The organism is Photobacterium leiognathi (assembly GCF_030685535.1).
In the GTDB taxonomy this organism is placed as follows: Bacteria; Pseudomonadota; Gammaproteobacteria; order Enterobacterales; family Vibrionaceae; genus Photobacterium; species Photobacterium leiognathi.
In genome coordinates, this window is sequence record NZ_CP131601.1 from 346,029 (window position 1) to 461,371 (window position 115,343).

103 protein-coding genes, 16 tRNA genes, 1 other RNA gene and 4 pseudogenes (2 of these 124 cut by a window edge) are annotated in these 115,343 nt (G+C 43.3%); 59 read left to right on the forward strand and 65 right to left on the reverse strand.

Annotation, left to right across the window (positions count from 1 at the left end; genetic code table 11):
- From rng to tldD, 4 genes and pseudogenes are all read left to right on the forward strand, one after another.
- On the forward strand, positions 1 to 275 hold the 3' portion of the coding sequence (rng, locus tag Q7674_RS08510) for a ribonuclease G (RefSeq protein ID WP_008987860.1). The gene continues 1,195 nt to the left of window position 1, outside the view; the window shows 275 of its 1,470 coding nt (coding positions 1,196-1,470); its start codon lies off the left edge, out of view; it ends in the stop codon at positions 273 to 275.
- 67 nt (positions 276 to 342) lie between these two features.
- Positions 343 to 4,197: pseudogene (locus Q7674_RS21910) on the forward strand (YhdP family protein).
- 107 nt (positions 4,198 to 4,304) lie between these two features.
- Entirely contained in the window at positions 4,305 to 5,123 is an 819-nt protein-coding gene (locus Q7674_RS08520; RefSeq protein WP_045063188.1) for a carbon-nitrogen hydrolase family protein, read from the forward strand.
- A gap of 46 nt (positions 5,124 to 5,169) precedes the next feature.
- Positions 5,170 to 6,588, forward strand: coding sequence for a metalloprotease TldD (gene tldD / locus Q7674_RS08525; protein WP_439788128.1), 1,419 nt, complete (start codon positions 5,170 to 5,172; stop codon positions 6,586 to 6,588).
- An 88-nt stretch (positions 6,589 to 6,676) separates the two neighbouring features.
- Here tldD and yjgA read toward each other — a convergent pair whose 3' ends face one another.
- A complete protein-coding gene (gene yjgA / locus Q7674_RS08530; protein ID WP_045063186.1) occupies positions 6,677 to 7,201 on the reverse strand; it encodes a ribosome biogenesis factor YjgA in 525 nt (174 codons plus the stop codon).
- 113 nt (positions 7,202 to 7,314) lie between these two features.
- On the opposite strand from yjgA, the pseudogene pmbA reads away from it, so the two are divergent.
- Positions 7,315 to 8,658 (forward strand): annotated as a pseudogene (gene pmbA / locus Q7674_RS08535) (metalloprotease PmbA).
- Positions 8,659 to 8,746: 88 nt separating this feature from the next.
- Here pmbA and mgtE read toward each other — a convergent pair.
- From mgtE to Q7674_RS08590, 11 genes are all read right to left on the reverse strand, one after another.
- A complete protein-coding gene (gene mgtE, locus Q7674_RS08540; RefSeq protein ID WP_305423536.1) occupies positions 8,747 to 10,108 on the reverse strand; it encodes a magnesium transporter in 1,362 nt (453 codons plus the stop codon).
- 292 nt (positions 10,109 to 10,400) lie between these two features.
- On the reverse strand, positions 10,401 to 10,673 hold the full coding sequence (locus Q7674_RS08545; RefSeq protein ID WP_045063185.1) for an HPr family phosphocarrier protein: 273 nt from the start codon (positions 10,671 to 10,673) through the stop codon (positions 10,401 to 10,403).
- Positions 10,670 to 11,521 (reverse strand): RNase adapter RapZ, encoded by an 852-nt coding sequence (rapZ, locus tag Q7674_RS08550; protein ID WP_045063184.1) that lies wholly within the window; start codon positions 11,519 to 11,521, stop codon positions 10,670 to 10,672. Before rapZ ends, Q7674_RS08545 begins: the two co-directional genes overlap by 4 nt.
- A 39-nt stretch (positions 11,522 to 11,560) precedes the next feature.
- On the reverse strand, positions 11,561 to 12,010 hold the full coding sequence (gene ptsN, locus Q7674_RS08555) for a PTS IIA-like nitrogen regulatory protein PtsN (RefSeq protein WP_023933671.1): 450 nt from the start codon (positions 12,008 to 12,010) through the stop codon (positions 11,561 to 11,563).
- Between the two features lie 2 nt (positions 12,011 to 12,012).
- Positions 12,013 to 12,300: a ribosome hibernation promoting factor gene (gene hpf, locus Q7674_RS08560; RefSeq protein WP_008987870.1), complete on the reverse strand. Its 288-nt coding sequence runs from the start codon at positions 12,298 to 12,300 to the stop codon at positions 12,013 to 12,015.
- A gap of 35 nt (positions 12,301 to 12,335) precedes the next feature.
- Positions 12,336 to 13,805: an RNA polymerase factor sigma-54 gene (locus tag Q7674_RS08565; protein WP_305423538.1), complete on the reverse strand. Its 1,470-nt coding sequence runs from the start codon at positions 13,803 to 13,805 to the stop codon at positions 12,336 to 12,338.
- A 72-nt stretch (positions 13,806 to 13,877) separates the two neighbouring features.
- Positions 13,878 to 14,603 (reverse strand): LPS export ABC transporter ATP-binding protein, encoded by a 726-nt coding sequence (lptB, locus tag Q7674_RS08570; protein ID WP_008987872.1) that lies wholly within the window; start codon positions 14,601 to 14,603, stop codon positions 13,878 to 13,880.
- A gap of 9 nt (positions 14,604 to 14,612) precedes the next feature.
- Positions 14,613 to 15,119, reverse strand: coding sequence for a lipopolysaccharide transport periplasmic protein LptA (lptA, locus tag Q7674_RS08575; RefSeq protein WP_045063182.1), 507 nt, complete (start codon positions 15,117 to 15,119; stop codon positions 14,613 to 14,615).
- Entirely contained in the window at positions 15,100 to 15,663 is a 564-nt protein-coding gene (lptC, locus tag Q7674_RS08580) for an LPS export ABC transporter periplasmic protein LptC (protein WP_045063181.1), read from the reverse strand. Before lptC ends, lptA begins: the two co-directional genes overlap by 20 nt.
- Positions 15,664 to 15,726: 63 nt before the next feature.
- The gene (locus Q7674_RS08585; protein ID WP_045063180.1) at positions 15,727 to 16,698 is read right to left on the reverse strand and encodes a KpsF/GutQ family sugar-phosphate isomerase; all 972 of its coding nucleotides are present in this window, start codon (positions 16,696 to 16,698) and stop codon (positions 15,727 to 15,729) included.
- A 14-nt stretch (positions 16,699 to 16,712) separates the two neighbouring features.
- Positions 16,713 to 17,672, reverse strand: a complete 960-nt coding sequence (locus Q7674_RS08590) for a calcium/sodium antiporter (protein WP_008987876.1) — start codon at positions 17,670 to 17,672, stop codon at positions 16,713 to 16,715.
- Between the two features lie 517 nt (positions 17,673 to 18,189).
- Here Q7674_RS08590 and mlaF point away from each other — a divergent pair.
- Genes mlaF through murA form a run of 7 tightly spaced genes read left to right on the forward strand, consistent with a single transcriptional unit; the run spans position 18,190 to position 22,868 of the window.
- Positions 18,190 to 18,990 carry a phospholipid ABC transporter ATP-binding protein MlaF gene (gene mlaF / locus Q7674_RS08595; RefSeq protein ID WP_008987877.1) on the forward strand — a complete coding sequence of 267 codons (801 nt, stop codon included), beginning with the start codon at positions 18,190 to 18,192 and terminating at the stop codon, positions 18,988 to 18,990.
- 53 nt (positions 18,991 to 19,043) lie between these two features.
- Positions 19,044 to 19,826: a lipid asymmetry maintenance ABC transporter permease subunit MlaE gene (gene mlaE / locus Q7674_RS08600; protein WP_008987878.1), complete on the forward strand. Its 783-nt coding sequence runs from the start codon at positions 19,044 to 19,046 to the stop codon at positions 19,824 to 19,826.
- 59 nt (positions 19,827 to 19,885) lie between these two features.
- Positions 19,886 to 20,365: an outer membrane lipid asymmetry maintenance protein MlaD gene (mlaD, locus tag Q7674_RS08605; RefSeq protein ID WP_305423541.1), complete on the forward strand. Its 480-nt coding sequence runs from the start codon at positions 19,886 to 19,888 to the stop codon at positions 20,363 to 20,365.
- 8 nt (positions 20,366 to 20,373) lie between these two features.
- Complete coding sequence (gene mlaC, locus Q7674_RS08610; protein WP_008987880.1) at positions 20,374 to 21,012, forward strand: phospholipid-binding protein MlaC; 639 nt, start codon at positions 20,374 to 20,376, stop codon at positions 21,010 to 21,012.
- A complete protein-coding gene (locus Q7674_RS08615) occupies positions 21,009 to 21,326 on the forward strand; it encodes an STAS domain-containing protein (RefSeq protein WP_023933661.1) in 318 nt (105 codons plus the stop codon). Before mlaC ends, Q7674_RS08615 begins: the two co-directional genes overlap by 4 nt.
- A 19-nt stretch (positions 21,327 to 21,345) precedes the next feature.
- The gene (ibaG, locus tag Q7674_RS08620; RefSeq protein WP_008987882.1) at positions 21,346 to 21,600 is read left to right on the forward strand and encodes a BolA family iron metabolism protein IbaG; all 255 of its coding nucleotides are present in this window, start codon (positions 21,346 to 21,348) and stop codon (positions 21,598 to 21,600) included.
- Between the two features lie 11 nt (positions 21,601 to 21,611).
- Complete coding sequence (gene murA, locus Q7674_RS08625) at positions 21,612 to 22,868, forward strand: UDP-N-acetylglucosamine 1-carboxyvinyltransferase (RefSeq protein WP_023933659.1); 1,257 nt, start codon at positions 21,612 to 21,614, stop codon at positions 22,866 to 22,868.
- A gap of 72 nt (positions 22,869 to 22,940) precedes the next feature.
- Here murA and degS read toward each other — a convergent pair whose 3' ends face one another.
- The 3 genes from degS to zapG all read right to left on the reverse strand — a co-directional run bounded on the left by degS (position 22,941) and on the right by zapG (position 26,099).
- Complete coding sequence (gene degS, locus Q7674_RS08630) at positions 22,941 to 24,029, reverse strand: outer membrane-stress sensor serine endopeptidase DegS (RefSeq protein ID WP_045063179.1); 1,089 nt, start codon at positions 24,027 to 24,029, stop codon at positions 22,941 to 22,943.
- Positions 24,030 to 24,157: 128 nt separating this feature from the next.
- On the reverse strand, positions 24,158 to 25,528 hold the full coding sequence (locus Q7674_RS08635) for a Do family serine endopeptidase (protein WP_045063178.1): 1,371 nt from the start codon (positions 25,526 to 25,528) through the stop codon (positions 24,158 to 24,160).
- Positions 25,529 to 25,640: 112 nt separating this feature from the next.
- A complete protein-coding gene (gene zapG, locus Q7674_RS08640; protein ID WP_045063241.1) occupies positions 25,641 to 26,099 on the reverse strand; it encodes a Z-ring associated protein ZapG in 459 nt (152 codons plus the stop codon).
- 195 nt (positions 26,100 to 26,294) lie between these two features.
- Between zapG and zapE the strand changes: the two genes are divergently transcribed.
- The 8 genes from zapE (at position 26,295) to sspB (ending at position 32,714) form a co-directional block, all read left to right on the forward strand.
- Complete coding sequence (zapE, locus tag Q7674_RS08645) at positions 26,295 to 27,398, forward strand: cell division protein ZapE (RefSeq protein ID WP_045063177.1); 1,104 nt, start codon at positions 26,295 to 26,297, stop codon at positions 27,396 to 27,398.
- 283 nt (positions 27,399 to 27,681) lie between these two features.
- Positions 27,682 to 28,110, forward strand: coding sequence for a 50S ribosomal protein L13 (rplM, locus tag Q7674_RS08650; RefSeq protein WP_005371187.1), 429 nt, complete (start codon positions 27,682 to 27,684; stop codon positions 28,108 to 28,110).
- 15 nt (positions 28,111 to 28,125) lie between these two features.
- A complete protein-coding gene (gene rpsI, locus Q7674_RS08655; protein ID WP_005371189.1) occupies positions 28,126 to 28,518 on the forward strand; it encodes a 30S ribosomal protein S9 in 393 nt (130 codons plus the stop codon).
- 374 nt (positions 28,519 to 28,892) lie between these two features.
- A complete protein-coding gene (gene petA, locus Q7674_RS08660) occupies positions 28,893 to 29,486 on the forward strand; it encodes a ubiquinol-cytochrome c reductase iron-sulfur subunit (RefSeq protein ID WP_305423546.1) in 594 nt (197 codons plus the stop codon).
- Positions 29,483 to 30,748 (forward strand): cytochrome b, encoded by a 1,266-nt coding sequence (locus Q7674_RS08665; RefSeq protein ID WP_045063175.1) that lies wholly within the window; start codon positions 29,483 to 29,485, stop codon positions 30,746 to 30,748. The genes petA and Q7674_RS08665 overlap by 4 nt, the downstream gene beginning before the upstream one ends.
- A complete protein-coding gene (locus Q7674_RS08670) occupies positions 30,745 to 31,482 on the forward strand; it encodes a cytochrome c1 (RefSeq protein ID WP_045063174.1) in 738 nt (245 codons plus the stop codon). Before Q7674_RS08665 ends, Q7674_RS08670 begins: the two co-directional genes overlap by 4 nt.
- Before the next feature lie 85 nt (positions 31,483 to 31,567).
- Entirely contained in the window at positions 31,568 to 32,206 is a 639-nt protein-coding gene (gene sspA, locus Q7674_RS08675; protein ID WP_305423552.1) for a stringent starvation protein SspA, read from the forward strand.
- Between the two features lies 1 nt (position 32,207).
- Positions 32,208 to 32,714 carry a ClpXP protease specificity-enhancing factor gene (gene sspB / locus Q7674_RS08680; protein ID WP_008987892.1) on the forward strand — a complete coding sequence of 169 codons (507 nt, stop codon included), beginning with the start codon at positions 32,208 to 32,210 and terminating at the stop codon, positions 32,712 to 32,714.
- Positions 32,715 to 32,778: 64 nt separating this feature from the next.
- On the opposite strand, the gene Q7674_RS08685 is transcribed toward sspB, so the two are convergent.
- The 4 genes and pseudogenes from Q7674_RS08685 to Q7674_RS08700 form a co-directional block, all read right to left on the reverse strand.
- Positions 32,779 to 33,321, reverse strand: coding sequence for a BON domain-containing protein (locus Q7674_RS08685; protein WP_045063173.1), 543 nt, complete (start codon positions 33,319 to 33,321; stop codon positions 32,779 to 32,781).
- A 3-nt stretch (positions 33,322 to 33,324) separates the two neighbouring features.
- Positions 33,325 to 33,915 carry a phosphoheptose isomerase gene (locus Q7674_RS08690; RefSeq protein WP_305423553.1) on the reverse strand — a complete coding sequence of 197 codons (591 nt, stop codon included), beginning with the start codon at positions 33,913 to 33,915 and terminating at the stop codon, positions 33,325 to 33,327.
- 2 nt (positions 33,916 to 33,917) lie between these two features.
- Complete coding sequence (locus Q7674_RS08695) at positions 33,918 to 34,241, reverse strand: YraN family protein (protein ID WP_042117323.1); 324 nt, start codon at positions 34,239 to 34,241, stop codon at positions 33,918 to 33,920.
- Between the two features lie 28 nt (positions 34,242 to 34,269).
- A pseudogene (locus tag Q7674_RS08700) lies at positions 34,270 to 36,045 on the reverse strand (penicillin-binding protein activator).
- 52 nt (positions 36,046 to 36,097) lie between these two features.
- Here Q7674_RS08700 and rsmI point away from each other — a divergent pair.
- The 17 genes and pseudogenes from rsmI (at position 36,098) to lpxC (ending at position 55,127) form a co-directional block, all read left to right on the forward strand.
- On the forward strand, positions 36,098 to 36,958 hold the full coding sequence (gene rsmI, locus Q7674_RS08705) for a 16S rRNA (cytidine(1402)-2'-O)-methyltransferase (RefSeq protein ID WP_305423555.1): 861 nt from the start codon (positions 36,098 to 36,100) through the stop codon (positions 36,956 to 36,958).
- A gap of 146 nt (positions 36,959 to 37,104) precedes the next feature.
- Positions 37,105 to 37,493: RNase P RNA component class A (gene rnpB, locus Q7674_RS08710), an RNA gene on the forward strand.
- A 267-nt stretch (positions 37,494 to 37,760) separates the two neighbouring features.
- The gene (gene mraZ / locus Q7674_RS08715) at positions 37,761 to 38,219 is read left to right on the forward strand and encodes a division/cell wall cluster transcriptional repressor MraZ (RefSeq protein ID WP_008987898.1); all 459 of its coding nucleotides are present in this window, start codon (positions 37,761 to 37,763) and stop codon (positions 38,217 to 38,219) included.
- 14 nt (positions 38,220 to 38,233) lie between these two features.
- Positions 38,234 to 39,182: pseudogene (gene rsmH, locus Q7674_RS08720) on the forward strand (16S rRNA (cytosine(1402)-N(4))-methyltransferase RsmH).
- On the forward strand, positions 39,179 to 39,499 hold the full coding sequence (gene ftsL, locus Q7674_RS08725; protein WP_023933637.1) for a cell division protein FtsL: 321 nt from the start codon (positions 39,179 to 39,181) through the stop codon (positions 39,497 to 39,499). The pseudogene rsmH and the gene ftsL overlap by 4 nt, the downstream one beginning before the upstream one ends.
- 2 nt (positions 39,500 to 39,501) lie before the next feature.
- On the forward strand, positions 39,502 to 41,253 hold the full coding sequence (locus Q7674_RS08730) for a penicillin-binding transpeptidase domain-containing protein (RefSeq protein WP_305423557.1): 1,752 nt from the start codon (positions 39,502 to 39,504) through the stop codon (positions 41,251 to 41,253).
- A gap of 3 nt (positions 41,254 to 41,256) precedes the next feature.
- Positions 41,257 to 42,774 carry a UDP-N-acetylmuramoyl-L-alanyl-D-glutamate--2,6-diaminopimelate ligase gene (gene murE, locus Q7674_RS08735; protein ID WP_080892191.1) on the forward strand — a complete coding sequence of 506 codons (1,518 nt, stop codon included), beginning with the start codon at positions 41,257 to 41,259 and terminating at the stop codon, positions 42,772 to 42,774.
- Positions 42,771 to 44,153: a UDP-N-acetylmuramoyl-tripeptide--D-alanyl-D-alanine ligase gene (murF, locus tag Q7674_RS08740; protein WP_045063170.1), complete on the forward strand. Its 1,383-nt coding sequence runs from the start codon at positions 42,771 to 42,773 to the stop codon at positions 44,151 to 44,153. Before murE ends, murF begins: the two co-directional genes overlap by 4 nt.
- Positions 44,153 to 45,235, forward strand: coding sequence for a phospho-N-acetylmuramoyl-pentapeptide-transferase (gene mraY, locus Q7674_RS08745; protein WP_305423560.1), 1,083 nt, complete (start codon positions 44,153 to 44,155; stop codon positions 45,233 to 45,235). Before murF ends, mraY begins: the two co-directional genes overlap by 1 nt.
- 2 nt (positions 45,236 to 45,237) lie before the next feature.
- Positions 45,238 to 46,578 (forward strand): UDP-N-acetylmuramoyl-L-alanine--D-glutamate ligase, encoded by a 1,341-nt coding sequence (murD, locus tag Q7674_RS08750; protein ID WP_305423563.1) that lies wholly within the window; start codon positions 45,238 to 45,240, stop codon positions 46,576 to 46,578.
- Positions 46,578 to 47,888 (forward strand): cell division protein FtsW, encoded by a 1,311-nt coding sequence (gene ftsW / locus Q7674_RS08755; protein WP_439788120.1) that lies wholly within the window; start codon positions 46,578 to 46,580, stop codon positions 47,886 to 47,888. Before murD ends, ftsW begins: the two co-directional genes overlap by 1 nt.
- Positions 47,875 to 48,939, forward strand: a complete 1,065-nt coding sequence (murG, locus tag Q7674_RS08760) for an undecaprenyldiphospho-muramoylpentapeptide beta-N-acetylglucosaminyltransferase (RefSeq protein WP_045063169.1) — start codon at positions 47,875 to 47,877, stop codon at positions 48,937 to 48,939. The genes ftsW and murG overlap by 14 nt, the downstream gene beginning before the upstream one ends.
- A gap of 15 nt (positions 48,940 to 48,954) precedes the next feature.
- Positions 48,955 to 50,418, forward strand: coding sequence for a UDP-N-acetylmuramate--L-alanine ligase (murC, locus tag Q7674_RS08765; protein ID WP_045063168.1), 1,464 nt, complete (start codon positions 48,955 to 48,957; stop codon positions 50,416 to 50,418).
- 276 nt (positions 50,419 to 50,694) lie between these two features.
- Entirely contained in the window at positions 50,695 to 51,480 is a 786-nt protein-coding gene (locus Q7674_RS08770) for a cell division protein FtsQ/DivIB (protein ID WP_023933622.1), read from the forward strand.
- Positions 51,481 to 51,492: 12 nt separating this feature from the next.
- Positions 51,493 to 52,749: a cell division protein FtsA gene (gene ftsA / locus Q7674_RS08775; RefSeq protein ID WP_023933620.1), complete on the forward strand. Its 1,257-nt coding sequence runs from the start codon at positions 51,493 to 51,495 to the stop codon at positions 52,747 to 52,749.
- A 32-nt stretch (positions 52,750 to 52,781) separates the two neighbouring features.
- The gene (gene ftsZ, locus Q7674_RS08780) at positions 52,782 to 53,924 is read left to right on the forward strand and encodes a cell division protein FtsZ (RefSeq protein ID WP_008987911.1); all 1,143 of its coding nucleotides are present in this window, start codon (positions 52,782 to 52,784) and stop codon (positions 53,922 to 53,924) included.
- Between the two features lie 285 nt (positions 53,925 to 54,209).
- Entirely contained in the window at positions 54,210 to 55,127 is a 918-nt protein-coding gene (gene lpxC, locus Q7674_RS08785) for a UDP-3-O-acyl-N-acetylglucosamine deacetylase (protein WP_305423568.1), read from the forward strand.
- Between the two features lie 65 nt (positions 55,128 to 55,192).
- Here lpxC and Q7674_RS08790 read toward each other — a convergent pair whose 3' ends face one another.
- On the reverse strand, positions 55,193 to 55,651 hold the full coding sequence (locus tag Q7674_RS08790) for a DUF721 domain-containing protein (RefSeq protein ID WP_045063167.1): 459 nt from the start codon (positions 55,649 to 55,651) through the stop codon (positions 55,193 to 55,195).
- 428 nt (positions 55,652 to 56,079) lie between these two features.
- On the opposite strand from Q7674_RS08790, the gene secA reads away from it, so the two are divergent.
- Positions 56,080 to 58,812 (forward strand): preprotein translocase subunit SecA, encoded by a 2,733-nt coding sequence (secA, locus tag Q7674_RS08795; protein WP_045063166.1) that lies wholly within the window; start codon positions 56,080 to 56,082, stop codon positions 58,810 to 58,812.
- 89 nt (positions 58,813 to 58,901) lie between these two features.
- Here secA and mutT read toward each other — a convergent pair whose 3' ends face one another.
- From mutT to nadC, 9 genes are all read right to left on the reverse strand, one after another.
- Positions 58,902 to 59,306 (reverse strand): 8-oxo-dGTP diphosphatase MutT, encoded by a 405-nt coding sequence (mutT, locus tag Q7674_RS08800; protein WP_045063165.1) that lies wholly within the window; start codon positions 59,304 to 59,306, stop codon positions 58,902 to 58,904.
- Positions 59,307 to 59,310: 4 nt separating this feature from the next.
- Positions 59,311 to 59,532, reverse strand: coding sequence for a DNA gyrase inhibitor YacG (yacG, locus tag Q7674_RS08805; RefSeq protein WP_045063164.1), 222 nt, complete (start codon positions 59,530 to 59,532; stop codon positions 59,311 to 59,313).
- 7 nt (positions 59,533 to 59,539) lie between these two features.
- Positions 59,540 to 60,286, reverse strand: a complete 747-nt coding sequence (zapD, locus tag Q7674_RS08810; RefSeq protein ID WP_045063163.1) for a cell division protein ZapD — start codon at positions 60,284 to 60,286, stop codon at positions 59,540 to 59,542.
- Positions 60,287 to 60,350: 64 nt separating this feature from the next.
- Positions 60,351 to 60,956 (reverse strand): dephospho-CoA kinase, encoded by a 606-nt coding sequence (coaE, locus tag Q7674_RS08815; RefSeq protein WP_045063162.1) that lies wholly within the window; start codon positions 60,954 to 60,956, stop codon positions 60,351 to 60,353.
- A 3-nt stretch (positions 60,957 to 60,959) separates the two neighbouring features.
- Complete coding sequence (locus tag Q7674_RS08820; RefSeq protein ID WP_045063161.1) at positions 60,960 to 61,829, reverse strand: prepilin peptidase; 870 nt, start codon at positions 61,827 to 61,829, stop codon at positions 60,960 to 60,962.
- Between the two features lie 88 nt (positions 61,830 to 61,917).
- Positions 61,918 to 63,141, reverse strand: coding sequence for a type II secretion system F family protein (locus tag Q7674_RS08825; RefSeq protein ID WP_305423573.1), 1,224 nt, complete (start codon positions 63,139 to 63,141; stop codon positions 61,918 to 61,920).
- 44 nt (positions 63,142 to 63,185) lie between these two features.
- Positions 63,186 to 64,871, reverse strand: a complete 1,686-nt coding sequence (pilB, locus tag Q7674_RS08830) for a type IV-A pilus assembly ATPase PilB (protein WP_045063159.1) — start codon at positions 64,869 to 64,871, stop codon at positions 63,186 to 63,188.
- A 7-nt stretch (positions 64,872 to 64,878) separates the two neighbouring features.
- Entirely contained in the window at positions 64,879 to 65,289 is a 411-nt protein-coding gene (locus tag Q7674_RS08835) for a pilin (protein WP_045063158.1), read from the reverse strand.
- A 346-nt stretch (positions 65,290 to 65,635) separates the two neighbouring features.
- Complete coding sequence (gene nadC, locus Q7674_RS08840) at positions 65,636 to 66,523, reverse strand: carboxylating nicotinate-nucleotide diphosphorylase (RefSeq protein WP_305424120.1); 888 nt, start codon at positions 66,521 to 66,523, stop codon at positions 65,636 to 65,638.
- 238 nt (positions 66,524 to 66,761) lie between these two features.
- Here nadC and ampD point away from each other — a divergent pair, with 238 nt between their 5' ends.
- The 5 genes from ampD (at position 66,762) to lpdA (ending at position 74,666) form a co-directional block, all read left to right on the forward strand.
- Positions 66,762 to 67,307 carry a 1,6-anhydro-N-acetylmuramyl-L-alanine amidase AmpD gene (ampD, locus tag Q7674_RS08845; protein WP_305423574.1) on the forward strand — a complete coding sequence of 182 codons (546 nt, stop codon included), beginning with the start codon at positions 66,762 to 66,764 and terminating at the stop codon, positions 67,305 to 67,307.
- 321 nt (positions 67,308 to 67,628) lie between these two features.
- Positions 67,629 to 68,402: a pyruvate dehydrogenase complex transcriptional repressor PdhR gene (gene pdhR, locus Q7674_RS08850; protein WP_008987925.1), complete on the forward strand. Its 774-nt coding sequence runs from the start codon at positions 67,629 to 67,631 to the stop codon at positions 68,400 to 68,402.
- A gap of 70 nt (positions 68,403 to 68,472) precedes the next feature.
- Positions 68,473 to 71,139, forward strand: coding sequence for a pyruvate dehydrogenase (acetyl-transferring), homodimeric type (gene aceE / locus Q7674_RS08855; RefSeq protein ID WP_305423575.1), 2,667 nt, complete (start codon positions 68,473 to 68,475; stop codon positions 71,137 to 71,139).
- A 14-nt stretch (positions 71,140 to 71,153) separates the two neighbouring features.
- Positions 71,154 to 73,040: a pyruvate dehydrogenase complex dihydrolipoyllysine-residue acetyltransferase gene (aceF, locus tag Q7674_RS08860; protein WP_045063156.1), complete on the forward strand. Its 1,887-nt coding sequence runs from the start codon at positions 71,154 to 71,156 to the stop codon at positions 73,038 to 73,040.
- A 195-nt stretch (positions 73,041 to 73,235) separates the two neighbouring features.
- Positions 73,236 to 74,666 carry a dihydrolipoyl dehydrogenase gene (gene lpdA / locus Q7674_RS08865; RefSeq protein ID WP_008987928.1) on the forward strand — a complete coding sequence of 477 codons (1,431 nt, stop codon included), beginning with the start codon at positions 73,236 to 73,238 and terminating at the stop codon, positions 74,664 to 74,666.
- A gap of 71 nt (positions 74,667 to 74,737) precedes the next feature.
- Here lpdA and Q7674_RS08870 read toward each other — a convergent pair whose 3' ends face one another.
- Positions 74,738 to 76,657: a methyl-accepting chemotaxis protein gene (locus Q7674_RS08870; protein ID WP_045063155.1), complete on the reverse strand. Its 1,920-nt coding sequence runs from the start codon at positions 76,655 to 76,657 to the stop codon at positions 74,738 to 74,740.
- A gap of 444 nt (positions 76,658 to 77,101) precedes the next feature.
- Between Q7674_RS08870 and acnB the strand changes: the two genes are divergently transcribed.
- Positions 77,102 to 79,699 carry a bifunctional aconitate hydratase 2/2-methylisocitrate dehydratase gene (gene acnB / locus Q7674_RS08875; protein WP_305423577.1) on the forward strand — a complete coding sequence of 866 codons (2,598 nt, stop codon included), beginning with the start codon at positions 77,102 to 77,104 and terminating at the stop codon, positions 79,697 to 79,699.
- 81 nt (positions 79,700 to 79,780) lie between these two features.
- Here acnB and Q7674_RS08880 read toward each other — a convergent pair whose 3' ends face one another.
- Complete coding sequence (locus Q7674_RS08880; RefSeq protein WP_045063153.1) at positions 79,781 to 80,914, reverse strand: glycerate kinase; 1,134 nt, start codon at positions 80,912 to 80,914, stop codon at positions 79,781 to 79,783.
- Positions 80,915 to 81,102: 188 nt separating this feature from the next.
- Between Q7674_RS08880 and Q7674_RS08885 the strand changes: the two genes are divergently transcribed.
- The 6 genes from Q7674_RS08885 (at position 81,103) to Q7674_RS08910 (ending at position 87,326) form a co-directional block, all read left to right on the forward strand.
- Entirely contained in the window at positions 81,103 to 81,471 is a 369-nt protein-coding gene (locus tag Q7674_RS08885; protein ID WP_008987932.1) for a YacL family protein, read from the forward strand.
- Positions 81,472 to 81,683: 212 nt separating this feature from the next.
- Positions 81,684 to 82,022 (forward strand): P-II family nitrogen regulator, encoded by a 339-nt coding sequence (locus tag Q7674_RS08890; RefSeq protein WP_008987933.1) that lies wholly within the window; start codon positions 81,684 to 81,686, stop codon positions 82,020 to 82,022.
- 50 nt (positions 82,023 to 82,072) lie between these two features.
- The gene (locus Q7674_RS08895) at positions 82,073 to 83,302 is read left to right on the forward strand and encodes an ammonium transporter (RefSeq protein ID WP_045063152.1); all 1,230 of its coding nucleotides are present in this window, start codon (positions 82,073 to 82,075) and stop codon (positions 83,300 to 83,302) included.
- 175 nt (positions 83,303 to 83,477) lie between these two features.
- Entirely contained in the window at positions 83,478 to 84,491 is a 1,014-nt protein-coding gene (locus Q7674_RS08900; RefSeq protein ID WP_008987935.1) for a Fe(3+) ABC transporter substrate-binding protein, read from the forward strand.
- Positions 84,492 to 84,657: 166 nt separating this feature from the next.
- Positions 84,658 to 86,286, forward strand: coding sequence for an ABC transporter permease (locus tag Q7674_RS08905; protein WP_305423578.1), 1,629 nt, complete (start codon positions 84,658 to 84,660; stop codon positions 86,284 to 86,286).
- The gene (locus tag Q7674_RS08910) at positions 86,286 to 87,326 is read left to right on the forward strand and encodes an ABC transporter ATP-binding protein (RefSeq protein ID WP_045063151.1); all 1,041 of its coding nucleotides are present in this window, start codon (positions 86,286 to 86,288) and stop codon (positions 87,324 to 87,326) included. The genes Q7674_RS08905 and Q7674_RS08910 overlap by 1 nt, the downstream gene beginning before the upstream one ends.
- 65 nt (positions 87,327 to 87,391) lie before the next feature.
- Here Q7674_RS08910 and Q7674_RS08915 read toward each other — a convergent pair whose 3' ends face one another.
- A complete protein-coding gene (locus Q7674_RS08915) occupies positions 87,392 to 88,000 on the reverse strand; it encodes a TetR/AcrR family transcriptional regulator (RefSeq protein WP_023933595.1) in 609 nt (202 codons plus the stop codon).
- Between the two features lie 222 nt (positions 88,001 to 88,222).
- Between Q7674_RS08915 and hpt the strand changes: the two genes are divergently transcribed.
- Complete coding sequence (hpt, locus tag Q7674_RS08920) at positions 88,223 to 88,792, forward strand: hypoxanthine phosphoribosyltransferase (protein ID WP_305423580.1); 570 nt, start codon at positions 88,223 to 88,225, stop codon at positions 88,790 to 88,792.
- A gap of 9 nt (positions 88,793 to 88,801) precedes the next feature.
- Here hpt and can read toward each other — a convergent pair whose 3' ends face one another.
- Positions 88,802 to 89,491 carry a carbonate dehydratase gene (gene can / locus Q7674_RS08925; RefSeq protein WP_045063149.1) on the reverse strand — a complete coding sequence of 230 codons (690 nt, stop codon included), beginning with the start codon at positions 89,489 to 89,491 and terminating at the stop codon, positions 88,802 to 88,804.
- Between the two features lie 117 nt (positions 89,492 to 89,608).
- On the opposite strand from can, the gene Q7674_RS08930 reads away from it, so the two are divergent.
- From Q7674_RS08930 to Q7674_RS08940, 3 genes are all read left to right on the forward strand, one after another.
- Positions 89,609 to 90,544 carry an ABC transporter ATP-binding protein gene (locus Q7674_RS08930; protein WP_305423581.1) on the forward strand — a complete coding sequence of 312 codons (936 nt, stop codon included), beginning with the start codon at positions 89,609 to 89,611 and terminating at the stop codon, positions 90,542 to 90,544.
- The gene (locus Q7674_RS08935) at positions 90,541 to 91,311 is read left to right on the forward strand and encodes an ABC transporter permease (RefSeq protein WP_045063148.1); all 771 of its coding nucleotides are present in this window, start codon (positions 90,541 to 90,543) and stop codon (positions 91,309 to 91,311) included. Before Q7674_RS08930 ends, Q7674_RS08935 begins: the two co-directional genes overlap by 4 nt.
- Before the next feature lie 135 nt (positions 91,312 to 91,446).
- A complete protein-coding gene (locus Q7674_RS08940) occupies positions 91,447 to 92,778 on the forward strand; it encodes an IS4 family transposase (protein WP_045066500.1) in 1,332 nt (443 codons plus the stop codon).
- A gap of 48 nt (positions 92,779 to 92,826) precedes the next feature.
- Here the strand turns inward: Q7674_RS08940 and panC are convergent, their stop codons facing one another.
- The 7 genes from panC to sfsA form a co-directional block, all read right to left on the reverse strand.
- Positions 92,827 to 93,714, reverse strand: a complete 888-nt coding sequence (gene panC / locus Q7674_RS08945) for a pantoate--beta-alanine ligase (RefSeq protein ID WP_045066300.1) — start codon at positions 93,712 to 93,714, stop codon at positions 92,827 to 92,829.
- 10 nt (positions 93,715 to 93,724) lie between these two features.
- Positions 93,725 to 94,519: a 3-methyl-2-oxobutanoate hydroxymethyltransferase gene (gene panB, locus Q7674_RS08950; RefSeq protein WP_008987944.1), complete on the reverse strand. Its 795-nt coding sequence runs from the start codon at positions 94,517 to 94,519 to the stop codon at positions 93,725 to 93,727.
- Positions 94,520 to 94,545: 26 nt separating this feature from the next.
- Positions 94,546 to 95,031: a 2-amino-4-hydroxy-6-hydroxymethyldihydropteridine diphosphokinase gene (folK, locus tag Q7674_RS08955; RefSeq protein ID WP_008987945.1), complete on the reverse strand. Its 486-nt coding sequence runs from the start codon at positions 95,029 to 95,031 to the stop codon at positions 94,546 to 94,548.
- A complete protein-coding gene (pcnB, locus tag Q7674_RS08960; protein WP_305424122.1) occupies positions 95,028 to 96,413 on the reverse strand; it encodes a polynucleotide adenylyltransferase PcnB in 1,386 nt (461 codons plus the stop codon). The genes folK and pcnB overlap by 4 nt, the downstream gene beginning before the upstream one ends.
- 102 nt (positions 96,414 to 96,515) lie before the next feature.
- Positions 96,516 to 97,400, reverse strand: a complete 885-nt coding sequence (gluQRS, locus tag Q7674_RS08965; RefSeq protein WP_045066301.1) for a tRNA glutamyl-Q(34) synthetase GluQRS — start codon at positions 97,398 to 97,400, stop codon at positions 96,516 to 96,518.
- A 304-nt stretch (positions 97,401 to 97,704) separates the two neighbouring features.
- Positions 97,705 to 98,154: an RNA polymerase-binding protein DksA gene (dksA, locus tag Q7674_RS08970; RefSeq protein ID WP_008987948.1), complete on the reverse strand. Its 450-nt coding sequence runs from the start codon at positions 98,152 to 98,154 to the stop codon at positions 97,705 to 97,707.
- 129 nt (positions 98,155 to 98,283) lie between these two features.
- Positions 98,284 to 98,997 (reverse strand): DNA/RNA nuclease SfsA, encoded by a 714-nt coding sequence (gene sfsA / locus Q7674_RS08975; protein ID WP_045066303.1) that lies wholly within the window; start codon positions 98,995 to 98,997, stop codon positions 98,284 to 98,286.
- Between the two features lie 114 nt (positions 98,998 to 99,111).
- Between sfsA and hrpB the strand changes: the two genes are divergently transcribed.
- Both hrpB and mrcB read left to right on the forward strand, forming a co-directional pair.
- Entirely contained in the window at positions 99,112 to 101,610 is a 2,499-nt protein-coding gene (gene hrpB / locus Q7674_RS08980) for an ATP-dependent helicase HrpB (RefSeq protein WP_305423583.1), read from the forward strand.
- A 113-nt stretch (positions 101,611 to 101,723) separates the two neighbouring features.
- Positions 101,724 to 104,204 (forward strand): penicillin-binding protein 1B, encoded by a 2,481-nt coding sequence (gene mrcB / locus Q7674_RS08985; RefSeq protein WP_305423585.1) that lies wholly within the window; start codon positions 101,724 to 101,726, stop codon positions 104,202 to 104,204.
- 129 nt (positions 104,205 to 104,333) lie between these two features.
- On the opposite strand, the gene Q7674_RS08990 is transcribed toward mrcB, so the two are convergent.
- The 18 genes from Q7674_RS08990 to mutY all read right to left on the reverse strand — a co-directional run bounded on the left by Q7674_RS08990 (position 104,334) and on the right by mutY (position 108,167).
- Positions 104,334 to 104,409 (reverse strand) — tRNA-Thr (locus Q7674_RS08990).
- Positions 104,410 to 104,456: 47 nt separating this feature from the next.
- Positions 104,457 to 104,532: transfer RNA gene (locus Q7674_RS08995), tRNA-Phe, on the reverse strand.
- Positions 104,533 to 104,589: 57 nt separating this feature from the next.
- Positions 104,590 to 104,665 (reverse strand) — tRNA-Thr (locus Q7674_RS09000).
- A gap of 10 nt (positions 104,666 to 104,675) precedes the next feature.
- Positions 104,676 to 104,751, reverse strand: a tRNA-Asn gene (locus tag Q7674_RS09005).
- Between the two features lie 44 nt (positions 104,752 to 104,795).
- Positions 104,796 to 104,871 (reverse strand) — tRNA-Phe (locus Q7674_RS09010).
- Positions 104,872 to 104,925: 54 nt separating this feature from the next.
- A tRNA-Thr gene (locus tag Q7674_RS09015) sits at positions 104,926 to 105,001 on the reverse strand.
- 51 nt (positions 105,002 to 105,052) lie between these two features.
- Positions 105,053 to 105,128 (reverse strand) — tRNA-Asn (locus Q7674_RS09020).
- 42 nt (positions 105,129 to 105,170) lie between these two features.
- A tRNA-Phe gene (locus Q7674_RS09025) sits at positions 105,171 to 105,246 on the reverse strand.
- A gap of 372 nt (positions 105,247 to 105,618) precedes the next feature.
- Positions 105,619 to 105,694 (reverse strand) — tRNA-Asn (locus Q7674_RS09030).
- 44 nt (positions 105,695 to 105,738) lie between these two features.
- Positions 105,739 to 105,814, reverse strand: a tRNA-Phe gene (locus tag Q7674_RS09035).
- A gap of 57 nt (positions 105,815 to 105,871) precedes the next feature.
- Positions 105,872 to 105,947, reverse strand: a tRNA-Thr gene (locus Q7674_RS09040).
- Between the two features lie 10 nt (positions 105,948 to 105,957).
- Positions 105,958 to 106,033 (reverse strand) — tRNA-Asn (locus Q7674_RS09045).
- 43 nt (positions 106,034 to 106,076) lie between these two features.
- A tRNA-Phe gene (locus tag Q7674_RS09050) sits at positions 106,077 to 106,152 on the reverse strand.
- Positions 106,153 to 106,206: 54 nt separating this feature from the next.
- Positions 106,207 to 106,282: transfer RNA gene (locus Q7674_RS09055), tRNA-Thr, on the reverse strand.
- A gap of 51 nt (positions 106,283 to 106,333) precedes the next feature.
- Positions 106,334 to 106,409 (reverse strand) — tRNA-Asn (locus tag Q7674_RS09060).
- A 42-nt stretch (positions 106,410 to 106,451) separates the two neighbouring features.
- Positions 106,452 to 106,527 (reverse strand) — tRNA-Phe (locus Q7674_RS09065).
- A 173-nt stretch (positions 106,528 to 106,700) separates the two neighbouring features.
- Complete coding sequence (locus Q7674_RS09070; protein WP_008987952.1) at positions 106,701 to 106,973, reverse strand: oxidative damage protection protein; 273 nt, start codon at positions 106,971 to 106,973, stop codon at positions 106,701 to 106,703.
- A gap of 129 nt (positions 106,974 to 107,102) precedes the next feature.
- On the reverse strand, positions 107,103 to 108,167 hold the full coding sequence (gene mutY, locus Q7674_RS09075; protein WP_045064310.1) for an A/G-specific adenine glycosylase: 1,065 nt from the start codon (positions 108,165 to 108,167) through the stop codon (positions 107,103 to 107,105).
- 284 nt (positions 108,168 to 108,451) lie between these two features.
- Between mutY and trmB the strand changes: the two genes are divergently transcribed.
- The 3 genes from trmB (at position 108,452) to Q7674_RS09090 (ending at position 110,688) form a co-directional block, all read left to right on the forward strand.
- Positions 108,452 to 109,189 carry a tRNA (guanosine(46)-N7)-methyltransferase TrmB gene (gene trmB, locus Q7674_RS09080; protein WP_008987954.1) on the forward strand — a complete coding sequence of 246 codons (738 nt, stop codon included), beginning with the start codon at positions 108,452 to 108,454 and terminating at the stop codon, positions 109,187 to 109,189.
- 113 nt (positions 109,190 to 109,302) lie between these two features.
- The gene (gene glsB, locus Q7674_RS09085) at positions 109,303 to 110,223 is read left to right on the forward strand and encodes a glutaminase B (RefSeq protein WP_008987955.1); all 921 of its coding nucleotides are present in this window, start codon (positions 109,303 to 109,305) and stop codon (positions 110,221 to 110,223) included.
- Between the two features lie 48 nt (positions 110,224 to 110,271).
- The gene (locus tag Q7674_RS09090) at positions 110,272 to 110,688 is read left to right on the forward strand and encodes a YggN family protein (RefSeq protein WP_045064312.1); all 417 of its coding nucleotides are present in this window, start codon (positions 110,272 to 110,274) and stop codon (positions 110,686 to 110,688) included.
- Positions 110,689 to 110,751: 63 nt separating this feature from the next.
- On the opposite strand, the gene hemW is transcribed toward Q7674_RS09090, so the two are convergent.
- From hemW to Q7674_RS09125, 7 genes are all read right to left on the reverse strand, one after another.
- The gene (gene hemW, locus Q7674_RS09095) at positions 110,752 to 111,915 is read right to left on the reverse strand and encodes a radical SAM family heme chaperone HemW (protein ID WP_305423587.1); all 1,164 of its coding nucleotides are present in this window, start codon (positions 111,913 to 111,915) and stop codon (positions 110,752 to 110,754) included.
- Complete coding sequence (locus Q7674_RS09100; protein WP_045064316.1) at positions 111,916 to 112,509, reverse strand: XTP/dITP diphosphatase; 594 nt, start codon at positions 112,507 to 112,509, stop codon at positions 111,916 to 111,918.
- Positions 112,510 to 112,628: 119 nt separating this feature from the next.
- Positions 112,629 to 113,054 carry a DUF4426 domain-containing protein gene (locus Q7674_RS09105; RefSeq protein WP_045064317.1) on the reverse strand — a complete coding sequence of 142 codons (426 nt, stop codon included), beginning with the start codon at positions 113,052 to 113,054 and terminating at the stop codon, positions 112,629 to 112,631.
- Between the two features lie 145 nt (positions 113,055 to 113,199).
- The gene (yggU, locus tag Q7674_RS09110; RefSeq protein ID WP_023933571.1) at positions 113,200 to 113,493 is read right to left on the reverse strand and encodes a DUF167 family protein YggU; all 294 of its coding nucleotides are present in this window, start codon (positions 113,491 to 113,493) and stop codon (positions 113,200 to 113,202) included.
- Positions 113,490 to 114,044 (reverse strand): YggT family protein, encoded by a 555-nt coding sequence (locus Q7674_RS09115; RefSeq protein WP_008987961.1) that lies wholly within the window; start codon positions 114,042 to 114,044, stop codon positions 113,490 to 113,492. The genes yggU and Q7674_RS09115 overlap by 4 nt, the downstream gene beginning before the upstream one ends.
- Before the next feature lie 9 nt (positions 114,045 to 114,053).
- Positions 114,054 to 114,872 (reverse strand): pyrroline-5-carboxylate reductase, encoded by an 819-nt coding sequence (proC, locus tag Q7674_RS09120; protein WP_045064319.1) that lies wholly within the window; start codon positions 114,870 to 114,872, stop codon positions 114,054 to 114,056.
- Positions 114,873 to 114,958: 86 nt separating this feature from the next.
- Positions 114,959 to 115,343: the 3' portion of a YggS family pyridoxal phosphate-dependent enzyme gene (locus Q7674_RS09125; protein ID WP_305423590.1), read on the reverse strand. 326 nt of this gene lie beyond the right edge of the window; 385 of the gene's 711 nt are visible here — the last part of the coding sequence; its start codon lies off the right edge, out of view; the stop codon is at positions 114,959 to 114,961.

Consider the following 115,343-nt stretch of genomic DNA (forward strand, 5'->3'; position numbering starts at 1 on the left):
ATGTGTTATGTGGCACTTGCCCTTCTTGTGATGGACGTGGCACGGTGAAAACGGTCGAAAGCGTCTGTTACGAGATCCTACGCGAAATTACCCGAGTTAATCGTGCTTACGATGCCGATCGATTCATTGTTTATGTGTCGTCTGCTGTGGGTGAGGCATTAACAGGTGATGAGTCCCATGCGTTGGCTGAGCTAGAAGTGTTCATTGGTAAACAAGTGAAGATCAAGCCAGAGCCACTTTACAATCAAGAGCAGTTTGATGTGGTAATGATGTAATGGGTGCAGTGGGGAACAGTAAGTGAATCGCATACTCGTAAAAGTTTTACGGGGTATATTGTGGTTAGTGGTCATTGGCGCGGTAACACTTGCGGTCTTGATCAGCGCAATACGCTTGTTGCTTCCCCATATTGATAATTATCGTCAGCCACTTACGCAGTGGCTGTCTCAGCAAACACACACCAGCATATCAGTATCGCACATTGATGGGCATTGGCGTCCAGCTGGCCCTGAAATTACGCTCACTCAGCTTGCCGTTGCTGAGCATGATGATGACACGCCTTTAGTTGAAGTAGGACGTTCAGAGATCTACTTTGATTTTTGGCGCTCTGTTTTGACCTTTCGACCTGTTTTTAAAACAGTGCAAATCGCGCAGTTTGATTTTGATGTCACTAAACTGCCACAAACATCTTCAACAAACAGTTCTTCAGATGTTTCCCTCGCCAAGCGTTTAGAGCAATTGTTCTTTACTCGTATTGATGATGTGGTCTTAAAAGATGCCACGATCACAGTGCCATCTCCATCAGGGAAACCGCTCAAACTTGCAGTGAAACAACTCAATTGGCGTAATGATGATGGTCACCACTTAGCACAAGGTAGTGTTGGGGTGGTGGATAGTCAGTTGGGGAAAATTGAAGTACGTCTAGATGTGAAAGAAGAAGGCGGCTTATCCAGTTTAAGTGGCATTCTGTACTTAAAAGGCCAAAGTGTTTCAGTGACGCCTTGGCTAAGTAAAAAATTTGCAGGTGTGGCTGATATTACCGATAGCAGTATTGGGTTACAGGCATGGCTAACGTTAGATCAAGGCACGATTGAATCTGCAATACTGCAATTGGCTAATAGTCATATTGATTGGATAACAAATAAGAAACCGCACCAGATTGTGATTGAGAAGGGGCTCGTCGCATTACAGCCTGAAAAGATCAATAAGCAACAACAAGTATGGCGAGTTGATACGGAGCAATTTGATCTGGCGACTGATGGTATTGCGTGGCCTCAATTTGATATTGCAGCGCAATTTGCTTTAAATGGACAACATCAATTGGCTAATTGGAAAGCGACGTTAACCAATATTGAATTGGAACGCTTGTTACCATTAACCTCCTTTCTACCTAAAACTAGTAGTGCGACAGAAGCAATTAAACAGCTACAGCCAACAGGATCAATAACTAATATTCGTGTCGCAGGAAATGCCAAAAAAGCACCGCGTTTTTCGTTTGATGTAGACGATCTGGCCTTTAAGCAATGGCAGTTACTACCTGGTATTAATAAATTACATGTGCATGTTGCTGGTGATACGACAAAAGGTGTAGTGGCTTTGCGAGTGGATGATGATGCGCTGCCGTATGGCACGGTATTTCCGAAACCGCTTAATATTAATAAAGCCGATATTGACGCTTACTGGCATCGCGATGAAAACAGCACCACATTATGGAGTGATAAGCTCAATGTGGTGACCCCTGATCTCCAAGCTAAAGGTCAATTTAGACTCGACTTTTATTCAAATGCACCGACATGGCTAGCCTTTTATGGTGAAGCATCGGTAAAAGATGCTGGACAAACATGGCGCTATTTACCTCGCCCTGCATTGGGTAATAAGTTAACCCATTATTTAGCGACAGCGATTAAGGGCGGCACAGTTAAAGATGCCAAATTACTGTGGTTTGGCCCGCTGAATACTTTCCCATACCCTAAGCATGACGGCATTTTTAAAGTGGATGTACCGCTTAAAAAGGCGAAATTTCAATTTGATCCTCATTGATCATTATTGACTGATTTAGATCTTGATTTAGGTTTTAAAAATGATCGTATGACGATCAACGCCAGCCATGTAAAAACCATGTCGGCGATAGGCTCGAATGTTGTGGGTGATGCGAAATTAGCAAAAGATGGACATTTAAAGCTTGCGCTTAATATTGCAGCGCAAGGTAAGGATGTCACTGACTATATGCTAGCAACACCATTAGCCGATTCGGTAGGAAGTACGCTGCAAACCGTAGCTGTCAATGGGCGGATTAGCGCCAAATTAAATCTCGATATTCCGTTTGATGGTAGCGATGTTGATGCGAAAGGTGAGGTTTTCTTTAAAGATAATCGTATTGATTTAGCAACGCCACCACTGACGGTAGATCATGCTCAAGGCAGCTTAACCTTTGATAATGAAAAAATCGAAGCCAAAGATTTAAACGGCAAGCTATTTGAACAGCCCATTAAGCTTGGATTTACAGGAAATACTGTTGAAGATGGGCATTACCGTGTCAATGTTGATGTCGCTGGCGATTGGCAAGTGGCTCGTTTACAGCCTTATGTTCCTGCTCAATTATTAAAGTATTTATCCGGAACCAGTGCTTGGAAAACAGCAGTACAAGTTGATTTAAAAGACGATAGCTTTGCTTATAACGTTAAAAGTGTATTGCCACTTGCACATATTAAGAGTGATTTACCTTATCCATTAAACCATCAACCAAAGCTTAATCAGTCACAGTTTATGACGGTAAAAGTTGATGGCAATGCACAAGGCTTTGATGGTCAATTACAGTTACCGGATACAGCTTACCAAGCGCATGTAAACCTGATTAATGGCAAACCACAACTTGCCGCAAGCGATTTGATGATAGGTAAAAAAGAGTTGAAATCATCATTAGGGATCGGTCATGTGGTGAGCGTTGATACCAACACGTTCGATATTGATCCTTGGATAGCAGTAGCAAGTTCATGGCATCAATCAAGCCAGAGTAAAAAGCCTATTGGTAATGACTTTACTTTGCCTATCCCGAATAAAATCACGGCAAGAGTGAAGCAATTAACGCTGGGTGGTTTAGTGTGGAACGACGTTGATCTTGTTGCTCGTCATGGCCGTCAATGGTCTTTGAAAGTTGATAGTCGCCAAGCTGCAGGTTATATCACTTGGGATATGAAAGGGGCGGTGAATGCCATTTTCAAACGCTTACATGTGAATGTTCCACTGTGGGATAAGAAATCAGCATCTACTTCAGCCTCGAGCGCAACGGTAGTAAATAAAGCCCAAGTGGAAAAAACAAAACTGCTTTCATCGCCTATTGTCACTGCTGCTGACCGCCATATTATGTCCTCAATCCCCGCCATTGATCTGACGGTTTCTGATGCTTGGTTACAAGGTTATCGTTTAAGACAAGTGAGTGCTGCAATTACCAAATCAACAAATACATTAACGCTTAAAAAATTATCAGTCAGTGCAGGTAATATCAATTTAGACGCCAATGGCCGTTGGTCTTTTAAAGACGATCGAAACCATACCAATCTTGATTTTACGGTAAAAGGTAAAAACAGCTCTGATTTACTTCATCGCTTTGGAATTGAAGGTGGTGTGCAAAATGCATCATTTGATACTCAGGTATCAGCTTCTTGGTTAGGTTCTCCTTGGGCGATGGAGCGACGCACATTGAATGGCAAAGTCACGACGGATATTGGTAAAGGCTTGGTGAGTGGCGCATTTGGTGCTGGGCGATTATTGGGTTTGTTTAGCCTAGATTCCATCATTCGTAAGATGCAGCTCGATTTCTCAGGTGTTTTTGATAACGGTTTGGCGTTTAACTATATCCAAGGTACTGGTGTGATCAAGCAAGGTATTTTCCAGAGTGACAATATCAAAATGCAGGCGCTAGCAGGTGATATGTACATTAAAGGTAAGGTTAATTTGGTTAATGAAACGGTGGATGTCAACGTGAAATTTATCCCCGACTTCACCTCAGGCTTACTGGTATTAACGGCTTTTGCTGTTGCTCCTCAAACCGCGTTATATGTGTTTGCAATATCAACCGTATTATCACCCGTATTAGATGTGATCACTCAGGTGAATTATCAAGTTACAGGGCCGATTGATGCACCAAAAGTGCTTGAGCGTTCTCGATTATCCGGTGAATACACAGTGCCGAAAGAGTGATGAATGAATAGGTTGCGTTAATTTCTAGTGGTGGTACAACAATATCATCATGGTTAGTTATTGAGTGATAACAACATGTTATTAGATTTAAGTTCAGGGAGCATTTCATGGCGAAGATTGGTTTAGTACAAATGAATTCGGGAGCCGATCCTGAGCATAATTTAAGTAAATTAAAGAAGAAGGTAAAAGGACTTCAGCTACAAGGCGCTAAACTTGTCGTCACGCCAGAAAATACTTTGGTATTTGGTAGTAAAGATGATTACCTGCAATGGGCAGAGCCATTAAATGATGGTCCTTTCCAAACTGAGCTGTCGGCACTTGCTGAAAAGCTGGGTATTTGGTTGTTACTCGGTTCAATGCCAATTCGTCATTCTGATGGAACTATCACTTCAACCAGCCTGCTTTATGACGATAAAGGTCAGTTAAAAGCACATTATAATAAACTGCATATGTTTGATGTGGATGTCGCTGATAAACACCATAGCTACCGTGAGTCCGATACATTCAAAGCAGGTGATGAGATCAAAGTTGTTGCGACGCCTTACGGTAATATCGGCATGTCGATTTGCTATGATGTGCGTTTCCCAACGCTATACAGTGAGTTACGAGCACAAGGTGCTGACATCATTGTTATACCTGCTGCTTTTACTAAACTCACAGGTAAAGCTCATTGGGAAGTGTTACTGCGTGCTCGTGCAATTGAAACCCAGTGTTGGATAGTTGCTGCAGCACAATGGGGAGAGCACAATGAAGGGCGTGAAACTTGGGGACATTCGATGATTATTGATCCTTGGGGACACATTGTTGCTTGTCAGCAGCAAGGCACTGGTGTTCTGACTGCCAATATTGATTTACAATTATCTGAAAAGATCCGCGCAAATATGCCTGTTGCCGAACATGCTAAATTTTCTGTTCAACCGCGCTAAATAATTTAAGAGCAAATTAATGACCCTTAACACCGTAGAAACTACCATGCTAGACCAATCAGGTCTGGGCCGTGATGAGCTGCATAATATCTTAGGGCTGATCGCCGCAAGAGATGTCGATTATGCTGATATTTATTTCCAATCTTGCTGGCATGAGTCTCTGGTATTGGAAGACAACATCATTAAAGATGGTTCATTTAATATCGATCGCGGTGTTGGTGTACGTGCTGTTGCTGGCGAGAAAACAGGTTTTGCTTATTCCGATCAAATTAACCAATTAGCGTTAACCCAAAGTGCGAAAGCAGCACGTGGTATTGTGCGTCAAGGTGGTAATGGCAAGGTTCAAGCCTTCAGTCCATTAACCTCATCGGGTATTTATGCGCCTGTGAATCCATTAGGTAGTTTAGATAAATTCCAAAAAATTGCCTTATTGGAAGAAATTGATCGCTACATTCGTACTAAAGAGCCATTGGTAACAGAAGTGTCTGTTAGCATTAATGGCGTATACGAAGAAGTATTAGTGGCCGCCCTTGATGGCACTTATGCTGCGGATATTCGTCCATTGGTTCGTTTATCAATTAGTGTGTTAGTCGAAAAAGGCGACAAGCGCGAACGTGGTAGTGCTGGTGGCGGTGGTCGTTATGGCTACGAAGCATTCCTTGTGGAAACCGAGGGTAAGAGCCAAGCATTGCACTTTGCTGATGAAGCCATTCGCCAAGCTTTAGTGAATCTTGAAGCAGAAGCCGCACCTGCAGGTACTATGCCTGTGGTACTAGGTGCAGGTTGGCCGGGCGTGTTATTGCACGAAGCGGTAGGTCATGGCTTAGAGGGTGACTTTAACCGCAAAGGCTCATCTATGTTCTCTGGTCAACTTGGTGAGCAAGTCACTTCATCACTGTGTACTATTGTTGATGATGGCACCTTGGTTGATCGCCGTGGTTCATTAAACATCGATGATGAAGGTACACCTGCACAATATAATGTATTGGTAGAAGGCGGTAAGCTAAAAGGCTACATGCAAGATAAGCTCAATGCTCGCCTAATGGGTGTGGCACCGACAGGTAATGGTCGTCGTGAATCTTACGCACACTTACCTATGCCGCGTATGACAAATACCTACATGCTACCAGGCGAGCATACGCCAGAAGAGATTATCTCAAGTGTGAAGAAAGGTATTTACGCACCAAACTTTGGTGGTGGTCAGGTCGACATTACATCTGGTAAGTTTGTATTCTCTGCATCTGAAGCTTACTTAATTGAAAACGGTAAGATCACTCGTCCAATCAAAGGTGCAACATTAATTGGTAGTGGTATTGAAGCCATGCAGCAAGTGTCTATGGTGGGTAACGATTTAGATATCGACCGTGGTGTTGGTGTTTGTGGTAAGGCTGGTCAAAGTGTGCCAGTGGGTGTTGGTCAGCCAACACTGAAAATTGATTCAATGACAGTGGGCGGCACAGAATAAAGCCTGTTGTTATCGTGATAAAGAAAAAGCCAGCGAGATGCTGGCTTTTTGGTTTTCGGTTTCTTTATTACTTAACTAAAGGCTTAAATTAGTCTTCCAAGTATAAAGATTTTAGGTATTGGAAAATTTCGCGGTAAGCTTTACCTGGTTTTTCCTGTGCCTTTTCTTTAGTCGCTGTACGTACAAGCTGGCGTAAGTGCTGACGATCTGCATCTGGGTGATCAACTAGAATCGCGTTGATCATGCTGTCGCCATTTTCGATTAACTTGTCTCGTTTAAGCTCAAGCTTTTTCAGCGCAACAGTGTGCTGAGAGTGCTTATTACGTAACTTGTCTAATGCTGCTTGGATTGGCTCAATATCGATGAAGCGCATTTGCTTACCGATGTATTGAAGTTGACGACGACGAGCTTCTTTATTGAAGCGCTGCGCATCTTTAATCGCAGTCATCATGTCATCATCAAGAGGCATTTTAGAAAGAGCATTAGGCGTTAATTCCACTAACTCTTCACCAATCTTTTGCAGCGCATCCATGTCGCGTTTCATCTCGGATTTACTAACCCAGATGATTTCCTCTTCTTCATCCCAAGGGGCTTTTTTGTTTTTACGGCTCATAATGGGCTCACTAACACTATCAATAGCTCTATTTTATCAGTTTAATAACGATTTTGGGCGTAAATTACATTATTCTATAACCAATAAGCAAAACTCTAACCTTAAGTGATTGTATGGACGTAAGAGAACAGGTAGCCCAGCAGCGAGTTGAACTGGAAGCCGCTGTCGCGAAAGCGCTAGAAGTCAGCGGTAAACAAGCGGATGCCGCCGAAGTAGCCATTAACAAAACAACAGGGATCAGCGTATCTACACGCATGTGTGACGTTGAGAATGTTGAATTTAATAGTGATGGCGCATTGGGGATCACTGTTTATCGCGGAAATCGCAAAGGCAGTGCATCAACATCAGATTTAAGTGAAGCGGCTATTGCCCAAACAGTTGCTGCCGCACTGGATATTGCCAATTACACCTCAGAAGATCCGTTTGCAGGTCCTGGCCCAAAAGAGCTAATGGCGCGTGATATTCCTGATTTGGATCTTTTCCATCCTGATGAGCCAGAGCCTGATCGCGCAGCATCAATTGCTATTGCCGCTGAAGAAGCTGCACTGGCTTACGATCCTCGTATTAAGCAAAGTGATGGTGCAAGCTACGATAGCCATTACGGTGTACGCGTTTACGGTAATAGTCATGGCATGTTGGCAAGCTATGCATCTAGCCGCCACAGCATTAGCTGCTGTGTGATTGCTGAAGGTAAAAACGGTGAGATGGAGCGTGATTACAGCTACACGACGTCTCGTATTGCATCGGATTTATGGACGCCTGAACGTGTGGGTCGTCATGCGGCAGAGCGTACTGTCGGCCGTGTTGATGCACAAAAGCTAACAACCCGTGAAGCACCTGTGATGTTTGCCGCTGATGTGGCAACTGGCTTGTTTGGTCATCTAGTGATGGGAATTAGCGGTGCTAACTTATACCGTAAATCGTCATTTTTGGTCGATTAGTTAGGTGAGCAAATCTTCCCAGAATGGTTAAATATTAGCGAGCGTCCACATATTTTACGAGGTATGGCAAGTACGCCTTTTGATAGTGAAGGTCTCGCAACTTACGATCGTGAAATCATCCAAGATGGTGTGCTTCAAACGTACTTATTAACTAGCTATGCAGCGCGTAAAATGAATATGCAGCCAACAGGTCATGCTGGTGGTATTCATAACTGGATGGTGAAATCGACTGGCGAAAGCTTCGAGCAAATGCTGAAAAAGATGGATCGTGGTTTATTAGTCACAGAGCTAATGGGTCAGGGTGTTAACATTGTCACTAGCGATTACTCTCGTGGTGCGGCTGGTTTCTGGGTTGAAAATGGTCAGATCCAATTTCCAGTATCGGAGATCACCATTGCAGGCAACCTAAAAGACATGATGCAAAACATTGTGGCGATTGGTAATGATACGGAAACACGTAGCCAGATTTTAACTGGCTCGATGCTGCTAGATTCAATGAAGATTGCTGGTGAGTAATACTCATCGCAGTGAAGAGTAAGCGGTAAAAGAAGAAAGCCCGAATCACTGATTCGGGCTTTTGTTTATCTTATGGTAACCATATTTATTATGGCGTGATAAAGATAGTAGCAAGGCCAAGGAACACCATGAGACCGACAATATCGGTACAGGTGGTTAATGCCATACCGCCAGCAAGCGCTGGATCTATCTTGAGCTTCTTCAAGCCAATTGGGATCAATACCCCAGCCACACCTGCGACAAACAAGTTTGCCAACATTGCCCCTGCCATAATGGCACCAAGCATTAAACTGCCTTTCCAAATCACCACGACAGCACCAATAATTAATGCCCATACAAAGCCATTAATTAAACCAACGCGGGCTTCTTTACTCAGTAACCAGCGGGTGTTGGTATCACCAATGTGACCGACCGCTAAACCACGAATAACCAGCGCTACTGTTTGGTTACCTGCAACACCACCCATAGAAGGTACGATAGTCATTAATACGGCAACGGTCGCCATCTGCTGTAAAGTGTTTTCAAACATGTTGGAAACAGAGGCTGCAGCCAATGCTGTTAATACGTTAACACCTAACCAAATACTACGACTTTTTGCCGATTTAATAACAGGTGCAAAGGTATCTTCGTCATCATCCATACCAGCCATACTCATCATTGAGTGCTCGGCTTCTTCACGGATAATGTCAACAACGTCATCGATGGTAATACGACCTAACAGGTGATTATTTTCATCGACAACAAGTGCTGAAACCCAATTACGGCGTTCAAACAGGTTGGCAATTTCACTGTCAGCCATATCAACAGGGATCGCTTCATCGGCATCTTCCATCACATCCTTGATCTCAACATCAGGTTGCGTTGTGATCAGGCTTGCCAGAGATAAATGACCAATTAACGTCTCATTTTCATCCACTACATATAGCGCATCGGTGGCTTCAGGAAGTTCACCACGCATACGTAAGTAACGTAAAACCACATCCGCTGTGACATCACCACGAATAGTAATGAAATCGGTACTCATCATACCGCCAGCGGTATCTTCTGGGTACGCTAACGCTTTTTCGATACGATGACGATCGGTGGCATCCATTTGTGCCAATACTTCTTGATAACGTTCATCAGGAAGGCTACGAAGTACGTAAGCGACGTCATCACTTTCCATCCCCTCGGTAACAGCCGCCAGTTTTTCTGGCTCCATTTGCGAGACGATGCCATCTTTTACATCTTCAGATAGCTCATCTAGGATCTCACCTTGCTCTTCGGGATCCGTCAGTTGCCATAGCACTTGACGTTCTTTAGGAGGAGAGGCTTCTAATAGATGTGCAATATCTTCCGGCTCCATATCTTGTAGGAGTCGGCGAACATGGACAAACATGCCATTTTCTAAAGCTGTATTAACTTCTTGGAGTCGTTGATGGGTTTGATCTTGTTCTAATACATCCGCCATAGGTATTAGGCCCACTTATATTTTGATGGCGCAATAAGCTGAATTTTAACGTAACCACCTAGCTTTTGTCTCATATGATTTACGTCTGAATGGTGAATTTATCCTTCAGACACATGTGTTATATACAATTGCTTATGATTGAAACGAAAAGTTATCGCCTGTTGCCTATAGAGTTATTAATCATAGCGGTAATCGAAGTGGAATTTTAGATGTGCACTAGCGTTTTTACGTATAAGAAACATAGAGTAGAGGCACAGCAAACTATTTTGATAGTCATATAACAAAGAGAGCATTAACTCTCTTCATCAAATCCAGCCTCGATTAATGCAGAAATCGCTTCGAGTGCAGCGGTTTCATCATTACCTTTTGCACTGACCATGATTTTTTGTCCTTGTGCTGAATCAAGCATTAAAAGCCCCATCACACTGTCTGCAGTGGCTGAGACATCGTCGTTACTGACGGTGATCACGGCACTGAAACTTTGTGCTAGCTCAACCAGTTTAATGGCAGCACGTGCGTGTAAGCCTAAGCGGTTTTTAATGAATAATTCGCGTTGGACTGTCATCGTTTCTCTTCTAATGTGCGGTGGCGAACTTGGACTTGTTGCCCTTGATGCTCAAAGTAATCTGCAAGAGACTGCGCAATATAAACAGAGCGATGTTGACCGCCAGTACAGCCAATGGCAACAGTGACATAACTGCGGTTGTTTTTCTCCAGCATAGGTAGCCAAGTTTCGATGAAATTACGGATTTGGTAATTTAATTGGTTCACTTCGCTTTGGCTGGATAGGAAATCTTTAACGCCTTGATCTAGCCCTGTTTGCGGTTTTAGCTCAGGTACCCAGTGAGGGTTCGGTAAAAAACGCACATCAAATACGTAATCTGCATCTGAGGGTAAACCGTGCTTAAAGCCAAAAGATTCAAACACCAGGATCAGCTCTTTGGCTTCACGTCCTAATACACGAGCGCGCACTGTTTCGCTTAAATCATGAATGGATTTATTGGTGGTATCGATCACCAGATCTGCATGCTCTTTAAGATCGCCCAGCAGTTGGTGCTCAGTGGTGATTGCTTGCTCTAGCGTCATATTCTGGCGAGACAAAGGATGTAAGCGACGCGTTTCGCTGTAGCGTTTAACCAATTCTTTATCATCGGCATCAAGGAAAAGAACATTCACATCAATGTCTTTTTCCAAAGACTTTAGAATACGTTCTACTTCACCTGGTTGTTGCGGCATGTTTCGGACATCGATGCTAACAGCAATGTCTTGCTCGGTATGGGCGATATCGCGAATAAACTGCGGCAGCAGATTAACGGGAAGATTATCGACACAGTAATAGCCGAGATCTTCTAGTACACGTAGGGCGACAGATTTTCCAGAACCAGAGCGGCCACTGACAACCATCAACATCATGGTTTATTTACCTCGGAATTAGGGATATGAAGCAGGAGATTATGATTCATCGGTTAAGATCTGATACAGCTCTTGATCGTTTTTCGCATTACGAAGCTGCTTACACACTTGCTTATTGCCGAGCTTCTCAGCCATGCTTGCAAGGGTTTTAAGGTGTTCTTTACATTGATCTTCTGGAACAAAAAGAGCGAATAACAGATCAACGGGTTGGTTATCTATCGCATCAAAATCAATGGGCTCTTGGCACTGAACTAATACCGCAATAGCTTGGTCGCTATTACTGATACGTCCATGTGGGATAGCAATGCCGTTACCGATACCTGTTGTGCCCATCTTCTCGCGATTGAGCATGCATTCAAATAAAGGCTGTGGATTTTGATCGAGATGAGCGGCAGCGATCTCACTAATGAGTTCTAGCGCGCGCTTTTTGCTGGAGCAAGGGACTGCACTTTTTGTGCAGTCCAGGCTCAATACATGACTAAGTTGCATAGTTAGTGGCTGTTGAGCTTATCTTTGTGTTTATTTAATTGGCGGACGAGTTTATCAGTCAATTCATCAATAGCGGCATACATATTTTCAGAATCCGCCTTTGCGTGGATTTCCCCTGCGTTAATATGCAGAGTAGCTTCTGCAATTTGCTGCAGTTTTTCAACATTAAGAATGACTTGCACGTTATTGATTTTATCGAAGAAGCGCTCAAGTTTTTCGAACTTGGTTAAGACATATTCACGTAGAGAATCGGTTACATCAACATGGTGCCCTGTAATATTGATTTGCATAGACATCTTCCTTCTGTTGGATCTGAACGAGTAGTTTAGATCAGACGTTTTCGCTGATTCGATGGCGGAATACCTAGAGATTCACGGTACTTAGCGATAGTACGCCTTGCAACCATGATCCCTTGCTCTGCTAATAGTGTGGCAATTTTGCTATCACTTAATGGCTTTGCTTGGTTTTCAGCAGCAACAAGTTTCTTCACCAGTGCGCGGATCGCAGTAGACGAACATTCGCCACCGTTATCCGTACTGACATGACTTGAGAAGAAGTATTTCAATTCAAAAATACCTCGAGGTGTATGCATGTATTTCTGCGTAGTCACTCGAGATATGGTGGATTCATGCATTTCTACGGCAAGCGCGATGTCATTTAACACCATAGGTTTCATCGCTTCTTCGCCATACTCAAAGAAGTCTTGCTGATGTTCGACAATGCAGCGAGCAACTTTAAGTAATGTTTCATTCCTACTTTCTAAGCTTTTGATCAGCCATTTCGCATCTTGGAGGTGAGTACGGATGAACTGACTATCAGCACTATTGCGTGTGTTTTTGCTAAGGGCTGCGTATTGTTCGTTGACCTTGATACGCGGCACGCTATCTGGATTGATGGTAACGACCCATTTACCGTGATCTTTAAACACAGATACGTCTGGTACGACGTATTCGGTATCTGTGCTGATAACGCGATTACCCGGGCGAGGATCAAGCGAGTGGATCAGTGCCATTGTCGCTTTTAGATCAGGCTCTTTTAATTTGGTGTCGCGCATTAATTGGCGATAGTCACGATTACCCAACAGATCAATATGCTCAGCAAGGAGCATTTTTGCTTCGGCGAGCCATTGGGTATCAGATGGATAGGTCGCTAATTGGAGTAATAAGCACTCTTGTAAATTACGAGAAGCAACACCAAGGGGGTCGAATTGTTGAACGCGCTTCAGTACCGCCTCTACTTCATCAAGTTCGATCTCTTCATCTTCAAAGCTTTCTAAAATATCTTCTGTTGAACAAGAGAGATAACCTTTCTCGTCAACTGCATCAATAATGGCTGTTGCGATGGCGAGATCGGTTTCACTAAATGGGGTCAAGTGAACTTGCCACATTAGGTAATCTTGAAGTGATTCCGTGGTTTCGCCTTGATAAACAGGCACATCGTCATCTAGTGCGATACCTGTGCTGCCTGTTCCTGCGCTATAAACATCATCCCATGTGGTATCAACAGGAAGATCTTCTGGCATTTCGTGGGTATCAATAGCATCTGCGGTATCAAAACTTTCAATGTCATCAATATTGTCTGATACGTCATCTTTTGCTGAATCAGCCGCAGTTTTATCTTCTGTTGTTGAAAGTTCTTCATTCTCTTCCAGCTCTAACAATGGGTTACCATCGAGTGCTTCTTGGATTTCCTGTTGGAGATCCAAAGTGGAAAGCTGCAGCAGTCGAATGGCTTGCTGTAGCTGTGGCGTCATGTACAGTTGTTGGCCTAGCTTAAGCTGGAGCGAAGTTTTCATTAACGTAGATATACCTTGTCGTTATTATTTTTATACTGTGGCTTTTTCTTCAATCGCAGACCTATCTGTGCGTTATAGACGGAACTGATCACCTAGGTAAACACGCTTAACATGTTCATCGTTAAGGACATGATCCGGTGAACCGTTCGCAATAAGATGCCCTTGACTTACGATATACGCATGTTCACAGACATCAAGTGTTTCCCTTACATTATGGTCTGTTATTAAGACACCAAGCCCACGATCACGTAAATGTTCAATGATCTTTTTGATGTCGATCACGGAGATTGGGTCAACACCAGCAAAAGGCTCATCAAGTAAAATAAATTTTGGGTTCGCAGCCAGTGCACGTGCAATTTCTACACGGCGTCGCTCACCACCTGATAGCGATTGACCTAGACTGTCACGAATATGCTGGATGTTAAATTCATCAAGCAGATCTTCTGCCTTGTCTTGGCGCTGTTCTTTCGTTAACTCTTTGCGGGTTTGCAGTACCGCCATTAAGTTATCGTAAACACTTAAACGACGGAAAATCGATGCTTCCTGAGGAAGGTAGCCAATACCCATGCGAGAACGATTATGCATAGGTTGAAGACTGATATCTTCACCATCAATAGTGATGGTACCTTCATCGCGAGCAACAAGACCCACAATCATATAAAACGATGTCGTTTTACCTGCACCGTTTGGACCTAGTAGGCCCACAATTTTTCCAGACTCAACCTCAAGGCTTACATCTGAAACAACTTTACGTCCGTTGTAGCTTTTTGCGAGGTGTTCAGCTTTTAGAATAGCCATAGATACTGTTTATTTCTTGTTATTGTTCAATTGATTTGGTTGGATGACCGTTGTTACGCGTTCATTATCGCCACTTTTTGCCATCAAACGTTGCTCATCGATCTTGTAAGTGATGACGTTACCTTTGATTTCACTACCGTCTTGATTTAAGACCGCTTTATCGGTCATTTTCAAGAATTCAGTCTTAGTTTCGTAGCGCATTTTTAGCGCTTCGCCATCAATAGGTTTACCATCATCCATGATTTGATGGAAGGTGGCAGGGTTACCATAAGCAACAATGGTTTGCTCTTTTGATTTGCTATTAGGGCGTGTTACCACGACTTTGTTAGCACGAATATCAATAGTACCTTGGCGCAGTTTTACATTGCCGACAAACGTAGCGATGTTGTTTTGCACATCGATTTCTTGGCTATCAGAATCAATGTTAATAGGTTGCTTTGTATCACTTTTTAATGCCCAAGACGGTGCGCTGACACATAATAAGCATAGTAGAGCACTAATTTTGATTCGGTTCATATCTACTTTTCACATTCTTTAAGAGTTTAGCTACTTTACGCTTCATATTACCTGTCATACCGTCACCTTGGTTTTGAAAGGCGGGACCGATAATGGTTACGTGGTCTTGAGTATTAAAATCTTGCGTTTCAATATTCAATTGCAAGTTATCGGTTTTGATCACTTGAATATCTGAATCAGGCAGTAAGTTAAACATACGTACATTGCCATGAAGATTCAGGATGTTTTTGTTATCTAGCATGGCGGTATTTGCGCTAATACGCCATTCCGCGTTGGTGCCGTCTTTGAATACCCACAGCACTGGTTTTACAAAGTCGGTTTGACCGCTTTTTTCAAAATATTCAAGATGATCAGAGTCGATCTGGTAACTACGAATACCAGAAAGATTAAACGTTGTATTGCTAATATCATTACCAATGAACACGGGCTTTTCATCATCAGGTTTTACCTGACCGTCTTTCTGCCAATGTTGTTCAAGTTGGTAATAGCCTAACCATGCACAAAATACTGCGAGAAGTACATAGAGTAGCCTTTTTAAAGTCATAGACTTAAGCCTTTATCATATTTCATTGTTCTTATGCGTTACGCAATCTGCCTGCGTATGCTACTACATCACGCCTGCTTTTAATAAATCATGCATGTTGAGCGCCCCAACAAGTTGATTATTTTCGGTCACTAATAATCCATTGATCTTACGATCTTCCATTATTTTCAGCCCTTCTGCTGCCAGTAACTGAGGGGAGATCGTTTGTGGATTACGTGACATCACATCACCGATACTCGTGTCATGAATATCGATATGTTTATCAAGTAGGCGACGTAAATCGCCATCGGTGAAGATGCCACTTAGCTCTTGTTGATGATTGACGACTGCTGTCATCCCTAAGCCTTTTCGTGAGATCTCAAGCAGAGCGTCTTTGATACTGGCCGTTTCTTCAATAATAGGCAGCATTTCACCGCTATGCATGACATCAGCGATACGCATTAATAATTTACGACCTAATGCACCACCAGGATGAGAAAGGGCAAAATCATCAGCAGTAAAGCCACGCGCTTCCATTACAGAAATCGCGAGGGCATCACCCATAACTAGTGTTGCTGTGGTACTTGATGTTGGTGCTAAGTTCAGTGGACAGGCTTCTTTTTCTACTGTTATTTGTAAATTCACAATCGCCATTTTCGCCATGCTGGAGTTTGGTTTTCCTGTCATGCTGATCATCGGAATACCTAAACGTTTAATCACAGGCAATAGTGCTAGAATTTCAGAGGCTTCACCAGAGTTTGAAATCGCAATAACCACATCTTCAGGCTTGATCATGCCCAGATCGCCGTGGCTTGCTTCACCAGGGTGAACAAAGAAAGCTGGGGTGCCTGTACTGGCGAGAGTTGCGGCCAGTTTACGTCCAATATGACCAGATTTTCCCATTCCCATTACAATGACTTTTCCTTGGCAGTCTAAGACAAGCTGGCAAGCCGTATTAAAACTGTCGTCGATGTAATGACTGATGTTTTGCAGTGCTTGGATTTCAATATCCAACACTTGTTTGCCATGACTGCAAAAGTCAAAGGAGTGAGGCATCTGACAATTCTCCATTATGCGGAAACGTTTAAGAATAGGTAGGCTTGGTAGGCAATAAAGCAAATAACCAAAATACCACCTTCAACACGATTGATACGACGACGTTTACCAAGTGCCATCAGTAATAGCAATACAGATAGGGCTAACATGACATAAAAATCACGGCTCATCGCAAGTGGGCTTAATACTGATGGGTTAAGAAGGCCAGGGATCCCCATTACCGCAAGAATATTAAAGACGTTAGAGCCGATAATATTACCGACAGCCATATCATCTTCACCTTTGTAGATACTTGCGATGGAAGCGGCTAGCTCTGGTAAGCTAGTACCGACAGCAATAATGGTTAAACCAATAACCAAATCACTCATACCAAAGTATTTAGCGATAGTGACTGCTGACTCTACCACCATATCTGATGAATAAAGTAGTAGACCTAAACCAATAAAGACCCAAATTAATGCTGACGAGTTACTAACACCTGTTGGAATTTCTTCCTCTTGGTTTTCCATCAATGGATCGTTTTTACTTGCGCGACTAATTTTCAGCATCGCAAGCAGGAACAGAACAAATAGGACGGCAAGGAAAACACCTTCCATACGGCCGAGGTAGTTATCCCATAGCAATAAGCCAGCAATAACAGTAACACCTAGCATTAAAGGTAATTCACGGCGAATAATTGTGGAGCTGATAGAAAGCGGCTTAAGTAGCGCTGTAATACCTAAAATAAGGGCAATATTAGCAATGTTAGAGCCTAGCACATTACCGACAGCGGTATCTGTTTTGCCTGCAAGTGCTGCTGTGGCTGAAACCATCATTTCAGGAGCAGATGAGCCCATTGCGAGGATAGTCATACCGATCACAAGCGGCGCAACACCAAAATTGCGTGCAAGTGCGGCTGCACCATAGACAAGCCTGTCTGCACTCCACACTAATAAAACTAACCCTACACAGAGCAACACAATGGCTTCGAGCATTCTAATCCCTTTTAAAAATGGCACGTTGAAACGATGGAAGTGAATCAATCGTTGAGTCGTATTTGATCTTTGCGGCTAATTTTGACGGTTAGCAACGCAAAAGGGAAGTATAACAAATGACTAATTCTCTCATTCACTGCATTTAGATGTGAAAATAACAAATAAGATGAATTTCTTATCTTAGGCTTGTAAAGCACACTCTTTTTATCAGGTTTTTTGAATGTTATGAATGGTGTACAATTATGAGTTGAAATAAAACTAAAGGCATAGCGGAAGAGATAAATAGGGATACCTATTGATGAAAGCTGCTGCAATGATTGTTAAATAAACAAAAATAGCTGGGAGATAAGCCGACTAACTTGAGTTGGTGATTTATTCTCCTTATCATCGTCGGCTATAATATTTTTTCACATAATGATGAGAGTTTTTATGTGATTAATTTTTAGTTGGCTGATTTTTAAAATAATTATCGGTATTTCATAAAGAATCACCAGTAAATAGAGGCGAATACGAAGCAATGGCTAAAAGCGATATACTGGTTTCGATTAAAAACCTTACTTTTTCTCGTGGTGAGCGCTACATTTTTGATGATATCTCCCTTGATGTACCAAGAGGAAAAGTCACAGCTATCATGGGGCCATCAGGGATTGGTAAAACCACATTATTACGCTTGATCGGCGGTCAAATAGCACCAGAAAAAGGTGAGGTTTGGTTTGATGAATGGAATATACCGACGTTAAGTCGACGTGATTTATATCAAGCACGTAAACGTATGAGCATGCTGTTTCAATCGGGTGCGCTTTTTACCGATATGAATGTGTTTGATAACGTTGCATTTCCGCTACGAGAGCACACTGAACTACCGGAAGACTTACTGCGCAGCTTAGTACTGTTAAAGCTTGAAGCGGTTGGCTTGCGAGGTGCGGCAGAATTAATGCCCAATGAGCTATCAGGTGGTATGGCACGTCGTGCTGCATTGGCGCGTGCAATTGCACTTGATCCTGAGCTGATGATGTACGATGAGCCGTTTGTTGGTCAAGATCCGATCACCATGGGTGTGCTGGTAGAATTGATCAGTAGCTTAAATAAAGCGTTGGGCATGACATCGGTGGTGGTTTCACACGATGTACCTGAAGTGATGAGTATTGCTGATTATGTTTACCTGCTATCTGGCGGAAAGATTATCGGTAGTGGTACGCCACAAGAGCTACGTGATAATCCAGATCCTCGGGTTCGTCAGTTCCTCGATGGTGACGCTGATGGACCAGTGCCATTTAAATTCCCCGCTCAGCCGTTAGAACAAGATCTCTTTGGTTAAGCATTTAGCTCGATGTGCCAGACACATCGGTAATTACATGGATAATGAGCAAAATGATTGTTAATGCGATAGCTCGTATAGGGCGAAGCGGTATTGATAAATGCCAAACCATAGGGCGGGCAACGCTCATGTTGTTTGGGGCATTGGTCAGTAAGCCTCAACCTGTAAAAATGTTTCCGTTATTGATGAAGCAACTCTACTCAGTAGGTGTGTTGTCAATGGCGATTATTTTAGTTTCAGGTCTGTTTATTGGCATGGTATTGAGTCTGCAAGGCTATATTGTACTAGCAGATTTTGGTGCTGAAACCAGTTTAGGGCAGATGGTAGCGTTATCGCTATTACGTGAGTTAGGCCCTGTTGTGACTGCACTATTGTTTGCAGGACGTGCGGGCTCTGCTTTGACTGCTGAAATTGGTTTGATGAAAGCCACAGAGCAGCTTTCTAGTATGGAGATGATGGCGGTTGATCCACTACGTCGTGTGATTGCACCACGTTTTTGGGCGGGAGTGATCTCGATGCCATTGTTAGCATTAATGTTCAGTGTGGTCGGTTTATGGGGTGCCCAGATCGTTGGTGTTGATTGGAAAGGGATTGATTACGGTAGTTTCTGGTCCGTGATGCAATCATCAGTGAATTTTAGCTATGACATTGGTAATAGCATTATTAAAGCTGTTGTCTTTGCAATCACAGTAACTTGGATTGCGGTATTTAACGGTTACGATGCGGTGCCAACCTCTGAAGGGATCAGCCGAGCGACAACACGCACCGTTGTTAATTCATCACTAGCCGTTTTGGGTTTAGATTTTATTTTGACCGCGCTGATGTTTGGCAGCTAGGTAAAAAGGATTGTCGACATTGTTGTCGGCGTGGCAAAACAGATTAAGTGGATAAAAGCATGCAACAAAATAAACGACTAGAATTATGGGTTGGCGTATTTATGCTAGCTAGCATTGCTGCATTATTGGTATTAGCATTCAAAGTAGCGAATGTGCAAAACTTTGGCAGCAGTGAAACATACACCTTAAAAGCACACTTCGATAATATCGGCGGTTTAAAAGTACGTTCACCAGTGAAAGTAGGTGGTGTTACTGTTGGTGAAGTGACGGCAATTACCTTGGATAAAGAAACCTATGTTCCAATGGTGACGTTAGCGATTAACAAAAAATTTGGTTACTTTCCAGAAACCAGCTCTGCCTCTATCTTAACTTCAGGTTTATTAGGTGAGCAGTATCTTGGTATTTCACCAGGATTTGTTGATGAAGATGTGGATATGCTGCATAACGGTGATCTTATTGAAGACACTAAATCTGCGTTAGTATTAGAAGATATGATTGGTAAAGTGCTTTATAGCATTGGCGGCGACAAAAAAGACTAGGAGCACCCATGAAATTTTTACGATGCCTAATGCTGGCTTTTCTTGCCCTACCAATGTTGGCTCAAGCTGCAACAGTAGATCAAACCAATCCATACACCATGATGGATAAAGTGTCAGCGAAGCTATTTCAAACATTAAAAGCTGAACAACCAAAGATCCAAGCAAACCCTGAAGAATTACGTATTATCGTTAAGCAGGAATTACTGCCATACATCAATGCGCGTTATGCTGCTTATAAAGTGTTAGGTAACAACAACCTAAAGAAAGCAACAGCGGCACAGCGTGATGCATTCACTAAAGCATTCACAGACTACCTTGTGGCTTCTTACGCTCAGGTACTGACTCAATACACTGATCAGAAGATCCAAATTGAGCCTGCAAAACCAGTCCCTGCAGATCGCAGTATTGTCTCTGTTCGCGTCGATATCATCGATCCTCAACGTCCACCTATTCGTCTTGATTTCAAACTACGTTTGAACAAAAAGACAAAAGAATGGCAAGGATTTGACATGGTCGCTGAAGGAGTCAGTATGATTTCTACTAAACAAAGCGAATGGAGTGGTGAGCTTCGCACTAAGGGTATCGATGTGGTAACACAGAACCTACGCGATCTTGCTGCTAAGCCGATTCAGATCGAGAAAAAATGATCATGTCTGAGGATAAGATCAGTTGGCAAGCTCTCGGTAATGACCAATATTGCTTGTCAGGTTGTTTAGAACGTGACACAGTGCCAGCCTTTTGGCTACGTAGAAAAGAGTGGATGCCTGATACAAACAAGGTATCGCTCGATCTAGGTGGCTTGAGTCGGGTAGACTCAGCTGGCATGGTGATGCTATTACATCTTCACCAACAGTTAAGCAGCGCAGGATGTGACTTCACACTGCTTAATGTGCCCGAGCAGTTAAAAACATTATTACGCTTGAGCCATGTTGAACCTATATTAGCAACTTGCATGAAGTGAGTTGTAGCGAGGATAGCTTGTGGAAATCTCTGAGATTAAACAAATTCTAGAAACCGCCTTAGATCTTGATGAAGTGATCGTTAAAGGTGAAGGTAGCCACTACGAAGTGATTGCAGTGGGTACACTTTTTGACGGCATGAGCCGAGTTAAAAAACAACAAACTATTTATGGTCCATTAATGGATCGAATTGCAGCAAACGACATTCATGCGTTAACTATCAAAACATACACGCCAGAAGAGTGGGCGCGTGATAAGAAGTTAATGTCGTTATAACGAGGTAAATGATGCAGAAGTTTCGTATTCAGGGCGGTGGTCCACTAAGCGGTGAAGTGTCTATTTCTGGCGCAAAGAATGCCGCATTACCGATTTTATTTGCCGCTTTGCTTGCTGAAGAGCCTGTAGAAATCGCGAATGTGCCAAAACTACGTGATATCGACACCACAATGGAACTGCTTTCTCGTCTAGGCGTTAAAGTGTCGCGTAATGGTTCTGTGCATATCGATGCTAGCGATGTTAACGAGTTTTGTGCACCTTATGATTTAGTTAAAACCATGCGTGCGTCAATTTGGGCATTAGGTCCATTGGTTGCGCGTTTTGGTCAAGGCCAAGTATCACTACCTGGTGGTTGTGCTATCGGTGCACGCCCTGTTGATCTACATATTGTAGGTTTGGAGCAACTTGGTGCAACGATCACGCTAGACGAAGGTTATGTTAAAGCAACCGTTGACGGTCGTCTAAAAGGCGCACATATCGTAATGGATAAAGTGAGCGTAGGCGCAACAGTAACAATCATGTCTGCAGCAACATTAGCGGAAGGTACAACTGTTATTGAAAACGCAGCTCGTGAGCCTGAAATTGAAGATACTGCAGCATTCTTAAATGCACTGGGTGCCAAAATTACAGGTGCAGGTACTGCAACAATCACTATCGAAGGTGTTGAGCGTTTAGGCGGGGGTTACCATGAAGTGGTAGCAGATCGTATTGAAACCGGTACTTTCCTTGTTGCAGCTGCTGTTTCTGGCGGTAAGATCGTTTGTCGCAATACCAAACCTGAACTAATGGAAGCGGTACTAGCTAAGCTAGAAGAAGCGGGCGCGTTAGTCGAAAGTGGTGAAGACTGGATCAGCCTAGATATGACTGATCGTGAGCTAACAGCGGTAAACATCCGCACAGCACCACACCCAGGCTTCCCAACTGATATGCAAGCACAATTCTCACTACTTAACCTAGTTGCGAAAGGTACTGGCATTATCACTGAAACGATTTTTGAGAACCGTTTCATGCACATTCCTGAGCTTATTCGTATGGGTGCCCATGCTGAAATCGAAGGTAACACTGTTATTTGTGGTGACACTGACGGTCTAAGTGGTGCTCAGGTTATGGCGACGGATCTACGTGCATCAGCAAGCCTTGTTATTGCAGGTAGTATTGCGAAAGGCGAGACAATCGTTGATCGCATTTACCATATCGACCGTGGCTACGAGTTCATTGAAGAGAAGTTCAGTGCATTAGGCATGAACATCGAACGTATCTCTGCTTAATTGATTATTTAAGCTCTGATAACAAAAACGCCTCACATTGTGAGGCGTTTTTTTATATATTAAACTTGGTGCTTATCGCAGTGGCATTGGTTTGTTTTCAGACGCTGGGCGGTTAGCCACTTTCACTGGAATGATCATAGGCTTACCATCACGCAAGATCTTTACGTTCACACGTGTGCCTGGGCGAATGTCAGTGACGATATCCCTAACACTTTGTACATTTGTCACTTGCTTACCATCAATTTCAATCACGATATCATTCATCTTAAAGCCCGCTTTTACTGCCGGACCGTTCGGGTTCATCCCGATAACGATGATGCCATTGACTTGATTAGCGTCGTAAAGTCTTGCCATTACAGGATTAATTTCACGGCCTTCAATACCAATCCAACCTCGGATCACGCGCCCATCAGCGATCAGTTTATTCATGATCTTGATGGTAAGTTGATAAGGAATCGCAAACGAGATCCCGTAAGTTTCTATATTTGTGGCTTGTTGGAAAGAGGCGGTATTAATACCGACAAGTTCACCGCGGGTATTGACCAGTGCACCACCGGAATTACCACGGTTGATAGCCGCATCCGTTTGAAGAAAATCTTGTTGACCATAGAAGCTCATACCGAATCGACCTGTCGCTGAAATGATCCCGAAGGTAGTGGTTTGGCCTAAGTTGTATGGGTTACCGATAGCTAGCACCACATCACCCACTGTGGCTTTGTACTCTGGGTTTACTGGGATCACAGGTAAGTTATCAGCATGAATTTTTAATACGGCCAGATCGGTCAGTTGATCTAAGCCGATGAGCTGGGCATTTAAAATGCGTCCATCTTGCAGTGCTACAATCACTTGATCTGCATTTGCTACAACATGGTAGTTAGTGACGATATAGCCTTTATCACTCATGATCACGCCAGATCCTAATCCTTGAGTAATTAACTCAGGTTCCGGTTTACCCTCGTTACTTTCGTAGCGACGGTTATAAATATTCACAACCGCAGGCGAGGCACGTTTAACGGCATAATTAAAAGATAATGGCGCTGGCTCATCATCAAGTTGAGGTAAAGAGACAGATGATGATGGACGTAAACTTGGCACAGCAACGAGGATGATAGCTGCTGTGATAAGGCCGAGAAGAATAGAGCGACCAAGAAATGCCAACATCAAGAGTCCTTAATAGAAAATGGGAGATTAATGGCAAGGAGAATACCATTCCTACTCATTGAGACCAATAATAAAGTCAGGGCTAAAAAGGCCCTGACTTTGTATGACACGAGTGAAGTAACGTTAGGTTATCGAATGATCAGATACAGTACGTTATCACCGCGTTTGACTTCCATTGCGAGCACGCTTGGCTTTTCTTCCAGCGCTTTACGCAACTCACCAAGATTATTAATCTTCTTACGGTTTAAACCAATGATGATATCGCCTTTTTGTAGACCGTAACGGGCTGCAATTGAGCGCTCGTCTAGCTGTGATACCTTCACGCCTTTTACTTTGTCGGCAGCAGTCGTATTGGTAAATTCAGCACCAGCTAAACTTGGGTGAAGGTTATCGGCTTTTACCTTATTTTCGCTTGCTGCTTTAAGTGTTACATCGAAGGTTTGCTTCTTACCATCACGAATAACACCTAATGTTAGGTTTTTACCTGCACCCATAGTGGCAATTTTTGCTCGTAATTCACTAAAGGTTCGAATTGGTGTTCCGTTTACTTCGGTAATGATATCACCAGCTTTTAAGCCCGCTTTTTCAGCAGAAGAGTCCGGCATCACTTGGTTAACAAACGCACCATGATTGGTTGAGTAACCAAAGGTTTTTGCAAGCTCAGCCGTTAATTCACCACCTTGAACACCTAAAATGCCGCGCTTCACTTGACCAAATTCTAAAATTTGATCGGTTAGGCTTTTCACCATATTTGATGGAATAGCAAAGCCAATACCCACGTTGCCACCATTCGGGCCAACAATCGCAGTATTAATACCGATCAATTCACCATTAAGGCTAACCAAAGCCCCACCTGAGTTACCGCTATTAATTGCCGCATCAGTTTGAATAAAGTTCTCAAAGTTTTCAATATTTAAGCCACTTCGACCAAGCGCTGAAACAATCCCTGAGGTCACAGTTTGGCCTAACCCAAATGGGTTACCAATAGCGACAGCAAAATCACCAACACGCAGTTTATCTGAGTTAGCGAGTTTTATTTCAGTCAGATTTTCAGGTTTATCTATTTGCAGCAGAGCAATATCAGACATTGCATCACTACCAATTAATTTAGCGTCAATTTCACGGCCATCAGAAAGTTGTACTGCAATTTGATCAGCGCCATCAATAACATGATGGTTCGTTACAATATAGCCTTTCTTTGCATCAATAATAACGCCAGAGCCAAGACCTCTAAATGGACGTTCTTGCACTTGTTCTGATGGGAAATTAGGGCCAAAGAAATAACGAAATGATTCAGGTAAACGTTGCTTTGAAACATGCTTACCTTCTACTGCAATACTTACGACAGCAGGAGTGACTTGCTCCAACATAGGCGCAAGGCTTGGAAGAGATTGGTTGTTTACGGACGCAGGCAGTGCTGCGGTAGCCGTTACTGGGGTAATAATAGAACTGATACCTAATGCTAACGCACTAAAAACAAGCAAAGGTTTTTTAATCATTACTGAACTCCGGTTTTACAAGTACTAATAAGACATAAAAATCGGAGTTAAAGTTCACTTCCACTCATTATTTGATGCATAAATAATGAGTGGAATATGAATAATGTGATGGTTAGCTCGCTTTTGGCTCGGTGTGTAGTTGAGCTTTTTCTTCTTCTGTTACCGCCGTGCTTTCGCCTTTAAATAGGCCTGTTGCGCCGTTAGCGTAATCACGTGGCGGTTGCTCAACGTTTTCATCATCATTGGCATTTTCTTTTACTGCTTCTAGGCTGGTGATACGTTTTGCGAATGGGTTATCTTGCGCAGGCAAATTAGGCATCAATTCGGTGGACGTTTTTGCCATATGCTCATAAAGCTTACTGTAATCTTTCGCAACGTTGTCGAGTAAATCAGCGCTGCGCGCAAAGTGATCAACAAGCTCTTGGCGGAATTGCTCTAGCTCGTACTTAGATTTATCAAGCTCTTTTTTAAGCGACTTTTGTTGTTGTACGCTTTTATTTGTAAGGCGAACGGCAAGAGCACCAACGAGGATCCCTGCTAAAAAAATAATAATTGTGCTAATCCAAGTCATAGTCATGAATAAACTCCTTGTGACTTATCAGTATGTACTAATACTTGTGTATCAATGTTTATCAACGATGGCTGTCGCGATACTATACCGTGAGGTTAAGCGACATGGTACTCAATAAATAAGATGTAAGATCAATGTTGCTGATTATCCTCTCATAATTAAGAGATAGCATGGATAAAACAGGTAGTGTTTAGGATGACACCATTAGAAAAGTATCAACTCGATTTACAACAAACAGACTTCTTTGCTGATCCTGCACAAGCGAATGCAGTTTCCCATCTTGATGGTTTATACCATCGCATGCTAGCACCCAAACCAGAACCAAAAGCGTCATTTCTTCAACGAATATTTAAACCTAACCATAATCAAGCAGATATCATGCCAGTGAAAGGTTTGTACTTTTGGGGAGGTGTAGGGCGAGGGAAAACTTACCTTGTTGATACATTCTATGAATGTTTGCCCTTTGAGCGAAAATCACGGATGCATTTTCACCGTTTTATGCATCGCGTCCATGCTGATCTAAAACAACTCGATGGTATTGAAAATCCATTAGAACATGTCGCTGATAAGTTTAAACAAGAAACAGACATTATTTGTTTTGATGAGTTTTTTGTTTCGGATATTACCGATGCCATGATTCTCGGTACCTTGTTTGAAGCACTGTTTAAACGTGGGATCACACTTGTTGCGACATCCAATATTCCGCCACAGGAGTTGTATCGAAATGGTTTGCAACGTGCGCGATTTTTACCAGCTATCGCATTGATAGAACAGCATTGTGAGATAGTGAATGTTGATGCGGGTATTGATTATCGCCTGCGCACGTTAGAGCAAGCTGAAATTTATCATTTTCCACTTGATGAAAATGTGATCTCTAATCTGAAACATTATTTTGAGCAGCTCACGACAGCACCTCGTTATGAGCATAAAACAATCACGATTAATGGACGACAATTAACTACTGAGCGAGAAGCTGATGGCGTTGTTCAGTTTTGCTTTAGTGAATTGTGCCAAACCGCGCGAAGCCAGACTGATTACATGGAAATCGCACGTTTATATCACACGGTGATTTTATCGAACGTACCGCAAATTACAGTACAAGAAGATGATGCAGCAAGGCGTTTTATTGCCATGATCGATGAATTTTATGAGCGTAACGTTACTTTGATCATTTCAGCAGCGGTGCCGATGGAGCAGCTTTATCAGCAAGGGAGACTCATGTTTGAATTTAAACGTTGTTGCTCACGTTTGACTGAAATGCAAAGCCATGACTATCTTGCAAAGCCGCATTTAGCCTAGGGAATTAAATATAACTTGATAACGTTATTAGGGATAATAAGGATTTATTGACTGCTTTTGACCTAATTTCTCGCTAATCAGAAAAAAAGCAATTTTTTTTAGGAAAAGAGGTGATTTTTTCCTCACCCTTCCCTATAATCTTGCGACCCACCGTACCTGTGAAGGCGAAAGCCTGGAGTGCCAACCACTCGAAGGGGTGATGACTGGGCTCTTAACAGAGGGATCATCAATATATGATGGTTCTAGTAAGTGAAACTATTTAAATTATTGGGTAATAATTAGCATGAAAACTTTCGTTGCTAAACCAGAAACTGTAAAACGTGACTGGTATGTTGTTGACGCTGAAGGTAAAACTCTTGGTCGTCTAGCAACTGAAATCGCATCTCGTCTACGTGGTAAGCACAAGCCTGAGTACACTCCACACGTTGACACTGGTGACTACATTGTAGTTATCAATGCTGAGAAAGTAGCAGTAACTGGTAACAAGCGTACAGACAAAATGTACCACCACCACACTGGCTACATCGGCGGCCTTAAGTCAATCAGCTTTGATAAGCTAATCGACAAGAAACCAGAAATGGTTATTGAAACTGCTGTTAAAGGCATGCTTCCAAAAGGTCCTCTAGGCCGTGCTATGTACCGTAAGCTTAAAGTTTACGCAGGTACTGAGCACAACCACGCTGCACAACAGCCAAAAGTACTAGACATCTAATTGGGAATAATGACAATGGCAGAGAATCAATACTACGGCACTGGTCGTCGCAAAAGCTCAGCTGCTCGCGTTTTCATCAAACCGGGTACTGGTAACATCGTAATTAACAAGCGTAGCATCGAAGAATACTTCGGCCGCCCAACAGCGCGTATGGTTGTTCGTCAACCTCTAGAGCTTGTTGAAATGACTGAGAACCTAGACCTATACATCACTGTTAAAGGTGGTGGTATCACTGGTCAATCTGGTGCAATCCGTCACGGTATCACTCGCGCTCTTATGGAGTACGATGAAACTCTACGTCCTGCTCTACGTGCAGCTGGCTACGTTACTCGCGACGCTCGTTGCGTTGAACGTAAGAAAGTTGGTCTACGTAAAGCACGTCGTCGTCCACAGTTCTCTAAGCGTTAATTTTACGCTCCAGATTTTATCTGGTTACTGTGTACAGGAAGCTCAACCTTCGGGTTGGGCTTTTTTTATTTCTTGATAAGTTACCAATAAATTATCTTTTCCAAATATCATTTCTGTTTACTCTCTCGTAATTATTGCTGATATCTTCTAATTGGCATTGATTCTATTGGTTGCAAAAAAGAGCATGTCTCTCACATTTTTTTGCTAAAAAGTAGCTTTATCTTGTCAAAAAATACCCTTTTTTCTATCCTTTTTATGTTGGAACGAATTTAAAATTGTGGCCTGCCTGTTGATTTTTCGTTATTGGTTGGTCGTAACTCCAGGGACGCATAAGGACATAATAAAAATCCAGAGCGTAGTAAGGGAGATATTGGATGAGCAATACGCCAGTAAGTAAAGGACGACGTCGCTTTTTAACCGCAACAACCTCGGTTGTTGGTGGGTTAGGGGCAGCAGCTGTCGCCGTTCCTTTCATAAAATCATGGAACCCGAGTGCGAAAGCAAAAGCAGCTAGTGCCCCTGTCGAAGTTGATATCAGTAAATTAGAAGATGGACAAATGGTTCGCGTTGAATGGCGTGGTAAACCTGTGTGGGTTGTTCGTCGCAGCCAGGCTGTTTTACAAGAGTTAAGTACTCATGATAGTGAATTGCGAGATCCTTCATCAGAAGAACCTCAGCAGCCATCTTATGCACAAAATGAATTCCGTTCAGTAAAGCCTGAAATTTTTTTAGCTTTGGGTATTTGTACTCATCTAGGCTGTTCTCCAACTTATTTACCAGATAGCTTTAATCAGCAAGTCAGTGGCGTATCGTCAGGTTTTTTCTGCCCATGTCATGGTTCTACGTTTGATATGGCAGGTCGTGTGTTTGCTGGCGTGCCTGCGCCATTGAACCTTGTGATACCTCCATATCAATTCTTAGATGACAACACGATTATCGTCGGTGTTGATGGGGAGGCAGTATCATGAATGCGATACTAGGTTGGATTGACAAACGTTTACCCATCACAAATGCTTATAGAAAGCACTTATCTGAATATCCGATGCCGAAAAACTTTAATTTTTGGTACATCTTTGGCTCACTAGCCGTGCTTGTTTTAGTTAACCAGATCATAACAGGAATTTGGCTAACCATGAGTTATGTTCCATCTGGTGAGGGGGCTTTTGCTTCCATTGAATATATCATGCGAGATGTAGAATATGGTTGGTTGCTTCGTTATATGCACTCAACAGGCGCGTCGGCATTTTTTGTTGTTATCTACCTCCATATGTTTCGCGGCTTGATCTACGGCTCATATCAAAAGCCTCGTGAGCTACTGTGGTTATTTGGAATGTTGATCTTCCTTGTGTTGATGGCTGAAGCTTTCATGGGGTATCTATTACCATGGGGGCAAATGTCATTCTGGGGCGCACAGGTAATTATTTCTCTATTTGGTGCTATACCTGTAATCGGTGATGATCTAACACTTTGGATCCGTGGCGATTACGTGATCTCTGGTGCGACACTAAATCGTTTCTTTGCGCTTCACGTTATCGCACTACCAATCGTATTACTGCTTTTGATTGTGCTACATATTTTGGCATTACATGAAGTAGGTTCAAATAACCCTGATGGTATTGATACTAAATTACCAAAGGGGTCTAAAGGCGAAGGATATAAAACCCAATTCCCATTCCACGAGTATTACAGCAGGAAATACGACATCATTGATTCTATTCCATTCCATCCGTATGGAACGGTGAAAGATTTGGTTGGTGTTGCTGTCTTTGCTTTCTTCTTTAGCTACGTGATTTTCTTTAACCCAGAAATGGGTGGCTACTTTCTTGAGCCGCCTAACTTTGAAGCAGCAAACCCACTAAAAACACCTGAGCACATTGCGCCAGTTTGGTACTTCACACCGTTTTATGCCATTTTGCGTGCGGTTCCTGATAAATTGCTGGGTGTGGTCGCGATGGGAGCATCCATTGTTTTTCTATTCCTATTACCGTGGTTTGATCGCTGTAAGGTTCGCTCGTTTCGTTACCGTAGTAATGTACATTTCGTTAATATTTGTCAGTTTACAGTAAGCTTCATTGGATTAGGTATTTTAGGTGCGCTACCAGCAACACCTACTTACACGCTACTAGCGCAAATCTTTAGCTTTTCTTACTTTATGTTCTTCATTTTATTGTTCTTCTACAGTAAAAACGAAGCAACACAACCGCTACCAGAGAGGGTGACATTCAAATGAAAAAATGGATTGTAGCGCTGCTGGTGGTACTCCCCACCTTTGCTTTTGCAGCAGGTAGTAATGTCCCTTTGGATGCGGCGAATAATGATTTAAGTGATAAAGCGTCATTACAGCGTGGTGCAAAGACATTCATGAACTATTGTTCGGGGTGCCATTCTACTCAGTATCAACGTTATGAACGTGTAGCGGAAGACTTAGGTATTCCACCAACTTTGATGAAAGAGAATCTGATCTTCGATCAAAACGCAAAGATTGGTGATCTGATGACCAATGCTATCTCAACGGAATACGCAGCGGCATCGTTTGGTGCTCCAGCTCCCGACTTAACCTTGGCTGCACGCGTTCGTGGTACTGATTGGATCTATACTTATTTAAGATCCTTCTATGCAGATCCGAGTCGTCCATTTGGTGTCAATAACCTTGTGTTTCCAAGTGTCGGTATGCCTCATGTACTTGAAGAATTGCAAGGTGCACCTCGTAAAGTTTTTGAAACGAAAACCATTGATGGTGAACAAGTTCAAGAGTTTGTGGGGATCGAATCTGACGGAACGGGCGAGTTAAATGCTGAAGAATACGATGAGATGGTACGTGATTTGGTTAACTTCCTTGATTATTCTGCAGAGCCAATGAAGTTGGAGCGTCAGAGAATGGGCTTGTGGGTAATGGGTTTTATTGCAGTATTCTTTGTTTTAACTGTGTTGTTGAAGAAAGAATATTGGCGTGATGTCCACTGATAAGGTAATCTAGTGGGTTAAGAATCTCGCAATGGGGGCTCAAGCCTCCATTGCTTTTTGTGTATTGAATATACTGGAGGGGTTGATGGCTGTTGCTGCCAATAAACGCTCTGTGATGACTCTGTATTCTGATGCTTCAGACATCTACAGCCATCAGGTGCGTATCGTACTAGCCGAAAAAGGTGTTAGTGTTGAAATTGAATTGGTTGATCCATTGAATCTACCTGAAGATCTGTTAGAGCTGAACCCATATCAGTCAGTTCCAACATTGGTTGATCGTGAATTAGCACTATACCAAGCGAACATCATTATGGAGTACTTGGATGAGCGTTTTCCTCACCCACCTCTAATGCAGGTTTACCCTGTTGCTCGTGGTAACAGCCGTCTAATGATGTACCGCGTTGAGCGCAACTGGTACTCACTTGCTGAGAAGATCAAGACTGGCTCTGCCGATGAAGCTGATAAAGCGCGTAAGCAATTACGTGAAGAGTTACTTGCATTAGCACCAGTATTTGCAGAATTCCCATTCTTCATGAGTGACGAGTTCAGCCTTGTTGATTGTTACCTAGCTCCACTGTTATGGCGTTTACCTGAAATGGGTATTGAGCTAAGCGGTGCTGGTGCAAAAGAAGTTAAAACTTACATGACACGTGTATTTGAACGTGATTCTTTCCTTGCTTCATTAACTGAAGCTGAACGTGAAATGCGTTTAGCTGGCCAGTAATATGGATATGGAAAAAATGACGCCGCGTCGACCTTATCTACTGCGCGCGTTTTATGATTGGTTAGTGGATAACGATCTCACTCCACACTTGGTTGTTGATGCAACATTACCGGGTGTGAAAGTGCCGATGGAGTTTGTGAGTGATGGTCAAATCATCCTAAACATCGCTCCTCGCGCTGTGGGTAATTTAGAGCTGGGCAATGAAGCAGTAAGCTTTAATGCGCGTTTTAGTGGTCGTCCACACTCTGTTATTGTACCTATGTATGCTGTGCTTGCTATCTATGCCCGTGAAAACGGTGCAGGAACGATGTTTGAGCCAGAGCCTAGCTACGAAACAGATATGCCAGTCTTTGACGATGCTGAAGAAGCAGAAGATATGATTGATGAGGTTCCAGAATCAACATCACCATTTGCTGTAGTTAGTGAAACTGAAACAGTAGGTAGTGATGATCCAGATGATGAGCCACCACGTCCTCGTGGTCGTCCAAGTCTACGTGTTGTGAAATAAGTAGATACCAAAGAAAAACGCAGCCAGTAGGCTGCGTTTTTTTATGTTTAGAAAGTGCGGTTATTTAACTATTTGGGTTTTGTTTAAACAGCGTAATCACTTTTTGTACGCCACCAACATTACGCGCAATATTAATGGCTACTTCACCTTGGTGAGGCGTGACATAGCCAAGTAGGTAAACTCGTCCGCCTTCACTGATCACTTTGATCACTGCACCTGTCAGCTGTTTGCTCGCGATCAGTTGAGATTTCACTTTGGTAGTAAGCCAAGCATCGTAACTAATATCGCCAAAGCCAAGTAATGGTCTGACTTCTAGCTGGTTATAAATATGCTCAACGTTGGCAATATGTCGGACTTGCTGGGCAAATTGTTCCTTAACAGTAGGAGAGGTAACTTGACCAATCAGCAGTACATTACCGTCTAAAGAGACACTATTAATGCTAGTAGTACGGGTAAATTGACGACTGTTTGCCATTCCCGCGATGTCCATTTCTATTTTTTGATCATCCCAGTGTTGTTCGACATCACGCGGATCTTGGGTTGAAAAGCTTGAACATCCTTGTAATACAAAAACAAAAGCGATCAGTAGGCGAGTGAGCCAGCGCATGATTTATCCTTCGTGATGGGGAAATAGTACTTGGTCAATGAGATCACAAAGGCAGTGTACTGTTAGTAAATGCACTTCTTGAATACGGGCTGTTCGCTGAGAGGGAATTCGGATCTCAACATCTTGTATACCTAGTAATCCAGCCATTTCACCACCATCTTTACCTGTTAGGGCGATAATGGTCATATCACGTGTTAGTGCGGCTTCCATTGCTTTGATAATATTTTTACTGTTACCACTGGTCGATAATACAAATAAAATATCACAAGCTTGACCTAAAGCGCGTACTTGCTTTGAAAACACTTCATCATGGTGGTAGTCGTTAGCTACAGCGGTGAGGATTGTAGTATCTGCCGTTAATGCTAATGCTGGTAAGCTTGGACGTTCAGTTTCAAAACGGTTGATCAAACAAGAGGCAAAGTGCTGTGAGTTAGCGGCTGAGCCACCATTACCACAACATAAAATTTTGTTGCCGTTTAAAAGGCTTTGCACCATCACTTGGGCTGCTTTGGAAATGGAATCTGGCAGAGCCTCTGCGGCGGCAATTTGAGTTTGAATACTTTCGGTAAAACTTTCACGAATGCTGTCTAGCATGATTAACCTTCAACTAAGATGTTGGTATGCCACTCAATATGGTGTTCTTGACCTTCAATTGTCACGACATCAAATCGGCATTCCGTTTGATCAATTGAAAAGCCATTTTTTTGTAACCAAAAAAGGGCGGTGCGTTTTAATTTCTGTTGTTTGTGCCAATTCACCGCTTCTGAAGCCGAACCGAAATGGCGATGTGTTCGGTATTTTACTTCAATAAAAACAAAACATTTACCCTGTCGCATAATTAAATCTATTTCACCGCTGCGACAGCTAAAATTTCGTTCAATAAGCTTAAGGCGATGGCGGGACAGAAACTGTTCCGCCATCTGTTCATAAGCTTGACCTTGCTGGCGTTTATTCAGGTTGAATACCGTCTGCTGTGAACTTGCCCCAGTCAATTTGGCGATTAATAACACATTGGCTATCAGCACTTAATTTACCGGTTGCGCCTTGAGTGGTGTAATCCCCTATAGCGCGCATTTGAGGCAGCTCTTTACTTAGAAGGTAAGCATCCATACCAAAGGCATGTAGACGAATACTAGTATTTCCCTCGTTTGGTCATAGTTGATTGAAACGCTCCATGTAATCTGCTGGTGGATTGATCAGTAGTGGAATATCACCAATTTCTAAGCCACGGATCTCTGGAGAGTTTGATTTATTGTCTGAGTTACTGCGAGAGCTCACGTAAATTTGTGGTGGGTTACCACTTGCAGGTAATGACGCTTCAATAAATGGCTTGATGGTCATTAACTCTGTTTTACTGGCAATAACGTAGATTGCATCAGTACGGCTACCAGGTGCGCGACCAAATGCTTGACGGATCTGCTGTGGGATCTCATCGCGAGCTCCAAAGGTTACCACTTGTGCTGGCTGATTATTCAAGCTTGACCATTCTTGATTAAATGCAGCGCTTACACGTTGACCATAGCTATTGCTAGGAACTAATACTACAGGGTTGCGATGACCTTCATTAAAGATACGTTCTGCCGCTTGCTCTGCATCTTGCTCTGGCGATAGCGCAAAATAACATGCATTTGGGTGATTGCTATTGATCTCTGGTGGTAGGTTCAGCGCTAATGTATTGATGTGCGTTGTGTTATCGCGTTGGAACTCAAGGATCTTATCTTTACGAAGCGGACCAACAACAAACTGAGTACCGTTTTGTTGCAGTTTCGCCATGATTGATGCTATTGGCTCAGCTTCTGTATCGTAGATATTGAGCTCAGTATCTGGACCACGACTAGCATCATCCATCATTGCATTAACAAAGCCATCACGCACGGTTTTACCTTGCGCAGCAAAACGACCTGACAATGGTAGTAATAGTGCTACGTTATCAAGTTTGATTGCTTTGAGGTTCATTACCGCTTCAAGTTCAGTCGGTAAGTACTGATTAGCAGGATGGTATGGATGCTGGCTTAGCCATTGCTCTACCGCTTCTTTTAGCTTGCCTGGTTGACGAGCAGCACTGTTTTTCAACATGGCTAATTCAACCCAACCTTTCAATACACTTTCATCGCTACCAATTTTGGCATTGCTCAGCTGTGTATTTGAATAGCCTGATAAGTCATGCCATAGATTGTTCCAGTTTGCTGCTTTTTGATCATTACTTAAGTAGAAATCAAGTTTGCTGCGTTCACGCGCGGCTTGAAATTGGTGATTAAGTTGATCTAATAATTCAGCACGGAAAGTGTGATAGCGTCGGTATTGACTCTTCGTTAACTGCCAAGACGGCTGGAAATTTAAGCTATTTAGCGCTTCTTGGTATTGCCCTTGATGATAACGCACAGCTGCGCGTGCAAGTTGCCATTCAGCAATTTGCAATGGGCTCATTGATTGTTGTGAAAGTTTGGCAATTTGTTGGTCAGCTTGCTGCCATTTGCCCTCTTCAATCATGGCTTTAAGAGCTAGAATTTCCCAGTTAATGCGCTCGGCACCTTCACTGGCTTGAGCTTTACTGAGGTAAGCGGCTGAGCTTTGAGCGGCTGCCGCAGTGATATCAGTTAACGGAGCCTGTTGGTTATACAGGTTTGGCGTACTACAGCCTGCTAAAACAACAGCAAGGGCTACAGGCGCCATGAGTCGTGATACACTTTTACGCTTATGGGTAAAATTGGGCATTGAATTCATTCAACTGTGACAAATTACTCTTGATATTAATTGCAGATGAGATCTAAGACAAATGAGTGAAACCAATTCAAGCATGGTTGATGTTGCTACGTTGTACATCGTACCTACACCCATCGGTAATTTGGCTGATATAACCCAACGAGCATTAGACGTATTAGCAAATGTTGATTTGATTGCTGCTGAAGATACTCGCCATACATCACGCTTGTTATCCCATTTCTCTATCTCAACCCGCACCTTTGCGCTTCATGATCATAATGAACAGCAAAAAGCTGATTTTTTGATCGAGAAGCTTCAGTCAGGTACTAGCATTGCGTTGGTCTCTGATGCTGGTACACCGCTGATCAGTGATCCAGGGTATCATCTTGTGAATCGCTGTCGTCAAGCGGGTGTTAAAGTTGTGCCATTACCAGGCCCATGTGCAGTGATCACTGCTTTGAGCGGTGCTGGTTTACCTTCAGACCGATTCAGTTTTGAGGGCTTTTTACCACCCAAAAGTAAAGGTCGCCGAGACTGTTTTCAAGCGTTAGCGAATGATGAACGTACGTTAATTTTTTACGAATCGCCACATCGCATTAATGATTCCCTGAGTGATATGTTAGCCGTGCTTGGTGCGGAACGCCAAGTAGTATTAGCGCGTGAGTTAACAAAAACTTATGAAACAATCCATGGTGCGCCACTAGGTGAGTTAATTGAGTGGTTAGCTGAAGACAGTAATCGCGTTCGTGGTGAGATGGTGGTGTTAGTTGCTGAGCACCGCGCACAAAAAGATGAATTACCCGCTGATGCACTACGTACGCTGGGTTTACTTGCGAAAGAATTACCATTGAAAAAGGCTGCGGCACTGACGGCTGAAATTCATGGTGTGAAAAAGAACGCACTGTACAAGTGGGGTTTAGAGAATCTCGAATAATTGAGATTGTAAAGAAGGGAACAAAGTTGTGTGGGTAAGCTGAAATCGCGTAGGTAACGAACGCTTTTGCTGTTTTTTTGCTCATGCTGTGACCTTGTTTCGTTTTTCACTGGTAACTGTGATGGTTGTCTTATACAATCCGCTGCGGAGTTGGTCAGGTGATCGCTGCTTCATTGATGTCCTTTGGGAGACTGATGAAGGGGAGGAAAGTCCGGGCTCCATAGGGCAGGGTGCCAGATAACGTCTGGGGGGCGAAAGCCTACGACCAGTGCAGCAGAGAGTAAACCGCCGATGGCCCATTGTTCGCAGTGGTGCACAGGTAAGGGTGAAAGGGTGCGGTAAGAGCGCACCGCGCGTCTAGTAATAGTTCGTGGCACGGTAAACTCCACCCGGAGCAAGACCAAATAGGTCCCTAATGACGCGGCCCGCGTTGGGGACGGGTAGGTTGCTTGAGTCTGTGAGTGATTGCAGACCTAGATGAATGATTGCCGCCGCGTAAGCGGAACAAAACCCGGCTTATCGACCGACTCCCTACATTTAGAGAAGGTGGTGTTTGGATAACAAACACCACCTTTTTTTCGTCTTATTCCCCCATAAAAACATTACATTTCGCATAGTAAAAGACAGTGTGTTAGAACTCTGTTTGAATTAGGGCCATGCGCTTGACATCGTTTTTGTCTCATACGTACACTTTGTGGTGGGAATTTGTGGGGAAAAGTGGTGCAGTCTCATTCTCTCTGTTTTTATTCTGCTAAAGTCAGTATCAATCACTGATTTTTAGTATCATGGAATGGACTAAAAAATGCTAAGAGGCGCAACATCGATATCTATTGATAGCAAAGGACGCATAGCGATCCCGAAACGTTATCGACAATGGATCACCGAACAATGTGGCGGCTTATTCATTTGCACTATTGATCACCAGTTTTCTTGCTTGTTGCTTTATCCCATCAATGAATGGGAGCACATAGAAGCTAAGTTAGCGACATTATCAAGCCTTCATCCTGCAGAGCGTCGAATTCAACGATTGTTGCTTGGCCATGCTAGTGAATGTGAAATGGATGGACAGGGACGAATTTTACTCTCACCAACCTTACGACAATACGCTCACTTACAAGATAAAATCATGCTTGTCGGCCAACTCAATAAATTTGAAATTTGGTCTGATGTGTTATGGCAACAGCAAATTGAACTCGATATCAACCTTCAGGCTGAGGATGCGTTAGCACAATCATCGCGCCTTAGTGAGCTTTCACTTTAGCTGAACTTATATTTATGTCTGAACAATTTGAGCACGTTTCCGTTTTACTTCATGAATCTGTAGACGGATTAGCAATTAAACCTGACGGTATTTATATCGATGGTACCTTTGGCCGTGGGGGACATAGCCGCCTTATTCTTTCTCAGTTAGGTGAGAATGGACGTCTATACAGTATTGATCGAGATCCTCAGGCCATTGCCGAAGCTCAGAAAATCAATGACCCACGATTTGAAATCATCCATGGGCCTTTCTCTGGTATGGAGAAATACATGGAAGAGCGTGACTTGATTGGTCGTGTTGATGGTGTGTTACTTGATCTTGGTGTGTCATCACCACAGTTAGATGACGCTGAGCGTGGTTTTAGCTTTATGCGTGACGGCCCACTGGACATGCGAATGGATCCAACATCAGGTCAGTCGGCGGCTGAATGGCTAGCGGAAGCAGAAGCGGATGATATTGCTTGGGTACTAAAAGAGTTTGGTGAAGAACGTTTTGCTAAACGTATTGCTCGCGGCATTGTCGAGCATCGTGAAAATCCTGAAAAAGAGCCGTTAACACGTACACGTCAGTTAGCGAGTCTGATTGCTGAAGTTTCACCATTCAAAGACAAGCATAAGCACCCTGCAACACGTAGTTTCCAAGCTATTCGTATTTATATTAATAGTGAGTTGGATGAAATCCAAACAGCCCTAAATGGTGCTGTGAATATTTTAGCTCCTGAAGGTCGCTTATCGGTGATTAGCTTCCACTCTCTAGAAGATCGCATGGTGAAACGCTTTATCCGTAAGGAAAGCAAAGGTCCTGAAGTACCAGCTAGGTTTACCGTTAACGGAAGAGCAAATTAAAGCACTAGGCAGTGCAGCGCTTAAAACCGTAGGTAAAGCGATTAAACCATCGCAAACAGAGTTAGGTCATAACACACGAGCACGTAGCTCGGTACTGCGTTTGGCTGAACGTCTATGAAACAACCTACAGAATCATCATTGAATCTGGCACGCCTGATTGGACGAGATCTCGTTACAGTCGGGCTTGTTCCACTCATTCTAACCTTTGCTATTCTCGCATCTGCACTTTCAGTGGTGTACATCACTCACGACACGCGCCAACAAATTGTTAAACAAGAGCAATTACTAACTGAGCGTGAAGGCTATGACGTGGAGTGGAGAAACCAAATCCTCGAACAAAATTCACTTGCAGAGCACAGTCGAATCGAACGATTAGCGGAAACTGAGCTCAAAATGCAACGTCCATCCGCCGACAGTGAAGTTGTAATTCAATAAATATGAAGTTTTTTAATCGTTCAAAGCCGAAGAAAAGTGCAACCAAGAAAGCGAAACCATTGATCAAGTGGCGCTTTACCTTGGTTTGCTTTTTTATCTTATTAGGGTTCTTCGGTCTTATTGCTCGCGCCGCGTATATTCAAGTCCTTGAGCCTGGTCGTCTTATTCAAGAAGGGGATGCACGTTCATTACGTACTAAATTAATGCCTTCTGCACGCGGTATTATCTCCGATAGAAATGGCGAACAGTTAGCCGTGAGTGTTCCGGTACAGGCTGTATTCGCTAACCCTGCTGAAATTTTTAAACACGGTGGCCTAAGTGATGTTGAACGATGGCATGCACTGGCTGACGTATTAGGTCTTGATCGTAGCTGGTTGCTACATGAATTAGATTCTAAGAAAAAACGTAAATTTATTTATCTTGCCCGCCAAGTTAGCCCCGCGATGGCGAACTATGTTCACAAATTAAAGCTGCCTGGTATTGGCCTTAAAGATGAATCTCGTCGCTTCTATCCTTCTGGTGAAGTGAGTGCGCATCTTCTTGGTTTTACAGGCATTGATGACCACGGCCTTGATGGTGTTGAAAAAACCTATGACGGTTGGTTAACTGGTGAACCTGGTCGCCGAACGGTACGTAAAGATCGCTATGGTCGTGTGGTTGAAAATATCTCACAACAAAAACGACAACCGGGTAAGCCATTGCAACTTAGTATCGATCAACGCATTCAGGCTGTTGCTTATCGCGCGGCAAAAGAGGGCGTGTTAGATATTCCTGCTACATCCGTCAGTATTGCAATTTCTGATGTGCGAACTGATGAAATTCTCGCGATGGTTAATGCACCATCTTTCAACCCGAATAACCGTGATGATCGCCAGCCATACAAAATGCGTAACCGTGTGATCACAGATACTTTTGAGCCTGGCTCAACGGTGAAGCCATTTGTGGTTTACACCGCAATGAAACACGGCATTGCTAACGAACATACATTGATTGCTATCCCACCGAGCAAGCAGTTCCGCGTAGGTAGCAAGGTGATTAAAGACGTTTCACGTATTGAGCCGATGGCAACCGTACAGCGCATTTTGCAGAAATCGAGTAACATTGGTGTGACTAAATTGTCACTCGCAATGCCTGTTGATTACATCATTGATACTTATCGTAAAGTTGGGTTTGATGAACCATCAGGTATTAACTTAATTGGTGAAACAACAGGTCATTTCCCTAACCGTTATCGCTGGTCTGATATTGAACGTGCCACACTCGCTTATGGCTACGGTTTATCGCTAACGCCATTACAGTTACTGCATGCTTATACAACGCTAGGTGCTTACGGTATTAAGCGTCCGTTATCGATTTTGAAAACGGAAAAAGTGGTACCGGGTGAGCAAGTGCTTGATCCTAAGATCGTCAAGAAAATCTTGTTGATGATTGAATCTGTAACCGATAAAAAAGGCGGCGGCGGTGGCTGGCGTGCAGCAGTTCCTGGTTACCGTGTTGGTGTGAAAACGGGTACGGCTAAAAAGGCAATTGCAGGTGGTTATGGTGATGATTACTTCTCTTACACCGTGGGTGTTGCACCTATCAGTAACCCGCGCTTAGCGATTGTGGTGATGGTGAATGAACCAAAAGGTAAAGTTTACTATGGTGGTGCGGTTGCTGCGCCAATTCTGTCAAAAGTATTAGGTAGTGCGCTGCAAATCCTTAACGTTCCGCCTGATGCAAATACCCTGCATAAAGTCGAGAAGGAATCGTAAATAATGGCATCGTCACGCATTATGATGAAATTAGAGATGCTGTTATCACCTTGGCTGACAAATAAAGCGTTGCCTCAGGCGCTGAGTGATTGTCAGGTTAACGCGATAACACTAGATAGCCGACAAGTTGCCGCTGGTAGCTTGTTTGCTGCTGTAAAAGGACACACTGTGGATGGTCGTCGTTTTATTGATACGGCGATCCAAGCAGGCGCGGTGGCTATCATTGCTGAAGCTGATGGTATCGCACAAGATGGTGATATTGTGCAGCAAGATGGCACATGTATTGTTTACTTGCAGGATTTAAATCAAAAGTTGTCTGCAATTGCAGGACGCTTTTATGGTGAGCCGGATCAGCAACTTGCACTGTATGCGGTAACGGGGACTAACGGTAAAACCACGATCAGCCAATTATTAGCGCAATGGGCAAATCTTATTGGTTATAAAGCTGGTGTTATGGGCACAACAGGTAATGGTTTACTTACTGATTTAAAGCCTGCGGCAAATACTACTGGTAGTGCGATCGAGATCCAGCAAACGTTAGCGGATTTAGTCGAACAAGGCGCTGATTTTGCTGCGATGGAAGTCTCTTCTCATGGCCTAGTTCAAGGTCGAGTACGTGATCTGCATTTCAAAGCGAGTATTTTTACTAATCTAAGTCGTGATCATCTTGATTATCATGGCAACATGCAAAATTATGCTGATGCAAAGAAATCGCTTTTCACTGAGCATGATGCTGGCGTGCCGATCATTAATGCAGATGATGCTATCGGTGCTGAGTGGCTCCATGATCTACCGCATGCGGTCGCTGTTGCTATTAAACCTGAAGCGGTTGCTAACCATGCGGGCTTAAAGCTTTGGGCAACAGAGGTGCAGTTCAGTACTCAAGGTGTCACCATTGCGTTTGATTCTAGTTGGGGGCAAGGTAAATTCACGGCACCTTTAGTGGGTTCATTTAATGCCACTAACTTGTTGCTGGCGCTAGCAACATTATTGGCGACGAACCATTCAATGGCTGAATTGCTGGCGAAAGCGCCACAGTTACAAGCTGTGATTGGGCGTATGGAAGTTTTTCAAGACACTGACAAAGCGATGATGGTGGTTGACTATGCTCACACGCCAGACGCACTAGAAAAAGCGTTGCAAGCACTACGTGTACATTGTGACGGTAAGCTATGGTGTATCTTTGGCTGTGGTGGCGACCGTGATAGCGGTAAACGCCCGATGATGGCTGAAGTTGCCGAGCGTCTTGCAGATCAAATTATCTTAACTGACGATAACCCTCGTAGTGAAGATCCTAAGGTCATTGTTGCTGATATGCTAGCAGGCTTAACCGCGCCGCAATCTGCAACAGTGATCCATGATCGTGCTACGGCTTGTCGTCATGCATTCACTCATGCTTCTCATCAAGACATTATTTTGGTGGCAGGTAAAGGGCATGAGGATTACCAAATTTTAGCGGATTGTACGATCCATTATTCTGACCGTGAAACGGTTGCTGCATTATTGAAGGAATTGGCATGATTGAGGTTCAATTAAGTCAGCTTGCATCGGTATTAAATGCCGAGCTTATTGGTGCGGACACTTCAATTTCTGCTGTATCAACAGATACGCGAAATATCCCATCAGAAACGCTCTTTATTGCATTAAAAGGCGAGCGTTTTGATGCCCACGATTTTTGCCAAACGGCTAAAGATAACGGTGCTAAAGCTCTGTTGGTAAGTAAACGCTTACCTGTCGACTTGCCTCAGTTAGTGGTAACAGATACGCGTATTGCTTTGGGGCAAATGGGCGCATGGCTAAAAGCGGAAATGACCCAAAAACACGGTTTAAAAACATTAGCGCTAACAGGTAGCTGCGGTAAAACCACAGTAAAAGAAATGTCTGCAGCTATTCTCGCAACTAAAGGCAATGTATTAGCGACAGCGGGCAACTTTAATAACGACATTGGTGCACCATTAACACTACTGCGCTTAACGCCTGAGTACCAATACGCAGTGATTGAACTTGGTGCAAACCACCAACAAGAGATTTCCTATACCACTAATTTAGTCAAACCTGATGTCGCACTCATTAACAACTTGGCTGCAGCACATCTTGAAGGTTTTGGTTCACTAAAAGGGGTAGCAAAAGCCAAAGGTGAAATTTTTGAAGGGTTAAGTGATGGTGGGATTGCCATTGTTAATCTTGATTCTAATGATTTACCGCTATGGCAACCATTGCTTGCTCAACATCAAGTGCTTACCTTTTCTGCAACTGCGTCTGATGCGGATTACCACGCCGAGCAGATAAACATTAACGCTCAAGGGTTAGCCTGTTTTACAATGTGCACCCCGATTGGCAAGGTTGACGTTAATTTAACGCTTGCGGGTATGCACAACGTGGCAAATGCACTTGCAGCGGCAGCACTAACTATCTCGTTAGGTGCAACGCTAGCTGAAGTAAAAGCAGGGCTAGAGACCATGGCGAACGTGAAAGGTCGTTTAGATATTACCGAGCCTCGTGCGGGTTTACGTCTGATTGATGATACGTACAACGCCAGTGTTGCAGCAGTTAAAGCCGCGATTGATGTATTAGCCAATTTCCAAGGTCAGCGTTATTTCATCTTAGGTGATATGGCTGAACTGGGGGATGAAAGCGATAACCTTCACCGTGAAGTGGGCGAGTATGCGCAAGCCAAACAGCTTGATTGTGTGATGACGTTTGGTCGTGCAAGTGCTGTGGTTAGCGATTTAAACCAAGGGCAACACTTCACCGATAAAACGGCGCTTATCGCATTACTTAAACAACAATTACAACAACATTTTAGTCAACCTGACTTTGAGCAAGTCACAGTGCTTGTTAAAGGCGCAAGAAGCTCGAAAATGGAAGACGTTATTGCAGCATTGCAGGATGATAAATAATGATTTACTGGTTAGCTGAACAGTTTCAGTCAACGATCCCGTTTTTCCGCTTGTTCGAGTATCTCACGTTCCGTGCGATCATGAGTATCCTAACAGCGTTACTTTTCTCGTTATGGATGGGACCTCGTCTCATTGCCCGTTTGCAGATGCTGCAAATTGGACAGGTGGTACGTAACGAAGGCCCTGAATCTCACTTCAGTAAGCGTGGTACGCCAACCATGGGCGGTATCATGATCCTTGCTGCGATCACTTTTACGGTACTGCTCTGGTGTGACTTAACTAACCCTTATGTTTGGGCTGTACTCATCGTGATGTTGGGCTATGGTGCAGTAGGCTTTGTTGATGATTACCGTAAAGTGGTACGTAAAAACACCGATGGTTTGATTGCGCGTTGGAAGTACTTCTGGCAGTCAGCTATCGCATTAGTTGTTGCTTTTGCGCTATATGCTTACGGTAAAGATACAGCTGCAACCCAATTAGTTGTGCCTTTCTTTAAAGATGTAATGCCTCAGCTAGGCTTGTTCTACATCGTGATGACTTACTTTGTGATTGTCGGTACCAGTAACGCAGTTAACCTAACTGATGGTCTTGATGGCTTAGCGATTATGCCAACAGTGATGGTATCAGCTGGCCTTGCTTTCATTGCCTGGGCAACGGGTAACTTTAACTACGCAGAATACCTTCATATTCCGTACATCAAAGATGCTGGCGAGCTAGTGATTGTATGTACTGCTATCGTTGGTGCTGGTCTTGGTTTCTTATGGTTTAACACCTATCCAGCACAAGTCTTTATGGGCGATGTTGGCTCATTGGCATTAGGTGGCGCACTGGGCACGATTGCCGTACTTGTTCGTCAAGAGCTACTACTTGTGATCATGGGCGGTGTATTTGTAATGGAAACGGTATCTGTGATCCTACAGGTAGGTTCATACAAACTACGTAGTCAACGTATTTTCCGTATGGCACCGATTCATCACCATTACGAACTAAAAGGCTGGACAGAGCCACGTGTTATCGTGCGTTTTTGGATTATTACACTGATGTTGGTATTGATTGCGTTAGCAACACTTAAGGTACGTTAAAAATGAAAGGCTTGGCAGGTGTGAATACGATCGTTGTGATCGGTCTAGGGATGACAGGGCTTTCTGTTGTTAATCATTTAATGCGTTTACCGCAATCATTGACCATCAAAGTGATTGATACCCGTGACAATCCACCTGACCAAGATCAACTGCCCGAGTCGGTAGCGTTATGCAGCGGGCAATGGAATACCGAATGGTTATTGTCCGCTGACATGATCATTGCAAGCCCAGGTATAGCATTAGCAACACCAGAGCTTGTACTCGCAGCTGAAGCAGGCGTAGAAATCATTGGTGATATCGAACTGTTTGCTCGTGAAGTTGATAAACCTGTCGTTGCGATCACTGGCTCTAATGGTAAAAGTACCGTAACGAGTCTAGTGGGAGAAATGGCGAAAGAAGCCGGTATTGATGTCGGTGTTGGCGGTAATATCGGCTTTGCTGCACTTGATATGCTAGCGCAGCAACATCAGTTATATGTGCTAGAGCTTTCTAGCTTTCAATTAGAAACGACATCCTCTCTTGAATTAACCGCTGCGGTTTATCTCAACCTTTCTGAAGATCACATGGATCGCTACCCTGGTGGATTAGCACAATATAGCCAAGCCAAAATGCGCATTTTTGATCATGCAAAGCTGGCTGTTTTCAATCGTGATGATTTAGCCACAAAACCGACTCAGTTTAGTGGATCGATGACAAGCTTTGGTTTTGATGAACAGGCTTATGGCATTGTTTTAGTCGATGGTAAAGAGTGGTTAGCTGTGAACGGCGAAGCAGTGATGGCGGTAGCCGACATTGCTTTAGTGGGGCGTCACAATGTTGCTAACTGTTTAGCGGCACTTGCGCTTGCTGATGCTGCAGGTATTCCGCGTGATGCATCATGTCGTGCAATGCAGCATTACACAGGCCTTGCGCACCGTTGCCAGTTGGCGGTTAATCGTCATGGAGTGCGCTGGGTCAATGATTCTAAAGCGACCAACCTTGCAAGTACCTTAGCAGCATTAAACGGTTTACAGCTTGAAGGGAAATTACACTTATTAATGGGTGGTGATAGCAAAGGTGCTGAGTTTAGTGAACTAAAACCGGTTCTCGCTGACTTAAACGTACAGCTTTATAGCTTTGGTCGCGATCGACACTTATTTGATGATGTAACTAGCAACGTTATCAGTGTTGAAACCATGAGCGAAGCAATGGAGCAAGTGAGCCGTACCGTCCAATCTGGCGATATGGTGTTGTTATCTCCTGCCTGTGCTAGTTGGGATCAATTTGCCAACTTTATGGCACGTGGTGATGCGTTTGTTGAGCAAGCGATTAAGTTACAAGATTCGGTTTCAGGAAATAGTTAATGTTTAAAATGATCCGTAATGGATTCGCTGCTGTGGGGGGCTGGTTTGTTAAACCAAGTAAGCCCTGTTTATATGATCGTCAATTAGTTTGGATTGCGATTGCATTGATGGTCACCGGTCTTGTGATGGTGACATCAGCTTCTGTACCTGTAGCGACACGCCTTACTGGCATTCCTTTTTATTTTGCTTATCGTCACGCTTTCTTTCTGGTTGGTGCCTTAGTGATCGCAGCCATTGTGCTGCAAGTTCCACTCACTCGATGGAAGCAGTTAAGTGTGCCGATGTTGTTTACATCGATAGTTCTACTGGCTGTCGTATTAATCATCGGTCGTTCAGTTAACGGTGCGGCACGTTGGATCCCACTGGGTATTTTTAACTTGCAGCCAGCCGAAGTGGCAAAGCTTTCCCTGTTTATTTTCCTCGCGGGTTACCTTGTTCGCCAGTACAACCAAGTTCGTGGTACTTTCATTGGCTTTTTAAAGCCGCTTGGCGTACTTGGTATTCTTTGTATGCTATTGTTGATGCAGCCGGACTTGGGTTCATCCGTGGTTATGTTTGTTGGTACTATCGGCATGCTATTTATTGCCGGTGCCAAGTTATGGCAATTCTTAATGATGTTAGGTACTGCACTCGTCGGCATTGCCTTTTTGATCATTTTAGAACCTTACCGTATGCGCCGTGTGACCTCGTTCCTTGACCCATGGCAAGATCCTTACGGTAGTGGTTACCAGCTTACCCAATCCTTAATGGCATTTGGTCGTGGTGAATGGTTTGGACAAGGGCTAGGTAACTCGATTCAGAAACTGGCTTACCTTCCTGAAGCACATACTGACTTCGTATTTGCCGTACTAGCAGAAGAGCTAGGGCTTGCAGGTGTGATTGTGGTTCTGTGCTTACTGTTTGCACTGGTTTATAAAGCCCTGATGATTGGACGTAAATGTCTTGAAACTGGTCAGCTATTTGGCGGTTTTCTTGCGTTTGGCTTTGGCTTTTGGTTTGCATTCCAAACTCTTGTAAACGTCGGTGCTGCAGTCGGCATTGTGCCAACCAAAGGTCTAACATTGCCGCTGATCAGTTACGGTGGTTCCAGTCTGTTTATTATGGCAGCTGCAGTTGCTATTTTGATCCGCATCGATTTTGAGCAGCGTATTGCCGCCAAATTTGAATCTGACGAGCCAGCTGAAGTGGATGACGAAGCGCTGGATAATATGGATGGTGCAGTCGAGCAAATTGCGATTGACCCAGAGGCTTTACTTGATGGGCCTACTCAATTAGAGAACGATAAAAAAGACGCTCATGACAAAGAATAAACGTTTATTAGTAATGGCAGGTGGCACTGGTGGTCACGTTTTTCCAGGGCTTGCCGTTGCACAGAAATTACAGCAAGAAGGCTGGGAGATCCGCTGGCTAGGTACCGCAGATCGTATGGAAGCCGATTTAGTACCAAAGCATGGTATTGAAATTGATTTCATTAAAGTAAAAGGCTTACGTGGTCAAGGTGTACTGCGCTTACTGACAGCGCCTTTTAAAATTGTTGGTGCGATTTTACAAGCCCGTAAATACATCAAAGCATGGCAACCTGATGTTGTGCTTGGTATGGGGGGGTATGTGAGTGGCCCTGGCGGCGTCGCAGCATGGTTATCAGGTGTACCAGTTGTACTGCATGAGCAAAATGCAGTAGCAGGTTTAACTAACCAATGGCTATCTAAAATTGCAGCTAAAGTACTGCAAGCCTTCCCTGGTGCATTCCCAAACAAAGAAGTGGTGGGAAACCCTGTACGCCATGATGTCACTGTCTTGGCCGCACCTACAGAACGTTTTGCTGAACGCACTGGTCCTATTCGCATTCTAGTGATGGGTGGCAGTCAAGGTGCACGTATTTTGAACCAAACTATGCCAGAAGTGGCGAAAGTGTTAGGTGATAGCGTGACGATTTGGCATCAAGCGGGTAAAGGCAATCAACAATCTACCGATCAAGCTTATACCGAGCAAACTTCTACCCCACATAAAGTCACCGAGTTCATCGATGATGTTGCCGCTGCCTACAGCTGGGCAGATCTGGTTGTTTGTCGCTCAGGCGCATTAACGGTTTCAGAACTATCGGCAGCAGGTGTGGGCGCTATTTTTGTTCCATTTATGCATAAAGATCGCCAGCAAGCATTAAACGCAGATCATCTGGTGCAGTGTGGCGCAGCAAAAATGATAGAACAAATGGATCTGACCGTGTCAGGTTTAGCTCAAGAAATACAACAATTAGATCGTCATGCGTTAGAGCAAATGGCATGTGCAGCACGTGATGCTGCCATCATTGATGCTGATGAACGTGTGGCGACTGTGATCAAATCACTGGCAAAAAATTAAGACGGGAACAAAGTGATGAGTAAACTGGATAACCAGCAATTAGCAAAAATTCGTACAATGGTGCCTGAGATGCGCCGTGTAGAGCGAATTCACTTTGTTGGCATTGGTGGAGCAGGCATGAGCGGTATTGCTGAAGTGCTTGTTAACGAAGGCTACCGTATCAGTGGTTCTGATATTGCGCCTAATGCTGTGACTAACCGTTTAACGGCAAAAGGTGCAGAGATCTTCTTTGGTCACTCAGCTGAAAACGTACAAGGTGCAAGTGTTGTTGTTGCATCAACAGCTATTAGCAAAGAAAACCCTGAGCTAATGGCGGCAACAGAACTTCGTATTCCAGTGGTTCGCCGTGCTGAAATGTTGGCAGAGCTAATGCGTTACCGTCATGGTATTGCGATTGCGGGAACACACGGTAAAACCACAACAACGGCGCTTACGACACAGATTTATTCTGAAGCAGGCTTAGATCCAACGTTTGTTAACGGTGGTTTGGTGAAAAGTGCAGGTACTAATGCACGTTTAGGTTGTAGCCGTTACTTGATTGCAGAAGCGGATGAAAGTGATGCGTCGTTCTTGCACTTACAGCCTATGGTGTGTGTAGTTACTAACATCGAAGCCGACCATATGGATACTTATGGCGGCGATTTTGAAGTATTAAAGCAAACCTTCATTGATTTCCTACATAATTTGCCATTCTATGGTTTAGCCGTAATGTGTATTGATGATCCAGTGGTACGTGAATTATTACCACGAGTGGGTCGTCCAATGCTGACGTATGGTTTTGCAGAAGATGCTGACGTTCGTTTGGTTAACTACACTCAAACAGGTCAACAAGGCCACTTTACAGTTCAACGTAAAGGTAAGCCTGAGCTGGATATTACGTTAAATATTCCTGGTAAACACAATGCATTGAATGCGACCGCTGCAATTGCTGTTGCAACGGAAGAAGGTGTTGATGATGACGCTATCTTACGTGCATTAGTTGAGTTTGAAGGCACTGGTCGTCGCTTTGATCATTTAGGTGAATTTGAAACGGGCAATGGTAAAGTGATGCTGGTGGATGATTACGGTCACCACCCAAGCGAAGTCGATGTAACGATCAAAGCCGCACGTGCTGGTTGGGAAGATAAGCGCTTAGTAATGATCTTCCAGCCGCACCGTTATAGCCGTACTCGGGATTTATACGATGATTTTGCAAATGTGCTTGATCAAGTCGATGTGCTGGTTATGCTAGATGTTTATGCTGCAGGCGAAGCGCCAATCGCTGGTGCCGATGGTCGAGCATTGTGTCGAACTATTCGTTCTCGCGGTAAGATTGATCCTATTTTCGTACCAGAAAAAGAAGAATTACCCGCGGTATTGGCGAATATTATTCAAAATGATGATTTAGTTTTGACACAAGGTGCAGGTGATGTCGGCAAAATAGCGCGTCAGCTTGCAGAAATGAAGCTAAATATCGAGATCATGCAAAAAGACGTATAAGTTTGTTATAACGTCAAGCATTCACCTGTAAGTAAATGGTAATGACTGGCTATGGATTGGTTACACAATAGCCAGTTATGCTATTTTTTTCGGTATTTGAGTAGATATACACAAAATTATTCTCAGGTTATGCGCGGAAAACGCTTAATGAGTGTTGGAGTGGGTCGAGTTGCTCGGTATAATCGTTCAACTTTGCTTATTATACCTGAGATAGCTGACAGCTTATTTTTACCGCAAGGTTGGATAAAGCTGAAATGGTAAGGCGAATAGTAAACAATGACTGAAGAAGTCTTAGACCAAGAGCATGTACTCCCATCTCCAAAAAAGCGTTCGCGCTGGGGAGGATTGGCGTTTTTCATCTTTGTCATTGGTTTCACGGTTTGGTTATTCAGTGCTACAAAAGATTGGATGACGGATACTAACCGACTGCCTTTGTCACAATTAGTGATTCAGGGGCAATTGCATTATCTAACCAAAGACAATGTACGCCAGGCAATATTAACTATCGATCATCTTGGCACCTTTATGACCCAAGATGTGGATACAATTCAGGCGCATTTAGAAGCGCTACCTTGGGTAGCTCATGCTTCTGTTCGTAAACAATGGCCTGACACAATAAAAGTTTTCATTGTGGAAAACCAACCAGTAGCGCAATGGGATCATAAATATTTGGTCAACACTGATGGTCAAGTATTTAAAGCGCCTGCTGAGCAAGTTGCCGATCTGAACCTTGCTAATCTATCTGGCCCTGAGGCGAGTAGTCCCGAGGTATTAGCAGCCTTGCGAGAAATGCGTCCCTTATTGAAAAACGCTGGCTTAAGTATCGCGTCGTTATCATTAAATGAACGTCGAGCTTGGCGGATACTATTATCGAATGGAATAACGCTCGAGTTGGGTCAAGAGGCTCGAATGGAGCGTCTTAAGCGTTTTATCGAAATTTATCCAGAACTCGTAAAACTGGATAGACCGATAGAATATGTGGATTTGCGTTATGATACTGGCGCAGCTGTGGGTTGGAAAACAATACCGGAACATGATGCTCATGTATCGGCTACCAAATAAGAGCGTGTGTTAATGACTAAGGCTGCAGATCAAAAACTTATCGTTGGTCTTGATATCGGCACATCCGAAGTTACGGCTTTGGTTGGGGAAGTGCTGCCTGATAACACAGTAAATGTTATCGGTATGGGAAGCAGTCCGTCACGCGGAATGGATAAAGGCGGGGTAAATGACCTCGAATCAGTGGTTAAGTCAGTTCAACGTGCTGTTGATAAAGCTGAGTTAATGGCTGAGTGCCAAATCAGTTCCGTGTACCTGTCGCTATCAGGTAAACATATTAGTTGCCAAACAGAAAATGGCATGGTGCCTATTTCTGAAAAAGAAGTGACTCAAGACGACGTCGACAATGTTATTCATACGGCGAAGTCAGTAAAATTAAGCGATGAACAACGAACGTTACATGTAATTCCTCAGGAATTTGCTATTGATTATCAAGAGGGCATCAAAAACCCTGTTGGTTTATCTGGGGTTCGTATGGAAGCCAGTGTCCATTTGATTACATGTCATAATGACATGGCGAAAAACATCGTGAAAGCAGTAGAGCGTTGTGGTCTAACGGTTGATCATCTGATTTTCTCAGGATTGGCCTCAAGCTACGCTGTACTGACACCAGATGAGCGAGAGCTAGGCGTATGCGTGGTCGATATCGGCGGCGGTACGATGGATCTGGCTATTTGGTCTGGTGGCGCATTGCGTCATGCGGAAGTAATTCCGTATGCGGGTAATGTGGTTACCAGTGATATTGCTTATGCATTTGGTACACCACCGGGTGACGCTGAAGATATTAAAGTGAAATACGGTTGTGCACTAAGTGAATTGGTGAGTAAAGATGCTAAAGTTGATGTTCCTAGTGTGGGAGGTCGACCATCGCGCAGCTTGCAAAGCCAAACACTGGCAGAAGTGATAGAGCCTCGTTACAGTGAATTGCTGGGGCTGGTTAATCAAAAGCTGTTAACAGTACAAGAACAGTTGCGTGAAGCGGGTGTCAAACACCACTTAGCCGCGGGCATCGTCCTAACCGGGGGCGCTGCACAAATGGAAGGTTTAACTGAGTGCGCTGAGCGAGTTTTCCGTCACCAAGTGCGTATTGGTCAACCTTTAGAGTTAAGTGGCTTAACTGACTATGTTCAGGCCCCGACTTACGCAACCGCAGTAGGATTACTGCACTACGGAAAGGACAGTCAATCATTTGATGAAAATGAATTAGAGCCAAAACGTTCGGTTTCTGGTTTATTTTCTCGAATTAGTGGTTGGTTAAAAAAAGAATTTTAAACCTGATGCGAACAGGATAACGGAGAGAACACATGTTTGAACCGATGATGGAAATGTCTGATGAAGCTGTAATTAAGGTCATTGGCGTTGGCGGCGGCGGCGGTAATGCTGTCGATCACATGGTACGTGAATCTATCGAAGGCGTTCAGTTCATTAGTGTAAACACTGATGCACAAGCCCTACGTAAAACAAGCGTAAGTACAGTTATTCAAATCGGTGGTGATATCACTAAAGGTTTGGGTGCGGGTGCTAACCCACAAGTGGGTCGTGATTCTGCGCTAGAAGACCGTGAAGCAATCAAGAAAGAGCTTGAAGGCTCTGACATGATCTTCATTGCAGCGGGTATGGGCGGTGGTACTGGTACAGGTGCTGCTCCAATCATTGCAGAAGTGGCAAAAGAGCTAGGTATTCTTACTGTTGCGGTGGTGACTAAACCATTTAGCTTCGAAGGTAAGAAGCGTATGGCATTTGCTGAGCAAGGTATCGATGAGCTTTCTAAGCACGTTGACTCATTAATCACGATTCCAAACGAGAAGCTACTTAAAGTACTTGGTCGTGGTATCACATTACTTGACGCATTTGCAAAAGCAAACGACGTTCTTAAGAACGCTGTTCAAGGTATTGCAGAGCTAATTACGCGTCCTGGTATGATCAACGTCGACTTTGCTGACGTTCGTACAGTGATGTCTGAAATGGGTCATGCGATGATGGGTAGCGGTGTTGCTTCTGGTGATGACCGTGCTGAAGAAGCGGCAGAAATGGCTATTTCAAGCCCACTTCTTGAAGATATCGATCTAGCTGGCGCGCGTGGTGTTCTTGTTAACATCACTGCTGGTATGGATATGCGTCTAGACGAATTTGAAACTGTGGGTAACACAGTGAAAGCATTCGCATCTGACAACGCAACTGTTGTTATTGGTACTTCTCTAGACCCAGAGATGACTGATGAACTACGTGTAACTGTAGTTGCAACAGGTATCGGCAAAGAAGTGAAGCCAGACATTACGCTAGTAACATCATCTAAGCCTGTTCAAGCTGCTGTAGCACAAGAAAAAACTGTTGCTGCAGAAGAGAAAACAGTAACTAACAATGATGGTCAAGCGACTGCGGCTAAGCCTCAAGCAGATCATGATTACTTAGATATTCCTGCGTTTTTGCGTAAACAAGCTGATTAATATCTATAGTTAATAGGGTAAAACTGCTTTAACGCAAAAAGTAAAAAGGTGATGGCATATTTATGTGACAACCATTTTACTGGAACCATAAGTTAATCAGTTAATTAGCGGTGCCTTTTGAGCTTATTCGAGGGCACTGATTTATCTTATTTGCAAATTATTTTGGATATTTAGTAGCTTATGGTATTATTTATGCCCATTTCGAAGATTAATAGTTGATAATGGGTTTTATTTAGCTTAGTTGCTTTATAACAAAAGTTTGTTTAACAGTTGAGATATGAGCAGATGATCAGACAACGTACACTTAAAAGCATTGTGCAAACGACCTATGTGGGTCTCCACTCTGGGCGTAAAGTGACGCTTACTCTACGTCCTGCGGCCGCTAATACTGGCGTGATTTATCGTCGCACGGATCTAAATCCACCTGTGGATTTTCCTGCTAATGCAGATTCTGTCCGCGACACCATGCTATGTACAGCTCTTGTAAATGAAGAGGGCGTGCGTATTTCTACGGTTGAGCACTTGAATGCAGCACTAGCAGGTATGGGTATCGATAATGTTATTATCGAAGTAAACGCACCAGAAATTCCAATTATGGATGGTAGTGCGAGCCCATTTATCTACCTGCTTCAATCTGCGGGTATTGAAACGTTGAATACGCCAAAGCGTTTTCTTCGAATCAAAAAGCCTGTTCGCATTGAAGATGGCGACAAGTGGGCGGAGCTCGTTCCTTACAACGGTTTCCGTCTAGATTTTGCTATCGAGTTTAACCACCCTGCGATTGAATCAGATCAGCAGCGTCTAGTGTTAGATTTTTCAAGCCAGTCTTTTGTTAAAAATATTAGCCGCGCGCGTACCTTTGGTTTCATGCGTGATATCGAGTATCTACAATCACAAAACTTATGTTTAGGTGGTAGTTTCGATAATGCTATCGTACTGGACGATTACCGCATCCTGAATGATGACGGCTTACGTTTTGACAATGAGTTAGTAACCCACAAAGTATTAGACGCCATTGGTGACTTATACATGTGTGGTCACAACATCATTGGTGAAATGCGCGCTTATAAATCAGGTCATGCGTTAAATAACAAGTTGTTACGTGCAGTATTAGCAGATCAAGAAGCTTACGAGTGGTCTACCTTTGAAGATGAGCAGCAAGTACTGATTACTTTTGCTCAACCAGGTATGGTTCTCGCTTAATACCATTGCGAAGCAAGAATTAAAAAAACGCCGAACTTCATGTTCGGCGTTTTTGTATCTATTCATTACTGTCTTTTCTTCATAGCCAATTGTGCCAGCCGTTCTAATCGCTTTTTTACTTTATCTGGTGCAGTTGCCGCTGTTGCTAATAAGTGTTGTGCGGCTACATCAGAAATTGGTTTTTGCACAATATCAGGGATCTTATTCTGTTTTTGCTCTTGAATCGCAGCAAGTGCGGGGTTGACCTTAATTTCAATGTCTTGCAATTTGGGTAACAGCTTTTCTCTTAGCTTCATGATCAGTTGATGACGCTCATAATTGAGTCGCATCGACCATGCCGCAGAGGCAGTTTCAATAATCAATATCCCCTGACGGTAATTACTCACACGACAATGTTCAGTACCATTGACATGTTGTTTTACTGCTTTATTAAGCTGACTTAATGCAATCGCGCGTTGCTGAATATTATTAAGTCCAGTTTCTTCTAAAATATCACCCGTAGTTTGCGGACGATGATCTCTCATGGCTTGTGATCCTAGGTAATGCAGTCAGATAGAGTAAAATTTTGCGGATATGATCCTAATTTTGCGAATATAAAAAGCGCTCTGGCCGCTTTTCCCATAGGCGATGACACTATTATGACTTATTATATCATTCATATAGGTTAATATATCTGGAAAGATGTGCCTGTTTGCGTTGTGACTTAATTCGCTGTAATTAAGTTATCAATAGTTTTTCCTCTTCATTGTTTACGGTTATTACAAAACAACCCTTGAAAAAAGAACTGTTCGACGCAATATCAGGTACTACACAGTTTCAGGAATATCCTCTTAGTCACCATTGTGGCGATTCTAGTGGGACAGGGATTGCTTAAGGTCCCCCAGAGAATGAAACCAAGATTAAGCGATTCAGCAATAGAACGCTGATATAACAAAGAGAAAACGGCATCGCCATGTTATCAAAACTACTGACTAAAATTATCGGTAGCCGTAACGACCGCACTCTGCGTCGTATGCGCAAAATTGTTGATCAAATCAATAAGCTAGAACCTCAATTTGAAAGCCTGCAAGATCATGAGCTGCAAGCAAAAACAGCTGAATTTCGTGAGCGTTTAGATCAAGGCGAAACGCTAGATCAACTATTACCGGAAGCCTTCGCGACAGTTCGTGAAGCATCAAAACGTATTTACGGTATGCGTCACTTCGATGTCCAGCTGCTAGGCGGTATGGTACTGAATGACTGTAAAATTGCAGAAATGCGTACAGGTGAAGGTAAAACCTTAACAGCTACCTTGCCTTCATACCTTAATGCCTTAACAGGCAAAGGTGTTCACATCGTAACAGTGAACGACTACCTTGCGGCACGTGACGCAGAAACTAACCGTGCGTTATTTGAATTCCTTGGCATGACTGTTGGCGTAAACGTACCTAACATGGCACCGCATGCTAAGAAAGAAGCTTACGCTGCTGATGTACTTTACGGTACAAACAATGAGTTTGGCTTTGACTATTTGCGCGATAACATGGCATTCCGCCCAGAAGATCGTGTTCAACGTGAACGCTTCTTCGCTGTTGTCGATGAGGTTGACTCAATCTTAATCGATGAAGCACGTACCCCTCTTATCATTTCAGGCCCTGCTGAAGATAGCTCTGAAATGTACATCAAAGTTAACGCACTGATCCCACAACTTGTTCGCCAAGATAAAGAAGACAGCGAAGAATACCGTGGTGAAGGTCACTACACCGTTGATGAAAAATCAAAACAAGCGCACTTAACTGAAAATGGTCAAGAGTTCGTTGAAGAGTTATTAATCAAAAATGGCTTGATGGCTGAGCACGATACCCTGTACTCACCTGCGAACATTAGCTTGCTACACCACGTTAATGCTGGCTTACGTGCACACGTACTATTTGAAAAAGACGTTGATTACATCGTTCAAGACGACGAAGTTATCATCGTTGACGAACACACTGGTCGTACAATGCCAGGTCGTCGTTGGTCTGAAGGTCTTCACCAAGCGGTTGAAGCGAAAGAAGGCGTGAAGATCCAAAATGAAAACCAAACGCTAGCGTCTATCACATTCCAGAACTACTTCCGTTTATACGAAAAACTTTCTGGTATGACAGGTACGGCAGATACTGAAGCGTTTGAATTCCAGTCTATCTATGGTCTAGATACAGTTGTTCTTCCAACTAACCGTCCTATGGCGCGTATCGATAACGGCGATTTAGTCTACATGACTGAAGCTGAGAAATTCGCAGCAATTAGCCAAGATATCAAAGAGCGTGTAGGCAATGGTCAGCCATGTCTTGTAGGTACAGTATCGATTGAAAAATCTGAGCTGCTATCTAACGCACTGAAGAAAGAAGGCATTAAGCACAACGTACTGAATGCTAAATTCCACGAAAAAGAAGCGGATATCATTGCAGAAGCGGGTGCCCCAGGTGCGGTAACTATCGCAACTAACATGGCAGGTCGTGGTACCGATATCATGCTAGGTGGTTCGTGGAAGACGGATGTTGAGAAATTAGACAACCCAACAGAAGAGCAAATCGCGAACATTAAAGCGAAGTGGCAAGAAAAGCACGACGCTGTTTTAGCTTCTGGTGGTCTACACATCATTGGTACTGAGCGTCACGAATCTCGTCGTATTGATAACCAGTTACGTGGTCGTGCAGGTCGTCAGGGTGATGCTGGTTCATCTCGTTTCTACCTATCAATGGAAGATGGCTTAATGCGTATCTTCGCATCTGATCGTGTATCAGGCATGATGAAGAAGCTTGGTATGGAAGAAGGTGAAGCGATTGAGCATCCATGGGTATCAAAAGCGATTGAAAACGCACAACGTAAAGTTGAAGGTCGTAACTTTGATATTCGTAAGCAGCTGCTTGAATTTGATGACGTAGCGAATGACCAACGTAAAGTGGTTTACGAACTACGTGATGAGTTAATGCAAGCTGATGATATCAGCGAAATGATCGAGCATAACCGCGAAGACGTATTAAACGCGTTGATGGATAGCTACATTCCACCTCAATCACTTGAGGAAATGTGGGATATCGAAGGTTTAGAAACGCGTCTGAAAGAAGATTACGATCTTGAGCTTCCTATCCAGCACTGGCTTGATACTGAAGACAAACTTTACGAAGAAGCGCTACGTGAGCGTATCGTAGAGAAAGCACTAGAAGTATACCGCGAGAAAGAATCTGTTGTGGGTGCTGAAGTGTTACGTAACTTCGAGAAGACTGTGATGCTACAGAACCTTGATACGCTATGGAAAGAACACTTAGCGGCAATGGATCACCTGCGTCAAGGTATTCACCTACGTGGTTACGCGCAGAAGAACCCGAAACAAGAGTACAAGCGTGAGTCGTTTGAACTGTTTGAAGAAATGCTTGATAACTTGAAGAGTGATGTTATCTCGATCCTAAGTAAGGTTCGTGTACAGCAGCAAGAAGAAGTTGATCGCATGGAAGAAGAGCGTCGTCAAATGGCAGAAATGCTAGCACGTCGCCAACAGTTCGAGCATCAAAGTGCTGAAAACCAAATTGTAGATGAATCATCACAAGAAGCAGGTGAGTCTCAAGGTACTTATGAGCGTGAAGAGCGCAAAGTAGGTCGTAATGAGCCTTGTCCTTGTGGTTCTGGCAAGAAGTACAAGCAATGTCACGGTAAGATCAGCTAAGATTTTATCCTGATAATAAAAAAGTCGCTCTCGGGCGACTTTTTTGTTGCTTATTTTTCGCGTTAATTTACTTATTTGTAAGTAAATGATTAAGCGAAACAGCGTTGGATTTTTTCAAGTACTGGGGTATTGGCCTCTGGGAAGGCATAATCCGCGAGTTGGCTTATCGCCACCCATTCGCCCGGTTGTCCCTCTTTACCAAAAGCTTCACCATTAAATTGGTGAATAAGAAAGAAATCAAACTTAAGTGATTTATCTGGATAGTCATGAGCAAGGGCGATAAAAGGCTCAACCTTTATTGCTTCAATACCGACTTCTTCATGTAATTCACGGATCACTGCTTGCTCTGCCGTTTCGCCTGCTTCGACTTTACCGCCAGCAAACTCCCAGAATCCACCCTGATGGGCTTTATCTGCACGTCGAGTAATAAAGATATGCTTTTTATCACTATCTAAAATAATGCCCGCAGCAATCCAAATTTGCTTTTTATCCATGTGATCAGTAACCCATATCTTCAGACCAGCCATCAGAATCAGACAGATCTGGTGCGCCTGGAATTGATTTTTCTTCGTCTGCCCATTCACCTAAATCGATAAGTTGGCAACGCTTACAGCAAAAAGGACGAAATGGACTCTGCTCACCCCATACCACATCAGTTTTACAGGTTGGACATTTCACGACAGTGATATTGTCGTTGGTATTGGTTGTAGATTGAGACACAAAAACCTCAGCAAATAGCTAGTTTGAATTCAAGATCACTTGCAACAGGTTCACCTTCGGTAAAAGGTGAAAAACGGATAGCAAAGCGATTACGGTGTCCCGATATCATAGGATAAACGCCGTCTTCAGCGCAAATTTCTAGCCTTAGTAAACAAGCATCTTCAGCATCGTATTGGAAGAAGCCATTACGGGCATGATGAGTTTTATATTGCGCTGTTTCCCTAATCAATTTTAGCCACAGGTTTAAGGCGTCTTGCAGTTCGTCTAACTCACCAAGCCATGCTCTCATCGCACTTTGCTTTTCTTCATTAGGCAGGTGTAGCCAGTGATGCAGTGAAGGAAGATCGAAACAGCAGCTGCCACCAGGGATAGAAAAGCGTTGTTTAATACTGGAAAGGAAACGATCTTCACGCAGGCTTTGACCTAAACGTGGTGATGAAATTAGAGCTTTGTGGGCTTGCTCCATGGCATCGATCATTTGCTGTAGTGCATATTCATCGACACCATCGATATTGAGCCAGCTTTTTAATTGTTGGCGCTGTTTATCAATGTCTTTTGCTAGATCAGTTTTGACTTGGACTTGATCAAGGATCTCTAGCAAATCAAACAGTGCATTAAAGAAGATTTTATATTGCCATGGATCGTTTTGGTTACTGCTGTGCTGCATTTGTCGCAAGAGATAATCAAGACGTAAATAGATACGGACTTTCTCCGTTAAAGGGTGTTCATAGCGCGTGATTTGCGAAGTTTGCATAAGGGGATTACCAAACAGGAACCAAGTTAAGAATAAGAATTATCAGTGGTTAGACAAAATATTACTACTGATCTTGGCTCATTTTGAGATATTGCAGGTGAAGTTGCTCTACTTGCGAAACAAGGGCTTTATTATCGCCATTGTTAGTGATGACATCATCAGCGGCATCAAGTCGTTGATCGCGAGAAGCTTGGCTCGCCAATATGTTTTTGATCTGCTCAACAGAGACATTGTCACGTTGCTGGGTACGCTCTATTTGTACCTGTTCGTCCACATCAACAACCAGTAAACGGTTAGTCATAGTTTGCAGATTATTTTCCACCATCAGTGGAACAACCAAAAGGCAATAAGGGGATTGGCTTTGGTTGATGTCTTGCTGCATTTTTTCGCGGATCAATGGATGAAGTAAATTATTCAGCCATGCCTTTAACTCTGGTTGGCTAAAAATAGCATCACGTAACTTGGCACGATTTAACGTACCATCTTCAAGTAAGATCTCTTTGCCACATTTTTCAATAATGGCATTTAGGCCAAAGGTGTTGGGTTCAACCACTTCTCGAGCGACAATATCAGCATCAACAATATCGATGCCGTAGGTGTCTGCAAAAAGGTTAGCAACCGTGGTTTTACCGCTACCAATACCACCTGTTAGGCCAATAACAAGGCTCATTAATTACATTCCTAAGTATGATGTTAAATACCAGTCGATAATTGGTGTGCCCCAAAGCATTGCGATCCATCCAGCAATAGCAAGGTAAGGGCCAAATGAGAATGGCGTTTGGTTATCAGCGTCTTGCATCTTAAGTAATACAAGGCCACATAGCGCACCGACAAGAGATGATAATAACACAACGAAAGGCAGTAATTGCCAGCCAAGCCATGCACCTAATGCGGCAAGTAGTTTGAAGTCACCGTAGCCCATGCCATCTTTTTTAGTTAGCAGTTTAAATACCCAGAACACACTCCACAGCGATAAATAACCAGCCATCGCACCGATCACTGAATCGGTTAGCGATACAGGACTAATACCAGCTACCGATAATAAGATACCCGTCCACATTAATGGCAAGGTGATTTGATCGGGCAGTAGCATTTTATCGATATCGATAAAGGTTAGTGCGATTAACGCGAAGGTAAAAAAGATCACTGCCAGTGACCACCAAGATGGTGGCAACATTAATGATACGGTTAAGCTCATTGCAGCTGTCAGTAACTCAATAGCAGGGTAGCGTTTACTGATCGGTGCTTTGCATTCTTTGCATTTGCCGCCAAGTACTAGCCAACTGATCACTGGAATATTTTCTAGCGCGCTAATAGCATGATTACAGTGCGGGCAGCGTGAACGTGGCACACTCAAATTAAATACACTGTCGTTTTGCTCTGCGTTGATTTCAGGGAAACACTCTTGGCATTCCTGACGCCATTGACGCTCCATCATGATAGGCAGGCGATAGATCACCACGTTTAAAAAGCTACCGACAAGCAAACCAAAAATAACGGCAAAAAGAGGGTAAAGCCAAGGGTAATAATCAAGTACTGCCATGAGAGGATCTCTTAAAAATGATGAAGTTATTGTAAGGCAATCGGCTAGGTGATCCTAGCCGATGGGAGGGGAGATAAGTAAAAAAGAATTAACCGATAACACTCATTAAGGTGAAAATTGGCATATACATCGCTACCAGTAAGCCACCGATCAAGCCACCCAGAATAATGATGATGAAAGGCTCTAAAATTTGATCAAGGTTATCAACGGTATTATCGACATCTGCTTCATAGATTTGCGCCATTTTATTGAGCATGTCATCAAGCGCACCAGATTCTTCACCGATCATTACCATTTGCAGCATAAGCTCTGGAAAAACGCCCGACTGACGTAGTGCTAAATACAAAGGCATACCGCCAGCGGTACTTTCATAAACTTCTTCAATGGCTCTTTCAATGTATAAGTTGCCACAGGTTCTCCCTGCTGATTGAATACCTGATAGCAGCGGAATACCTGCCATAAAAGTAGTAGCTAAAGTGCGGGCAAAACGGGCAATGGTGGCTTTGAGTAATACATCACCAAAGATAGGCAGTTTTAATACAAACTTATTGGATTTATAGCGAAAATCGTCCGACTTCTTATAAAAATAACGGTAGAGAAAAACAATCGATGCAATACCTATTGCCATATAGGTGCCATAGGCAATAAGAAAGTCTGATGCATGCATGACGATTTGAGTAAAGAAAGGCAATTCAGCGCCAAAGCTTGAAAATATCTGGGCAAATTGCGGGATAACAAAAACCAGCATTAGAACAGTTACCAGCACAGCCGTTAGCATCACCATGGATGGGTAAATCATGGCTTTGATGACTTTTTTACGCATGGCTTCGTTTTTTTCACGGTAAACTGCAATACGGGCAAAGACTTGCCCGAGGTGACCAGTTTGCTCACCAGTTGCTACTAAATCACAGTAGAATTTATCAAATAGTGGCGAGCTAGAGCGCATGGCACTGGAAAGGGAAGCGCCTGATTCTACTTGGGTGGTGATTTGCAATAAGGTGGCGCGCATTTCAGCTTTGTTATAACTGCTTGCCATTAATTGCAAGGCTTGAACAACAGGAACACCGGATTCAATCATGGTGGCAAGCTGGCGGGTGACTGCGGTGACATCTTCCCCTTTCATTTGGTCGCGCATTTTTGCCAAAATCGAAGGCGAGGTTTTCTTTATTTTCTTAATAATGATCTTTTGTTCAAGCAGTTGTTGGCGAACTTCCTGTTCTTGAAAGCCTAATGTTGTGCCTGAAACTTTACGCCCTGCTTGGTTGGTTCCACGCCAGTTGTAATAGCGAATTTTAGTGGCAGCTGTACTCATAAGCGGGACTCTCTATTAATATCCATATCAAAAGAAAATTATTATTAAAGCTGTAATACACGTTGCAGTTCAGATAGGCTAGTTACGCCTTCAAGTAACTTTTCGATGCCTGAATCTTTTAAGCGTTGCATACCTTGTTTAACAGCAATATCTTCGAGTTGTAATGCAGTGGCATTTGCCATTAAGGCTTCGGCTATTTCGCGGCTAAATACCATCACTTCATAAATACCGACACGTCCGGTATAGCCTTTATTACAATCATCACAACCTGCATTGTTGGCTTGATAAACCGTGGTATTGAGCGGCACGTTTAAACGCTGGCAAGTGATTTCATCTAGCGGGTGAGGGTGTTTACAGCTTTTACATAAACGACGGGCAAGACGCTGGGCAATGATTAAACTCAGCGATGAAGCAAGGTTAAAATCTTCCACTCCCATATTGGTTAAACGGGTAATGGTTTCGGCTGCAGAGTTAGTATGTAGGGTAGACAATACCAAGTGACCAGTTTGGGCGGCTTTTACGGCAATAGAGGCGGTTTCTAAATCACGGATCTCACCGACCATCACGATGTCAGGATCTTGGCGTAGAAATGAACGCAGCGCATCGGCAAAGCTTAAACCGACTTGCTGATTAATTTGTACTTGGTTAATACCGGGTAAGTTAATTTCCACCGGATCTTCGGCGGTAGAAATATTGCGCTCATCGGTATTTAAAATATTGAGCCCGGTATAAAGCGAAACAGTTTTACCACTACCAGTAGGGCCTGTAATTAATATCATCCCCTGTGGGCGTTCAAGGGCAGTTAAATAATCGGATTTTTGCTTGTCGTTGTAACCGAGAATATTGATATCAAGATTTGCCGAAGAGCTATCTAATATTCGCAGTACCACTTTTTCACCCCACAGGGTTGGTAGGGTAGAGACACGCAAATCTATCGCTAAGGTATCTGATAGTTTTAACTTGATACGTCCGTCTTGCGGTTGGCGACGTTCGGCAATGTTGAGCTTTGACATCACCTTCAAACGAGTTGATAAACGGCGTGACAAACTCGCAGGTGGCGTTAAATGCTGGTGCAGTATACCGTCACAGCGAAAACGAATCCGGTAGTTATGCTCGTAGGGTTCAAAGTGAATATCAGAGGCTTTACGACGCACGGCATCTAATAATACTTGGTTGATGTAACGGGTTACAGGTGCACTGTCTTGGGTTAAATCTGTCGCTTCATCAAGCTCGGCATCGTTGATATCAACCAGCTCACCTAAATCGGCGTCACTGACTTGTTTGCTATGGCTAGTTTCACCAATATCGCTACCGTAAACACGGCGAATGGCAGATTCTAATTGTTTGTTTTCTAAAATTAGAAACTCAACAGTTTTACCTACCGCAAAACGAAATTCGTCTTGCGCATCCATATTGGTGGGATCGCTGACGCCCAAAAATAAGCTATTGGCATCTTGGGTTAGCGGTAGGGCGCGGTGGCGCAGTACTAATTCACGTTGGTAAACACTTTGACAGCAACCATCATAGTCGTAGTGGTGAACATCGACTTTTTGTAGCCCAAATAAATTAGCTAGGTTATCGGCTAAATCTAGGTCATTAAGTATGCCTAAACGGGTTAAGGCGGTCGGGACGTTAATCCCTTCCGCCGTCACAAACTCGACCACTTGTTGTTCTTGCTCTGGGCTAATTAAATTAGCTTGAGCTAAGATAGAAGCGAGGTTGGTTTGCATACAATTATTAAGGTGTACAAGATTTCAAAGCAACTCCAGTATCATGTGTACATGACCAGGTTGGAGCTGCTGTTGAAGTGGCTGTTGCTTTAGTATATCGAATTATTTTACCGTTTAATGCTGAATTAGGTTGGAATGTAAGTAGTAATGAAGAGGCGTCTGGAACGGAAATCTTAGCAAGATTGTTTGCTGTTTCTGTTGTTCCTAATTCAACCAGAGTCGGCGCTGTTGTGCTGCCATTTTCTTGTAGGAATAATTCATAACTTGTGATTAATCCTTTAACAGTAGCTAAACCAGAAGCTGCTTCTGTTCGTTTAACATAATCTTGATATGCTGGGATGGCAATAGCAGATAAAACACCAATGATCGCAACTACGATCATTAATTCAATAAGAGTAAAACCCTGTTGTTTTTTCATTTCTCTGTCCTTAAGTAACAAAATAATAAATGCGTTAACTCATAAATTCGCGAATGGAATTAAGTTCAGGATAGAGGCTTTACTGTTAGAGTGAATAACGAAAAAGAGATAGCTCGGTGCGGGTTAAAAAAAAATATTGAGTGTTGCATAAGTTGCAATATTCAAAGCGAGTAACCGCGCGTAATTACATTTGATTTTTATAATATTCAGTAAGATGTGAGATAGAAAGAGAAAAATCAGTAGTTATTCTTCTCTTTCTTTATAAATAGATGTATTAGTTAAATAAAAGGGTCATATAACTCTGTTAAGGCAAGTTATATGCTTGAGTGTATTATTTAGAACACCTTTATTTGAAACGCATGGAAAGATCCAGGGCTTTTACGTGCTTAGTCAGTGCGCCTACCGAAATATAATCTACCCCCGTTTCCGCACACTCTCGGATATTGCTTAGAGTAATATCACCTGAGTTTTCTAATGCCACACGTCCTGCGTTAAATGCCACCGCTTCACGCATCATTTCTAAATTAAAGTTATCTAACATCACAATGTCAGCACAAGCTTCAATGGCCTGTTTTAGCTCATCAAGGCTTTCCGTTTCTACTTCAACTGGTTTGTTTGGGTTGAGCTGTTTGGCTGTTGTAATAGCTTGCTTAATACCGCCACAAGCGATGATGTGGTTTTCTTTAATAAGGTACGCATCAAACACCCCAATACGGTGATTAAAACCGCCGCCACAGGTTACTGCATATTTTAGTGCGCTGCGAAGCCCTGGAATAGTTTTTCGGGTATCAAGCAAACGAGTATTAGTGCCTTCCAGTTGCTTAACATATTGTGCGGTTAAGGTGGCACAGCCTGATAGGGTTTGGATAAAGTTCATCGCATTACGCTCGCCTGTTAGCAGAATGCGAGAAGGGCCAGATAGAGCACACAAGGTTTGATTTGGCTCGACTACATCACCATCTTCTACCTGCCATTCAATAGTGACTTCACCACCTAATTGTTTAAACACTTCATCAGCCCACATTTTGCCGCAGAACACACCGTGTTCACGGGTAATAATGGTCGCTACTCCTTGGCTATCGGCTGGAATTAACCCTGCGGTAATGTCGAGGTTAGGATCGATCTCGCCACCAAGATCTTCACGTAGTGTATCTGCGACAGTACGGGTGATTTCTAATGGTAGAAGTTGTTTTAGGTAGGCAAGGCGAGCACTGCTGTCGTGTTTGTGTTCCATATCTAATGCGGTATCCATTACAGGTTTTGCAGCCAAACTATGCTGCGGATCATGGCTAAATCATACCGTGAGATAGTGTAGGGATAAAGTAAAGAAGGGTTAATCCCATGTTAACCGTGATTATATCTATTGCTGTGATAGGCGAAAGTGATGAGAGGAAATTGGCTTTTGGCTATAAGCTAGTGATACTTTACCTTCAAATCTAATTTTAGTGACTCAATAGAGATGAAGGTGAACTATGACGTTAATGATTAATGATGATCATTGGGTAACAACGGCAAGGCGTGTACTGTCACCTTTTTGTGACACTCGACCTACAGATGAAATGTCGTTGCTAGTGGTGCATAACATTAGTTTGCCGCCGGGTAAGTTTGGTGGTCCTTATATTGAGCAATTGTTCACGGGGAAATTAAACCCTAACGATGATCCGTATTTTGAAATCATTCATCAATTTCGCGTCTCAGCTCACTGTTTGATCCGTCGAGATGGTGAGATAGTGCAGTTCGTACCGTTTAATCAGCGCGCATGGCATGCTGGCGTATCAAAATTTGAAGAACGTGATAAGTGTAATGATTTTTCGATTGGTATTGAGCTAGAAGGGACGGATAATATCCCTTACACCGATGAGCAATACCAAATTTTAACCAAATTGACTCAAATGTTGATGTCTAGATATCCTGCAATTACACGAGAGCGTGTTACTAGTCATGAGTTTATTGCACCTGGACGCAAGACAGATCCTGGGTTGTCTTTTGACTGGTTACGTTTTAAAAATAAGCTTTAAAAGCATAGTTATTAGACTAAAGTTTTATTTACGTATGGAAATTGGTCAAATTGGTAAGACCAATTTTCATCGTTTCCCTCCTTATTTGTCATACTTTTCGTTACCTTCCTGTATCTGGCTTTGAATGACTAATGTATTAGTAATAAGTCAGGATTTTAAATTTTTGTTAAAACCTGCTGCGTTCTATGATTTCAATCAAGTTGTATGTGGACATCCTCGATTATTTCTGTACACTTTGCTGCTATAAATTAATTGGTAATACCAATTATCCGATGATTCGGACTTTATGAAACGGGTTTTATACAAGAAGCGTCGATAAAAATGACTTATAAACGCATTAAACAACCTAAGCTTTCCGATGCTATTGAGCAGGAGTTGGAGCGCTTGATCCTCGAAGGGATTTTATCTCCGGGTCAGCAATTACCTCCAGAGCGAGAGTTGGCAAAACAATTCGATGTTTCCCGTCCGTCCGTTCGTGAAGCGATCCAACGTTTAGAGGCAAAACATTTGCTCACTCGTCGCCAAGGTGGCGGGACATTCGTAAAAGAAAAGTTGTGGCAAAGTTTTTCAGAGCCTTTATTGGATTTGTTAGCGACTCATCCGGAAACACAATTAGACTTATTGGAATCTCGCCATGCGCTTGAGGGGTTAGCCTCTTATTTTGCGGCATTGCGAGGTAACGACGAAGATTTTGTTCGCATTCGAGATTGTCACCAGCGTATCCAAGAGGCGCAGCAGCAAGGGGATTTACCGGCTGAAGCATCTGCTGTGATGCAATATCTTATTGCGGTAACAGAATCGGCTCATAACGTGGTGTTGCTACATATCATTCGCAGCTTAGCGCCACTACTTGAGCAAAACGTATTACAAAATTTCGAACTCCTAAACCGCCGACCTGAAGTGGTGGAGAAAGTAAGAAAGCACCGAGCTAATATTGTGCAGGCGATTGTTTCTGGTGAACCAGAAAAGGCCCGTGAAGCATCGCACGCACATTTGGCTTACATCGAGGAAACCTTGTTGGATTTATCGCGTGAAGATAGCAGACGTGAACGCTCTCTTCGTCGGATTCAACAGCGCAAGGACGGGCTAGAGTAAAGCATCCCTAATTTACTGCTTAACCTAGTCGCGACATTGTTAGTAGATTATCAACGAAAGGATAGATCGCATGTCTGAAGTCATGAAAAATGACGTGGATGTACTGGAAACTCAAGATTGGCTAGAAGCGCTTGAATCAGTCGTTCGTGAAGAAGGTGTAGAACGCGCACAGTTCTTACTTGAAACAGTGTTAGAAAAAGCTCGTTTAGATGGTGTTGATATGCCAACTGGCATCACAACGAACTACATCAACACTATTCCAGCAGCACAAGAACCAGCATACCCAGGTGATGTAACATTAGAGCGTCGTATCCGTTCTATCATCCGTTGGAACGCAATCATGATCGTTCTACGTGCTTCTAAGAAAGATTTAGACCTAGGTGACTACATGGCTTCTTACCAGTCTGCATCTGCTTTCTACGAAGTATGTTTCAACCACTTCTTCCGTGCGCCTAACGACGTTGATGGCGGCGACTTAGTGTACTACCAAGGTCACATCTCTCCAGGGATTTACTCTCGTGCGTTTGTTGAAGGTCGTCTAACTGAAGAGCAGCTAGATAACTTCCGTCAAGAAGTTGATGGTAAAGGTATTCCTTCATACCCACACCCTAAACTAATGCCTGAATTCTGGCAGTTCCCTACTGTATCTATGGGTCTAGGTCCAATTTCTGCTATCTACCAAGCTCGTTTCCTTAAGTACCTTGAAGGCCGTGGTCTTAAAGACACTTCTGCTCAGCGTGTATACGCGTTCTTGGGCGATGGTGAGATGGATGAGCCAGAATCACGTGGTGCTATTTCTTTCGCTGCGCGTGAGAAACTAGACAACCTATGTTTCCTAATTAACTGTAACCTACAGCGTCTAGACGGCCCAGTAATGGGTAACGGCAAGATCATTCAAGAGCTTGAAGGTCTATTTAAAGGTGCTGGTTGGAACGTTGTTAAGGTTATCTGGGGCAACAACTGGGATGCACTATTAGCGAAAGATACGTCTGGTAAGCTTCTACAGCTTATGAACGAGACTATCGATGGTGACTACCAAACATTCAAATCTAAAGATGGTGCATACGTACGTGAGCACTTCTTTGGTAAGTATCCTGAAACAGCTGCACTTGTTTCTGACATGACTGATGAGCAAATCTTCGAATTGAAGCGTGGTGGTCACGATTCTTCGAAACTATTTGCTGCATTTAACAATGCAAAAGAAACAAGCGGTAAGCCAACTGTGATCCTAGCTAAGACTGTTAAAGGTTACGGCATGGGTGAAGCAGCTGAAGGTAAGAACATCGCTCACGGTGTTAAGAAGATGGACATGACTCACGTTCAATACCTACGTGATCGTCTAGGTCTACAAGATCTAATTTCTGACGAAGAAATTAAGTCTCTGCCTTACCTAAAACTAGAAGAAGGCTCTGCTGAGTTTAACTACCTACACGCTCGTCGTGATGCGCTACACGGTTACACACCTAAGCGTAATCCTAAGTTTACTCAAGAATTCCAAGTGCCTGAGCTTGAAGCATTTGCGCCACTACTTACTGAGCAGAAGCGTGAAATCTCAACGACTATGGCTTACGTTCGTGCGCTAAACATTCTTCTTAAAGATAAAGCGATCGGTAAGAATATCGTTCCAATTATCTGTGACGAAGCACGTACATTCGGTATGGAAGGTCTGTTCCGTCAGGTTGGTATCTACAACCCTGAAGGTCAAACTTACACGCCAGAAGATAAAGGCATCGTTTCTTTCTACAAAGAAGCGACATCTGGTCAGGTACTGCAAGAAGGTATCAACGAACTAGGTTCAATGGCATCTTGGGTTGCTGCTGCAACATCTTACAGCACCAACGATCTACCAATGATCCCATTCTACATCTACTACTCAATGTTCGGTTTCCAACGTATTGGTGACATGGCATGGCTAGCAGGTGACCAACAAGCACGTGGTTTCCTATTAGGTGCTACTGCAGGTCGTACAACACTAAACGGTGAAGGTCTACAGCATGAAGATGGTCACAGCCACATTCTTGCAAACACTGTTCCTAACTGTGTTTCTTACGACCCAACATTCGCTTACGAGCTAGCAGTAATCATGCAAGATGGTATCCGCCGTATGTACGGTGAGAACCAAGAAAACATTTACTACTACCTAACAGTGATGAACGAAAACTACGCAATGCCAGCAATGCCAGAAGGCGCTGAAGAAGGCATTCGTAAGGGTATTTACAAGCTTGAGTCTCACGCTGGTGATAAAGCTAAAGTTCAGCTAATGAGCTCTGGTACTATCATGAACGAAGTACGTAAAGCGGCAGAGATCCTAAGCGCAGAGTACGGTGTAGCGTCTGATGTTTACTCTGTAACATCATTCAACGAACTAACTCGTGATGGTCAAGATTGTGAGCGTTACAACATGCTTCACCCAACTGCAGAGAAGAAGGTTCCTTACCTAACAACTGCTATGGGTTCTGAGCCAGCAATCGCTGCAACTGACTACATGAAGAACTACGCTGAGCAAGTACGTGCATTCATGCCATCAGAATCTTTCAAGGTTCTTGGTACTGACGGTTTCGGTCGTTCTGACAGCCGTGCAAACCTACGTCGTCACTTCGAAGTGAACGCAGGTTACGTAGTTGTAGCTGCACTTTCTGAACTAGCTAAACGTGGCGATATCGATAGCTCTGTAGTTGTAGACGCAATTGCTAAGTTCGACATCGACGCTGACAAGATCAACCCGCTATACGCATAAGAGGCAAATTAAAAATGGCAATCGAAATTAATGTACCAGACATCGGTGCGGATGAGGTTGAAGTAACTGAGATCCTTGTTAGCGTTGGCGACAAGGTTGAAGAAGAGCAATCACTGATCACTGTTGAAGGCGATAAAGCTTCAATGGAAGTTCCTGCTTCTCAAGCGGGTATCGTTAAAGAAATCAAAGTTGCTGAAGGCGACACGGTTTCTACTGGTTCTCTAATCATGATTTTCGAAGCCGAGGGTGCAGCTGACGCTGCACCTGCTCCTGCGGCTGAAGCAGCGCCTGCTGCTCCAGCTCCAGCAGCAGCGGCTGAACTGAAAGAAGTTCACGTTCCAGATATCGGTGGTGATGAAGTTGAATGTACTGAAATCATGGTATCTGTTGGCGATACAGTAGAAGAAGAGCAATCTCTAATTACTGTTGAAGGTGACAAGGCTTCTATGGAAGTACCTGCACCGTTCGCTGGTACAGTTAAAGAAATCAAAATCGCAGAAGGCGACAAGGTTTCTACTGGCTCTCTAATCATGGTATTTGAAGTGGCGGGCTCTGCACCTGCAGCAGCACCTGTAGCTCAAGCGGCTGCGCCTGCTCCAGCAGCACCTGCGGCATCTGCAGCGAAAGAAGTTAACGTTCCAGATATCGGTGGCGACGAAGTAGAAGTTACTGAAATCATGGTCGCTGTTGGCGATACAGTGGAAGAAGAGCAATCGCTAATCACTGTTGAAGGTGACAAGGCTTCTATGGAAGTACCTGCACCATTCGCTGGTACAGTAAAAGAAATCAAGATCGCAGAAGGCGACAAGGTTTCTACTGGCTCACTAATCATGGTATTTGAAGTGGCTGGTGCAGTACCTGCAGCGGCTCCTGTAGCTCAAGCGGCAGCGCCTGCTCCTGCAGCAGCACCTGCGGCGGCTCCAGCAAAAGCTGAAGCACCTGCAGCAGCAGGTGAATTCGTTGAAAACAACGAATACGCACACGCATCACCAGTTGTTCGCCGTCTAGCACGTGAGTTCGGTGTTAACCTTGCGAAAGTTAAAGGTACTGGCCGTAAGAACCGCGTTCTTAAAGAAGACGTTCAAAACTTCGTTAAAGATGCACTTAAGCGTCTTGAGTCTGGTGCTGGTGTATCAGGTAAAGGCGATGGCGCAGCGCTTGGTCTACTACCTTGGCCGAAAGTTGATTTCAGCAAGTTTGGTGAGACTGAAGTTAAGCCACTGTCTCGCATTAAGAAGATCTCTGGTGCAAACCTACACCGTAACTGGGTAATGATCCCTCACGTTACACAGTGGGATAACGCAGATATCACTGCGCTTGAAGCATTCCGTAAAGAGCAAAACGCGATTGAAGCGAAGAAAGACTCTGGCATGAAGATCACACCACTTGTGTTCATCATGAAAGCGGCTGCTAAAGCACTTGAAGCATTCCCTTCATTCAACTCTTCTCTATCTGACGATGGTGAGAGCTTGATCCTGAAGAAATACGTGAACATCGGTATCGCAGTAGATACGCCAAACGGTCTAGTTGTTCCTGTATTTAAAGATGTGAACAAGAAAGGTATCTACGAGCTATCTGAAGAGCTAATGGCTGTTTCTAAGAAAGCACGTGCTGGTAAGCTAACTGCATCTGACATGCAAGGTGGCTGTTTTACTATCTCTAGCCTTGGTGGCTTAGGTGGTACTGCATTCACACCAATCGTGAACGCACCAGAAGTAGGTATCCTAGGTGTATCTAAGTCTGAAATGAAACCTGTATGGAACGGTAAAGAGTTTGAACCGCGTCTACAGCTTCCACTATCACTATCATACGATCACCGTGTGATTGATGGTGCTGAAGGTGCACGCTTCATCACTTACCTAAACGGTTGTCTATCTGACATTCGCCGTTTAGTACTATAAGGTTTCACATCCACAACGCCATGCCTACAATGCGTAGGCATGGAATTGTTGTGTAGCTCACAGGCTGCGGTAATTTATTTTTCACCTTGTTAACAGGTCTGTAAACTTGTTATTCATCTGAAAGATAAACGTATATAAATACGTAAAAGTTACCTGATAGCTTGTTAGGGATATAAGACTTACAACGAGGTCATAATGAGTAAAGAAATTAAAGCCCAGGTAGTGGTGTTGGGTTCAGGCCCTGCGGGTTACTCTGCTGCATTCCGTTGCGCTGACTTAGGTCTAGATACGGTTCTAATTGAAAAATTCAACACACTAGGTGGTGTATGTCTTAACGTGGGTTGTATCCCATCGAAAGCACTACTTCACGTAGCAAAAGTTATCGAAGAAGCAAAAGCAATGGCTGAGCACGGCGTTGTTTTTGGCGAACCACAAACTGACATCAACAAGATCCGTCTGTGGAAAGATAAGGTAATTACTCAGCTAACTGGCGGTCTTGGCGGTATGGCTAAGATGCGTAAAGTTAACGTTGTTAACGGTTACGGTAAATTTACTGGTCCTAACACGATTGTTGTTGAAGGCGCTGACGGTCAAACGACTGTTAACTTCGATAACGCTATCGTAGCTGCGGGTTCTCGCCCAATTGAACTTCCGTTCATTCCTCATCACGACCCACGTATTTGGGATTCAACTGATGCGCTTGAGCTAAAAGAAGTACCTGAGAAACTGCTTGTAATGGGCGGTGGTATCATCGGTCTTGAAATGGGTACGGTTTACCATGCACTAGGTTCTCAAATCGACGTTGTTGAAATGTTCGATCAAGTGATCCCTGCTGCCGATAAAGATATCGTTAAAGTATTTACTAAGCGTATCGAGAAGAAATTCAACCTGATGCTTGAAACTAAAGTAACAGCAGTTGAAGCAAAAGAAGACGGTATCTACGTAACAATGGAAGGCAAGAAAGCACCTGCTGAGCCTGTACGTTACGATGCTGTTCTTGTTGCTATCGGTCGTGTACCAAATGGTAAACTGATTGACGCTGAAAAAGCGGGTATCAATGTTGACGAGCGTGGCTTCATCAATGTTGATAAGCAAATGCGCACCAATGTTTCTCACATCCACGCTATCGGTGATATCGTAGGTCAACCTATGCTTGCTCACAAAGGTGTGCATGAAGGTCACGTGGCAGCTGAAGTTATTTCTGGTAAGAAGCACTACTTCGATCCTAAAGTTATTCCTTCAATTGCTTACACTGAGCCAGAAGTTGCTTGGGTTGGTAAGACTGAAAAAGAAGCGAAAGCAGAAGGTATCAACTACGAAGTTGCGACTTTCCCATGGGCTGCATCAGGTCGTGCAATCGCATCTGACTGTGCTGACGGTATGACGAAGATGATCTTCGACAAAGACACTCACCGTGTGATCGGTGGTGCAATCGTAGGTACTAACGGTGGTGAACTACTAGGTGAAATCGGTCTAGCGATCGAGATGGGTTGTGATGCTGAAGATATCGCATTAACTATCCACGCTCACCCAACACTACACGAATCTGTTGGTCTTGCAGCTGAAGTATTTGAAGGTTCTATCACTGACCTTCCAAATGCAAAAGCAGTTAAGCGTAAGAAGTAATTACTACTTTTTATGACAATAAAAAAAGCGCCTTAGGGCGCTTTTTTGTTATCTGAAGTTTGTGTTCGCTATTACAATTTAAACGTACTCACCATATGATCCAGACGTTGCGATAGCTGGCGCAATGCTTGGCTTGAATCAGCCAGTTGTGCGGCGGTATCTGCGGTCATTTGGGTTGTTTCGTTGATCTCTTCAATATTACAGTTTATATCTTGTACTACAGTTGATTGCTCTTCTGTCGCAGTAGCTACTTGGGTATTCATATCAGCAATTAAGCTAATGCGCTCAGAAATCGCAACTAAGGCGGTAGATGCTTGATCTGATGCTGAGACACCATCTTCTGATAGCTGACGACTTTGCTCCATCGCTGTCACTGCATTAGAGGCTTCTTGTTGAAGTCGATTGATCATTGCTTGGATTTCATCGGTTGAATCAGCAGTTCGGCTAGCAAGACTTCGTACTTCATCGGCAACCACTGCAAACCCACGACCTTGTTCACCTGCACGTGCCGCTTCAATGGCAGCATTTAACGCAAGTAAATTGGTTTGCTCTGAGATCCCTCGGATCACATCTAAAATGCTGCCAATTGATTGAGTATTGCTTGCCAGTGAATCAATCACTTCACTGACTTGGCTAATATCAGAGGATAATTGATTAATGGTGTTGCGAGCTTGTCCAACGACGGTTTGACCATCATGGGTTTGTTGCTCAGCTTGTTGGGTAGATTCAGCAGCTAGGGCGGCATTGCTGGCAATTTCATTGACTGTTGCACCCATTTCATTAATCGCGGTTACAACTTGCAGGGTTCTGTCACGCTGACTATGGCTGTTATCTAACGTCATTTGCGCTTGATGAGCGACAGATTCTGCCGCTTGGCGTAGCGAATTACCTGTTTCGGCGACTTCTGTTACCGAGTGGTGGATCTTACCGATAAAGCCATTAAAACCTGCTGATAACTGTGCAAGTTCATCATTACCTTCCACCGTTAAGCGGTGGCGTAAATCGCCATCACCTTCGCCTAAGTCTTTAAACATTTCTGCTAGTCTTTGGATCGGGCGAGTAATACTGCTAGCCAGGAATATGGCAATTACAATGAAAATCGCAGCAATCACACAGGTAAGAATAATGACTTGGTTACGAATATGAGCAAGTGCAGCATAGGCCTCTTTTTTCGGCAGCTCACCAATGACGTACCAATCCATGGCTGGAATATAACTAGATGCTAAGAACACTTCTTCGTTGTTATTTAGGGTTTCTACCACACTGAAACTTTGCTTGTTTAACAATTTAGATGCGATATTAGAGTCAAATAGTGTAGTGATTGAATTGTTATTTAGCATCATGTTGCTATTGCGGTGAATTTTCACTGTACCGCGACCATCAACTAAATAAACAAAACCCGTCTCTTCAATTTTGAATTGGCTAATAAAGCTTGCCATGTCATTGAGTGATTTTGATAAGCCAGCAAGGGTGTCACCGTGGGTTTGTTGGTAATTAACAAACAGTTTCACTTCGCCATTATTTTCTCTAAAAATGCTTAGTGTGCGTGCTTGGTTACTCTTAATCGCACTATAAAACCATGGGTCTTGCTGCGGTGTTAGTTGGCGTAAGAAACCATTTTGATTCCAGTAATCACCATTATTACGGTTAGCGATAGACACATCTAACAGGTGATATTGGCTTTGAATATTCTGTAATTCTTTAATCAAGCGCGTTTTATCGGTTGGTGCTTTATCGCTTAATACGCTTTCGATGACATAACTATTATTTGCCAGTTGCTCTGCCGCAGATTGGATCTGTGTAACTTCTTTTTCAACATTGTTTCGGATTTGATGCAAGATCGCTGGGAGTTCTAGATCTAAGATACGAGTGGAAATGGCATCACGAACCTTACTTTGGCTGATCACACTGACTAAAGAAGTTGAGGCCAAAACAGCAAGGGTAATTGCGAGTATCAGTTTGGTTTTGATACTTAAATGTTTGTAGTTCATAAAACGACTTATATTTATGGGTAATGATCTCACCGAAGGAGTAACGGTGATGCCATTTATCGGTGAATGTAAAATACGCACTTATGTATCTGCTTGTATGTTGCAAAACTTTAGTGATTTTGCTCACTAAAATGGATATTTAATGCAGAATTGGAATAGATACTGAGTGTGAAAGGGAACAGTTTGATGATGTTATTTATCTATTGTTGAGGGTAATGAATCGAAGTTATAAACAAGATTCTTTCTAAAATGTGAATGTTGTAAAAAAGCAGTAGTTTTTAACTTAAAGTTAAAAATGGTATGATGTTTACACAGATCTGATCTCTACTAAATGGTTTTTGCTCAGAAGGTATTTGGCAAAACAAGATTGATAAGAATCCAGAGATCACTTACTTCCAAGGATGTCTAGCCACTAGAGCTAGGCCGTAATATGAGGAATATGTCGTGCTTGAAGCCTACCGTAAACACGTCGAAGAGCGTGCTGCTGAAGGGGTTGTTGCTAAACCATTGGATGCTGAACAAGTTGCCGCTCTTGTTGAGTTATTAAAGAACCCGCCAGCAGGCGAAGAAAGTGTTCTACTAGATTTACTAGAAAATCGTATTCCCCCAGGTGTTGATGAAGCCGCTTATGTAAAAGCTGGTTTCCTTGCTGCTGTTACTAAAGGTGAAGCGCAATCGCCAATCGTTAGTAAAGAAAAAGCGGCTGAGCTACTTGGTACAATGCAAGGTGGCTACAACATCGAACCATTAATTGCATTGCTTGATGATGGATCACTTGCGCCTATTGCTGTTAAAGCACTCTCTCATACGCTACTGATGTTTGATGCGTTCTACGATGTAGAAGAAAAAGCAAAAGCTGGAAATGCTTTTGCTCAACAAGTTCTACAATCATGGGCTGATGCTGAGTGGTTCTTATCAAAACCAGCACTGGCTGAAAAAATCACGCTAACTGTCTTTAAAGTGACAGGTGAAACCAATACCGATGACTTATCACCTGCACCTGATGCATGGTCTCGCCCTGATATTCCATTACACGCACTTGCGATGCTGAAGAATGAGCGTGATGGCATCGTGCCGGATCAAGCGGGCTCTGTAGGTCCTATTAAACAAATCGAAGCGTTAAAAGAAAAAGGTCATCAATTAGTGTACGTGGGTGATGTTGTGGGTACGGGGTCATCTCGTAAGTCTGCAACGAACTCAGTACTTTGGTTTATGGGTGATGATATCCCTTATGTACCGAACAAGCGTGCGGGTGGTTATGTACTAGGTGGTAAGATCGCACCTATCTTCTTCAATACCATGGAAGATGCTGGCGCACTACCAATTGAGGTGGATGTAACGAAACTGGCAATGGGTGATGTGATTGATGTGTACCCATTTAAAGGCGAAGTACGTCGTCACGATAGCGATGAGCTTGTATCTACCTTTGAGCTAAAAACCGATGTGCTGATTGATGAAGTACGTGCAGGTGGTCGTATTCCATTGATCATCGGCCGTGGTTTGACTGATCGTGCGCGTCAATCATTAGGTTTACCTTCATCTGAAATCTTCCGTCGCCCAGTGGCAGTAGAAGATAGCGGTAAAGGTTACACACTTGCTCAGAAGATGGTAGGTAAAGCGTGTGGTGTTGAAGGTGTTCGTCCGGGCACTTACTGTGAGCCTAAAATGACAACGGTTGGCTCGCAAGATACTACTAGCCCTATGACTCGTGATGAACTAAAAGACTTAGCGTGTCTTGGTTTCTCAGCGGAACTTACGATGCAGTCGTTCTGTCACACATCGGCTTATCCAAAACCGATTGATGTTAACACTCACCATACATTGCCAGATTTCATCATGAACCGTGGTGGTGTCTCACTTCGCCCTGGTGATGGTGTTATTCACTCATGGCTAAACCGTATGCTACTGCCTGATACAGTCGGTACAGGTGGTGACTCACATACCCGTTTCCCATTAGGTATTTCATTCCCTGCAGGTTCTGGACTTGTCGCTTTTGCTGCGGCAACAGGTGTTATGCCATTAGATATGCCTGAATCTATTCTGGTTCGCTTTAAAGGTGAGATGCAAGAAGGTATTACGCTACGTGATCTGGTTCATGCGATCCCATACTTTGCTATTCAGCAAGGTCTACTGACGGTTGAGAAAGCAGGTAAGATCAACGAATTCTCTGGTCGAGTACTTGAGATCGAAGGTGTTGAGCACCTAACGGTTGAGCAAGCATTTGAGCTATCAGATGCATCGGCAGAGCGAAGTGCGGCAGGTTGTACCGTTAAGCTTTCTGAAGAGTCGATTGCAGAATACTTAAACTCAAACATCGTGATGCTGAAGTGGATGATCTCCGAAGGTTATGGCGATCGTCGTACCATTGAGCGTCGTATTACCGCGATGGAAGAGTGGTTAGCTAATCCTGAACTAATGACCGCAGATAGCGATGCAGAATATGCTCACGTGATTGAAATTGATTTGGCAGAGATTGATCAGCCAATTCTATGTGCGCCAAATGATCCGGATGATGCGCGTTTACTGTCTGACGTTCAAGGTACACAAATTGATGAAGTGTTCATCGGTTCATGTATGACAAACATTGGTCACTTCCGTGCAGCAGGTAAACTGCTTGAGAAATTCGGTGGTCAGCTAGATACGCGTTTATGGGTCGCACCACCAACGAAGATGGATAAAGATCAACTAACAGAAGAAGGTTACTACGGTATCTTCGGACGTGCTGGTGTTCGTATTGAAACACCGGGATGTTCATTGTGTATGGGTAACCAAGCACGTGTTGCAGATAAAGCGACGGTGATGTCGACATCAACCCGTAACTTCCCGAACCGTTTAGGTACAGGTGCCAATGTTTACCTATCTTCAGCAGAGCTTGCTGCGGTAGGTGCGATTTTAGGCCGTATTCCAACTAAGGAAGAATACCTAGAGTACGCGAAGCAAATTGATGCAACAGCGGCGGATACTTACCGTTACTTAAACTTCCATCGTATGGAAGATTACATTAAGAAAGCGGATGAAGTTATCATTCAACAGCCAGCTTAGTATTGTATCTAGTTGCTGATTAAATAATAAAAAACGCCTCGACTTATTATAAGTTCGAGGCGTTTTTGTTTCTTATTAGTATTAATGAGCTAGAGCATAAATGGCTGCAACATTACGTGCAGTCAACTCAACGTTAATCGCGGCCTCTGCCAATGCTTCCGCTTGGCTAACCGAGCGTGGCACGACACTAAATACTGCATCAATACCATGTTCATGAACGACATTGCAGTCGTAAGATAAACAGCCCGCAATACCAATCACTGGTTTATTAAAACGTTTTGCTGTGCGTGCCACACCAATCGGTGTTTTGCCGTGAATAGTTTGGCTATCAATGCGACCTTCACCTGTGATCACTAAATCAGCATCTTGTAGTACGTCTGCTAAATTGACCGCATCCATGACAATCTCGATACCTGGACGTAATTGGGCGTTAAATATACCAAGTAAAGCTGCTCCCATACCGCCAGCAGCTCCAGCACCCGCCATGTCTTTTACATCTTTACCTAAGTCACGCTTAATGATTTCAGCATAGTGGGCAAGGTTATTATCGAGTTGAGTGACCATTTCAGGTGTTGCACCTTTCTGAGGTCCAAAAACTTGCGATGCGCCTTTTTCACCACACAAAGGGTTATCAACATCACATGCCACTTCGAGCTTTACAGATATTAAGCGAGGATCAATATTGCTCATATCAATACGGTGTAAGCGAGCTAATGCACCACCGCCATAGCTAATTTGCTTATTATTTTCATCGAGAAAACGTATACCTAATGCTTGCGCCATGCCGATACCACCATCGTTAGTGGCACTACCACCAATACCAACGATGATGTATTTAACACCTTTATCTAATGCGGCAAGAATAAGCTCACCAGTACCAAAGCTGGTGGTCAGCATTGGATTACGCAGCTCTGGGCTAACAAGGTGTAAACCTGATGCGGCAGCCATTTCGATAATGGCGGTTTTACCGTCACCCATTAAACCGAAGAAACCATTGACTTGTTCACCTAACGGACCAGTTACTGAGCGCTCGATAATGGTGCCGTTGCTGGCATCAACCAGAGATTGCACTGTACCTTCACCGCCATCAGCCATTGGCAGTTTAATGTATTCAGCGTTCGGTATTACTTGACGAAAACCGTTTTCAATCGCCGTTGCCACTTCCATTGCCGTTAGGCTTTCTTTGTAAGAATCAGGAGCAATAATAATTTTCATAATTTAGGCCTTTCGTACGAACCGATTGAATACATTTATCTTTGTTGTTCTATGGTGTATCACGATTTGTTGAATATAGCGCTATTGAGTTGCATTTATTGAGAAGATCCTGACAATGGGCGACAAGCGTAAGGACTGGCAATTTATCAGCTTCATCGCAACAAGATCACCTATGAGGAACGAAAGGTATGGATTACGAATTTAAAAAAAATACCTTGGACGGTACTTACCACGCCATTTTTTCTATGGGACATGAAGTTCTGGGGCGCTGGATCATTGATGAGATAGGCAAAGACACTGACAAGCTTGATCTGATCATGGATCAACTTAGTGCAATGAAAAATAGTAGCCAAGAATGGCGCTTAGTTGGTGAAGAGCTGACGCTTTCTTTGCAAGATAATGAAGCGTTAGTTCAAGCTAATTGTTTGTTTTCAGAGGAAGAAGAAGACTTTGAAGAAGATCTTCACTTTTATGACGAAGAAAGTTTATCGGTATGTGGATTTGAAGATCTTGCACAAGTTTTGGAAGGGTGGCGCGCTTTTATCAAGCGTTTTTAAGTGGTAAAGATCCTCAAGTAAGCATAATAAATATAAAACGTATTTATGCTTCATGTTAGTGAAAAGGCTGCACTGTAATGGTGCAGCCTTTTTTCGTTTATTTGCTCTTAAATTTATAACTTATTGAATATTTTTAAAAAATAAATGTTGGCACAATGCTTGTTTGTTAAATAAGTGTAAACAACAAGGATTGGGTATTTGAGGAGCAAGCAATGAAAATTATTAACGCAATTATTAAGCCATTTAAGTTAGACGATGTACGTGAAGCATTAGCTGATGTCGGTGTCGAAGGTATGACTGTCTCGGAAGTCAAAGGATTTGGTCGACAGAAAGGACACACCGAATTGTACCGTGGTGCTGAATATCAGGTGGACTTTCTGCCTAAGGTGAAAATTGAAATTGCAACACAAGCCCAGAACTTGGATGCCATTGTTGAAGCGATAAGCAATGCTGCGCAAACCGGCAAAATCGGTGATGGAAAAATTTTTGTTTATGACCTTGAGCACGCTGTACGTATCCGTACTGGTGAAGTTGATACTGAAGCGCTGTAGATCGTAAACGTAACGAATGGATGAATTAGGGTTATTAGGGGAAGACGACCATGGAATTATCAACAACAGTAACAGAATTGCGTTATGCGCTAGACACCTTTTTCTTTTTGATGTCTGGAGCATTAGTCATGTGGATGGCAGCTGGATTTGCAATGTTAGAAGCAGGTCTTGTTCGCTCTAAAAACACCACAGAAATCTTAACTAAAAACATCTGCTTATATGCTATCGCTTGTACGATGTACCTGCTAGTGGGTTACAACATCATGTACGTTGATAACGGTGCTGGTGGCTGGTTACCGTCATTTGGCACTTTAATTGGTACCCAAGCGGAAGGGGCTGATCACTCATTAGAATCTGACTTCTTCTTCCAAGTAGTATTCGTTGCAACAGCAATGTCTGTGGTATCGGGCGCGGTTGCTGAGCGTATGAAGCTGTGGTCATTCCTTATCTTCTCTGTGGTGCTAACAGCATTTATCTACCCGGTTGAAGGTTATTGGACATGGGGCGGTGGTTTCTTATCAGAGGCAGGTTTCAGTGATTTTGCAGGCTCAGGTATTGTTCACATGGCTGGTGCTGCTGCGGCATTAGCAGGTGTATTACTCCTTGGTGCTCGTAAAGGTAAGTACGGTAAAAACGGTGAAATTTATCCAATTCCTGGTTCAAACATGCCACTTGCAACACTAGGTACATTTATTCTGTGGTTCGGTTGGTTTGGTTTCAATGGTGGTTCCCAGCTAATGGTGTCTGACTTTGAGAACGCAACAGCAGTAGGTCAAATCTTCCTAAATACCAATGCAGCAGCGGCAGCAGGTGCCATTGCAGCACTGGCAGTATGTAAAACAACATGGGGTAAGGCTGATTTAACCATGGTATTGAACGGTGCATTAGCAGGTCTAGTTGCTATTACTGCAGATCCTTTATCTCCATCACCAGTTGCTGCGGTAATTATTGGTGTGGTTGCAGGTGCATTGGTTGTATTTAGCATCATTGCACTAGATAAAGTGAAGATTGATGATCCTGTAGGTGCAATCTCTGTACACGGTGTGTGTGGTCTATTTGGTCTAATGGTAGTGCCATTTAGTAATGCTGATGCAAACTTTATGACACAGCTATTTGGTGCTGCTGTTATCTTCGGTTGGGTATTTGCTGCAAGCTTTGCGGTATGGGGCGTGCTAAAAGCAACAATTGGTATCCGTGTAACAGAAGAAGAAGAATTGGAAGGCATGGATTCACACGATTGTGGTGTTGATGCTTACCCAGAATTTGTTAGCGTGAAATAAAATATAAGTAATTAATTACTTTATAGATAAAAAATCGCCACCTAGAGATAGGTGGCGATTTTTATTTTTGATTGTAAAAAATTGTAACGGCTAGATTGCGAAGGAAAGTCTTTTGCGTATAATAAATGTTATTGAGAAACATTATCATTACATTTTGCGTTTAAGGGAATAATTAATGAAAAAGCTTTTAGCTCCAGCCATCCTAATGGGTTTAGCCGCTCCTCAAGTTGCCACTGCGGCTGAAGAGGTAAATGTTTATTCATACCGCCAACCTTTCTTAGTTGAGCCTATGTTTAACGAGTTCACTAAAGAAACGGGTATCAAAGTTAATGTAAAATTTGCTAAACAAGGTATTGCAGAAAAACTACAACAAGAAGGTGAGTACAGCCCTGCAGACGTAGTTTTAACAACTGATATTAGCCGCTTAGTTGAGCTTTCAGATAAGAAGCTAGTTCAATCTGTTGATAGCAAAGTGATTGATAGCAATGTACCTGCTCAGTTCCGTGATAACGAAGATGAGTGGTTTGCACTAACATTGCGTTCTCGTAACGTTTATTCATCAAAAGATCGTGTAGGTAAGCTACCTGCATCTTTTGATTACAGCGATTTAGCGAAGCCTGAGTGGAAAGGTAAGATTTGTACTCGCTCTGGTAAGCACCCTTACAACGTTTCACTAGTATCATCTATGATCGCGCATTACGGTGAAGCGGAAACAAAAGTATGGCTTGAAGGCGTGAAAGCGAACCTTGCACGTAAGCCACAAGGTAACGACCGTGCGCAAGTACAAGCAGTGAAAGAAGGTCTATGTGATCTGGCAATTGGTAACAGCTACTACCTAGGTAAAATGGTTAACGATGAAAACCAAAAAGCATGGGCTGAAGCGGTTTACATTAACTTCCCAGGTCAAGAGAGCAAAGGTACACACGTTAACGTAAGTGGTATGGCAATGGCGAAATACGCGCCAAACAAAGACAACGCGCTTAAGTTAATGGAATTCCTAACTTCTGATAAAGCACAAGAAATGTATGCAGAAGTGAACTACGAGTACCCAGTGAAAGATGGCGTGAAGCGTTCAGAGCTAGTGGCATCTTGGGGCGACTTCAAAGCTGACGATGTATCACTAGATGAAATCGCTCAGTACCACAATGCAGCGACTAAACTGCTGGATGAAGTGAAGTTTGATCTGTAATTAGTTACAAAATAAATGGGGCGCTAAGCCCCATTTTTACATTGTGCTTGGTAAGTTTTGCAATAAGTTGTGGTAGTTTCCCTCTCCCATTTAAGGAATATGGGAACAGAATCTAGCCGATGCGGATGATGGCTAAAGATATTGAAAAAATACTAAGTAGTAGTAAATGAAAGAAAAGTTTTTGTTCTGGAAGACCAGTAGTTGGACGTTTGCTCTGCTGCTGGTTTTTCCTATTTTAGCGATATTTGTTACCGCAATGGGCAATTCAGATGATGTGTTCAGTCATCTGCTTAATACGGTGATGCCAACCTATGTTTTCAACACGGTTGGCCTTGTTATTGGTACAGTACTGCTTTCTCTTTGTTTTGGTCTTCCCGCAGCTTGGTTTATGGCAATGTGCCGCTTACCGGGAGAAAAAATCCTGCAATGGGCGCTTGTACTCCCCCTTGCGATGCCTGGCTATATCGTCGGTTACCTCTACACTAACTGGTTTGATTACGCTGGCCCTATCCAGATTTTCCTGCGCGATATTTTTGGTTGGCAGCACGTTAGTGATTATTGGTTTCCTGATCTACGTACCCTTGGTGGGGCATGTTTTGTCCTCGCTTTAGTGCTTTATCCTTATATTTATTTATTAGTTCGTGCGGCGTTCATGGAACAAAGTGTGAGCTTATTGCAATCAGCACGTTTGCTACGTTGTACCCCTTGGGAAAGTTTCCGTCGTATCTCATTGCCATTAGCACGTCCTGCTATCGCAGTAGGCGTGTCTCTGGTCGCAATGGAAGCGCTAGGGGATTTTGGCACCGTTAGCTACTTTGCGGTCAATACCTTAACCACTGCGGTATACGATACGTGGTTGGGCTACTCGAACTTGTATGCAGCGGCAAAAATCTCCGCGATCATGCTGTTGGTGATTTTCTTTTTGATCAGCAGTGAGCGTTTTAGCCGTCGTAAACAGAAGATGTTCCAACATCAATGTGATAACGATGGCGATTATAAATATCAGCTAACGGGTTGGAAAAAGTGGTTTGCTTTGGTGTGGTGTTGGAGTTTAGTCGGCAGTGCCTTCATTCTACCTGTACTGCAATTGGGCTATTACGCTGTTGATTATTTCAGCCAAAGTTGGACGCCAGAATTTCAGCAATACAGCATCAATAGTTTATTAGTATCGGTATCGGCTGCCGTGATTGCGGTGATCTTAGGACTATTAGTGAATTTTTACCGTCGTTTAGATGGCAAAGGCTTAAGTCAAATGCCGATCCGTTTATCGTCATTGGGTTATGCGGTACCGGGAACGGTTTTGGCGATTGGTGTGATGATCCCACTGACGAGTATGGATCATCTTGTTAATGATATTGCGATTAGCTTAGGTTTAGGTCGTCCAGGGCTTATCTTCTCAGGCACGATCTTCGCGATTGTTTTTGCCTTTGTTGTCCGTTTTGCCGCTGTTGCGATAGGCAGTATTGAAACTAGCTTAACCAAAATATCGCCATCGTTAGATATGGCATCAAAAACCATGGGATATGGCTCAACGGCAATGTTGAGAAAAGTTCATTTACCGTTAATACGTCGTGGCTGTTTAATTGCGGGTTTATTGGTGTTTATTGAGTCGATGAAAGAGCTCAACGCGGCACTGTTATTACGCCCATTTAACTTTGAAACCTTAGCGACGTATGTATTTAATTTCGCCTCTGATGAGCAGTTAGAAATCGCCGCATTACCTGCGATTTTGCTGGTGGCGGTAGGGTTGATCCCTTTGGTGTTGGTTAACCGATCTTTGGAGCAAAAGAACTAATGAAACATGCATTATCTGTCAGTGGCTTAACCTGTAGTTACCATGGTCAGCCAGTGTTAAAAGACTTATCGTTAGCGGTTAATTCAGGCGAGATTGTCTGCTTGCTTGGTGCTAGTGGTTGCGGTAAGACAACGTTATTAAAAGCGATTGCTGGCCTGCTGCCATTAGAGCAAGGTTATATGTCGATCAACGAGCGTACGATTGTTGATGAGCATCAGTGGCAACCGCCGGAGAAACGTAATATTGGCATGATCTTTCAAGACTATGCATTGTTTCCACATCTTACGGTAGCGCAAAATATCGCGTTTGGTTTACGCCATTGGGAAAAGCCACGTATTGCTGCCAAGATCCAAGAAATGTTGGAATTAGTTCACTTAACAGGGCTTGCGGATCGTTATCCACACCAATTGTCTGGTGGTCAGCAACAGCGTGTGGCGATTGCACGAGCACTGGCGTGTGAGCCTGATTTGATCCTACTCGATGAGCCGTTTTCTAATATTGATACTCAAGTACGCCATAGTTTGATCCGTGATATTCGTAAGATCTTTAAAGCTCAAGGTGTTACTGCTATTTTCGTAACTCACAGCCGTGAAGAGGCTTTTGCTTTTGCCGATAAAATGGCGGTGATGAATAATGGTGTGATTGAACAATTTGGTACGGCGACGGAGCTTTACTATCAGCCAAGCAGCCGCTTTGTCGCTGATTTCTTAGGTACTGGCTCTTACTTACCAGCCACTGTGAAAAATCAAAACCGTTTACTGACACCACTAGGTGAACTAGCGCTAGCATCGAATGAAACCTTATATGCAGATGATACTTCAGTTGATTGGTTGTTACGTCCTCAGAACCTGCGTGTAAGCTTACAGCAAGATGGGGATGGGGAAATTATCGAACAACAGTTTATGGGTGATAGCTGTCGTTATACGGTTGACTTCTCAGGTCATCAATTGATTGTTAATTCACACTCATTGATGAATATTGGTGATCGTGTTGTGGTGGATGTTGAGCCGCATCAGCCTGTTGTTTTTGCGGTCGCATAAATAGCAAAGTACATAGAAATGAAAAAGGCCAGCATGATGCTGGCCTTTTTGCTCATTGAGTCTGCTTAGCGAGTGAGTGCTAATGCTTCAAGGTAAGTTTCTGCCTGTTGATGCAGTGCTGTTTGATCTGGCAGCAAGTTAGCTTGGATATAAAGTACGTAACAAATGCCGTGCAGTAATTTGGCTAAGTCATCTGCAGTTTGCTCTGTTGTGATTTCACCATTATCAATGGCTTGAGAAAATGCATCACGTACTTTGTGTAGATTATTACGATTAGTTTCAACAAATTGAGGCCATACTTCATCACGTACAGAAGTACTCCACTCAAACCATACTTTGATCCAATCCTGTTGCTCTAAAACGTTATCGATTAGATTATGACTAATACGAGTTAGACGCTCGTGCAGTGTTCTGTTTTTATCACCAAGGCATTCTTCAAGTAATGCACTAAACTCATTTTCAACTTCAACTAATACTTGTTCAACTAGCGCTTCTCGGGTTGGAAAATAATTGAAGACGGTAGCAACGGAAACGTTTGCCATTTCAGCAATATCAGCGTGACCTGCACGACCAATACCTCTTCTTGCGAAAACTTCTAGTGAGTAATCAAGAAGTTGCTGTCTTCTTTTCTCCGGTGAAAGACGCGTACGAGTTTTTTTGGTAATCGTATCCATAATTAATCATCCCTAGCCTAAGTATAAAATTTAGTTATGCATCTGCTTTAATAATGCTAGCTTACATAATAAACAACTCTTCGGCAAATAATTAGTCAGTGATGTGTTTCGTATAATTGACACTATTGATTAAATAACCATTACTTCGAAGGAGTGTTACAATGCGACTCCTTTGAAATAAGTAGCCATGTGGCTAGTGCAATTGCACTAATGGAGAAGAAAATGAAACATACAATTGAAGTAATGATTTCTGAGCAGGAAGTTCAGGAACGTGTAAAAGAGCTGGGTAAGCAAATCACTGAATGCTACAAAGACTCAACTGATCTAGTGATGGTGGGTTTACTACGTGGTTCTTTTGTTTTCATGGCTGATCTTGCGCGTGCGATTGAGTTGCCACATGAAGTCGATTTCATGACTGCATCAAGCTACGGTAATACCATGGAAAGTAGCCGTGATGTTCGCATCCTAAAAGATCTGGATGATGACATTAAAGGTAAAGATGTACTGCTGGTTGAAGATATTATCGATACTGGTAATACTCTAAGCAAAGTATGTGAAATTCTATCGCTACGTGAGCCTAAGTCTATTCGTATTTGTACGCTACTTGATAAGCCAGAGCGCCGTGAAGTAGACGTGAAAGTTGATTGGTACGGCTTTGTGATCCCTGATGAATTCGTTGTGGGTGTAGGTATCGACTACGCTCAGAAATACCGTCACTTACCTTACATTGGTAAAGTGGTACCGGTAGGAATAATAAAAAAGCGACCATCTGGTCGCTTTTTTTCTATTTAATCAACAAGATCACTCTGCTTTTTCTGCAATATGTTCTTCAATCGATTTTTCTAGTGGCGGTAGCAGTGATGCCATCGCGGATTGATAGCCCACTTCGAGTGTTTCGCGGCTTGTTGATGTCACGCCAAGATCTTTAAGTACACCATTACTTGTACCGTAGATCCAACCGTGAATTTTCACTTCCTGACCACGTTCCCATGCCTGTTGTAGGATCGTAGAGTTACCTAGGTTATAAACCTGAGAAGCGACGTTGATTTCAGACAGCTTATCATCCCACTCTTGACGAGGTAACGTGCCTAAATCTGAGCGGTGTTTTAGATAAAGGTCACGAATGTGAAGTAGCCAGTTATTGATAAGACCTAATTGTGGGTTCTCAATGGCAGCAGTTACACCACCACAGCCATAGTGACCACAGACAATGATGTGTTTAACTTTTAAAACATCAACGGCATACTGCACGACTGATAAACAGTTTAAGTCTGTATGAATAACTTGGTTTGCTACGTTACGGTGAACGAATAGCTCACCTGAAACCAGTCCTGTTAGACGTTCTGCAGGAACACGGCTGTCAGAACAACCAATCCAAAGGTATTGCGGATGTTGTCCTTTTGCTAATTCGGTAAAGTAGTCAGGATCTTCATTTTTAATGTTCTCTGACCAAGATAGGTTGTTTGCGAAGAGCTGCTTAATATCTGCCATGATGATACCTTATATTGATATGTTCCTTACTATACACAAGCTGAGCTGGTAGCAAATCGGATTAGTGATAAATCAGTAATAATTCCTTTTATTTTTGTAACAGAAAGAGCGCAATTTATGAACGCTTTAGAAATAAAAAGTGTAAGAAAAACTTACAAGGGCGGTGTGGAAGCGCTTAAAAACATGAACTTAACTGTGACTGAAGGCGACTTTTTTGCGCTTTTAGGGCCAAATGGCGCAGGAAAATCTACCACGATTGGCATTATTAGCTCGTTAGTGAATAAAACTTCTGGTTCGGTGAAAATCTTTGGCTATGACCTTGATAGTGAAAAAGTTGATGCGAAAAATCAGCTAGGTTTGGTGCCACAGGAGTTTAACTTTAACCCATTTGAAACCGTTGAGCAGATAGTGGTGAACCAAGCGGGTTACTACGGGGTTGAGCGTTCAGTTGCTAAAGAGCGTGCTAAAAAATACCTTTCTCAACTTGATTTATGGGGTAAGCGGAGTGAGCGTGCACGTAATTTATCCGGTGGTATGAAGCGTCGTTTAATGATCGCACGTGCATTAATGCATGAGCCAAAGCTGCTGATTTTAGATGAGCCAACGGCTGGGGTTGATATTGAATTACGTCGCTCTATGTGGGCGTTTTTACGCAAAATCAATCAAGAAGGAGTGACGATAATTCTAACCACTCACTACCTTGAAGAAGCTGAAATGCTGTGTCGTAACATTGGCATTATTAATCACGGTGAGTTGATTGAGCACACGTCGATGAAAGACTTACTGGGTAAATTAGAATTAGAGACGTTCATTTTAGATATTGAGCCGCAGACCCAAGCACCACAATTAACAAGCATGAACAGTCAGCTAGTCGATAGCACTACATTAGAAGTTGAGCTGAAAAAGGGCGAAAGTTTAAATCCTGTTTTCACTCAATTATCTGAGCAGGGCATTGCGGTGAAATCGATGCGTAATAAGAGTAATCGCTTAGAAGAGTTATTTGTCACGCTGGTCAATCAAGCGGAAGCGAAGAAAGAAGGAGCAAAGGCGTGAAGAAGCAATACTGGATCGCATTTAAGAGTTTGATCACCAAAGAGATCCACCGTTTCACTCGTATTTGGGTGCAAACATTAGTACCGCCTGCGATCACCATGACCTTGTATTTCATTATCTTCGGTAACCTAATTGGTAGCCGTATTGGTGATATGGAAGGCTTTAGCTATATGGCGTATATCGTTCCTGGTTTGATCATGATGTCGGTGATCACTAACTCTTACTCGAATGTGGCATCTTCATTTTTCAGTGCTAAATTTCAGCATAACATCGAAGAATTATTAGTCGCACCGGTACCTAATTACATCATTATTGCCGGTTATGTCGGTGGTGGTGTACTGCGAGGTTTAGCCGTTGGTTTATTGGTCAGTATTGTTTCTTTGCTGTTTGTACCGCTGCATATCGCGCATATTGGAGTTATTGTGGCAACTGTGGTGATGACATCGATTGTGTTCTCACTCGGCGGCTTAATTAATGCGGTATTTGCTCGTACCTTTGATGATATCAGTATTATTCCGACCTTTGTTCTAACGCCACTAACCTATCTTGGTGGGGGGTTTTATTCGATCAATCTATTGCCTGAGTTTTGGCAAGGAGTATCGAAAATTAACCCAATTGTTTACATGGTCAATGCGTTCCGTTATGGCTTCTTAGGGGTATCTGATGTTGCTATTGGTACCTCATTTGCGGTGCTCAGTGTGTTTGTTATCGCGCTTTATAGTGTGGCGTATTACTTAATCTCTCGTGGTATTGGATTACGCTCATAACAGATAACTAAAGAAAAAAGATAAAAAAATACCGCTCATGTGAGCTAACACCTATCACTTAAGAAATTGATTGGTTGCACGATCTTTCAGATAGTTAAAAATACCCTCAGTTTTGCAAAACTGGGGGTATTTTTTATGTTGTCACATTGGCTCATTGATGTAGATGCGTTTGCAGCACCAGAATCACTCTCATTATTTCAAAGAGACTTACCTCTTGAGTGGATTCAACAAGCATTAGATGAAACCAATAAGGCCAGTATACGCAGACGAAAATTACCTGCGGAATTGGTTGTTTGGTTAATCGTTGGAATTGGCCTATATCGTAATAGATCGATAACCGATGTCTTGAATAAACTTGATTTGCAATTATCGCGATCACAAGGTGATTCTATTGCACCAAGTGCTATCCCTCAGGCGCGAAAACGATTGACAGCACAGCCTCTAAAAGCACTTTTCTCACTCACTGCCAAATATTGGACGAAAGCCGAAGATAGCGGAGACACATGGAAAGGCTTACGCCTTTTCTCTGTCGATGGAACTCAATTTAGAAGTCATGATACTCCAGAATTAGCGAGTCACTTTCAGTATGTCAAACACGGTAAGATACAGCATACAGAATACCCTATCGTCAGGTTATGTGCTTTATGCTCCCTTCGTAGTCGATTAATACACAACGTAGCATTTGGTCCCAGCAATATTGGTGAAGAGAACTATGCTAAACAGCTTATATCCTCAATAACGCCAGATTCTTTAACTATTTTTGACCGATGTTATCTTGGCGCCGAGTTGATGATTAATTGGCAACGTCAGCATGATTCGAGTCATTGGATGACTCCAATTAAATCAAATACGCGATATACCGTCATTAAGCAGCTTGATGAAGCAGGACGAGATTTGATTGTAGAAATGGATGTATCCAAATATGCAAGAGCTAAAGACCCAAGCCTTCCTGAAAAATGGCAAGCTCGATTAGTGCTTTATCCAGAAAAAACTCAAAAATATCATATCCAAGGGCTTCTTACTTCCTTAGTTGGTGAGCATTATAGCTATCAAGCTTTGCTTGATGTTTATTTCGAACGTTGGGAGATAGAAAACAGTTATGGTGAAATAAAACATGACATGCTTGAAGATGAAATATTATTGCGTAGTCAATCAGTAGAAGGTATTGAGCAAGAAATATGGGGAATATTGATAGCTTATAATCTTGTTCGCTTAGAAATAAGTAGAATAGCGGCAGAAGCGAATGTTTCACCATTACGGATAAGTTTTATGATGGCGTTAAGAGATATTCAAGATGAATTAATGTGGTGTGCCATCGCTTCGCCAGGTTCAATTCCTCAAAAACTGAGAGCAATGAGAAAACAAGTAAAGCGTTACATATTACCTGAAAGAAAAAAACGGCCCAAGCAGAGAGCCGTTCGTATCAATAAAACTCGTTATCCAGTTCGTTCCAAACACCTTAAGTGATAGGTGTTAGCTCATGTGAGCGGTATTTTTTTGCTAATGCATTAATGCTTATTCAGCCACATCTTCATCTGAGTTTTGTGTTGGGCCTAAATCAACCACTTGGTTGTCGATTAGGCGCACTTTACCCAATTGAGAAGACATTAAGATCACCGCTTGTTGGGTCTCTTCTGTCACTGGTAGTAGTGTTACTGCATCGCGAATAAAGCATTTGTCAGGCTGTAGACCTGCTGCACGTAACTGATCATTAGCATCAATCACTAGTTCGTCGTAATCAGTACGGCCACCACGCATTTGGCTGCTGATCCAACGCATAGTACGAGCGATCACAGGTGCACGCTGGCGCTCGTCAACGGTTAGTTTGCCATTGCGAGAGCTCATGGCTAAGCCATCCATTTCACGTACAGTCGGTACGCCAACGATCTTGATGTCTAGAGCTAGGTCGATCACCATTTGACGAATTAACGCCAACTGTTGGAAATCTTTCTCGCCAAAACAGGCAACATCAGGCTGAACAATATTAAAAAGTTTATTAACGATGGTTGCCACGCCACGGAAATGACCTGGACGCAGTTCGCCTTCAAGGATGCTAGATAGGCCTGGAACTTCAACAAAAGTTTGGTTCTCAATGCCAGCTGGATACATGATCTCTGGTGTTGGCGTAAACACCACATCAACCATATTTTGCTCATGCAGTTTGGCAATATCTTGTTCTAGCGTACGTGGATACGTTTGAAGATCTTCAGCTTTATCAAACTGCATTGGATTAACAAAGATACTAGCAACAACAACATCGGCATGTTTGCGCGCTTTACGCATTAGCGTTAAGTGGCCTTCATGCAAGTTACCCATAGTTGGAACAAAAGCGATACGACGACCCTCACGGCGCCAGGTACGAATTTGCTCTCTTAGTGGGGCAATTTCGGCGAATGTTTGCATCTCTTATTCCTTATTCAAAAGTATGTTGCGGTCCTGGGAATTCACCCGTTTCAACATCTTTAATATATTTAGTGACGGCCTCACGCATGTCGCCAGTTTCTGCTAGGAAGTTCTTTGAAAACTTCGGCATGTAGTTAGCAGAAATACCGAACATATCGTGCATAACTAGAATTTGACCATCGGTGCTATTACCAGCACCAATGCCGATGACGGGAATATCAACCGCTTTGGTAATGCGCTCAGCAAGGCTTGCAGGAACACACTCAAGTACAATGATTTGAGCGCCAGCATTCTTTAAGACAATAGCGTCTTTGACCATTTGCTCGGCTTTATCGATATCACGACCTTGGACTTTGTAACCGCCGAAAATGTTAACAGATTGCGGGGTTAAACCAAGGTGAGCACACACAGGAACGGCACGTTCAGCTAGCATAGAAATGGTATCTGCTAGCCATGCACCGCCTTCTAGTTTGACCATGTTTGCACCAGCTCGCATTAGCTTAGCTGCGTTTTCGCAAGCTTGCTCTGGTGTTGCATAACTCATAAATGGCATATCTGCCATCAGTAATGCATTAGGGCTTCCCGCACGTACACTACGCGTGTGGTAAGCAATATCTTCTACCGTCACAGGAAGCGTATCTTCACGGCCTTGTAAAACCATGCCAAGAGAATCACCAACCAGCATAACTGGCATTTCCTGTTGCTCAAATAATTGAGCGAAACTCGCATCGTATGCGGTAACAGATGCGAACTTACGACCTTCTTGCTTCCATTTCATGAGATCGTTGATAGTAATTTTCTTCATAGCTTCTCCTCGCCCTGATAGATTTTTTATTTTTGCCAGATAGCTAAGCCATTGAGGTCTACCTGATCCAATAGAGTGGATAAAGAAGTGTTGTCAGGTAGGATTAACTTAGGGCTGATCTCAGCTAACGGATAAAGCACAAATTCTCGTACTTTCATGCCGTAATGGGGAACGGTTAAACGTTCGCAATGGTGTTCAAGATCACCATAGAGCAGAATGTCGAGATCCAAGGTTCTTGGTCCCCAACGTTCATCTTTGCGCACTCGACCATGTTCAAGCTCAATCGCTTGGGTTTGATCGAGTAAAGCCAGCGGCGCTAATTCGGTATCGATAGCGACGACGGCGTTAATGTAGTCTGGTTGGTTTTGTGGTCCCATCGGGGTACTGCTGTACAGCGATGATACGGCAACCACCGTCATATCTGGATGTGCTTTTAATGCATCAATGGCGCTATTAGCTTGGGCGATCGGATCGCCCAAGTTACTGCCAATCGCGATATAGGCTCGGATCATGATGATTTTGGCTGCGGTTTTTTACGTCGTTGCTGAGGACGGCGACGACGTGGGCGGCGGTTACCACCTTCATTAACATTCATGACCATTTTGCCGCGTTGATTACGATCGGTATTTTGGAACTCTGCCCACCACTGTGCTAGCTCTTTAATGTCATGACCTTCAAATAGGGCACGCATTTCTAAGAAATCGTAGGCAGCGCGGAACTTTGGATGCTCCATGGTCTTAAAGGCACGTTTACCACTGCGACGGGCAAAGCGTAGTTGTTGCTGCCAAATATCGCGTACAGTAGTGGTATGACGGCGTGGGATCGCAATGGTGCGAACTTGATCATCAAGAATATCGTTACTTGCGACCATAAAGGCATCGTAGAACGATAAGCCGCTAGCAAAAGAGACTTCTTCCGCGCGGATCATCATTGGATACCACAGCATTGCAGCATAGATAAACGCAGGATTAACACGTTTATCTTCGGCAATACGCTTATCCGTTGATGCCAAGATATGCTCAATCATCTTCTCTGTTTGGCTGCTTTGATCTTCGGTAAAGTGATCCGCCAAAATAGGGAAAAGTTGCTGGAATAGGTTATATTCGCGCAGCATGCGGTAGGTTTCTAAACCTTGGCCTGATTGCAGCAGTTTTAAACTTTCTTCAAACAAACGCGCTGCAGGAATATCTTGCAGTAATGATGAAAGCTCTTGGATTGGTGCTGCTGTTGCAGGATCGATATCCATGTCCAGTTTCACCGCAAAACGGACTGCACGTAGCATACGCACAGGATCTTCACGGTAACGGGTTTCTGGATCACCCATTAGGCGTACGATGCGATTATTTAAATCTTCAACACCGTTTGCATAATCGGTAACAGTGAAATCTTTGACGCTGTAGTACAGGGCATTGATAGTAAAGTCACGGCGTTCTGCATCTTCATCGATGGTGCCATAGACGTTATCTCGAAGTAGCATACCTTCACGGTTGCGTGAAGAAATTTGTGGCTTCTGTTTGCTGTCTTTCGGGATTGTTGCTTGTACTGGTGCATCGGAGTGGTGACCACGGAAAGTGGCAACTTCGATAATGTCACGTCCAAATAGGATATGGGCAAGACGGAAACGGCGACCAATTAAACGACAGTTACGGAATAGCTTTTTGATCTCTTCTGGCGTTGCATTGGTAGCAATATCAAAATCTTTTGGTTGTTTGTCTAGCAGTAAATCACGTACGCCGCCACCTACTAAGTAAGCGTCGTAACCGACTTTATTTAGACGATATAGTACTTTCAGCGCATTTTCGCTGATATCTTTACGTGAAATGCTGTGCTCTTGGCGTTGGTAAACTTGCAAAGTTTGTTCCTCTGGAACGCGAGTACTACTGTCGCGATTCAATACTTTACGGCAAAAGCTGGCTACTCGATTAAAGATAATACACCCCATTATGTGCATCTGGTTCAACAAACAGCCGTATATAATATATCACGGCAGACTATTTTAGAATGCTAGTGTGATAGCAGTTGTTTTTGGTAGCTTATCTAGCTGCCAGTGCGCAACGCCCCACATTAAAATTTCTTCTACAGTGTGTGCAGCAAGATCTGCTGGTGGCGCAAGGCCTAAAAACTGTAGCGCTGCAACCAAGGCTGGACGCGGATTGGTTTTATCAATCGCAGGCGCATGGTTCTGTTTCGACAACTTATTGCCGTTTTCAGTAACAGCGAGCGGCAAGTGCAAATAACTCACTAGGGTATGACCAAGTTGCTGGTATAAACCGATTTGACGACCTGTTGGTTCTATTAAATCAGCACCACGAACAACTTCAGTGATCCCTTGTTCGATATCATCGAGCACAACCGCAAGATTGTAAGCAAATAACCCGTCTCGACGTCGAATGATAAAATCTTCTCCTGCCAGTGACTCTGGTAGAGCGATTCGACCATGTAATTGATCATCGAAAGCAACGATAGGTGTGTCCACTTTTAATCGCACAGCGCTGTCTTTTGGCTGTTGATTGAGGTGACGACAAGTACCTGGGTAAAAACCGCCAGCTTCTTTGATTGCTTTACGACTACATTGGCAATAATAAGCATCGCCTTGGGCTAACCATTGGTCGATTTGACCTTGGTAAGCATCATGACGTTGGCTTTGATACATCAGTTCACCATCCCAACAGAAGCCATAAGCTTCTAATGTGCGCAGAATATCATCGGCAGCACCGGGCATTTCTCGAGGTGGATCAAGATCTTCAATTCTGACAATCCATTTACCTTGGTGTGACTTAGCTTGTAAGTAACTTCCCAAGGCGGCAATGAGTGAGCCGAAATGAAGCGGTCCTGACGGTGATGGCGCAAAGCGTCCTACATATTGGTTCGTCTGTGTCATAAATCATGAGCAAAAAAGTTGCCTAGACCTGATAGGGCGTTAGGCACGGCATTAACATATGTTGACCAGAGCTAGGGGTACTGCAACAAGGCAAATCCTCCAAACTGAGTAAGACTCTTATACAAGAGCCTTATTCAGTTTGGTGCGAGCTAATCTGTGGGCTGGTTAAGCGTGATCAGGGCGCAAGCTATGGTCGACATGGATAGGGTGCAAAAAAGTGCACCACATTAAATCGCACGCTAGTGTAAACGAAAGAGGGAGCTTTCGCTCCCTCTAAAATTAGGCATTAACGCAGGCGACGGAATTAGCCAGCCATTTGCTTTTCTTTGATCTCTGCAAGAGTTTTACAGTCGATACAAAGTTCAGCAGTTGGACGTGCTTCTAGTCGACGAATACCGATCTCGATACCACAAGAATCACAGAAGCCGAAATCGTCTTCTTCAATGCGCTTCAATGTTTTCTCGATCTTTTTGATCAGTTTACGTTCACGGTCACGGTTACGTAACTCAAGACTGAATTCTTCTTCCTGAGCTGCACGATCCACAGGATCTGGGAAGTTAGCCGCTTCGTCTTGCATGTGGTTTACTGTACGATCAACTTCTTCACGAAGCTGATTACGCCATGCTGAAAGAATCTTATGGAAGTGGGCACGTTGTGCTTCACCCATATACTCTTCACCAGCTTTTTCCTGGTAAGGTTCAACCCCAGCAATAGCCAGGATGCCTAGTGATTTTTTAACGTTGGTCTCTGGCATATAGCATCTCCTAATGTACCTAATAACCGTCACTGGTTAATTTTGGGCGGTATCTATAGCAGAAAGGTTTGGCTGTGGCAATTACTGTCTTTCTTCAATTCTATACCAATGTGAAGAAAGCATCACTTTTCAGTTCGAGTGACGAAATTCTATACAATTGGACAGTGTTATTTGCTCTATATCGAGATCTGCTTTGTAGCAGATAACCTCAACCCCTGCCTTTACTGCTTGTTTGAGTAATTGAGCGTATATCGGATCGATATGATCTGCGACCGAAACGCTATCAATTCCTGAATGTAATACTGCAAAAAATAGTACTGATCTGTAGCCTTGCTCTACCATTTCGGTGAGCTCTCTCAAGTGTTTTTGTCCACGAGTGGTCACGGCATCAGGGAAATAACCTTGTCTATTTTCCCCTAATAAGGTGACGCTTTTTACTTCAATATAGCAGGGTGGACGGGTTTCTGATTCAAGTAATAGATCAATTCGACTATTTTCAGCGCCATATTTCACTTCTGCTCGCAGTGATGTGTAACCTGTTAGCTCATCAATTACGTCATTACGAATCGCTTCTTCCACTAATCGATTGGCTTGTGCTGTGTTGACACAAATCCAATCATTACTGAGTGTTTGGGTGAGCTCCCAACTATTAGGGTACTTACGTTTTGCGTTATCTGATGTGGAATACCAAACAGTGCTACCCGGTTCGGCACAGCCTGTCATTGCCCCTGTGTTAGCACAGTGGATGGTACGAACGTCATTATTATCAAGCTCTATATCGGCTAAAAAACGCTTATAACGTTTAATAAGTTTGCCCGCTTGTAAAGGTTGCGCAAATTTCATAGTTCTCTCGATGGCTGATGATTGTTTTTCGTTATAAATTGCCTTTTCGCTACAATAGCATTTAAAGGCACTGGCATTAGCCGATTCATTCGATCATGACATAAGGTACCTAGATTGTCACAACTCCCTATTGAAGACGTTTTACCTGACTTGTTTGCAGCATTAAACACGCACTCACAATTGATTTTAAAAGCCCCTCCGGGCGCAGGTAAATCCACCTATCTTCCTCTTTCATTACTACAGCAAAAAGCCTTTTCTGGACGTATTGTGATGTTAGAACCAAGACGTTTAGCGGCAAGAAATATTGCCAGCTTTTTAGCGCGTCAGTTAGGAGAAAAAGTCGGGGAAACTGTTGGCTTGCGGGTTCGTGGTGAAACCAAGGTCAGTGCTAACACTAAGCTTGAGATTGTCACAGAGGGGGTGATGACCCGAATACTGCAACAAGATCCTGAGCTTATAGGCATTGATTTGCTGATCTTCGATGAATTTCATGAGCGCTCTATTCACGCCGATACCGCATTGGCGTTAGCACTCGAAGTACAACAAGCGCTGCGTGATGATTTAACGGTGTTGGTAATGTCGGCAACCTTATCGCAGCAAGAACTGATGACGTTATTGCCAGAGGCGAGTTATATCGAATCGCAAGGACGTTGTTTCCCTGTTGAATATCGTTATAGCGGCACTATCGAATCCCGTGATCTGATTGAGAAAATGGCGCAAGCGATTTGTCAGCTATTGGATAATGAAAAGGGCTCCATGCTGGTGTTCTTACCTGGTGTCGGTGAAATCAAACGTTTAGAACAATTGTTACTAGAACGTTTAGATAACAAAACATTGCTTTGCCCGTTATATGGTCAATTAAATATTGAGCAGCAGCAACAAGCGATCAGTGCACCAACCAATGGACAACGTAAAGTGGTATTGGCAACCAATATCGCGGAAACCAGTTTAACCATTGAAGGTATTCGCTTGGTGGTTGATAGCGGTTTAGAGCGCATTGCGCAGTGGGACCCTAAAACTGGGATCAGTCGCTTACAACAAGTACGTATTGCACAATCGTCGGCAGAGCAACGAGCAGGTCGTGCTGGGCGATTAGAAGCGGGTATTTGTCTGCGCATGTACAGTGAAGATCAGTTACAACGCCAACCTGCCACACCACAGCCTGAAATTTTGCGAAGTGATCTAACCTCATTGGCGATGGAGCTAGTGCAATGGGGTTGTAACGATCCAGCTGAGTTGCAATGGCTAGATCTACCGCCAGCCATTGCCTTGCAACAATCTCGTGAATTATTAGTACAACTTGGCGCTATAGATAGCCGAGGGCAGCAAACTGAGCGTGGACAATTAATTCAATCTTTAGGTGCTGAGCCTCGTCATGCCGCTATCTTAGCGTTTGCGCTTGAGCTGTATCGTGAGCAATCCGATGCGACAATATTATCAATGGCTGCCATGTTAATTGCTTTACTCGAAGATCCGCCTAGAGCAATGGATAATCCCGATCTCGCATTCCAACTACATTTATTGGAAAGCCAGAAACTTACTAAAGCTGGGCATTATCGTCAGCGAGCAATACAAACGCAGCAAAAGCTCCATCAACAGCTAGATATTAAATTAAAGAGTGCTTCGTTGATGGTGAATAACCAATGGTTGGGCGCATTACTGGCTGCGGGATTTCCTGATCGTATAGCAATGACCCGTAACCATGATGGGCGTTATCAGCTGTCTAATGGTCAAGGCGTGATGCTTGAGGTTGATCTGAGCTTAGCATCAGAGCAAACCTTAGTGGTTGCCGATGTGGTCAAAACACGCCAAGGGGATAGTCGAGTTTTCTCAGCTGTTGCAGTCGATATTTCACAGTTGCAACAAGTGCATCCTCAACTCTTCATTGCGCAAGATTGGCTCGATTGGGATGATAAGAAAGGGCGATTAAGCGCCGAACATCGTGTTTACTGCGGAAAGCTAATTATAAGCCGAGATATTGCGCCAGAACCTGATCCAGCCCTCGCCAGTGAAGCTTTGGTGAATGCGATTAAGCGTAAAGGGTTAAGCGTATTGAATTGGACGGATAAAGCCCATTCACTCTTAACCCGTGCCCGTTGTGCCGCACAATGGTTACCTGAGTTAAACCTTCCAGCATTAGATGACGAGAGTTTACTTATTGCAGCTGATACATGGTTACTGCCCTATATGAATGGGATCAAGACCATGAAAGGCGTAGCGAAAGTTGATGTATTAGCCGCCTTAGAAGCATATTTAGGTTGGGATATAAAACAACAGATTGATTTGCTACTGCCAACGCATTATCAAGTGCCAACAGGGTCTAATATAGTGATCCGTTATCATGAGCAACAACAGCCAGTGCTTGCGGTGAAATTACAGGAAATGTTTGGTGAAAAAGCGTCGCCTTGTATTGCTAATGGCAAAGTAGCCTTAGTCCTTGAGTTGCTATCTCCAGCACAGCGACCGTTACAAATTACCCAAGACTTAGCGGCATTTTGGCAGGGCTCATACAAAGAAGTGCAGAAGGAAATGAAAGGACGTTATCCCAAGCATCCATGGCCGGATGATCCCGCCAATCATATTCCAACTCGCAAAACGAAAAAATATATGTAGCAATAGACCTGTATATATAATCAGGTATAGTGTTCAATAATTATCAAATCACATGTATAGGAGCAGTATTATTTGCTCCTATTTTATATAGGAATGACATTAGTTGACGCATTATGATTAAGTTGTCTCTTCATCTACAGTCAAGAAAACATGTCGCACCGCCGAAAGACAGTGGCGGGAAAAAGCCGACGACACCTCGAAAAAAAACACCTGTAAAACCAAAGCCTACCGAAAAAAAGCCAACTAAGCGCACGACAACGAGTGCGACAAGAAAGACGCCAGCAAAAAAAACGCCTGCGAAGAAAACCAAAAAGACCACCAAAAAAGATCGCCCATGGCTTAAAAAACTTGGCTGGCTAGGCTTTAAAATTGGTTTAGTGGTAGTGGCTGCGATGTTGGTGGTCGGGATTTATTTAGACACGATTGTGCGCAATAAAATGGACGGTCAAATTTGGGATTTACCGTCTGTTGTGTATGGTCGAGTGTTAACGCTTCGCCCTGATCAACATATCAGTATTATGGATGTGCGCCGTGAATTAGATTTATTGAAATACCACAAAGTGCGCACACCAACCCGTATAGGGGAATATTCTGCTTCATCAACGCGCATTGAATTGATCCGACGTCCGTTTGATTTTCCTGAAGGGGCTGAGAAAAAAAGTCATGTGTTGCTGACTTTTTCTGGTAACAACCTAGTAAGCATAAAAGACTTAACCACTAAACGCTTGTTAGGTTATTTCAACATTGAACCTAAAATGCTCGGTATGCTTGGCCTTTCAGGCAATGAGCAGCGCATCTTTATGAAGCGTGATGAGTTCCCACCGTTATTAATTGATGCATTACTGGCAACGGAAGATAGAGATTTCTATCAACATGATGGTGTTTCACCGTTAGCTATCATTCGTGCCATGTTTGTTAACTTACGTGCAGGTCGCACTGTACAAGGTGGTAGTACTTTAACCCAGCAGTTAGCGAAGAACTTATTTTTAAGCCGTGAACGTAGTCTATGGCGTAAAGTTCGTGAAGCCTATATTGCCGTGATCATTGATTATCGCTATAGCAAGGATCGGGTATTAGAAGCTTACCTTAACGAAATCTATCTCGGTCAAAATGGCGGTAAAGAGGTACATGGTTTCCCATTAGCAGCAAGACTGTATTTTGGTCGTCCGTTGGATGAGTTAACACCTGCACAGTTAGCCATGCTGGTGGGCATGGTGAAAGGGCCTTCTCAGTTTAACCCTTGGCGACATCCAGAGCGTACGCTAGAGCGTCGTGATTTGGTGTTAAGCCTTCTGCTTAAAAACAACACCCTGACAGGTGCTGAATATGAAGCTGCAGCTTCAAGCCCATTAGGCGTACAAAAGACACCGAAGATCGCTAGTCGTCAGCCTGCTTATTTCCAGCAACTACAACGTGAGTTAGAGCGTGATGTCGGTGATATTTATAAGTCAGGTAAAGGTCTTCGTATCTTTAGTACCTTAGACCCATTATCACAGCAATCAGCAGAGCAAAGTGTTGCTGCAATGGTGCCAAAGCTAAATAAAAAAGCAGGACTGAAAGTTGAAACGGCAATGGTGGTTGTTGATCGCCTAAGTGGAGAAGTGCGCGCTATTGTTGGTGGTAGTCGCCCAGGTTATGCAGGTTTTAACCGTGCGTTAGATGCCAGTCGTCAAATTGGTTCATTGGCAAAACCTGCGGTTTATTTAACGGCATTGAGCGAGCCTAATAAATTTAATCTAGCAACCAACTTGGATGATAAGTCGATTGTATTACGTGGCAGCAAAGGCACTACATGGCGTCCACGAAATTACGATCGTAAGTTTAGAGGCCAAGTGCCGCTTTATTATGCACTTGCCAATTCATTGAATGTGCCAACGGTAAATCTTGGTTTAAAAGTTGGGCTGGGAAGTGTGATTAATACCATGAGCAAACTTGGTATTGATCGCGATGAAATTCCTAAACTGCCATCAATTCTGCTAGGTTCATTTACCTTATCACCTTATGAGGTGGCACAAATGTTCCAGACTATAACCAGTGGTGGGCGTAAAGCTGATTTAACTGCGCTACGAGCGGTAGTCGATCAGAAAGGTAGAATTCTTTATCAGAACTATCCGAAAGCTGCTCAGGTAGTGCCAGAGCAGGCTGCGTGGCTCACTACGTATGATATGAAGCGTGTGGTTAGCCAAGGCACCGCACGTTACTTACAAAGTAAGTTCAGCGCGGCAAAATTGGCCGGTAAAACAGGAACAACGGATAAGAACCGTGATAGCTGGTTCGCAGGTGCTGATGGTCATGAAGTGGCAGTTGTGTGGGTTGGGCGTGATGATAATACTCCAGTGCGTTTAACGGGCTCTAGTGGTGCTTTACGTATTTATGCTGATTACCTCACGCGTAGAAAACCTGCACCACTAACTTTGCCGTGGCCGAAACAGATCACAACCATAAAATACGATAAGCAAGCCAATGGCACATTAACACCAAACTGTAACGGTAGTGTCTCATTGCTAGTTTGGGATAAAGATGGGCAATTAAAAGCGCAGTGTTCAAGCAATAAACCTGCCGCTTGGATCACTAATATGTTTACAGGTAGTTAATCTATCAGTATTGCTTAAAGCCTCGCTCATGTAGCGGGGCTTTTTTCTATCTGAAAGGGGAGTGATGATTAGAAGAGGTGATTTTCTTTAGACGAAAAAAAACCTCACCAAAGATGAGGTTTCAAAAGATGGTGCCGACTACCGGAGTCGAACTGGTGACCTACTGATTACAAGTCAGTTGCTCTACCTACTGAGCTAAGTCGGCACGTTTTGTTCTTTTTGTCATAACGTCAATAACGTTACTTTTTAATATGGTGCCTCGAGGCGGAATCGAACCACCGACACGAGGATTTTCAATCCTCTGCTCTACCGACTGAGCTATCGAGGCAGAAGTAGTGATGGTTAAGTCTCTACTTTTGCATTCTTACGTGAGTAAGAAAATAAATGGTGCCGACTACCGGAGTCGAACTGGTGACCTACTGATTACAAGTCAGTTGCTCTACCTACTGAGCTAAGTCGGCACACTTTATTTGGCTCCTCCTGCTGGACTTGAACCAGCGACATACGGATTAACAGTCCGCCGTTCTACCGACTGAACTAAGGAGGAATTGTACTTTTTATCTTACTCGATTAAATCAAGTGAGATGAATATGGTGCCTCGAGGCGGAATCGAACCACCGACACGAGGATTTTCAATCCTCTGCTCTACCGACTGAGCTATCGAGGCAAAAATACGAAATTAATCGTTGTTTTGCATTTCTTACCGAAGTAAGAGAATAAATGGTGCCGACTACCGGAGTCGAACTGGTGACCTACTGATTACAAGTCAGTTGCTCTACCTACTGAGCTAAGTCGGCACACTATATTCTTTTTTATTTCTCCGCTCAATGAGCCAAGAAACTAAATAGTGGCTCCTCCTGCTGGACTTGAACCAGCGACATACGGATTAACAGTCCGCCGTTCTACCGACTGAACTAAGGAGGAACAGATTGTGGTTGCTTGCACCAAACTTCGAAAGGGAAGTGATGGTGCCTCGAGGCGGAATCGAACCACCGACACGAGGATTTTCAATCCTCTGCTCTACCGACTGAGCTATCGAGGCAACGGAGCGCATTAAAAAGGTTTTCGCTCTTTTCGTCAATGCTTTTTTTTCAAATAATTATCAACCTTGTCTTTTTTATCCCGTTTGTTTGAAAAGTGAGCTTTTATTAAGGGTTACAGTGATGTTATGGCTGAAAAAGAGAATAAATATAAGGAATTTATGAAGCTTAAGTTTGGGATGTTTTCACCTGTTTAAGAGAAAAATATGGCATAAAAATGAGAAATAAGCACAAAGCAGAAAGATAAAAAGAGGCGAAGCTAGAGAGGGGAGTGAGAACTAAAGAGATGTGAGTGGAAGAAATATGACTGAACGTATTGATTACGCCAAATTACAGGCGAAAAAAAACCTTGTCTTGCGACAAGGTTTCTTAACTGGCTCCTCCTGCTGGACTTGAACCAGCGACATACGGATTAACAGTCCGCCGTTCTACCGACTGAACTAAGGAGGAATCGTACTTTTTATCTTACTTGATAAAATCAAGTAAGATGAATATGGTGCCTCGAGGCGGAATCGAACCACCGACACGAGGATTTTCAATCCTCTGCTCTACCGACTGAGCTATCGAGGCAGAAGTAGCGATGGTTAAGTCTCTACTTTTGCATTCTTACCTAAGTAAGAAAATAAATGGTGCCGACTACCGGAGTCGAACTGGTGACCTACTGATTACAAGTCAGTTGCTCTACCTACTGAGCTAAGTCGGCACACTTTATTTGGCTCCTCCTGCTGGACTTGAACCAGCGACATACGGATTAACAGTCCGCCGTTCTACCGACTGAACTAAGGAGGAATTGTACTTTTATCTTACTCGATTAAATCAAGCGAGATGAATATGGTGCCTCGAGGCGGAATCGAACCACCGACACGAGGATTTTCAATCCTCTGCTCTACCGACTGAGCTATCGAGGCAAAAACACGAAGTTAATCGATGTTTTGCATTTCTTACCGAAGTAAGAGAATAAATGGTGCCGACTACCGGAGTCGAACTGGTGACCTACTGATTACAAGTCAGTTGCTCTACCTACTGAGCTAAGTCGGCACACTATATTCTTTTTTATTTCTCCGCTCAATGAGCCAAGAAACTAAATAGTGGCTCCTCCTGCTGGACTTGAACCAGCGACATACGGATTAACAGTCCGCCGTTCTACCGACTGAACTAAGGAGGAACAGATTGTGGTTGCTTGCACCAAACTTCGAAAGGGAAGTGATGGTGCCTCGAGGCGGAATCGAACCACCGACACGAGGATTTTCAATCCTCTGCTCTACCGACTGAGCTATCGAGGCAACGGGGCGCTATTAAAAGGGTTTTAAGCCTTTTCGTCAACACTTTTTTCAAGAAAAAATGATAAATGTAGTTGTTTGTTGTCTTTTTGTTCGTTGTGATGTTGTTTTGATATTCATTTGTGAGATTTCATCAATTTAAAGTCGATTGTTGATGAAATCTCGATAACGAATTTTTATTTTTCTGGCGGTGTGTAACCGTCGATTACCACGTCTTGACCTTCAAATAAAAACTTCACCATTTCAGCTTCAAGCAATTGGCGGTGTTCTGGGTTCATCATGTTCAACTTTTTCTCGTTGATTAACATGGTTTGCTTACCTTGCCATTCAGCCCATGCTTGCTTAGAAATATTGTCAAAAATACGTTGGCCTAGTTCACCTGGGTATAGTTGAAAATCTAAACCTTCAGCTTCTTGTTTTAGTCGAGCACAAAAAACAGTACGACTCATGAAATATTCCTTACTTTTGCTCGCTGAATTTCACGCTCAGCGAAAATGAGTGATTAATTGATAGTTATACCAGAGTCAGTGACGGGCATCTAGCGCCACTGACGGGAATAAAACCGCTAAAAATTAGGGCTATTTTCCGTTTACTAACTGGTATGCCAAGCTTTCTAATATTTTTTGCACGGGTGCAGCTAAACCGACTTTTGCCGGATTTTCGAGATCATACCATTGCCCAGCATTGTCATTAATGACGTTAGGCTCGGCAGATAACTCATACAGCATAGGGACAATATCAAGGTGATAATGGCTAAATGTGTGGCGAAATGCGGTTAACTGCTGATTATTTTTGATCAAATTTTGCTGCTGACCGAGCTGCTTTTCTAGCAGTGGTGCTAGATCATCACTATCGTGTTGTGGAAAGCACCATAAGCCGCCCCAAATTCCCACTTGTGGACGTTGCTCTAACCAAACCTTGTTGCCATGTTGCAAGATAGCGAACCATGTTTGCTTTTCTGGCATGGTCTTTTTCGGTTTTTTGCCAGGAAAATCCATTTGCCGTTGTTGGGCTAAAGCGAGACATTGGTTGCTTACTGGGCATAACTCACACTTGGGTTTACTGCGAGTACAGATCATCGCCCCCATGTCCATCATAGCTTGGTTATAACGCTCAACCCCATCTGCTGGTGTGTTGGTTTCAGCAATCTCCCATAAGTTATTTTCTACAGGTTTCTTACCAGGCCAACCTTCCACTGCATAACAACGTGAAAGTGTACGTTTAACGTTCCCATCTAAGATTGGGTGATGTTGACCTAAGGATAGCGATAACACCGCTCCTGCAGTTGATCGCCCAATCCCCGGTAGGGCTTGTACTTGATCGATATCGGTTGGGAAAACACCGTTATGATCGCTGACGATCATTTTTGCCGCTTTGTGTAAGTTACGGGCACGAGCGTAGTAGCCCAGTCCTGTCCATAGGTGTAGCACTTCATCTTGTTCGGCGGCTGCCAAGTCTTGCACCGTTGGGAAGCGTTCCATAAAGCGCTCAAAGTAGGGGATCACGGTGGCAACTTGAGTTTGTTGCAGCATGATTTCAGACAGCCAAACTTTGTATGGGGTTTTATTTTGTTGCCAAGGTAGGGTTTTACGGCCGAATTTGTCGTACCACGCTAAGATGGCATCGGAAAATGACGTACTCAATGTTGTGCTCACTTTACAATGTGTTGTTATTTGTCACTCGCTGTACGAAGAGATTCGATACTTTGTTTAATGACAAGCAACGATTTTGTTATTTTTGCTGCGAGGTGAAAATTGGTGTCCGCCAGTGCAATCACTTATACTGCAAGCGGAGGTGCAGCGTTATTTATTGTCTATTTTGGACAAGATTGCACCATAAACTGGCTATTGTCGCAATCGATAGACTTGAATTGAGTCTATAACTTTGGATAATGCCGTTCCGTTTCTTTTTTGTTTGGATAGTTAGCATGAGCGAAGTTTCAAAGAAGTCAGGCGAAGTGACCCTGACTGAATTTACCGAAGATGGCAAGCTGGTTCGTAAGATCCGTAGCTTTGTTCGTCGTGAAGGCCGTTTAACTAAAGGCCAAGAAAATGCGATGGAAAACAACTGGCCAACTATGGGTATTGATTTCGCCAAGCAAATGCTGGACTGGAAAGAAGTATACAACCGTGAAGCGCCAGTAGTTCTTGAAATCGGTTTTGGTATGGGCGCATCATTAGTTGAAATGGCTAAAAATGCCCCTGAGAAAAACTTCATCGGTATCGAAGTGCATAGCCCTGGTGTTGGTGCGTGTCTAATGGGTGCAGAAGAAGCTGGTTTAACTAACCTACGTGTAATGTGTCACGACGGTGTGGAAGTGTTTGAACACATGATCCCAGACGGTAGCCTAGATACAGTGCAGTTATTCTTCCCAGATCCTTGGCACAAAGCGCGTCACCATAAGCGTCGTATCGTTCAGCCTGAGTTTGCTGAAATGCTACGTAAGAAGCTTAAAATTGGTGGTATTTTCCATATGGCAACAGACTGGGAAAATTACGCAGAACATATGGTTGAAGTAATGGATGCAGCACCTGGTTACCGTAACACGGCAACAGATGGTCCTTACATTGATCGTCCAGAAGATCGTCCACTAACCAAGTTTGAAGCACGTGGTCACCGTTTAGGTCACGGCGTTTGGGATATGAAGTACGCGCGTACTGAGTAATCACCATTCAGCACTATTAGCGAAGAGATCGTATATTTGATCCTATTACGCTGTAGAGAATTAATTAAAAAGCCAACCTAGTGTTGGCTTTTTTGCCCTTGGAGAAAAGAGAAATGAAGCCAACTGCTGCATTGCTAAATGAAGTGTTAGAAGAAGTGAGACCATTGATTGGTCAGGGAAAAGTTGCTGATTACATTCCTGCTCTAGCCAGCGTACCTGCTAATAAATTGGGTATTGCTGTGTGTTACAACGATGGTGAAATTATTCAAGCTGGTGACAGTGAAGAAGGTTTTTCTATTCAATCGATCTCCAAGGTGCTTTCGCTGACATTAGCTATGACGTTATATGAGCCAGATGAGTTATGGTCTCGTGTTGGTAAAGAGCCGTCGGGTCAAGCCTTTAACTCAATGATCCAGCTTGAATTAGAAAAAGGTATTCCACGTAACCCGTTTATTAACCCTGGTGCGATTGTTGTCTCAGACATGCTACACAGTCGCTTATGTGCACCACAATATCGGATGCTAGAGTTAGTAAGAGAGCTTTCTTGCAACCCTAACATTGTTTACGACAAAGTGGTGGCAAGCTCTGAAATGCAACATAGCGATCGTAATGCTTCTATTGCTTATTTGATGCGCTCATTTGGCAACTTTGAAAATGAAGTCATGCCTGTGCTAACTAACTATTTTAGCTACTGTGCGCTTAAGATGAGCTGTGTGGATTTAGCGAGAACGTTTAGTTATTTAGCAAATAAAGGGCTTCCTTTAGGCGCGAAAAAAAGAATTATCAGCCAGACTAAAAGTAAGCATATAAATGCATTGCTTGCGACTTGTGGTTTGTACGATGGCGCAGGTGAATTTGCTTACCGTGTAGGTATGCCAGGTAAATCTGGTGTCGGTGGGGGCATTGTTGCGATTGTACCGGGTGAAATGACGATCGCTGTTTGGTCGCCAGAGCTTGATCAATCCGGTAATTCTGTTGCAGGGACTGCAGCGTTAGAAAAATTATCAGAGCGTATTGGACGTTCTATTTTTTAGTGAGTACGTATAGTTGATGTTGCGATGCTCACATTAGGGGAGGATCGTATGTTAATGAATAAATGTATTTACGGATTAAGAACATCGATACAAGGTGCTTTACTTGCAGCTTTTGGGTTTATCAGTTCTGCTGTATTTGCCAGTGAATGTGATCCACAGTGGCATAACTCACTGAGTTTAAATGAAGGGCGATTAACCTTAGTGCAAGGAGAGCGAGAATTTAGTATTGATGCCAATGGGCAGATGTACTTTGATGTTCATAAAATTGAACTCAGCTCCAAGCAAACTGAGCTATTATCTGATTACTATGAGATTTTAGATAATGATCTGCCTTATTTGTTATCGCACTCTCAGCGTATTGATAAGCAAGTTTGTGAATTTGTTTCGCTACGAATAGAACAAGAACAACGCCTACAAGATGCGATCCCAGCACTAAAAAATTGGCGTAGCGTAACATTAAATTAGTCAGCGTTTGAAAAGAAAAAGCGAGCATGAGTAATCACTCAATGCTCGCTTTTTTATTGGCTGTTATTCGTCGTCATCTTCGACAAAAGCGGCTAATAAATCATTAAGGAACAGTTTACCGTGCTCGGTAATTTGCCATTGCTCGCCAGTATCTTGCAGGTAATTTTGCGAAATTGCCCAATCAATGGCTGGCTCAATACTTGATAGCGGTAAGCCCGTACGAGTTGGGTAGTCTTGTTTTGGACAGGCTTCTAGCAAGCGAAAACGGTTCATAAAGAACTCAAAAGGACGCTCACAGTCAGCCACATTGGTTTCTTGTGTCAGGTAAGGTTTATCAGCCTGTAAATACCCACGAGGATGTTTGACTTTAACTGTGCGGATAATACGACCGTCTTCAAAACTGATCTTACCGTGAGCTCCACAACCAATCCCTAAGTAATCACCAAAACGCCAGTAGTTCAGGTTATGCTGGCATTGTTTTCCTGGCTTGCTATAGCCAGAAATTTCGTACTGTTGATAACCTGCTTCTGTAAGTAGTTGATGACCTTGCTCAAAAATATCCCAAAGATCGTCATCGTCAGGTAGCGTGGGTGGCTTTGAGTAATACAAAGTATTAGGCTCAATCGTCAGTTGATACCAAGATAGATGAGGTGGATCGAGTGCGATCGCTTGCTTTAGATCGCTGATCGCATCTTCAACACTTTGATCTGGTAGACCATGCATAAGATCGACATTAAAGCTGTTTAATCCCGCATCCTTTGCAAGCCCAGCAGCACGAATCGCTTCATCTGCGCCATGAATACGGCCAAGACGTTCAAGTTTTTCATTTTGAAAGCTTTGAATACCAATTGAAATACGGTTTACACCTGCTTGGCGATAGGCATCAAAACGTCCCGCTTCCACTGTGCCGGGATTGGCTTCCATAGTGATTTCAATGTCATCACTAAAGGGAATGCGCTGCTCAATAGCTGTTAATAAACGACCAATTTCGCTTGGTGAGATCAGGCTTAGGGTGCCGCCACCAATAAAAATAGAGTGCAGTGGACGTACACCGTTTACTAATTGATAAGCGCTGAGATCGGTTTCAAGATCGTCAATTAACGCATCAATGTAATCGAGCTCAGGGAGTTCTGTCTTTAGTGCGTGTGAGTTGAAATCGCAGTAAGGGCATTTCTGCACACACCAAGGAATGTGAACATATAAGCTGAGCGGTGGAGGTACCAACATTTATTGTGCCTTTAGTGCGCTAAATAGTTGCTGTAGGGCTTTACCACGGTGTGATAGTTGTTTTTTACGAGCAGGAGCAAGCTCTGCAGATGCACATTGATCTTCTGGTACCCAGAATACGGGATCGTAACCAAAACCGTTTTCGCCATGACGTTCAGTTAAAATGCTGCCTTCCCAAGAGCCGTGACAAACCAGAGGTGTTGGATCATTTTCGTGGCGCATCATCACAAGTACACAATGAAAACGTGCCGTGCGTTGATCTTCTGGTACGTCTTTCATTTCAGCTAATAGCTTATCAATGTTGTCTGCATCAGATGCGTCTTCACCTGCAAAGCGTGCTGAGTAAATACCCGGTGCACCTTTAAGAAAATCCACTTCTAAACCTGAATCATCCGCAATGGCAGGAAGACCGGTTTCTTTTGCCGCGTGACGGGCTTTGATGATGGCATTTTCGATAAATGTTGTGCCCGTTTCTGCCACGGAAGAGACGTTATAATCACTTTGAGCGACCACATCAAAACCAAAATCAGCCAGTAAATCGGCCATTTCTTTTACTTTGCCTTGGTTGCCTGTTGCTAGTACAAGTTTACTCATTTTGATGCCTTTTGATCGTCAAGCTCTCTAAATAATGGCGGCTATAATAGCGGTTGTTTAGCCAATAAAAAAGGCGCGGATGCGCCTAGTGAGTGTAGCTATGATCAAACGAGTTCTGTTTATTTATCGACAAAGAAGGTTTGTTTAAACGTTAGGGTTTCTTTTTTGCCGTTGTAGAAAATATTGATCTTAAAATCGAGGGTTTCGTCGTTGGTGTGCTTAAATTGTGCAATAGAATAAATCGCTTTCCCTTCTTTGATTTCTCTAAAGGTTAAGGTTTTCTGTTGACCTAATATGTTACTTGCTGTGCCTGTTAACTGAGCAGAGACCGCTGGTTTACCTTCTTTGCTGGTATCGAAAACGGAAATATTAATCAGTGCGCCATAACGGCTACGTTGAATTTTATAGTGACTGGCAATGTCTGGGGTTAAAAACGTTGATGCGAAGCTAGAGTAATGCACTTCTAAATCGCCAAAACGTTTAAGTTGCTCAGCAGTACTCGGTAGGCTGAAGACGAGCAACAGTAGGCTAAATAAGGCTTTCATTGTTGTATCCTTTCTGTTCAGTATTTCACTGAATACTTCCTTTAAGTGTAGCGTTTACCGCTAGCTATTTTGATTGTAGCGAAGTGTTACCACATAAAAAAAGCGAATACCTAAATTAGATATTCGCTTTGTTGTGCTGATCAAATTACATCAGGTTTTCGATCTCATTGGGTATCGCTTTCGGCGCTTCAATCCGTACTTGCTTGTGACGTCCTTGTAAGCCTTTTTCGACATGGATCAGCCCTTTAGCAACCTTGAATTGTTTCGAGAGGTATTTCACTAAATGGGCGTTGGCTTTGCCATCGACAGGCGGGGCTGTGATGGCAATTTTAATTTCGTCACCGTGCAAACCAACGATCTGATCACGGCTTGCTTTGGGTTGGATATAAAGTCGAACGATGAGATCGTCACCATCCTGATGGATCGCTTTTTCTGTCACAGCATGTACCAAACATTACCTACAACAGAGCCCATTGCGTAGTTGGCAAACTGCAGCGCAATGAAGATCACTAAGATACTTAAATCTAAGCCGCCCATCGCAGGAAGAATACGACGCACAGGTGCCATTAGTGGCTCTGTAAGTTGATACATTACGTATTCCATTGGGCTACGGCCTTGGCTCACCCAACTTAGGATTGCACGGATCAGTAGTACCCAGAACAGTAGACTACCTGCAGCTTTTAATAGTGCGAGCAAGCCTAAGAACAAGAAGCTTGGCTCAAAAATAACGCCACCGCTACTGATGGAAATAATGATGAGGAACTTGGCAACACAGAGTACGTAAGCAAACAATACAGTTGCCATATCTAATGAACCAATTGATGGGATCACGCGGCGAAGCGGTGCAACAATTGGCTGGGTTGCTTTAACGATAAATTGTGAGAATGGGTTATAGAAGTCAGCACGTGACCATTGTAACCAAACTCGTAATAACACCACCATGATGTATAAATCAAAGGCGGTTTGAACTAAATAAACGAATGGATTCATAGATAAACCTTAAAACAATTGTTCCATTTCTTTTGCGCGAGATACTGCAGCTTGCATTGCTTTAGCAACAATATCTGACAATTGGTGTTGATTGAATGTGTTGATAGCTTCTGCTGTTGTACCACCTTTTGAGGTGACTTGCTCACGTAATGTTGAAAGTGATGTTTCTGGATTTGCTTTCACCATTTCCGCGGCACCCAGAGCAGTTTGCTGGATCAGCAAACGGGCGGTATCTTGGTTAAAACCTTGCTTGATGGCTTCTTGTTGCATTGCTTCCATGAATAAGAAGAAATAAGCAGGAGCACTACCTGCAGCGGCGATAATGCCATTAATGCCTGATTCTTCTTCTACCCAGCAAATTTCACCCACGGCTTGTAGTAATTGGGTCGCAAACTCACGATCAGCCTGTGCCAACTGTGGTTTAGCGTATAAACCGCTCATCCCTTTACCAATCAAAGACGGGGTATTTGGCATCACTCGTACTAATTCAACATCTTGCCCTAACATTTCACAAAGACGCTGACAGTTAATTCCTGCTGCAATCGAGATCACCAGCTTGCCATCAAAGTTAATGTCTTGAAGTGGCAGACAGACTTCTTCCATTAATTGAGGTTTAACCGCAAGCACGACAACATCTGCTTCTTTTGCTGCATTAAGATTATCGCTGGTGGTATGAATACCAAAATCACGCGCTAAAGGTTCACGGCGCGCATCACTTGGCGCTGTGGCTGTGATTTTTTTCGCGTCGTAACCACTGGCGACAAGACCTGCGATGATCGAGCGCGCCATATTTCCTGCCCCAATAAAGGCGATTGAGCGTTGTTCCATGTCAAATCCTTATAAATAGGTACAAACTTAATGTTTTTTACCTTAATTGAGCTGTCATTTAAATGAACAGTACGAGTGTTTTTTTATTATGCTTTTTGGCTGTAATCGCGCGCACCAAAAATAGCAGTACCAATGCGAACGATGGTGCTACTGACTGCAATCGCCGCTTCCATGTCATCACTCATACCCATTGATAGCGTATCAACTTGTGGGTATGTGGTTTTTAACTGCTCGAGTGCATCGGATAGCGTTTTAAATGTTGCAAATTGGCTATCAAAATCTGTTGCTGGTTGAGGGATAGACATCAAGCCACGCAATTCAATATTTGGCATCGCTGCAATTTCTGCCGCTAGTGCAGGTAGCTCTGCCAGTGACACGCCCGATTTGGTCTCTTCATCATTACTGTTAACTTGTAACAATACTTGTAATGGTGCCATATTAGCAGGGCGTTGATCGCTTAAACGTTTAGCT

What these genes read in the sequence shown, in the direction of transcription:
- Q7674_RS08520 (WP_045063188.1), top strand. Translation starts at nt 4,305, where the DNA reads ATGGCGAAGATTGGTTTAGTACAAATGAATTCGGGAGCCGATCCTGAG.
- tldD (WP_439788128.1), top strand. Translation starts at nt 5,170, where the DNA reads ATGCTAGACCAATCAGGTCTGGGCCGTGATGAGCTGCATAATATCTTA.
- yjgA (WP_045063186.1), bottom strand. Translation starts at nt 7,201, where the DNA reads ATGAGCCGTAAAAACAAAAAAGCCCCTTGGGATGAAGAAGAGGAAATC.
- mgtE (WP_305423536.1), bottom strand. Translation starts at nt 10,108, where the DNA reads ATGGCGGATGTATTAGAACAAGATCAAACCCATCAACGACTCCAAGAA.
- Q7674_RS08545 (WP_045063185.1), bottom strand. Translation starts at nt 10,673, where the DNA reads ATGACAGTCCAACGCGAATTATTCATTAAAAACCGCTTAGGCTTACAC.
- rapZ (WP_045063184.1), bottom strand. Translation starts at nt 11,521, where the DNA reads ATGATGTTGATGGTTGTCAGTGGCCGCTCTGGTTCTGGAAAATCTGTC.
- ptsN (WP_023933671.1), bottom strand. Translation starts at nt 12,010, where the DNA reads ATGCAACTTAGTCATGTATTGAGCCTGGACTGCACAAAAAGTGCAGTC.
- hpf (WP_008987870.1), bottom strand. Translation starts at nt 12,300, where the DNA reads ATGCAAATCAATATTACAGGGCACCATGTTGATGTAACCGATTCTCTA.
- Q7674_RS08565 (WP_305423538.1), bottom strand. Translation starts at nt 13,805, where the DNA reads ATGAAAACTTCGCTCCAGCTTAAGCTAGGCCAACAACTGTACATGACG.
- lptB (WP_008987872.1), bottom strand. Translation starts at nt 14,603, where the DNA reads ATGGCTATTCTAAAAGCTGAACACCTCGCAAAAAGCTACAACGGACGT.
- lptA (WP_045063182.1), bottom strand. Translation starts at nt 15,119, where the DNA reads ATGAACCGAATCAAAATTAGTGCTCTACTATGCTTATTATGTGTCAGC.
- lptC (WP_045063181.1), bottom strand. Translation starts at nt 15,663, where the DNA reads ATGACTTTAAAAAGGCTACTCTATGTACTTCTCGCAGTATTTTGTGCA.
- Q7674_RS08585 (WP_045063180.1), bottom strand. Translation starts at nt 16,698, where the DNA reads ATGCCTCACTCCTTTGACTTTTGCAGTCATGGCAAACAAGTGTTGGAT.
- Q7674_RS08590 (WP_008987876.1), bottom strand. Translation starts at nt 17,672, where the DNA reads ATGCTCGAAGCCATTGTGTTGCTCTGTGTAGGGTTAGTTTTATTAGTG.
- mlaF (WP_008987877.1), top strand. Translation starts at nt 18,190, where the DNA reads ATGGCTAAAAGCGATATACTGGTTTCGATTAAAAACCTTACTTTTTCT.
- mlaE (WP_008987878.1), top strand. Translation starts at nt 19,044, where the DNA reads ATGATTGTTAATGCGATAGCTCGTATAGGGCGAAGCGGTATTGATAAA.
- mlaD (WP_305423541.1), top strand. Translation starts at nt 19,886, where the DNA reads ATGCAACAAAATAAACGACTAGAATTATGGGTTGGCGTATTTATGCTA.
- mlaC (WP_008987880.1), top strand. Translation starts at nt 20,374, where the DNA reads ATGAAATTTTTACGATGCCTAATGCTGGCTTTTCTTGCCCTACCAATG.
- Q7674_RS08615 (WP_023933661.1), top strand. Translation starts at nt 21,009, where the DNA reads ATGATCATGTCTGAGGATAAGATCAGTTGGCAAGCTCTCGGTAATGAC.
- murA (WP_023933659.1), top strand. Translation starts at nt 21,612, where the DNA reads ATGCAGAAGTTTCGTATTCAGGGCGGTGGTCCACTAAGCGGTGAAGTG.
- degS (WP_045063179.1), bottom strand. Translation starts at nt 24,029, where the DNA reads ATGTTGGCATTTCTTGGTCGCTCTATTCTTCTCGGCCTTATCACAGCA.
- Q7674_RS08635 (WP_045063178.1), bottom strand. Translation starts at nt 25,528, where the DNA reads ATGATTAAAAAACCTTTGCTTGTTTTTAGTGCGTTAGCATTAGGTATC.
- zapG (WP_045063241.1), bottom strand. Translation starts at nt 26,099, where the DNA reads ATGACTTGGATTAGCACAATTATTATTTTTTTAGCAGGGATCCTCGTT.
- zapE (WP_045063177.1), top strand. Translation starts at nt 26,295, where the DNA reads ATGACACCATTAGAAAAGTATCAACTCGATTTACAACAAACAGACTTC.
- rplM (WP_005371187.1), top strand. Translation starts at nt 27,682, where the DNA reads ATGAAAACTTTCGTTGCTAAACCAGAAACTGTAAAACGTGACTGGTAT.
- rpsI (WP_005371189.1), top strand. Translation starts at nt 28,126, where the DNA reads ATGGCAGAGAATCAATACTACGGCACTGGTCGTCGCAAAAGCTCAGCT.
- petA (WP_305423546.1), top strand. Translation starts at nt 28,893, where the DNA reads ATGAGCAATACGCCAGTAAGTAAAGGACGACGTCGCTTTTTAACCGCA.
- Q7674_RS08665 (WP_045063175.1), top strand. Translation starts at nt 29,483, where the DNA reads ATGAATGCGATACTAGGTTGGATTGACAAACGTTTACCCATCACAAAT.
- Q7674_RS08670 (WP_045063174.1), top strand. Translation starts at nt 30,745, where the DNA reads ATGAAAAAATGGATTGTAGCGCTGCTGGTGGTACTCCCCACCTTTGCT.
- sspA (WP_305423552.1), top strand. Translation starts at nt 31,568, where the DNA reads ATGGCTGTTGCTGCCAATAAACGCTCTGTGATGACTCTGTATTCTGAT.
- sspB (WP_008987892.1), top strand. Translation starts at nt 32,208, where the DNA reads ATGGATATGGAAAAAATGACGCCGCGTCGACCTTATCTACTGCGCGCG.
- Q7674_RS08685 (WP_045063173.1), bottom strand. Translation starts at nt 33,321, where the DNA reads ATGCGCTGGCTCACTCGCCTACTGATCGCTTTTGTTTTTGTATTACAA.
- Q7674_RS08690 (WP_305423553.1), bottom strand. Translation starts at nt 33,915, where the DNA reads ATGCTAGACAGCATTCGTGAAAGTTTTACCGAAAGTATTCAAACTCAA.
- Q7674_RS08695 (WP_042117323.1), bottom strand. Translation starts at nt 34,241, where the DNA reads ATGGCGGAACAGTTTCTGTCCCGCCATCGCCTTAAGCTTATTGAACGA.
- rsmI (WP_305423555.1), top strand. Translation starts at nt 36,098, where the DNA reads ATGAGTGAAACCAATTCAAGCATGGTTGATGTTGCTACGTTGTACATC.
- mraZ (WP_008987898.1), top strand. Translation starts at nt 37,761, where the DNA reads ATGCTAAGAGGCGCAACATCGATATCTATTGATAGCAAAGGACGCATA.
- ftsL (WP_023933637.1), top strand. Translation starts at nt 39,179, where the DNA reads ATGAAACAACCTACAGAATCATCATTGAATCTGGCACGCCTGATTGGA.
- Q7674_RS08730 (WP_305423557.1), top strand. Translation starts at nt 39,502, where the DNA reads ATGAAGTTTTTTAATCGTTCAAAGCCGAAGAAAAGTGCAACCAAGAAA.
- murE (WP_080892191.1), top strand. Translation starts at nt 41,257, where the DNA reads ATGGCATCGTCACGCATTATGATGAAATTAGAGATGCTGTTATCACCT.
- murF (WP_045063170.1), top strand. Translation starts at nt 42,771, where the DNA reads ATGATTGAGGTTCAATTAAGTCAGCTTGCATCGGTATTAAATGCCGAG.
- mraY (WP_305423560.1), top strand. Translation starts at nt 44,153, where the DNA reads ATGATTTACTGGTTAGCTGAACAGTTTCAGTCAACGATCCCGTTTTTC.
- murD (WP_305423563.1), top strand. Translation starts at nt 45,238, where the DNA reads ATGAAAGGCTTGGCAGGTGTGAATACGATCGTTGTGATCGGTCTAGGG.
- ftsW (WP_439788120.1), top strand. Translation starts at nt 46,578, where the DNA reads ATGTTTAAAATGATCCGTAATGGATTCGCTGCTGTGGGGGGCTGGTTT.
- murG (WP_045063169.1), top strand. Translation starts at nt 47,875, where the DNA reads ATGACAAAGAATAAACGTTTATTAGTAATGGCAGGTGGCACTGGTGGT.
- murC (WP_045063168.1), top strand. Translation starts at nt 48,955, where the DNA reads ATGAGTAAACTGGATAACCAGCAATTAGCAAAAATTCGTACAATGGTG.
- Q7674_RS08770 (WP_023933622.1), top strand. Translation starts at nt 50,695, where the DNA reads ATGACTGAAGAAGTCTTAGACCAAGAGCATGTACTCCCATCTCCAAAA.
- ftsA (WP_023933620.1), top strand. Translation starts at nt 51,493, where the DNA reads ATGACTAAGGCTGCAGATCAAAAACTTATCGTTGGTCTTGATATCGGC.
- ftsZ (WP_008987911.1), top strand. Translation starts at nt 52,782, where the DNA reads ATGTTTGAACCGATGATGGAAATGTCTGATGAAGCTGTAATTAAGGTC.
- lpxC (WP_305423568.1), top strand. Translation starts at nt 54,210, where the DNA reads ATGATCAGACAACGTACACTTAAAAGCATTGTGCAAACGACCTATGTG.
- Q7674_RS08790 (WP_045063167.1), bottom strand. Translation starts at nt 55,651, where the DNA reads ATGAGAGATCATCGTCCGCAAACTACGGGTGATATTTTAGAAGAAACT.
- secA (WP_045063166.1), top strand. Translation starts at nt 56,080, where the DNA reads ATGTTATCAAAACTACTGACTAAAATTATCGGTAGCCGTAACGACCGC.
- mutT (WP_045063165.1), bottom strand. Translation starts at nt 59,306, where the DNA reads ATGGATAAAAAGCAAATTTGGATTGCTGCGGGCATTATTTTAGATAGT.
- zapD (WP_045063163.1), bottom strand. Translation starts at nt 60,286, where the DNA reads ATGCAAACTTCGCAAATCACGCGCTATGAACACCCTTTAACGGAGAAA.
- coaE (WP_045063162.1), bottom strand. Translation starts at nt 60,956, where the DNA reads ATGAGCCTTGTTATTGGCCTAACAGGTGGTATTGGTAGCGGTAAAACC.
- Q7674_RS08820 (WP_045063161.1), bottom strand. Translation starts at nt 61,829, where the DNA reads ATGGCAGTACTTGATTATTACCCTTGGCTTTACCCTCTTTTTGCCGTT.
- Q7674_RS08825 (WP_305423573.1), bottom strand. Translation starts at nt 63,141, where the DNA reads ATGAGTACAGCTGCCACTAAAATTCGCTATTACAACTGGCGTGGAACC.
- pilB (WP_045063159.1), bottom strand. Translation starts at nt 64,871, where the DNA reads ATGCAAACCAACCTCGCTTCTATCTTAGCTCAAGCTAATTTAATTAGC.
- Q7674_RS08835 (WP_045063158.1), bottom strand. Translation starts at nt 65,289, where the DNA reads ATGAAAAAACAACAGGGTTTTACTCTTATTGAATTAATGATCGTAGTT.
- nadC (WP_305424120.1), bottom strand. Translation starts at nt 66,523, where the DNA reads ATGGAACACAAACACGACAGCAGTGCTCGCCTTGCCTACCTAAAACAA.
- ampD (WP_305423574.1), top strand. Translation starts at nt 66,762, where the DNA reads ATGACGTTAATGATTAATGATGATCATTGGGTAACAACGGCAAGGCGT.
- pdhR (WP_008987925.1), top strand. Translation starts at nt 67,629, where the DNA reads ATGACTTATAAACGCATTAAACAACCTAAGCTTTCCGATGCTATTGAG.
- aceE (WP_305423575.1), top strand. Translation starts at nt 68,473, where the DNA reads ATGTCTGAAGTCATGAAAAATGACGTGGATGTACTGGAAACTCAAGAT.
- aceF (WP_045063156.1), top strand. Translation starts at nt 71,154, where the DNA reads ATGGCAATCGAAATTAATGTACCAGACATCGGTGCGGATGAGGTTGAA.
- lpdA (WP_008987928.1), top strand. Translation starts at nt 73,236, where the DNA reads ATGAGTAAAGAAATTAAAGCCCAGGTAGTGGTGTTGGGTTCAGGCCCT.
- Q7674_RS08870 (WP_045063155.1), bottom strand. Translation starts at nt 76,657, where the DNA reads ATGAACTACAAACATTTAAGTATCAAAACCAAACTGATACTCGCAATT.
- Q7674_RS08880 (WP_045063153.1), bottom strand. Translation starts at nt 80,914, where the DNA reads ATGAAAATTATTATTGCTCCTGATTCTTACAAAGAAAGCCTAACGGCA.
- Q7674_RS08885 (WP_008987932.1), top strand. Translation starts at nt 81,103, where the DNA reads ATGGATTACGAATTTAAAAAAAATACCTTGGACGGTACTTACCACGCC.
- Q7674_RS08890 (WP_008987933.1), top strand. Translation starts at nt 81,684, where the DNA reads ATGAAAATTATTAACGCAATTATTAAGCCATTTAAGTTAGACGATGTA.
- Q7674_RS08895 (WP_045063152.1), top strand. Translation starts at nt 82,073, where the DNA reads ATGGAATTATCAACAACAGTAACAGAATTGCGTTATGCGCTAGACACC.
- Q7674_RS08900 (WP_008987935.1), top strand. Translation starts at nt 83,478, where the DNA reads ATGAAAAAGCTTTTAGCTCCAGCCATCCTAATGGGTTTAGCCGCTCCT.
- Q7674_RS08905 (WP_305423578.1), top strand. Translation starts at nt 84,658, where the DNA reads ATGAAAGAAAAGTTTTTGTTCTGGAAGACCAGTAGTTGGACGTTTGCT.
- Q7674_RS08910 (WP_045063151.1), top strand. Translation starts at nt 86,286, where the DNA reads ATGAAACATGCATTATCTGTCAGTGGCTTAACCTGTAGTTACCATGGT.
- Q7674_RS08915 (WP_023933595.1), bottom strand. Translation starts at nt 88,000, where the DNA reads ATGGATACGATTACCAAAAAAACTCGTACGCGTCTTTCACCGGAGAAA.
- hpt (WP_305423580.1), top strand. Translation starts at nt 88,223, where the DNA reads ATGAAACATACAATTGAAGTAATGATTTCTGAGCAGGAAGTTCAGGAA.
- can (WP_045063149.1), bottom strand. Translation starts at nt 89,491, where the DNA reads ATGGCAGATATTAAGCAGCTCTTCGCAAACAACCTATCTTGGTCAGAG.
- Q7674_RS08930 (WP_305423581.1), top strand. Translation starts at nt 89,609, where the DNA reads ATGAACGCTTTAGAAATAAAAAGTGTAAGAAAAACTTACAAGGGCGGT.
- Q7674_RS08940 (WP_045066500.1), top strand. Translation starts at nt 91,447, where the DNA reads ATGTTGTCACATTGGCTCATTGATGTAGATGCGTTTGCAGCACCAGAA.
- panC (WP_045066300.1), bottom strand. Translation starts at nt 93,714, where the DNA reads ATGCAAACATTCGCCGAAATTGCCCCACTAAGAGAGCAAATTCGTACC.
- panB (WP_008987944.1), bottom strand. Translation starts at nt 94,519, where the DNA reads ATGAAGAAAATTACTATCAACGATCTCATGAAATGGAAGCAAGAAGGT.
- folK (WP_008987945.1), bottom strand. Translation starts at nt 95,031, where the DNA reads ATGATCCGAGCCTATATCGCGATTGGCAGTAACTTGGGCGATCCGATC.
- gluQRS (WP_045066301.1), bottom strand. Translation starts at nt 97,400, where the DNA reads ATGACACAGACGAACCAATATGTAGGACGCTTTGCGCCATCACCGTCA.
- dksA (WP_008987948.1), bottom strand. Translation starts at nt 98,154, where the DNA reads ATGCCAGAGACCAACGTTAAAAAATCACTAGGCATCCTGGCTATTGCT.
- sfsA (WP_045066303.1), bottom strand. Translation starts at nt 98,997, where the DNA reads ATGAAATTTGCGCAACCTTTACAAGCGGGCAAACTTATTAAACGTTAT.
- mrcB (WP_305423585.1), top strand. Translation starts at nt 101,724, where the DNA reads ATGATTAAGTTGTCTCTTCATCTACAGTCAAGAAAACATGTCGCACCG.
- Q7674_RS09070 (WP_008987952.1), bottom strand. Translation starts at nt 106,973, where the DNA reads ATGAGTCGTACTGTTTTTTGTGCTCGACTAAAACAAGAAGCTGAAGGT.
- trmB (WP_008987954.1), top strand. Translation starts at nt 108,452, where the DNA reads ATGAGCGAAGTTTCAAAGAAGTCAGGCGAAGTGACCCTGACTGAATTT.
- glsB (WP_008987955.1), top strand. Translation starts at nt 109,303, where the DNA reads ATGAAGCCAACTGCTGCATTGCTAAATGAAGTGTTAGAAGAAGTGAGA.
- Q7674_RS09090 (WP_045064312.1), top strand. Translation starts at nt 110,272, where the DNA reads ATGTTAATGAATAAATGTATTTACGGATTAAGAACATCGATACAAGGT.
- hemW (WP_305423587.1), bottom strand. Translation starts at nt 111,915, where the DNA reads ATGTTGGTACCTCCACCGCTCAGCTTATATGTTCACATTCCTTGGTGT.
- Q7674_RS09100 (WP_045064316.1), bottom strand. Translation starts at nt 112,509, where the DNA reads ATGAGTAAACTTGTACTAGCAACAGGCAACCAAGGCAAAGTAAAAGAA.
- Q7674_RS09105 (WP_045064317.1), bottom strand. Translation starts at nt 113,054, where the DNA reads ATGAAAGCCTTATTTAGCCTACTGTTGCTCGTCTTCAGCCTACCGAGT.
- Q7674_RS09115 (WP_008987961.1), bottom strand. Translation starts at nt 114,044, where the DNA reads ATGAATCCATTCGTTTATTTAGTTCAAACCGCCTTTGATTTATACATC.
- proC (WP_045064319.1), bottom strand. Translation starts at nt 114,872, where the DNA reads ATGGAACAACGCTCAATCGCCTTTATTGGGGCAGGAAATATGGCGCGC.